At 39.9% G+C, this 115,343-nt stretch carries 97 protein-coding genes and 1 rRNA gene (1 of these 98 running past the window's edge); 71 read left to right on the top strand and 27 right to left on the bottom strand.

From position 1 onward, the window contains the following. The 3 genes in view from BMX21_RS11405 to BMX21_RS11395 are tightly spaced (each overlapping or abutting the next) and all read left to right on the top strand, a layout consistent with a single transcriptional unit that may run on beyond the window. Positions 1–946: the 3' portion of a histidine kinase gene (locus BMX21_RS11405; protein ID WP_092044415.1), read on the top strand. It extends 899 nt beyond the left edge of the window; only the last 946 of its 1,845 coding nucleotides appear in the window; the start codon falls outside the window, past its left edge; its stop codon occupies positions 944–946. Beyond that, positions 921–1,943, top strand: coding sequence for a substrate-binding domain-containing protein (locus tag BMX21_RS11400; RefSeq protein WP_022754773.1), 1,023 nt, complete (start codon positions 921–923; stop codon positions 1,941–1,943). The genes BMX21_RS11405 and BMX21_RS11400 overlap by 26 nt, the downstream gene beginning before the upstream one ends. Further along, a complete protein-coding gene (locus BMX21_RS11395; protein WP_242952910.1) occupies positions 1,900–2,994 on the top strand; it encodes a galactose ABC transporter substrate-binding protein in 1,095 nt (364 codons plus the stop codon). Before BMX21_RS11400 ends, BMX21_RS11395 begins: the two co-directional genes overlap by 44 nt. A gap of 457 nt (positions 2,995–3,451) precedes the next feature. Here BMX21_RS11395 and BMX21_RS11390 read toward each other — a convergent pair whose 3' ends face one another. From BMX21_RS11390 to BMX21_RS11380, 3 genes are all read right to left on the bottom strand, one after another. Continuing rightward, entirely contained in the window at positions 3,452–4,111 is a 660-nt protein-coding gene (locus tag BMX21_RS11390; RefSeq protein WP_092044412.1) for an MIP/aquaporin family protein, read from the bottom strand. 193 nt (positions 4,112–4,304) lie between these two features. After that, a complete protein-coding gene (locus tag BMX21_RS11385; RefSeq protein WP_177174017.1) occupies positions 4,305–4,931 on the bottom strand; it encodes a TetR/AcrR family transcriptional regulator in 627 nt (208 codons plus the stop codon). Between the two features lie 369 nt (positions 4,932–5,300). Then, positions 5,301–6,143 carry an alpha/beta hydrolase gene (locus BMX21_RS11380; protein WP_242952911.1) on the bottom strand — a complete coding sequence of 281 codons (843 nt, stop codon included), beginning with the start codon at positions 6,141–6,143 and terminating at the stop codon, positions 5,301–5,303. 845 nt (positions 6,144–6,988) lie between these two features. Between BMX21_RS11380 and BMX21_RS11375 the strand changes: the two genes are divergently transcribed. The 6 genes from BMX21_RS11375 (at position 6,989) to BMX21_RS11350 (ending at position 12,677) form a co-directional block, all read left to right on the top strand. Then, a complete protein-coding gene (locus BMX21_RS11375; protein WP_092044407.1) occupies positions 6,989–7,840 on the top strand; it encodes a Rossmann-like and DUF2520 domain-containing protein in 852 nt (283 codons plus the stop codon). A gap of 51 nt (positions 7,841–7,891) precedes the next feature. Then, positions 7,892–8,770: a 3-methyl-2-oxobutanoate hydroxymethyltransferase gene (gene panB, locus BMX21_RS11370; RefSeq protein ID WP_092044405.1), complete on the top strand. Its 879-nt coding sequence runs from the start codon at positions 7,892–7,894 to the stop codon at positions 8,768–8,770. A 43-nt stretch (positions 8,771–8,813) separates the two neighbouring features. Next, the gene (gene panC / locus BMX21_RS11365) at positions 8,814–9,656 is read left to right on the top strand and encodes a pantoate--beta-alanine ligase (RefSeq protein ID WP_092044402.1); all 843 of its coding nucleotides are present in this window, start codon (positions 8,814–8,816) and stop codon (positions 9,654–9,656) included. A 139-nt stretch (positions 9,657–9,795) separates the two neighbouring features. Beyond that, positions 9,796–10,185 carry an aspartate 1-decarboxylase gene (gene panD / locus BMX21_RS11360; protein ID WP_092044399.1) on the top strand — a complete coding sequence of 130 codons (390 nt, stop codon included), beginning with the start codon at positions 9,796–9,798 and terminating at the stop codon, positions 10,183–10,185. 396 nt (positions 10,186–10,581) lie between these two features. Continuing rightward, on the top strand, positions 10,582–11,253 hold the full coding sequence (locus BMX21_RS11355; protein ID WP_080655952.1) for a cell wall hydrolase: 672 nt from the start codon (positions 10,582–10,584) through the stop codon (positions 11,251–11,253). A gap of 539 nt (positions 11,254–11,792) precedes the next feature. Further along, positions 11,793–12,677, top strand: coding sequence for a 3'-5' exonuclease (locus BMX21_RS11350; RefSeq protein WP_092044397.1), 885 nt, complete (start codon positions 11,793–11,795; stop codon positions 12,675–12,677). 44 nt (positions 12,678–12,721) lie between these two features. Here the strand turns inward: BMX21_RS11350 and BMX21_RS11345 are convergent, their stop codons facing one another. The 4 genes from BMX21_RS11345 to BMX21_RS11330 all read right to left on the bottom strand — a co-directional run bounded on the left by BMX21_RS11345 (position 12,722) and on the right by BMX21_RS11330 (position 15,109). After that, positions 12,722–13,408, bottom strand: a complete 687-nt coding sequence (locus tag BMX21_RS11345; RefSeq protein WP_092044394.1) for a hypothetical protein — start codon at positions 13,406–13,408, stop codon at positions 12,722–12,724. Positions 13,409–13,553: 145 nt separating this feature from the next. Then, positions 13,554–14,351: a hypothetical protein gene (locus BMX21_RS11340; RefSeq protein WP_092044391.1), complete on the bottom strand. Its 798-nt coding sequence runs from the start codon at positions 14,349–14,351 to the stop codon at positions 13,554–13,556. A 249-nt stretch (positions 14,352–14,600) separates the two neighbouring features. After that, entirely contained in the window at positions 14,601–14,858 is a 258-nt protein-coding gene (locus BMX21_RS11335) for a Txe/YoeB family addiction module toxin (RefSeq protein ID WP_092044388.1), read from the bottom strand. Beyond that, positions 14,858–15,109, bottom strand: coding sequence for a type II toxin-antitoxin system Phd/YefM family antitoxin (locus BMX21_RS11330; protein ID WP_092044386.1), 252 nt, complete (start codon positions 15,107–15,109; stop codon positions 14,858–14,860). Before BMX21_RS11330 ends, BMX21_RS11335 begins: the two co-directional genes overlap by 1 nt. A 299-nt stretch (positions 15,110–15,408) precedes the next feature. Between BMX21_RS11330 and BMX21_RS11325 the strand changes: the two genes are divergently transcribed. Further along, a complete protein-coding gene (locus BMX21_RS11325; RefSeq protein ID WP_092044382.1) occupies positions 15,409–16,596 on the top strand; it encodes an ATP-binding protein in 1,188 nt (395 codons plus the stop codon). Positions 16,597–17,379: 783 nt separating this feature from the next. Here BMX21_RS11325 and trmL read toward each other — a convergent pair. Both trmL and BMX21_RS11310 read right to left on the bottom strand, forming a co-directional pair. Continuing rightward, positions 17,380–17,871, bottom strand: coding sequence for a tRNA (uridine(34)/cytosine(34)/5-carboxymethylaminomethyluridine(34)-2'-O)-methyltransferase TrmL (gene trmL / locus BMX21_RS11315; protein ID WP_092044377.1), 492 nt, complete (start codon positions 17,869–17,871; stop codon positions 17,380–17,382). A 190-nt stretch (positions 17,872–18,061) separates the two neighbouring features. Next, on the bottom strand, positions 18,062–19,411 hold the full coding sequence (locus BMX21_RS11310; RefSeq protein ID WP_092044374.1) for an MATE family efflux transporter: 1,350 nt from the start codon (positions 19,409–19,411) through the stop codon (positions 18,062–18,064). A 205-nt stretch (positions 19,412–19,616) separates the two neighbouring features. On the opposite strand from BMX21_RS11310, the gene BMX21_RS19385 reads away from it, so the two are divergent. From BMX21_RS19385 to nth, 8 genes are all read left to right on the top strand, one after another. Then, positions 19,617–19,814, top strand: a complete 198-nt coding sequence (locus BMX21_RS19385; RefSeq protein ID WP_022755775.1) for a hypothetical protein — start codon at positions 19,617–19,619, stop codon at positions 19,812–19,814. 109 nt (positions 19,815–19,923) lie between these two features. Continuing rightward, entirely contained in the window at positions 19,924–21,462 is a 1,539-nt protein-coding gene (locus BMX21_RS11305) for a serine hydrolase domain-containing protein (protein WP_177174016.1), read from the top strand. A 179-nt stretch (positions 21,463–21,641) separates the two neighbouring features. Next, complete coding sequence (locus BMX21_RS11300; protein ID WP_022755773.1) at positions 21,642–22,877, top strand: nucleoside hydrolase; 1,236 nt, start codon at positions 21,642–21,644, stop codon at positions 22,875–22,877. 201 nt (positions 22,878–23,078) lie between these two features. Next, positions 23,079–24,530 carry a hypothetical protein gene (locus tag BMX21_RS11295; RefSeq protein WP_092044368.1) on the top strand — a complete coding sequence of 484 codons (1,452 nt, stop codon included), beginning with the start codon at positions 23,079–23,081 and terminating at the stop codon, positions 24,528–24,530. Between the two features lie 112 nt (positions 24,531–24,642). Beyond that, entirely contained in the window at positions 24,643–25,512 is an 870-nt protein-coding gene (locus BMX21_RS11290; RefSeq protein WP_092044365.1) for an ROK family protein, read from the top strand. A 651-nt stretch (positions 25,513–26,163) separates the two neighbouring features. Continuing rightward, complete coding sequence (locus tag BMX21_RS11285) at positions 26,164–27,345, top strand: galactokinase (RefSeq protein WP_022755256.1); 1,182 nt, start codon at positions 26,164–26,166, stop codon at positions 27,343–27,345. A 104-nt stretch (positions 27,346–27,449) separates the two neighbouring features. Further along, positions 27,450–28,985: a UDP-glucose--hexose-1-phosphate uridylyltransferase gene (gene galT / locus BMX21_RS11280; protein WP_092044362.1), complete on the top strand. Its 1,536-nt coding sequence runs from the start codon at positions 27,450–27,452 to the stop codon at positions 28,983–28,985. A gap of 56 nt (positions 28,986–29,041) precedes the next feature. Beyond that, complete coding sequence (gene nth / locus BMX21_RS11275) at positions 29,042–29,686, top strand: endonuclease III (RefSeq protein ID WP_092044359.1); 645 nt, start codon at positions 29,042–29,044, stop codon at positions 29,684–29,686. 32 nt (positions 29,687–29,718) lie between these two features. Here nth and BMX21_RS11270 read toward each other — a convergent pair whose 3' ends face one another. After that, a complete protein-coding gene (locus BMX21_RS11270) occupies positions 29,719–30,363 on the bottom strand; it encodes a hypothetical protein (protein WP_092044356.1) in 645 nt (214 codons plus the stop codon). A 125-nt stretch (positions 30,364–30,488) separates the two neighbouring features. Between BMX21_RS11270 and BMX21_RS11265 the strand changes: the two genes are divergently transcribed. The 4 genes from BMX21_RS11265 to BMX21_RS11250 all read left to right on the top strand — a co-directional run bounded on the left by BMX21_RS11265 (position 30,489) and on the right by BMX21_RS11250 (position 35,155). Next, the gene (locus BMX21_RS11265; RefSeq protein ID WP_092044353.1) at positions 30,489–32,099 is read left to right on the top strand and encodes a VanW family protein; all 1,611 of its coding nucleotides are present in this window, start codon (positions 30,489–30,491) and stop codon (positions 32,097–32,099) included. After that, positions 32,099–33,211 carry an AIR synthase related protein gene (locus BMX21_RS11260; protein WP_092044350.1) on the top strand — a complete coding sequence of 371 codons (1,113 nt, stop codon included), beginning with the start codon at positions 32,099–32,101 and terminating at the stop codon, positions 33,209–33,211. The genes BMX21_RS11265 and BMX21_RS11260 overlap by 1 nt, the downstream gene beginning before the upstream one ends. Positions 33,212–33,411: 200 nt before the next feature. Next, the gene (locus BMX21_RS11255) at positions 33,412–33,900 is read left to right on the top strand and encodes an Lrp/AsnC family transcriptional regulator (RefSeq protein ID WP_022755249.1); all 489 of its coding nucleotides are present in this window, start codon (positions 33,412–33,414) and stop codon (positions 33,898–33,900) included. 91 nt (positions 33,901–33,991) lie between these two features. Beyond that, complete coding sequence (locus BMX21_RS11250; protein ID WP_092044348.1) at positions 33,992–35,155, top strand: pyridoxal phosphate-dependent aminotransferase; 1,164 nt, start codon at positions 33,992–33,994, stop codon at positions 35,153–35,155. Between the two features lie 86 nt (positions 35,156–35,241). Here BMX21_RS11250 and BMX21_RS11245 read toward each other — a convergent pair whose 3' ends face one another. Together BMX21_RS11245 and BMX21_RS11240 are read right to left on the bottom strand one after the other, a co-directional pair. Next, positions 35,242–36,189, bottom strand: coding sequence for a 3'-5' exoribonuclease YhaM family protein (locus BMX21_RS11245; RefSeq protein WP_092044345.1), 948 nt, complete (start codon positions 36,187–36,189; stop codon positions 35,242–35,244). A gap of 98 nt (positions 36,190–36,287) precedes the next feature. Next, positions 36,288–37,721, bottom strand: a complete 1,434-nt coding sequence (locus tag BMX21_RS11240; RefSeq protein WP_027215976.1) for a S1C family serine protease — start codon at positions 37,719–37,721, stop codon at positions 36,288–36,290. A 153-nt stretch (positions 37,722–37,874) separates the two neighbouring features. Between BMX21_RS11240 and BMX21_RS11235 the strand changes: the two genes are divergently transcribed. From BMX21_RS11235 to rlmD, 4 genes are all read left to right on the top strand, one after another. After that, positions 37,875–40,286 (top strand): endonuclease MutS2, encoded by a 2,412-nt coding sequence (locus BMX21_RS11235; protein ID WP_092044342.1) that lies wholly within the window; start codon positions 37,875–37,877, stop codon positions 40,284–40,286. A 30-nt stretch (positions 40,287–40,316) separates the two neighbouring features. Then, positions 40,317–41,015, top strand: coding sequence for a response regulator transcription factor (locus BMX21_RS11230; RefSeq protein ID WP_022755244.1), 699 nt, complete (start codon positions 40,317–40,319; stop codon positions 41,013–41,015). Positions 41,016–41,112: 97 nt separating this feature from the next. Continuing rightward, on the top strand, positions 41,113–42,540 hold the full coding sequence (locus tag BMX21_RS11225) for a HAMP domain-containing sensor histidine kinase (RefSeq protein ID WP_092044339.1): 1,428 nt from the start codon (positions 41,113–41,115) through the stop codon (positions 42,538–42,540). Positions 42,541–42,681: 141 nt separating this feature from the next. After that, a complete protein-coding gene (gene rlmD, locus BMX21_RS11220; RefSeq protein ID WP_092044336.1) occupies positions 42,682–44,127 on the top strand; it encodes a 23S rRNA (uracil(1939)-C(5))-methyltransferase RlmD in 1,446 nt (481 codons plus the stop codon). Positions 44,128–44,325: 198 nt separating this feature from the next. On the opposite strand, the gene BMX21_RS11215 is transcribed toward rlmD, so the two are convergent. From BMX21_RS11215 to BMX21_RS11205, 3 genes are all read right to left on the bottom strand, one after another. Beyond that, positions 44,326–45,471: an RNA-guided endonuclease TnpB family protein gene (locus BMX21_RS11215; protein ID WP_092044333.1), complete on the bottom strand. Its 1,146-nt coding sequence runs from the start codon at positions 45,469–45,471 to the stop codon at positions 44,326–44,328. Continuing rightward, entirely contained in the window at positions 45,452–45,868 is a 417-nt protein-coding gene (gene tnpA / locus BMX21_RS11210) for an IS200/IS605 family transposase (RefSeq protein ID WP_092044330.1), read from the bottom strand. Before tnpA ends, BMX21_RS11215 begins: the two co-directional genes overlap by 20 nt. A 181-nt stretch (positions 45,869–46,049) precedes the next feature. Next, on the bottom strand, positions 46,050–46,604 hold the full coding sequence (locus BMX21_RS11205; RefSeq protein ID WP_143057249.1) for a hypothetical protein: 555 nt from the start codon (positions 46,602–46,604) through the stop codon (positions 46,050–46,052). Positions 46,605–47,185: 581 nt separating this feature from the next. Between BMX21_RS11205 and BMX21_RS11195 the strand changes: the two genes are divergently transcribed. From BMX21_RS11195 to BMX21_RS11170, 6 genes are all read left to right on the top strand, one after another. Then, positions 47,186–48,502, top strand: coding sequence for a hypothetical protein (locus BMX21_RS11195; RefSeq protein ID WP_092044321.1), 1,317 nt, complete (start codon positions 47,186–47,188; stop codon positions 48,500–48,502). Between the two features lie 348 nt (positions 48,503–48,850). Then, positions 48,851–50,068 (top strand): ROK family transcriptional regulator, encoded by a 1,218-nt coding sequence (locus BMX21_RS11190; protein WP_092044318.1) that lies wholly within the window; start codon positions 48,851–48,853, stop codon positions 50,066–50,068. Between the two features lie 35 nt (positions 50,069–50,103). After that, complete coding sequence (mmsA, locus tag BMX21_RS11185; RefSeq protein ID WP_022755925.1) at positions 50,104–51,639, top strand: multiple monosaccharide ABC transporter ATP-binding protein; 1,536 nt, start codon at positions 50,104–50,106, stop codon at positions 51,637–51,639. 30 nt (positions 51,640–51,669) lie between these two features. Next, complete coding sequence (locus BMX21_RS11180; RefSeq protein WP_034464651.1) at positions 51,670–52,884, top strand: sugar ABC transporter permease; 1,215 nt, start codon at positions 51,670–51,672, stop codon at positions 52,882–52,884. Positions 52,885–52,958: 74 nt separating this feature from the next. Next, entirely contained in the window at positions 52,959–54,089 is a 1,131-nt protein-coding gene (locus BMX21_RS11175) for a substrate-binding domain-containing protein (RefSeq protein ID WP_022755926.1), read from the top strand. Between the two features lie 196 nt (positions 54,090–54,285). Next, on the top strand, positions 54,286–55,929 hold the full coding sequence (locus tag BMX21_RS11170) for a glycoside hydrolase family 9 protein (RefSeq protein ID WP_092044315.1): 1,644 nt from the start codon (positions 54,286–54,288) through the stop codon (positions 55,927–55,929). A 29-nt stretch (positions 55,930–55,958) separates the two neighbouring features. On the opposite strand, the gene BMX21_RS20200 is transcribed toward BMX21_RS11170, so the two are convergent. Genes BMX21_RS20200 through BMX21_RS19380 form a run of 3 tightly spaced genes read right to left on the bottom strand, consistent with a single transcriptional unit; the run spans position 55,959 to position 57,896 of the window. Beyond that, on the bottom strand, positions 55,959–56,531 hold the full coding sequence (locus BMX21_RS20200) for an accessory gene regulator B family protein (RefSeq protein WP_092044312.1): 573 nt from the start codon (positions 56,529–56,531) through the stop codon (positions 55,959–55,961). Continuing rightward, positions 56,531–57,256, bottom strand: a complete 726-nt coding sequence (locus tag BMX21_RS11160; RefSeq protein ID WP_092044309.1) for a LytR/AlgR family response regulator transcription factor — start codon at positions 57,254–57,256, stop codon at positions 56,531–56,533. Before BMX21_RS11160 ends, BMX21_RS20200 begins: the two co-directional genes overlap by 1 nt. Further along, positions 57,237–57,896, bottom strand: coding sequence for a sensor histidine kinase (locus BMX21_RS19380; RefSeq protein WP_177174015.1), 660 nt, complete (start codon positions 57,894–57,896; stop codon positions 57,237–57,239). Before BMX21_RS19380 ends, BMX21_RS11160 begins: the two co-directional genes overlap by 20 nt. 157 nt (positions 57,897–58,053) lie before the next feature. Here BMX21_RS19380 and BMX21_RS19375 point away from each other — a divergent pair, with 157 nt between their 5' ends. From BMX21_RS19375 to BMX21_RS11080, 17 genes are all read left to right on the top strand, one after another. Further along, the gene (locus tag BMX21_RS19375) at positions 58,054–58,260 is read left to right on the top strand and encodes a hypothetical protein (protein WP_177174014.1); all 207 of its coding nucleotides are present in this window, start codon (positions 58,054–58,056) and stop codon (positions 58,258–58,260) included. 530 nt (positions 58,261–58,790) lie between these two features. Further along, the gene (locus BMX21_RS19050; protein WP_143057248.1) at positions 58,791–58,943 is read left to right on the top strand and encodes an AgrD family cyclic lactone autoinducer peptide; all 153 of its coding nucleotides are present in this window, start codon (positions 58,791–58,793) and stop codon (positions 58,941–58,943) included. Next, positions 58,940–59,356, top strand: a complete 417-nt coding sequence (locus BMX21_RS11150; protein ID WP_092044304.1) for a hypothetical protein — start codon at positions 58,940–58,942, stop codon at positions 59,354–59,356. The genes BMX21_RS19050 and BMX21_RS11150 overlap by 4 nt, the downstream gene beginning before the upstream one ends. A 64-nt stretch (positions 59,357–59,420) precedes the next feature. Next, positions 59,421–60,581, top strand: coding sequence for a hypothetical protein (locus BMX21_RS11145; RefSeq protein WP_092044301.1), 1,161 nt, complete (start codon positions 59,421–59,423; stop codon positions 60,579–60,581). Between the two features lie 3 nt (positions 60,582–60,584). Further along, on the top strand, positions 60,585–61,355 hold the full coding sequence (locus BMX21_RS11140) for a hypothetical protein (RefSeq protein WP_092044298.1): 771 nt from the start codon (positions 60,585–60,587) through the stop codon (positions 61,353–61,355). A gap of 236 nt (positions 61,356–61,591) precedes the next feature. Then, on the top strand, positions 61,592–62,203 hold the full coding sequence (locus BMX21_RS11135; RefSeq protein ID WP_143057247.1) for a hypothetical protein: 612 nt from the start codon (positions 61,592–61,594) through the stop codon (positions 62,201–62,203). Between the two features lie 4 nt (positions 62,204–62,207). Beyond that, complete coding sequence (locus BMX21_RS11130) at positions 62,208–62,864, top strand: ABC transporter ATP-binding protein (protein ID WP_092044292.1); 657 nt, start codon at positions 62,208–62,210, stop codon at positions 62,862–62,864. A 161-nt stretch (positions 62,865–63,025) separates the two neighbouring features. Next, on the top strand, positions 63,026–63,802 hold the full coding sequence (locus BMX21_RS11125) for a tRNA threonylcarbamoyladenosine dehydratase (RefSeq protein ID WP_074757833.1): 777 nt from the start codon (positions 63,026–63,028) through the stop codon (positions 63,800–63,802). Between the two features lie 367 nt (positions 63,803–64,169). Continuing rightward, positions 64,170–65,762, top strand: coding sequence for a glycoside hydrolase family 43 protein (locus BMX21_RS11120; RefSeq protein ID WP_177174013.1), 1,593 nt, complete (start codon positions 64,170–64,172; stop codon positions 65,760–65,762). A gap of 432 nt (positions 65,763–66,194) precedes the next feature. Beyond that, complete coding sequence (locus tag BMX21_RS11115) at positions 66,195–67,517, top strand: O-acetylhomoserine aminocarboxypropyltransferase/cysteine synthase family protein (RefSeq protein ID WP_092044427.1); 1,323 nt, start codon at positions 66,195–66,197, stop codon at positions 67,515–67,517. Positions 67,518–67,608: 91 nt separating this feature from the next. After that, on the top strand, positions 67,609–68,700 hold the full coding sequence (locus tag BMX21_RS11110; RefSeq protein ID WP_027218426.1) for an ABC transporter substrate-binding protein: 1,092 nt from the start codon (positions 67,609–67,611) through the stop codon (positions 68,698–68,700). Positions 68,701–68,999: 299 nt separating this feature from the next. Beyond that, complete coding sequence (locus BMX21_RS11105) at positions 69,000–70,082, top strand: ABC transporter permease (protein WP_092044287.1); 1,083 nt, start codon at positions 69,000–69,002, stop codon at positions 70,080–70,082. A gap of 112 nt (positions 70,083–70,194) precedes the next feature. After that, the gene (locus BMX21_RS11100; protein ID WP_092044285.1) at positions 70,195–70,974 is read left to right on the top strand and encodes an ABC transporter ATP-binding protein; all 780 of its coding nucleotides are present in this window, start codon (positions 70,195–70,197) and stop codon (positions 70,972–70,974) included. 38 nt (positions 70,975–71,012) lie between these two features. Continuing rightward, positions 71,013–71,456: a DUF4418 family protein gene (locus tag BMX21_RS11095; protein ID WP_092044283.1), complete on the top strand. Its 444-nt coding sequence runs from the start codon at positions 71,013–71,015 to the stop codon at positions 71,454–71,456. After that, positions 71,431–72,627: an ABC transporter permease gene (locus BMX21_RS11090; RefSeq protein WP_177174012.1), complete on the top strand. Its 1,197-nt coding sequence runs from the start codon at positions 71,431–71,433 to the stop codon at positions 72,625–72,627. Before BMX21_RS11095 ends, BMX21_RS11090 begins: the two co-directional genes overlap by 26 nt. A gap of 101 nt (positions 72,628–72,728) precedes the next feature. Beyond that, on the top strand, positions 72,729–73,475 hold the full coding sequence (locus BMX21_RS11085; protein ID WP_092044279.1) for an ABC transporter ATP-binding protein: 747 nt from the start codon (positions 72,729–72,731) through the stop codon (positions 73,473–73,475). Between the two features lie 430 nt (positions 73,476–73,905). Continuing rightward, positions 73,906–74,823 carry a LysR family transcriptional regulator gene (locus BMX21_RS11080; RefSeq protein WP_092044278.1) on the top strand — a complete coding sequence of 306 codons (918 nt, stop codon included), beginning with the start codon at positions 73,906–73,908 and terminating at the stop codon, positions 74,821–74,823. Here the strand turns inward: BMX21_RS11080 and feoB are convergent. Next, entirely contained in the window at positions 74,812–77,115 is a 2,304-nt protein-coding gene (gene feoB / locus BMX21_RS11075; protein WP_092044277.1) for a ferrous iron transport protein B, read from the bottom strand. The genes BMX21_RS11080 and feoB overlap by 12 nt on opposite strands. Before the next feature lie 65 nt (positions 77,116–77,180). Then, complete coding sequence (locus BMX21_RS11070; RefSeq protein WP_092044276.1) at positions 77,181–77,963, bottom strand: alpha/beta hydrolase; 783 nt, start codon at positions 77,961–77,963, stop codon at positions 77,181–77,183. Between the two features lie 200 nt (positions 77,964–78,163). Here BMX21_RS11070 and BMX21_RS11065 point away from each other — a divergent pair, with 200 nt between their 5' ends. Further along, positions 78,164–78,853: a GNAT family N-acetyltransferase gene (locus BMX21_RS11065; RefSeq protein WP_330390205.1), complete on the top strand. Its 690-nt coding sequence runs from the start codon at positions 78,164–78,166 to the stop codon at positions 78,851–78,853. A 61-nt stretch (positions 78,854–78,914) separates the two neighbouring features. On the opposite strand, the gene BMX21_RS11060 is transcribed toward BMX21_RS11065, so the two are convergent. From BMX21_RS11060 to BMX21_RS11050, 3 genes are all read right to left on the bottom strand, one after another. Then, positions 78,915–80,174, bottom strand: a complete 1,260-nt coding sequence (locus BMX21_RS11060) for a saccharopine dehydrogenase family protein (protein WP_022759178.1) — start codon at positions 80,172–80,174, stop codon at positions 78,915–78,917. A gap of 108 nt (positions 80,175–80,282) precedes the next feature. Beyond that, entirely contained in the window at positions 80,283–81,149 is an 867-nt protein-coding gene (gene speE / locus BMX21_RS11055) for a polyamine aminopropyltransferase (RefSeq protein ID WP_022754745.1), read from the bottom strand. A gap of 110 nt (positions 81,150–81,259) precedes the next feature. Further along, a complete protein-coding gene (locus BMX21_RS11050; protein ID WP_092044275.1) occupies positions 81,260–82,723 on the bottom strand; it encodes an aminotransferase class I/II-fold pyridoxal phosphate-dependent enzyme in 1,464 nt (487 codons plus the stop codon). Between the two features lie 1,043 nt (positions 82,724–83,766). Here BMX21_RS11050 and BMX21_RS11045 point away from each other — a divergent pair. The 13 genes from BMX21_RS11045 (at position 83,767) to BMX21_RS10985 (ending at position 100,703) form a co-directional block, all read left to right on the top strand. Further along, on the top strand, positions 83,767–85,287 hold the full coding sequence (locus BMX21_RS11045; RefSeq protein WP_092044270.1) for a glycoside hydrolase family 43 protein: 1,521 nt from the start codon (positions 83,767–83,769) through the stop codon (positions 85,285–85,287). A 71-nt stretch (positions 85,288–85,358) separates the two neighbouring features. After that, positions 85,359–87,479, top strand: a complete 2,121-nt coding sequence (locus BMX21_RS11040; RefSeq protein ID WP_177174011.1) for a family 43 glycosylhydrolase — start codon at positions 85,359–85,361, stop codon at positions 87,477–87,479. Between the two features lie 478 nt (positions 87,480–87,957). Further along, entirely contained in the window at positions 87,958–89,607 is a 1,650-nt protein-coding gene (locus tag BMX21_RS11035) for a type 2 periplasmic-binding domain-containing protein (RefSeq protein WP_092044268.1), read from the top strand. A 139-nt stretch (positions 89,608–89,746) separates the two neighbouring features. Next, positions 89,747–90,703: an ABC transporter permease gene (locus BMX21_RS11030; protein WP_022754751.1), complete on the top strand. Its 957-nt coding sequence runs from the start codon at positions 89,747–89,749 to the stop codon at positions 90,701–90,703. 15 nt (positions 90,704–90,718) lie between these two features. Beyond that, positions 90,719–91,576: a carbohydrate ABC transporter permease gene (locus tag BMX21_RS11025; RefSeq protein WP_027204864.1), complete on the top strand. Its 858-nt coding sequence runs from the start codon at positions 90,719–90,721 to the stop codon at positions 91,574–91,576. 324 nt (positions 91,577–91,900) lie between these two features. Next, on the top strand, positions 91,901–92,815 hold the full coding sequence (locus BMX21_RS11020; RefSeq protein WP_092044266.1) for a hypothetical protein: 915 nt from the start codon (positions 91,901–91,903) through the stop codon (positions 92,813–92,815). A gap of 249 nt (positions 92,816–93,064) precedes the next feature. Beyond that, complete coding sequence (locus BMX21_RS11015) at positions 93,065–94,645, top strand: glycoside hydrolase family 28 protein (protein ID WP_092044264.1); 1,581 nt, start codon at positions 93,065–93,067, stop codon at positions 94,643–94,645. A 207-nt stretch (positions 94,646–94,852) separates the two neighbouring features. Beyond that, the gene (locus BMX21_RS11010) at positions 94,853–95,701 is read left to right on the top strand and encodes a sugar phosphate isomerase/epimerase family protein (RefSeq protein WP_092044262.1); all 849 of its coding nucleotides are present in this window, start codon (positions 94,853–94,855) and stop codon (positions 95,699–95,701) included. A 171-nt stretch (positions 95,702–95,872) separates the two neighbouring features. Next, a complete protein-coding gene (gene kduI, locus BMX21_RS11005) occupies positions 95,873–96,739 on the top strand; it encodes a 5-dehydro-4-deoxy-D-glucuronate isomerase (protein WP_022754756.1) in 867 nt (288 codons plus the stop codon). A 157-nt stretch (positions 96,740–96,896) separates the two neighbouring features. Continuing rightward, the gene (locus BMX21_RS11000) at positions 96,897–97,766 is read left to right on the top strand and encodes a gluconate 5-dehydrogenase (protein WP_092044260.1); all 870 of its coding nucleotides are present in this window, start codon (positions 96,897–96,899) and stop codon (positions 97,764–97,766) included. Positions 97,767–97,895: 129 nt separating this feature from the next. Further along, positions 97,896–98,537: an RpiB/LacA/LacB family sugar-phosphate isomerase gene (locus tag BMX21_RS10995; RefSeq protein WP_022754758.1), complete on the top strand. Its 642-nt coding sequence runs from the start codon at positions 97,896–97,898 to the stop codon at positions 98,535–98,537. Between the two features lie 41 nt (positions 98,538–98,578). Further along, the gene (locus tag BMX21_RS10990; RefSeq protein ID WP_177174010.1) at positions 98,579–100,102 is read left to right on the top strand and encodes an SGNH/GDSL hydrolase family protein; all 1,524 of its coding nucleotides are present in this window, start codon (positions 98,579–98,581) and stop codon (positions 100,100–100,102) included. Positions 100,103–100,271: 169 nt separating this feature from the next. Beyond that, positions 100,272–100,703: an HIT family protein gene (locus tag BMX21_RS10985; RefSeq protein WP_022759058.1), complete on the top strand. Its 432-nt coding sequence runs from the start codon at positions 100,272–100,274 to the stop codon at positions 100,701–100,703. A 96-nt stretch (positions 100,704–100,799) separates the two neighbouring features. Here BMX21_RS10985 and BMX21_RS10980 read toward each other — a convergent pair whose 3' ends face one another. From BMX21_RS10980 to BMX21_RS10970, 3 genes are all read right to left on the bottom strand, one after another. Further along, positions 100,800–101,885: a sugar kinase gene (locus BMX21_RS10980; RefSeq protein ID WP_092044249.1), complete on the bottom strand. Its 1,086-nt coding sequence runs from the start codon at positions 101,883–101,885 to the stop codon at positions 100,800–100,802. Positions 101,886–101,966: 81 nt separating this feature from the next. Continuing rightward, positions 101,967–103,496, bottom strand: coding sequence for a tagaturonate reductase (locus BMX21_RS10975; protein ID WP_092044245.1), 1,530 nt, complete (start codon positions 103,494–103,496; stop codon positions 101,967–101,969). A gap of 153 nt (positions 103,497–103,649) precedes the next feature. Continuing rightward, the gene (locus BMX21_RS10970; protein WP_027204870.1) at positions 103,650–105,131 is read right to left on the bottom strand and encodes a UxaA family hydrolase; all 1,482 of its coding nucleotides are present in this window, start codon (positions 105,129–105,131) and stop codon (positions 103,650–103,652) included. 435 nt (positions 105,132–105,566) lie between these two features. Between BMX21_RS10970 and deoD the strand changes: the two genes are divergently transcribed. The 4 genes from deoD (at position 105,567) to BMX21_RS10950 (ending at position 109,308) form a co-directional block, all read left to right on the top strand. Next, positions 105,567–106,289: a purine-nucleoside phosphorylase gene (deoD, locus tag BMX21_RS10965; RefSeq protein WP_092044242.1), complete on the top strand. Its 723-nt coding sequence runs from the start codon at positions 105,567–105,569 to the stop codon at positions 106,287–106,289. Positions 106,290–106,374: 85 nt separating this feature from the next. Then, positions 106,375–106,992: a heme ABC exporter ATP-binding protein CcmA gene (ccmA, locus tag BMX21_RS10960; protein WP_022754765.1), complete on the top strand. Its 618-nt coding sequence runs from the start codon at positions 106,375–106,377 to the stop codon at positions 106,990–106,992. A 13-nt stretch (positions 106,993–107,005) separates the two neighbouring features. After that, positions 107,006–108,235, top strand: coding sequence for an ABC transporter permease (locus tag BMX21_RS10955; protein WP_092044239.1), 1,230 nt, complete (start codon positions 107,006–107,008; stop codon positions 108,233–108,235). Further along, entirely contained in the window at positions 108,208–109,308 is a 1,101-nt protein-coding gene (locus tag BMX21_RS10950; protein WP_092044236.1) for a hypothetical protein, read from the top strand. The genes BMX21_RS10955 and BMX21_RS10950 overlap by 28 nt, the downstream gene beginning before the upstream one ends. A gap of 39 nt (positions 109,309–109,347) precedes the next feature. Here BMX21_RS10950 and BMX21_RS10945 read toward each other — a convergent pair whose 3' ends face one another. Next, on the bottom strand, positions 109,348–110,331 hold the full coding sequence (locus BMX21_RS10945; protein ID WP_092044233.1) for a biotin--[acetyl-CoA-carboxylase] ligase: 984 nt from the start codon (positions 110,329–110,331) through the stop codon (positions 109,348–109,350). A 448-nt stretch (positions 110,332–110,779) separates the two neighbouring features. Between BMX21_RS10945 and BMX21_RS10940 the strand changes: the two genes are divergently transcribed. From BMX21_RS10940 to BMX21_RS10925, 4 genes are all read left to right on the top strand, one after another. After that, on the top strand, positions 110,780–112,255 hold the full coding sequence (locus BMX21_RS10940; protein WP_092044229.1) for a DUF6583 family protein: 1,476 nt from the start codon (positions 110,780–110,782) through the stop codon (positions 112,253–112,255). A gap of 236 nt (positions 112,256–112,491) precedes the next feature. Next, positions 112,492–113,685 carry a pyridoxal phosphate-dependent aminotransferase gene (locus BMX21_RS10935; protein ID WP_022754770.1) on the top strand — a complete coding sequence of 398 codons (1,194 nt, stop codon included), beginning with the start codon at positions 112,492–112,494 and terminating at the stop codon, positions 113,683–113,685. 78 nt (positions 113,686–113,763) lie between these two features. Continuing rightward, on the top strand, positions 113,764–114,597 hold the full coding sequence (locus BMX21_RS10930) for an undecaprenyl-diphosphate phosphatase (RefSeq protein ID WP_092044226.1): 834 nt from the start codon (positions 113,764–113,766) through the stop codon (positions 114,595–114,597). Between the two features lie 660 nt (positions 114,598–115,257). Continuing rightward, positions 115,258–115,343 (top strand): 16S ribosomal RNA (locus BMX21_RS10925); the annotation flags it as partial.

The following is a 115,343-nucleotide window of genomic DNA, read 5'->3' as shown; positions in this document are numbered from 1 at the left end:
TTCGGTAGGACTTAGAAGTACCAGATCTTTTATGGTGCTGATAGTACTGCTGGTAATGCTGGCGGTACTACTTCTTAACAGGCTCATTTCTGCAAGGATTTCAAGTCCCATCAAGAAGCTTACGGCATCTATCCACAATATTGAAGTTACAGAAAGGAGTGTCCCTCTTGTATACATAGGTGGTTCCAATGAAGTCCGCTACCTTGGAACTACGCTTCAAAAGCTCCTTAACCAGATATCACTTCTTATGGCGGACATCATCAAGGAGCAGGAGGAAAAGAGAAAAAGCGAGCTGGATGCTCTTCAGTCTCAGGTCAATCCTCACTTTCTCTACAATACTTTGGATTCTATCGTATGGATGGTAGAAGACGGCAGGAACAAGGAAGCTGTTTATATGATAACCCAGCTGTCATCACTTTTCAGAATAAGTCTTTCAAACGGAAGGAATATCATAAGAGTAAGTGAAGAGATCAAGCATGCAGAGAACTATACCAATATTCAGAAGGTAAGATTCAAAGATTCTTTTTCTGTAAAATATGAAATTGATCAGGATATAATGAACTGCTGTATTGTTAAGCTTGTAGTGCAGCCTCTTTTGGAAAATGCTATCTATTACGGAGTTAAAGGGATGGAAGATCCCGGTAGTATCCGGGTTAGGGGATATAGGAAAGGTGACAATGTCTACATAGAAGTTGAAGACAACGGATATGGTATGAGTCCTGAACAGGCTAAGGGGCTTCTCACAGAAGAAGGAAGAACAAGGGCAAGAGGCTCGGGAGTTGGTCTTATCAATGTGCACAGAAGACTCCAGCTAAGGTTTGGCAGAGACTTCGGACTTATGATAGATACAGAAGCCGATGAGGGTACCAGGGTTACTATTCATATGCCATATATAGAATATTCGGAGGAAAACGCCAGAGATGTTGAATCCGCGGAATATATTTAATGAAAGCAAATGGCTCTTTGCTATCATAACAGTCATAGTCATAGGCATTGTGGTCTGTGCTGTAGATGTTATCAAAGTAGACGGGCCTTCTGAGAAGTATCAGATATCTGTAATAGTAGATGAAAGCAATAGCGCAAGATGGGACAGCTTTCAGACAGGACTAAGGCAGGCGGCAAGAGAAAATGGAATAAGGCTCAACTATGTTACCACTGACTTTGAAGGTAGCCCTGTAAAAGAGAAAAATCTTATAGATCAGGAGATAGAAAACGGAGCCGATGCAGTGATAGTGCAGCTGTGTTCGGGCAGCAGTGCATCAGACATACTTACGGATATACCTCAGAATGTTTACATAGAACTGATTGACAACAATGTAAACAAGGATGAGATTGCAAGCAGTAAGATGGGATATACCGGAGCTGACAGTGTAGAAGTTGGAACAGAACTTGCCACAAGGATCATAGAAGAGTACGGGGAGCTAAAAGGTGTCAGGATTGGTATACTTGCAGGTAATCTGAAACTTGTATCTGTACAGGAACGCGTGGACTCTTTTAAGGAAAAGGCTAATGAGGCTGGAGCACAGATAGTGTTCAGCGTGGAAGCAACGCAGATATCTGAAAGAGAGATTGGAGAGCTTGTAAAAAGTAACAAAGCTGATATCCTTGTGGCACTTGATAATGATGTCACAGAGACGGCAGCTGATTATGTCAAGATGGTAGATAATTATAATGCCTATCCTACCAATGAGCTGGGGAACCTTAAATTATACGGAGTAGGGTGCTCTCCCGATAACTTAAATGACCTTGATCAGGGAATTATAAAAGGGATGGTTGTCATCAATGAATATGAAATGGGATATATGGTGATAAGTAACCTTTCGGATGTCCTAAAAGATGAGCATCTTAGGGTTAGCGACTATACAGTAGGATATGCATATGTTACGGGGGAAACAATGTATGATGAAGGGAATCAGCAGATTCTTTTCCCAATCGGAGATTAGAATAGGAATCAGAAACAAAATAAAAAACGGAATTGGAACAAAGTTGTTATCTGTATATATGATACTTGCGCTTATGGAAGCAGCATTGTCAGGATGCGGCAATATCAAAAGTATTGATAATAAAACAATTCGTATAGGCGTGTCTGTTTATGATATTCATGATACGTTCATAACACAGCTTATGGATGAGTTCAACAGCTATGCAGATACTAATGTTACTATTGTGACTTATAATGCCGGTCAGAGTACGAAAGAGCAGAACAATCAGATGCAGGAGATGATAGATACAGGTTGTGATGTTATCTGTATCAATCTGGTAGACAGGACGGAACCTGAACATATCATAGATATGGCACTTAAGTACGATGTACCTGTTATATTCTTCAACAGGGAACTGACCAAAGAGGATCTTCAAAGGTCAGCTAAGTTCTACTATGTAGGATCTGATGCGGTAGAATCAGGGATCATGCAGGGAGAGCTTGCAGCGGATGAGATACTGGGACAGAGCTCTGCAATAGATACTAATAATGATGGAACTATACAATACGTAATGCTGCAGGGCGAAGCAGGGCATCAGGATGCGATAGTCAGAAGTGAATACTGCGTAGAGACTCTTATAAATAAGGGAGTGCAGCTTGACAGGCAGGGTCTTGCTATTGCCAATTTCAACAGGACGCAGGCTCAGAGCAAGATAGAGCAGTTAATATCGTCCAATATCGAGATAGAGCTGATCCTGGCCAATAACGATGATATGGCGCTTGGGGCTATAGATGCCTATCTTAATATGTATGGAGAGGATGCTAAGAGTAAGATTCCGGCTATATATGGTATAGATGGTACTATAGGCGGGCTTGAAGCTGTTAAGACTGGATATATGCATGGTACTGTTTACAATGACAAGGAAGGGCAGGCGCATGCGATGTATGATCTTGCTATGGCGCTTGCAACGGGTAGTAGTCTTGATGACCTTGGCATAGAAGATGGCCACTACATAAGGCTCCCCCACACCAAGATCACACTGGATAATGTGAATGATTTCCTGTATAGGTGAGTGGAGGAAACGTCCCACTCGGGAGGCGAAGTATCCGCTAAAGGCTATGCGAAGGTAAGTGGCCCTCGGACGGATAGTATATAAATAATTGGCGCGCTGTTAATTGTTTTACAATTCATGGCATGATATCTGGAAATTTTTATTCTGGGGTCCGAAACTCGCTGACGCTCAGACATGCGGACCCCATGCAGAATAAAAATCTCCATCTATCACGCTCATAAATTTTGTAAAACAATTAAAAGCGCGCCAATTATTTATATACTATCCGTCCGAGGGCCACTTACCTTCGCATAGCCTTTAGCGGATACTTCGCCTCCCAAGTGGGACGTTTGCCGATTAATAAAAAACACGCCATTTCTGCTTTGATAATCATTCAAGAGATGACAGGAAATTCCTTCTTGGATGATTGAACTGAGAGATGGCGTGTTTATTCTGTATAGTTAGAGTTTGATGGGGATTACTTGTCGGTGTCTAGGAATTTGTAGCAGAGGGCGGCGAGGGCGGCGCCGATGAGGGGAGCTATTATGAATACCCATACGGATGAGAGGGCATCACCGCCGGCAAAGATTGCTGGTCCAAGGCTTCTTGCGGGGTTAACGCTTGTGCCGGTGAAGTAGATGCCAAGGAGGTGTACCAGGGTTAGTGTAAGTCCTATTACAAGTCCTGCTACACTTGAAAATGCATCTCTTGATGTTACACCGAGGATTGCGAGTACGAATACGAATGTAAGGATGATCTCTATGAGGATGGATAATCCTACATTGCCGTTATAAAGGCCATTGGAGCCTAGTCCTGCATCGATTGCACCGGATGATGCAAATATCTTAAGGATAAGGGCACCGATAATACCACCTGCAAACTGGGATACGATGTAGTAGATAAAGTCTGATACGCTAAGCTTGCCTGATATAAGCATAGCAAGAGATACAGCGGGATTGATATGGCATCCTGATATGTTACCGATTGAATATGCCATAGCTACAATAACAAGACCAAAAGTAAGAGCGGTTGCAACATACCCTCCCGATACGTCGCATCCAATGGCGGCAGCAGTTCCGCATCCAAAGACAACAAGTACACAGGTTCCAAGACATTCGGCGATACACTTTTTAAGCATGGATTCTCCTCCTCTTGACGTAAGTTAGAAGTTTTGTTAGCTTTACTATAAAAACTATAGATACGATAATATTATAACATAATTGCGATAATAATTATTAGATTGTATCAGGAGGATTATTATTAATTCAAATTTGGGGCTTTGATTGTGCAAGACCCTGTCAGAAACTTGGAGGATATTTTCTCAGTTATAATTATCGATTCTTGATACTATTAAGATAGAGATTGGCCTGGTTGAGAACGAATTCTTCGCCGTATCCTTGCTCTTGAAGGTAGAATGGGACTCTTGGGATTACTCTTTCTGCTATTCCTAAAAGGCCGTTGGATATAGTCAGGACCTGAAGCTTAGGATCATCGAAATGTCTGATGCTTCCATCTTCCATTCCCTTTTTAAAAGCAATAAACCATGGATCAGATAGGTAATCGCCCTTGATGAAATTCTTGAACCCTTCTAAGTGACTGCTTTGAGGATAAGCATTGGTATATAGGCAGTCATAATCTCTTATGAAAGTTACAGAATCGACTTCTTTGATAAGGGCCTTGGCTCTTTCATTAACATACCATGAGAACTCTTCGAATCCGTTATCAAAATGTATATCTTTCGGAAGGTTTTGTGAAGAGTTGCTTATGATCTGAAGAGACTCTTCCACAAGCTTTATCATGATATCGCCCTTACTTGAGAAGTGCCTGTAAAGGGTACTTCTGCTGCAGCCTATTTTCTCTGCAAGGACTTTCATATCAAGGTTGGCAATGCCGTCCTTTATGATCATCTTCTTGGCAAGGTTTAAGATCTTCTCTTCAGTAGCGCTTCCGTCTCTCATAGTTAACCTCATACATTGAGTATATTTTAAATATTGTTTTAGTATTGGTAAAATTCAAAGCATCAATTCATTGTTTGAAAATGAATACATTTAAGCATTGGATTTGTGATGTTTTTGATTGCTATTACTAATGATTTTATCATAAATGTGGGTTCCATATCTTGTATACACAAAATACCAGGCGTTAGTTTTCTATTACCAAAACATAAAAGGCCTATAAAAAATACAATACAGGACTTTTATAGCACCAAAAACACACTATAAAAGTCCTGCAAGTAAAAGATTTACTAATATGAGAAAATGACAGATTATGACGGGAATGGGATTTCTTGTTTTGCTGCCTTTGCAAATACTGGAAGCAATAGGCTATTAAGCTGTTGCTGCAAGCTCAAGGCAGTTAACCCTATATAGGAAACCTTCTACGATTTCTTCATAACGTCTGGAATCTGCAAGTATATTTCTTGTATGGTCAGCTCCTTCAAAGATATGCATCTCTGTATAACCGTTAGTAGAACCTTCAAGCTCCATGGTATCTTCTACAGGAACTACACAGTCGCTGTCTCCCTGAATGAAACAGATCGGAACTGTATTGCCTTTAAGACTATCCTTAGTAAATATCTTCTTATAAGAATATCCAAACATAAGTCTGAAGAAGACTACAGCAGGATCGAAAAGCTTTGGTGATACATGAGCGATCTGCTGAGCAAGCTTACATAGAAGAGAATAAAGTGAATTGTAGCAGCTGTCAGCGATTACAAATGAAATGTTGGGATGATACTTAAGAGCAGTAAGCGCTGTAACACCGCCAAGACACTCTCCGTGAACACCTATTGTGATATCATCACCAAATCTTCTTACAGTATCATCGATAACACTAAGAAGGTCCTTACTTTCTTTTCTTCCCCAGGTAGAAGCAGACTTCTTATTATCTCCATGACCTCTAAGATCGAAGAGGATGCCGTTATATCCAAGCTTTCTGAAGATATTGAAGTACTTGATACCGCCTATTCTGCAATATGTTGATGAATGGATCAGTATCACAAACTTCTTGGAAGGAATAGCTGAAGGGATATATGTTGAATGAAGTTCATAACCGTCAAATGATCTTATAACATATTCTTCACAATCCCAGTTTTTATATCCATCAAGAAAGTGCCTGCGGTTCTCCTTCTCATAAGCCTTAGCAGGATCGATACACTTCACAATGCCCATAGACCTTGCAAATACAAAACAAAGAGAAAGATATAAAGTTAAAAGTACAATGAGATTTACTAATACTATTACCATTTTTCGTGTGATTACCTTTTAAAAATCAAACTTCTTAAAACGAAAGTGTTCTTTAATTCGTTTTTTTATTTACAACGAAAGCAATATTATCACGAATTCAAAAAGTACAAATCACACGAATAATCATATTATGGAATTCTTTTGTAAAAATCATTCCAAAATCTAATTTCTTTAACATTTTATGATTGTTTTTATGATTATTTGTCCTTTTTGCTTTTTAATAGTTCTAAAAAATGCACAGACTTTTTCATAGACAATCACACATAACAAATCAGATTATTATCAAAATAATAAAAATGCGCAGATAACAATCCTTATGCGTATTCCAGAATAAGGAATCTGCGAACAGCGAATATAATGAGCACTAGCAAAGCATAAGCGCGAAGCGAAATTGCGAGGCAGCACAGCGATGAGGGAATGCGGATGGTATTATCATAGGCCGATTTTGAAAATGTTCTTCGGTTTTCTTATGTCGTGCGAAGCTGCAGTATAGCATGTTCACGGAAGCGTAGCAGGACATTAGAAAACCGAAGGTTATTTTCACATGAGGCCTATGATAATACCATCCGCATTCCCGGCCTCCCGGCCCCCGCCCTCGGCCCACCACACTTCCTCCATCCCTATTTACTTTTGCAGGCTACAGTGTTACATTTCTATATGGTGCACACGCACCAGCGGATGGTATTCCACATTAGTGGGAACTGTACCGACAAGAGAATGAAAGTCCGGAATGAAGTCGCGTCCTCCGTTTTTAGATAAGGAGATATGCGATGAAGATTGGATTTATAGGAGCAGGTAAAGTTGGTTTTAATCTGGGAAAATACTTCTCAGAGCACGGCGTTCAGGTGACCGGCTATTATAGTAGGCATCAAGAATCAGCCATTGAAGCAGCAGAATTTACAAATACAAAATGTTACGACACTCAAGATGAGCTTATAGCAGAGAGTGACGCGATATTCTTAACTGTTCCGGACGGTGAGATTTCTTCTGTGTATGAAGAAATCAGTTCTTTTTCTATATCGGGTAAACAGATAATACATTGCAGCGGAGCCATGACTGTAGGGGAGGCGTTCCCCGGGATTAAGAGCCGCGGCGCAGCAGGATTTGCAATACATCCGTTATTTCCTTTTAGTAGCAAATACAGTGCTTATAAGGAACTTACGGGTGTATTTTTTTGTCTTGAGAAAAGAGAAGGTGTAGGCGAGTGGGTAGACTTTCTTGAGAACATCGGACTTAAGACAAAGCTTTTGGATGAAAGCATGAAGGCTGGCTATCATCTGGCATGCTCTATCGCTTCAAATCTTGTATGCGGACTTTATGAGATGTCCAAGAGACATCTGAACGAGGCCGGCTTTAGTGATGCAGAAGCTATGGCTGCAATAGGGCCACTTGCAAGAGCTAATCTTGAGAATATATTGCAAAAAGGCCCTGCAATTGCACTTTCAGGTCCTGTCGAGAGAGGTGACAGCAGCACTGTCAAAAAGCATTTGAGTCTTTTGACAGATCAGATCGAAAGAAATGTTTACACGAATCTATCTCTTGTTCTTACAGATCTTGCTAAAGAGAAACATCCCGAAAACCAATACACACATATATGTCAGCTGTTAGAGGATATGAAATGACAGAAGGTTTCATATTGTAATATCAATGGACTGACGAAAGGGGAAAAGGAAATGAAACAGACAGTAGCTACACTTCGTAAGATGAAGGAAGAAGGAAAGAAGATCGCACAGCTTACATGCTACGATTACACGACAGCAAGGCTTATGGACGAAGCAGGTATCGACATGATACTTGTTGGAGACAGCCTCGGTATGACAATGCAGGGATATAACGATACTCTCCCTGTAACACTTGATGAGATGATCGTGTATGGAAGAAGCGTTGCCAGAGCTTGTCAGAATACATTCGTAGTTATAGATATGCCATTTATGAGCTATCAGATATCTCCCGCACAGGCACTTGAGTCTGCAGGCAGGATCATGAAGGAAGCACCGGGCGCAGGTGCTGTTAAGCTTGAAGGCGGCGCTCTTATGGCTCCTCAGATCAAGGCTATAACAGATGCAGGTATCCCTGTTGTAGCTCATATAGGAATGACACCTCAGTCAGTTAATGCTTTTGGCGGATTCAAGGTTCAGGGCAAGGGCGAAGTTAATGCAGAGCGTGTACTTCAGGATGCTCTTGCAGTTCAGGAAGCAGGTGCTTTTGCAGTAACTCTTGAGTGTGTACCACCTAAGCTTGCAGCACTTATCAGCAAGAAGCTTGATATCATCACGATCGGCATCGGTGCAAGTAGCTGCTGTGATGCTCAGGTTCTTGTATATCAGGATATGCTGGGCATGTCAAGCGGAGTATCACCTAAGTTCGTGAAGCACTTTGCAGAGATCGGCCAGCAGATGAAGGAAGCCTTTGCTGACTACAAGGCAGCAGTTCAGGACGGCTCATTCCCTACTCCCGAGCAGACATATGCCAAGAGCGACTGCTCAGATGAGTTCTTGCAGAGCCTTGATGCCAAGTACAGTGAAGAAGGCTATATAAAGAGGATTTCATAATCTAATACTAAACTATGAGGATATACAGGTAATTGGAGGAAGTATGATCAAAGCAGAAACAATCAAAGAAGTAAGAGACCAGGTCAGAGCCTGGAGAAAAGAAGGTCTCACAATAGGACTTGTTCCTACAATGGGATATCTTCATGAAGGACATGCAAGCCTTGTAGATAAGGCAGTATCACAGTGCGACAGAGTCATCGTATCTGACTTTGTCAATCCTACACAGTTTGGCCCGACAGAAGATCTTTCTACATATCCAAGGGATTTTGAAAGAGACTGCAGGCTCCTTGAAGAGCACGGCGCAAGTCTTGTATTTCACCCTTCAGTAGAAGAGATGTATGGCGAGGATGCAGCTACTTATGTAGAGATACTCAATGATATGCCAAAGCGCCTGTGCGGTCAGACTCGTCCTATACACTTTAGAGGAGTATGTACAGTAGTATCCAAGCTTTTTAATATAGCAACTCCTGATAAGGCTTTCTTTGGAATGAAAGATGCACAGCAGCTGTCTATTATCAAAAAGATGGTAAGAGATATGTCTTATGGCATAGAGATCGTAGGATGTCCTATCATTCGTGAAGATGATGGTCTTGCCAAGTCATCACGTAATACATATTTAAGTGATGATGAAAGACAGGCAGCTCTTGTTCTTTCTAAGGCAGTCAATCTGGGAAAAGAGATGGCTGAAAATGGCGAAAAGGATGCTGCAAAGATCCTTGATGCTCAGAGAGCTCTTATAGAAAAAGAGCCTCTTGCCAAGATCGACTACGTATCAGCAGCTGATTTTGATACCCTTGAGCCTGCTACTGAAGTTAAAGAAGGAACACTTTTTGCAATGGCTGTATATATTGGCAAGACAAGGCTTATCGATAATTTTCTTTTTTGATAATGTAAAGTTTTAGATATCCGCAGATATAGATTATAGGTTATGAACTGATCCCTGTCTTTTCATTTACTTATGGTGACAAAGACAGGAGATCAGTTAATTCATTTCTCTATCATGATATTAGTTTTTGGAGGTTTTCATGTTACTTACAATGCTTAAAGGCAAGATCCACCGCGCAGTTGTAACTCAGGCAGCTCTTGATTATATAGGTTCTATCACCATAGATGAAGAGCTTATGGATAAGGCAGGAATCTGCGAGTATGAGCAGGTTCAGATCGTAGATGTAGATAATGGTCAGAGATTTATGACCTATGCCATCTGCGGAGAGCGAGGTTCAGGCGTTATATGTCTTAACGGCGCTGCAGCAAGATGTGTCAGCGTAGGTGATAAAGTCATAATAATGGCATATGCTCAGATGAGTCCTGAAGAGATGAAACAGCATCATCCTCAGGTAGTCTTCGTTGATGGAGATAATAAGGTAGTTCGCACAACTACATATGAAAAGCATGGCAGGCTGGAAGATATGTAATAAGGTGTCAAAAGTGTTTTTGACCCTTACATTTCGTAATAGCAGATTTGACAATTATATCGCTAAAAAACTTTATAAACTGCCTACAATGTGTAATTGCAAGGATTTTTTACAAAAATAAGTGCCAAAGTTTACATGCCTAAAAATTTTTTCCTTATAGATAATTCATAAAATCCTCTAAATGTGATTGATTTTGTGATAGGTTTTCTGTTATTATTACATTTGTTGTAATAAACGCAACAAAACTATAATTTTTATTTATAAGGAGAAGTTAGGCTGTTTTATTTTATAAGCATCAGGTCCGGGGAGGGACTGATGATTGTAAGACCGTGATTGGGACTTATACTGATCTTCAATTCTTGAAGATTATCTTATCTATTTGATCCAGCCGATATTATGAAGAATTTAAAAAGAGTATTGTTCATGGCGACTGCTATGGCATATGCCGCAGCGGTGCTTAGTTTTACTGAGCCTATTGTAGTTCATGCACAGGAAAACGAAACACAAGATGTGACGACTGACGTAACAGATGTAACAGAAAATACTTCAGAGAGTGATAATTCTCAGGCAGAAGCACAGGCCGGTGATGTATCCTCTCAGGATCAGGCTCCGGAAGATGCCGCTGCACAGCAGGCAGCGCAGGATCTTGCAGCAGCGCAGGCAGCGCTTGTAGCAGGAGACCCTATCGGATATGATTACGAATTCACAATGGAAGAGATAGTCCTTATGGCCAATGTTGTATACAGAGAGGCCAGAGGATCATTTAACGGACAGGTAGCAGTAGCAGAGGTTATTATGAACCGTGTTAAGTCTCCTGCATATCCTAATACTATCAAGGGCGTTCTGTCTCAGAAGAATCAGTTCTCAACCTATTCATGGGCAAGTAGTAGGACTGCTGAGGAGACAAGTACTGATATGATCAATCTCTGTCTTAAGGTTTTAAGCGGAGAGTACTCATATCTTAACAATGCCAATGTTCTTTCTTTTAAGAGGAATGATGGAAGCCAGACTTTCTATGGTAAGACTCTCTACACAGTAGTTGATAACCAGGCATTCTATTCAATTTAATATGGATTATCACCCCCGGCAGATCACAAGTTGACTTGCCGGGGTTTTTGATTGGGGGATGCGGTTATCGGCGTGGTATCCTCCGAAGGCTTTGCAGTAGTACTTGGGCCTCGGGCATACAGAATATAGATCATTGCCACGCTTTAACTGTTTTATAAATTCATGGCATGATATCTGGAGAGTTTTATTCTGGGGTCCGAAACTCGCTGACGCTCAGACATGCGGACCCCGGGCAGAATAAAACTCTCCATCTATCATGCTCATGAATTTTATAAAACAGTTAAAAAGCGTGGCAATGATCTATATTCTGTACGCCCGAGGCCCAAGTACCTTGCAAAGCCTTCGGAGGATACCACGCCTGTTGCGGGATATGGATGAGAATGTTTTATTTTTATACCAAATTGGCCGTTTGCTTTGCTTGTGGCAGGAGGTTAAGCTTGGAGCAAAAAGTATGGTACAATCATTTGGTGAGCTGATGGACTGATTATTGATAGGGTATTATTAAAGTAAAGATTTAGGAATTTAGTAGAGAGGCAGATATGGATGCACTTGAGATAATGTTTGGAAAAAGAAGTATCGCTGATAAGATTGCGGAAAGTAAAGAAGGATATAAAGAAATTACTGAAGGTGCTAGAGAAAAACATGTTGCGGACAGTTTGGTTAAAAGGTCAGATAAAAAGGTAATAGTTCCGGATAAAACTGGTATAGAAAAGACCCCTGTCAATAAGACAACAACTAATAAGACAGATAGAGAAAAGGCTATTGTAAAGAAGACAACTGTAAATAGGACAACTATAAATAGGACTGATAGAGATAATGATAAAGCAGATAAAGGAAAAGATGCGGTTATGGCAAGTGGTGTTAGTACGATGCAGATAAAGAGTGTTGAGAAGATCAAGGATAAGCTTTCTAAGCGCTATATAGCTTTTGATACTGAGACTACAGGTTTTTCTGCATATAATGACAGGATCATTGAGCTTGGAGCGGTTATTTTTGAAGATGGCAAGGCAGTTAAGAGTTTTGGGTCACTTGTTAATGTTGGTAAGAGGGTTCCGGCTAGTGCTACGAGAGTTAATAATATCACCAATGACATGCTGGCAGATTCACCTAAGGAAGATGTGGTATATCCTGAATTTGTAGAGTTTTTGGGTGATGCTATCACGGGCGATACTATTATATGTGCGCATAATGCAAGCTTTGATATGCGCTTTTTGTCTGCGACATTTGAAAGGCTTGGGATTGATGCCAATATCAAATTTGTTGATACTCTTGCACTTTGCAAGAAGTATGTAACAGGTACTTGTGATCACAAGCAGCCTACTATGGCTCAGCATTTTAATATAAGTCAGAAGGATGCTCATAGAGCTGAGTCTGATGCTCTTGTGTGCGGCGGGATCATGGCAGAGCTTTTGAAGCTTATGTGAATATCAGATATCGAGAAAAGTGTATTTATCTTTAAACAGTTCTTTTAGTACTTCGGGAGAGGTATTATTGGAGCTGTTTTTATCTTTTCTTTTTCCTTTTTTGCAAAACGGACAAGGACCTCAGCAATGCTGCAGCATCTGGTTATAGTGCTATCTCCTGCCATTGTAGCTGCATAGTGGGGAACACCGCTTGAGTCATAGTATACGATTGTTTCTACGTCATCTGTTTTAGTAAGGATAGTTCCTGCACGTATCCCTGCAATAGTTGCGTCACTAAGACCGGCAGCTTTAGCAGCTGCTGACCATACATCATAAGTAGTCGTACTTATGGACGCTACTCTCTTTTCTCCTGTATCAGAATCCGTATACTTATAGTTCTTGGTATCATATCCTACCGTGAACTGTCCCGCCACAGTGCCGTCATTGTTATATACCGTAACAGTTTCACCTATGGTCGTATAGGTTATATGGTCTTTATAGCTGCTTGACTGCTTGTTATCCTTACTGTTTACAAGCGTACCGTCAGATGCTATCGTCGTGGCATTATTGTGGGGATCTGTTATTCCTGCATAGGTATTATCCGATATGGCGCTTTGGGCATTTGTGTCCCAACCATCATCACCTACATCTGCATATGCTGTCATTGGTGATAAGACCTGTATCATCAATATCAGAACCGCAAACAGCGCAGGAATTCTTCTCTTTATGTTCTTAATTTCGATATTTATCATAAAAACTCCTATATAATACACTTTATATCGTACATGTAATTGTATACTATATATTTTTTAATATCAACATTTTTATGATAAAAAAAGAACAGCCATTTGGACTGTTCTTTCCGTATTTTATATGTCTATCAAGAAGATAAACTGATTACATCTCTCTGTTTCCGTTAAGACCATTCGTAGATTTGCTTCCATTGGCAACCCAATGAGCATATACTGCCCCTACCTCATAAGGCTTATATGCACGCTGAACGGCTGGACAATTCATATAATAGTCATAAAACATAAAGCACGGCAATGCTTGATTATAAGTAATATCATACCCATTTACGACAATGTATAAATTCTCTGAAATACCAAGATTCTGAGCATTTTTTAAAGCATATCCACTTTTTATATATGTCGAATTTGTATCATTTCTATTTCGGACTTCATTAGCATAAGTTGCAAGCATAGGATCATTCTCGATGGCTGTCATTGCAGCGATGTCAAAAACATAATCCGCAGAAGCCAGAGATCTTTTATTAGGATCTCCACCCTTCCAAATATATCTGATACCGTTTACATCTTTATAAGGATACTTAGGTGTTCCGAGTGCCACTGTTCCAGTTGAAGCTGTAGCTGAAGCAGAAGGTGTTGTTGTTGCAGATGTAGCAGGGTCCACACCCTTACGTCCTTCCGCCTTACCAACAGTTGTCCAGTGAACATACAGAAGATCTGCATTAGCTCCAAATGCTGCCTGAAGATCCGGGTATGTAATATAGTAGTAATATGCATTGAACTCAGCTGAGTTAACAGAAGCTGTCTTTAATGCCTCAACTTCCTGCGACGTACTTGTAACAGTTTCAGCTCTGGCGATCCTTGGAAGAGATATAGCTGCGCCTGCTCCTAAAACTACGATAAGCGCTGCTGCGGCAGCTTTAAAAATAAGTCCGTTTCTTTTCATTTGTAAATATTCCTCCTTGAAATATCATAAAAACATTTAGTTTTGTATTTGCTTCTGTTTACATTATGATTTTAACAAAAAATAAATATAAGTCAAATTATAAAGGGTCATAAAAATAATATTGTGATACTTTTACGTAAATGCAGGCGGGGAGCTGATTTGCTCCGATGAAAAAGAGACATCGCACATGCGATGTCTCTCGTTGTCGTTTCATCAGCTTGTTTGCATGGTTATTTGGTCTTTAATGCCTTAATCTTCGTAATGATCCTTGCATGAGATCAGAAAAAGTTGCCCGTCTTTTACGTCATATACCAAACGGTTCTTCTTATCTATCCGTCTGCTGTATCCATCTCTATATCTTAGTGGCTCGGGCTTTCCTATTCCTTCCATCGGGCCCTCTCTTTCGATTGATTTGATCAGGTCATTTATCTTCCCGAGTGTTTTCTTATCTTCCCTAAGCCAATACAGATACTCTTCCCACATAATGTCTGACCAGACTTTTTCCATCAGTCGTTCACCTCTATGAGTTCATGAGGAGTTCCCTTGCCTGCTTCAATCTGGGCAAATCCCTTTTCCAGCTTGGCAAGATACATAGCATTATGAAGATCCTTCTCAAGCTGATTAAGTCTGTCCAGGCTCATGATCACAATATTCTTTTCATCTTTTCTTGTAACAACAACAACTTCATCATTGTCGGTTGCCCTGTCACAAAATTCTTTTAGATTGTTTCTTACTGTTGTATAATTCGCAGCGACCATACAATCACTCCTTCCTTGTGTTTTCATTGTACAGTTTTCTGTACATTTTGTCAATTAGATCGGGAACGGCTGCTATATATTAAGCAAGGGATAAGATCACTACCTTGTTTTGCTGTAATTCCCTTATATTCATAGCTCTCGCCAGATCCGTTAAAGACATTGGCTTTTGTTTTCTGGCAAGTATAGCTACTTATTATATTGAGAAATTTTCCTCGTTCGGGTAATTATCTAAATGTCATTGAGAATTTTTCCGTTTTGTGGTAAAATTCTCAGTGTAAATCAGAGTTAAGGAGTGCGCCATGATTAAACGTGAAAAATATATCGCCCCAATCAGAAGCTTCTATGATAGCGATCTTATTAAAATAATTACCGGTGTCAGGAGATGCGGTAAATCTGAAATACTGAAACAGATTAAATCTGAGATCGCAGATAAATCCGATAACGTTATCTTTCTGAATTTTGAAGACCGCATCGTTACAGAGCAGATTCAGGAATGGAAAGATATTGTTGCATATGTTGAGAATAATAGAAAAAATGGCTTCTGCTACGTATTTCTTGATGAAGTGCAGGAAATAGACGACTGGCAAAATGCCTGCAAAACGTTAAGGCTTCGCGATTGCTCTGTATTTATTACTGGGTCAAATTCAAAACTTCTTTCTAAAGAATTTACAAATGAGCTATCTGGAAGATATGTTTCATTTAGAATACGCCCATTCATTTATAAAGAAATTCTTGAATATGCAAAAGAACTAGGAAGGGAAATTCCCATATCAGACTATCTTATATGGGGCGGCTTTCCAAAAAGACTTGAATTTCAAGGAGAAGAGGAACTTAGGATATACTTAAGCGACCTTGATAGAACTATCGTTGAAAATGACATCATAAACAGATATAACATTCAAAAATCAGGCGAATTCCGCAAGGTAGCCAGTTTTGTTTTAATATCAAATTCAAGGATATACTCCGCTAAAGCCATAGCCGACTATATGAAGGGTAATAACAATAAGTGTAGCAGCAATACAGTTCAGAAATGGATATATTACCTTAGTGAAGCATATATAATTGATCAGGCTGACCGGTATTCAAAAAAGGCAAAGAAGGTTTTAGAAAACAGTCACAAACTGTATAACTGCGACGTGGCTCTTAATTCAATAAGATGTGTTAATAACAGATACGACCTAACACATAACCTTGAAAATATCGTATATAACGAACTTATATATATGGGATATAAGGTAAGTGCCTATGACAATAACGGCAAGGAGATTGATTTTCTTGCTGAAAACGGAAACTACAGATACTTTATTCAGGTAGCATACAGTGTTGCCGAAGATAAGGCATATCAGCGTGAAATGTCTCCTTTTAACGGTCTTAATCAGGTAGATACTAAAATATTGATCACTAATGATGATATTGACTACTCTACCAGTAACGTAAAACATATAAAATTAAAAGATTTCCTCCTAATGGAAAACCTTGAAAAGTAGGCAATCAGGAATTGCACAATTGCCTGACTTACGGCATAGAAAAGGACAGGAGCGGCAACTCCTGTCCTTTTCGCTGTTTTGATCCTTATATGTTTTTGACATCATTCAAATAAATCGTCCAGTGTTATGACATTTGTGAAAATATTGCTGTACCCGTTTCTGGTCAACCCATATGTCGTTATCAAGGTATTTCGCACCACTTTTTTCCTTGATACCCGTTCTGATATCAGTCTGTTCCTTGTTCGCATTTTTTCTTCATACTTTGCATCAACCAAAAACTCTCCACTGTAAAATTTGAGTTCACAGAGATTTAGAACATTGTCCGCACGGCTGATTATAAGATCTATCTGCGCTCCTTCAGAGTTATCGTCTTTTTCCCTGACCAAAAGGAATATATTTAATAACAAAATCACTTTCTTCTAGCGCGAGCAGAATCTTGGTTAAGTCCGTTCCTGAAATATCCTTGAATTTTTCACTAATTTCGCGTCTTGTGTAACCATAATTTCTTGAAAATTTAATTATATTATAGAAGTCTTATTTGTCGATTTTTTTTGCTTATAGGACTTTTATAACATGTTTTTTGCGTTATAGAAGTCCTGTATTGCATTTTTTCTTCTTTATAGGACTTTTATGTTTCTCTGCGGAGATCTTATATTTTTGGGTATGTGTTGATTTAATAAAAAGAACAGGAGTCGAGCTCCTGTTCTTTTCGCTGTTTTGAATCTTATAAATCCATGCAAATTCGAATAAGAAAAAATCCCACGGCATACCCGTGGGAGCATATTATTTCCAATGAAGGTTGTGTAGTTCTCCTGCAAGGGATAGTCCTTCGAAATTGTTCTGTCTTAATGCTTCATATAATACGATGGCGACACTGTTGCATAGATTGATGGATCTTGTATCTTCAAACATGGGGATACGGACACATTCATCTTCATGATCGACAAGGATTTCTTCCGGGATGCCTCTGCTTTCAGGTCCGAACATTATATAGTCATCGTTTTTATAAGATACGTCAGTGTAGACCTTATGAGCCTTGGTTGTGGCCATCCATACTTTTGGATTATTATTTCTTTTCATAAAGTCTTCGAAGTTTTCATATACTTCGTAGTCAAGTTTTGGCCAGTAATCAAGGCCGGCACGCTTTATCTCTTTTTGGTCAAGGCTAAAGCCAAGAGGCTTTATAAGATGGAGTTTAGTGTTGGTTGCAACGCAGGTTCTTCCTATGTTGCCTGTGTTATAGGGGATTTCCGGTTCGTATAATACTATATTCATTTCAATTTCCTTTTGATTATTGTAGTGAACAACTTTGGAAAATGCCTTATGCCGGCATATAGGTCATTTGATGGCTGGCAAAGTGCATTTTCTTAAGACGCTTACTATACTATTCGCTATCTATTATAACTGATTACGGTTATTGCAAGTTAATTGTTTTTATACAAAAAAGCTCTTGCCATCAAGGATGTCAGATGGTGTGAATCTTCTTTTCCCAATGACTGAGTCTGAAATATATCATCATAAGGATACTGCACATCATCCATCCTACAGGGAACGAGAGGCTTACAGGATATATGGATGGTGTAATCCTGGTGATCACAAAAAGGTATATCTGTCTGAATACTACAAAGCTGAATATCATGATGAACATGGGAGCTGTAGCATCTCCGATACCTCTTAGGACTCCTGCATGGATCTGATTGAAGCAGCAGAAGAAATCGAACATGCAGTTACATCTTATAAAGATGATGCCGTATTTCATAACAGCTTCATCCTTGGTAAAAAATCTAATGATATACGGAGCTCCTGCGTATTCTGCGGCGCAGATGACTATTGTCACGATTATTGCAAGAAGGAGTGATACTCTTATGCCCTGTTTGATGCGATCAGGGTTTTTAGCGCCTGCATTCTGTCCGGTAAATGTTGTATTGGCAAGGGCTATACTCTGAAGAGGGAGCATTACGAAAGCATCTATCCTTCCATAACTTCCCCAGCCTGCTGTTGATGCGGCTCCGAAGCTGTTGATATAGCTCTGGACGAAGATATTGGAGAAACTGATTATAGCCATCTGTAGTCCTGCGGGAAGACCTACTGCAAATATCCTCTTAAGTATAGAAGTATCTATATGCATCTCTTTAAGGGATACACTGTAGCTTTCTTTGGACCTTATCAGTACGAACATACCCATGAATGCAGATACAAACTGTGCGATGATAGTGGCATAGGCAACTCCTGCAACTCCCATTTCAAAATTGATTACAAATACAAGGTCCAGAATTATATTAAGGATACTTGTAAGTATCAGGAACATGAGCGGTCTTACAGAATCTCCGATAGCACGAAGTATAGCTGAAGTCATGTTGTAGAACATAAGTCCAAGGATACCCAAAAAGTAAATCCTAAGGTAGGTTGTAGCTGGTTCTATAACCGTCACGTCGGTCTTCATGAGAACGATAAGGGGCGGTGTTATAAAATATCCCAGGATCATAAAGATGATACTCATGATGAATGTTGCAGATAGCGCAGTATGAATAGACTTTCTGAGCATATCACCTTTCTGGGCTCCGAAGAACTGGGATATTATTACTGAAGATCCTGTAGAAAAGCCTACAAAAAGACCTACAAGTGTATTGATGATAACAGCGGTACTGGTAACTGCTGCAAGTGATTCGGGACCTACAAACTGTCCGACTATAACACTGTCAACTGTGTTATAAAGCTGCTGAAAAGCATTGCCAAGTAGTAGCGGCAAAGCAAAAAGGACCAGTTCCTTAAGGATCGGTCCCTTGGTCATATCGATATTTTTAGATCTAGCCATGATAATCCTCCTAAAACAAGTATAGCACAATTACATTGTGGGATATAGAATGCGTCAAACTTACCACTTGGTGAGATTTCCACTGACATGGCACTGATCAAGTGGTAAGTTTGCTAAAATGCATAAAAAGCAAGTGCAATTGAGTGTTTGAGGTGGTATAGTTATAAAAAACTCCAAATAAACAGCATAAAAAGGGGATGGGGAAATGTATTACATAGAAGTTATTGTTCTTTTGATCATCGGTATGTACGGCCTTGCGCAGGCTTTTGTAAGAAACAGCGTTGCAAAAGATTCTAAGGGCAATGCTAAGAGCACAAAGCCTATTAAAGTATCCGGTGCACTTCTTGCACTTGTGTCATGGCTTTTGGCCGGATATATCATCTATCATTATCTGGGAGTGTAAAAAGTTTGAAAGTGTTCTACTTTCAAACCCAAATTGGTGTCGCGAGCGCCACCAATTTGAAGCATTAGTCACTTTCTTTTCTCGCGACATGAGGTTAAAACATGGCATTATGAATGAATTTAACGCTTTAGAATGCATTAATAAGATCTGGGACAGATTACAAAAGGCAGGGCTATTAAATGGCGGAAGCGGGAGTATTCACAGTCTTTTGGCAGATCAGGGAGGATGCAGGATATTTGAAGAATATGTTTATCCATATAGCGCTTCAAGGATGCATAGGATGTTCTCGGTCACTAAGTCTTTTGTATCTCTTGCTATAGGCTTTCTTATAGAAGAGGGGAAGTTATCTTTAGAAGATAAGATCGTGACTTTTTTTCCGGAATATGAGCCTAAAGGGGGATTCCATCCATATCTTTCTGATATGACGATCAGGGATATGCTTCGTATGGAGACCTGTCATACGTCTACGACCTACAAGTTCCATGTAAATACTAACTGGGTCGAGAGTTTTTTTGTCACACAGCCTTCTCATAGAAGCGGCAAGGTGTTCAATTATGATACGTCATCGTCACATACTCTTGCGGCTCTTGTTAAGAAGTTATCCGGTATGGGAGTGCTTGATTATCTTAGGACTAAGATTCCTTCGGAATATATTTTTTCCAAAGATGCATATATTATCACTGACCCTTTCGGAGACGAGATAGGCGGAGCAGGGCTTATGTGCTATCCTGAGGATCTTCTTAAAGCTGGAAGATTCGTAATGGATGAGCTTTTGAAAGGTGATAAGCTGTGTGATAGTCAAAACGGGGAGAGCCTGTCAGAGGGCGCTTTCTTGGCATTTTGTAAAGGTGATCATTGCACAGAGGTAACAAGCTTTGGAGATTATATTAAAGAAGCTGTGAGCTTTAAAGTCCCTAATATCCAGACCGGCCAGGTGACTGAGGAGCGGCAGGGATATGGATATCAGTTCTGGCGGATCAGGGGCGGCTTTTGTATGTACGGAATGGGTGGTCAGTATGTCCTGTTCTATCCCCAGTATGATCTTGTGATCGTGACAACTGCTGATCTTCAGAATATTAAGGGCGGCACCCAGCCTCTACTTGATATCATTCACGATAGCCTTTTGGAATATGCTCCTTCTTTTTCCAAGTATGAAAAAGATATAGAGGAGTGCACTTTATTAAAGAATTATAGCCCATGTTTTGACTATACTTATAGAATACTTAATGAGCCACTGACTAATGGTTCTAAAGAATCAGGTGATAAGGCAAGGTTTGAGTCTTTTCATATAAGTTATGGTGATAGTGGCTGCCTGTCCATAAAGCAAAGATCGGGTAGCGGCGTCATAGATTACATTATTCCTTTTAATCTGACTAAAGAATGCGAAGGAAGTCTTCCTCTTGTGGATCCTGCCACAGGGCAGCCTCTAAGCGCCACCAGCAGGGAAGTTCCTTTTATATCCAAATCCAGATGGACGGCAAGTGATACTTTATATATAGAACTGAGCCTTATAGGAGAAGATGTTGGATCTATCCATATCAACATGAATATTTCTGCTGATAATCTCACAGTTCAGATGAGGAAGATAGTAGAAGCAAGGTTTGAAGACTTTACGGGATTTATCGAAGGTGTGGCAGATAGTATTTAGAATATTAGCGTAGCTAAAACATTTGTAATTTATTATTTCTCGCGATGTTATTGTAAATATGTCATAATAGATATGAACGGTATAACGCACATATCTGTTATGACTTTTTTATTTGCAAATTTACTATCATGCGGGGGACATAGATATCAATAGGCAGTAAATGGGAGAGGTTTTGCCTCATGAAAAAGTCTTCTCTTGCTGTTCTGTGTACATGCATCTTAATAGTTAATTCTATAGCGCTTCCTGTACTTGCGGCAAGGCAGCCCTCTGATACCTTGACTGATTACAGGGATATATTTATTGATGCCTTAAATGAAGCAAGACAGGAAGTTGGTCCTGAAGAAGATTACAGCGGCATGACAGATGAACAGAAGCAGGAAGCTATAGAGAAGGCCAAGGAGGAAGATGACAAGGCAAGGGATGAGGCTAAAGAAAGCGTAGAGAATATTCAGGATGATCTTAAGGATCAGCAGCAGGCATCCGGCCCTGTAGGTATAATCATTGATGCTGATATGTCCACAGACGTAGATGATGTCACAGCAGTTCGCATAGCACAGGAACTTGAGTATCAGGGACTGTGCGATATCCTGGGCTTTGCATACTGCTCCAGGAATCCTTCAGGCAATAATATCAAGGCAGCAGAAGGCCTTTTTGACTATGCAGGACTTACAGACGTACCTATAGCCAAGGCGTCTGTAAGCTATGAATACGGTGGAAACGGAGATTACTGGGGAGTTTTGTGGCAGTACAAGACTACAAGTCATCCCGTATACGACAATGCCGTAACTATGTACAAAGAAGTCCTATCCGCCCATGACGGTAAGATAAGGATAGTGACTACCGGATTTCTAACTAATATACGTGAGCTTCTCAAAGATCCCCAAGGCTATGAACTTGTCAAAGACAAGGTTGATGCTATCTATATAACAGGAGGAGAGTATCAGGGACTTTGTTATAACCTCTCCTATGATGAGACCAGGGTTGGAGCCACTGATTATGTTGTTAAGAATAGCCCTGTACCATTGTATTTCACAATGGATGTCCTTGGTGCTATAAGATGCGGAGGTCATCTTACTAAGATGGATACAGCCAACAGTGATATCTTGTCCAAGGCATATGCACAGTTCGGTCTTGAAGATGGCCAGAACTACGGCAACTGCGATGGAACAGCGGTATACTGTGCGGTGACGCAGGATACAGGTTATGGAGGATACTTCGAAGCTATCCCTTGCGATTTTAAGATCAATCTAAGTAACGGAGGTGTCATCACTCAGACCAGGAGTGATACAGTTACCGGAGTATATATGCTGGAAGCTACCTATACAAAAGATAAATATGTACTGTACGGATCAGCGACTTATACTAATCTTTTTGATTCATTTATTGAAGCGGATTATCTTAGAAGGCATCAATAAAACGTTGCGAACGTTTCAAGTACATCACTGTACTTGAAATATGTTTGGCATTCGTAGTATGAGGTTTAGTGTGAAAAATTGTATCGATATAACAATTTTTCACACGGCTATTTGATACGAGCCCAAATAGCCATTATGGCAAATCCAAATCTGATATTCATATTGCCAGACTCGCACAAGTGCTCGTCATGAAGGAATAATATGAACAACTTTCATTCTAAGTATAACTTTATAGTGGCAGTCCTGGTAGCCTCTATGGTTTTGGGACTAATGTCTTGCAAAGCATTTAGAAACTCATCTATAGAGGTTATATTTGCTGACAATATTATTCAAATAGACTGCGGTGACAACTATACTATAAAAAGTGAACCGGATGATAATGGCATATATACTATAAAGCATAAAGAAGATGGAAAAAATATATTGTTATCTTTCTATACAGATGCAGATTTTAGCGCTCTTGAAGCTGATATGATGACCTGGACCAGAAAGGGTTATGTGACCGGAGTTTCTTTTTTATTTGATGCATCAGGAAATGGAAAGCTTGATTATAGCGGGTTTGATGGTACGACTTCATACTATAGGCAGGTTAGATACCTGGCAGGTACAGACATCTATGCCATATTAGATGCTGCGTCAACAGTAGACATGACAGAATTTGACCAGATAAGCATTGTGGTCAAGGAGATCTCAGCGCCTTTTGACCACTCCAAGAGAATCAATGAACTTGCCAATTATATGCAGAACTATGCAGGAACCAAAGCCAATATTGAAGAAGGTCAGAAAGCTTATGATGGAAGCTCTGCTGCAAGTGGTGATGGGGTATTAACAGATGCATCCGGCATTGGAACATCCCCTTTAGATAATGCCAACATAGATGAAAGTCTCTTGACATTGGACGGCGTTACAAGTGTGCTGGAAGAGTTTGGATATACTAGTACATCTAAAGAAGAGACTGATGATTATAAGACAATCCTATATACCAAGGCAGGAAGTGCAACTCAGATAAGTCTTACGATCATGTATGATCTTTCGCAAACAGATGATCGTTACAGGGATGAGCTTTCATCAACAGGATATGACAAGGTTCCAAATCCGGTAGTAATGCGCGTTCCAAATGATGAAGGATATGCAAGGTACTATGCAGCAATGCATGATGATGACGCAATACTTATAATATATACAGATGATGCAGATGAGTGCAGCAGGATCTGTGCAAGGTTTGGACTTGTATATCAGGCAGATTCTGATGCTTATGATGAGATAACCTATGGAGAAGAACCGGCAGTCCCTGCAGAAGGCGTGGTAGATCTGTCCCTTGAAAAATACAGAGCAGTAGCATCCTATTTTGGAATAATCGATGATATCTCCGAAACTCTTGATGATGGCAATATAGTGGGTGGAGATTTCATGGACGGGACGACTATGAGCCATGCATATGTGGATTCCAGATATGTTCAGGCGACATTTGAAGAGATGCTTAAAGCTTATGGAATACAAGGCCCTAACCCATGCGTATTCAAGATGAATTCAAGATTTATAGTGATAGCATATGATACAGGTGGTAATATAATCATGGTGTCCAGTACGTCAGGAACAAGGCTTGCCAGGATATGCGGATATTTCGGACTTGATGTTACCAAGGATGACTAATGATGAGAATCATAAATAAAAAAGATGACTTGCCAAAAAGTTGCTTGGTATAATAATTGACAGGATCAGTTTTGGGTCTGATCCTGAAAAAACTATATAGGAGAAGAGAAGTATGATTTATGGTGGTATTGAAGCGGGCGGAACTAAGATGATATGCGTTATAGGCGATGAGAACGGCAGGATACTTGACAGGATGCAGATTCCTACCAAGACTCCCGAAGAGACTATGCCTATAATGATCGATTATTTTAAAGGCAAGGATATCAAAGCTCTCGGAATAGCATGCTTTGGGCCTATTGATCTTAACAGGGATTCTAAGACCTATGGTTATATAACATCTACGCCCAAGCTTGCCTGGAAGAACTATGACATAGTCGGCGCTTTCAAAAAAGAGCTGGGTGTACCGATAGGTTTTGATACAGATGTTAACGGATCACTCCTTGGAGAGATAACCTGGGGATGTGCCAAAGGCCTTACAGATGCTCTGTATCTTACTATAGGAACAGGTGTCGGTGGCGGAGTTATGGCAGGTGGCAAGCTCCTGCACGGCATGCTCCATCCTGAACTAGGACATATCAAAATGGCAGTAGCAGATGGAGATACATATAAAGGCAAGTGCCCATACCACGGAACCTGTTTTGAAGGAATGGCAGCAGGTCCTGCTATTGAAGACAGATGGGGCAAAAAAGCTGTAGAACTTGCAGATGATGATAAAGTCTGGGACCTTGAAAGTACATATATAGCTCAGGCTCTGTGCACATATATCCTGACACTTAGCCCTCAGATCATCATCCTTGGCGGAGGAGTAATGCATCAGGAGCAGCTCTTTCCACTTATAAGAAAAAAGGTCCTGGAGCAGCTAAACGGATATATTGTAACCAAAGAACTTAAAGACATAGATAACTATATAGTTCCTGCCAGCCTAAACGATGACCAGGGAATAATGGGATCCATAAAGCTTGCAATGAACGCAGATATCTAATTTATTGAAACTTCGCACTTGCCAAACATACGCCACCCTTTGAGGCAGCGCCGATGCGGATAGTTTATAATGCATTTTCATATCTTGAAGGTGTTATAATTCAGGGCATGATATCTGGATTTTTATATTCTAGGGTCTGAAACTCGCTTCGCTCAGACATGCAGACCCTAAGAAGAATATAAAAATCCATCTCTCATGCTCCTGAATTTTATAACATCTTCAAAAGATATGAAAATGCATTATAAACTATCCGCATCGGCGCTGCCTCAAAGGGTGGCGTATGTTTGGCAAGTGCGAAGTTTGAGAAAATTAATCGATTAAAATTAAAAAAGCTTATATCTATCAGATTCGGCATGATAATAATGCTTAATAAGATGGATATAAGCTTTTTAACATTTTGACAGTTTTCAAAAACAATAGATGCTAACACAAGCGAAGATTATATTATAATATAATCATAGAAAATAAAAGGGAAGCAGCGCATAGAATCGTTCCTTGGAATCGGTAACTTGAAATTTGGGACTATAACAAATGAAATCAAAAGCTGATTTTATTTGTTATAGTCCTGAAGGCAAAGCCCCTACTTATCGTAAAGCCATGCGCAGCCATACTGTTAATAACAATTATTAAGCAAAAAGACGAGGTATTTTTATGATCGATCAGGAAATGAAACAGGCCGTTCTTGACGGCTTTGCAAAAGAATTTGGCGATAACGAAGGCGTTAAGTGCTACTTTGCACCGGGCCGTGTAAACCTTATAGGAGAGCACACAGATTATAACGGCGGTCACGTATTCCCATGTGCACTCACAATCGGAACGTACGCCGCTGCCAGAAAGAGAGATGACCGCGTAATGCGCTTCGTATCTCTTAACTTTGACGGTTCAAGACGCGAGACATCCCTTGATGACCTTGTTCCAAACGATCCCAAGGCTGGCTGGACCAATTATCCCAAGGGCGTTGTATGGGCTTTTGAAAAAAGAGGAATGAAGCTTGAAACAGGCTTTGATATGGTTATCATCGGTAACATTCCTAACGGATCAGGCCTTTCTTCATCGGCTTCACTTGAAGTTCTGACAGGATTTGCTCTTCGTGATATGTACGGGTTTGATGTGCCTAATCAGGAACTTGCTCTTATCGGCCAGGATGCAGAGAACAATTTCAATGGTTGCAACTGCGGAATCATGGATCAGTTTGCATCTGCCATGGGCAAAAAAGATAATGCTATTTTCCTTGATACGGCAGATCTTTCATTTGAATATGCTCCGATCCATCTTGATGGAATGAAGATCGTAGTAACTAACACTAACAAAAAGCATAAACTCACAGATTCTCAGTACAATGCAAGAAGAAGTGCATGTGAACATGCTCTGTCTCAGATGCAGACAGTTTGTGATATCAAGGGACTTGGAGATCTGTCTATTGAAGAGTTCGAAGCTCACAAGGATGTTATCACAGATGATGACGAAAGAGTAAAGGCAAGGCATGCAGTATATGAGAATCAGCGCACACTTGATGCTGTAGCAGCTCTTAAAGCAGGTGACCTTGAGAAGTTTGGTAAGCTTATGAACGCTTCTCACGTATCCCTTCGCGATGATTATGATGTAACAGGTATAGAGCTTGATACTCTTGCAGAAACAGCTTGGAAGGTAGACGGCGTTATCGGTTCACGTATGACAGGCGGCGGATTTGGCGGCTGCACTGTTTCTATTGTCAAGGATGATGCAATAGAAAGTTTCAAAGAGCAGGTTGGCAAGGCTTATAAGGATAAGATCGGCTATGACTGCACTTTCTATATCGTATCAATCGGTGACGGACCGAGAGTTATTGAGTGATATTCATCAGACTTAGCTACAACATAAAACATTCTTGAAGATCATTTCAAGGATGTTTTATTTTCAAAAAAATCTTACAGTTTTATCATGAGGTGACAAATAAAATGATAGATAAAAATATTATAGACCTGGTTGCTTATGCATATCGTACAGGCCTTATAGAAAAAGAAGATATAGTTTACTCTCTCAATACAATACTTATGCAGTTTTCTCTTACAGAACTTGAGGGAACAGAAGATGATGTTATTAAAGAAGCAGAAAGCATTGATCAAAAGAAGATTGATGACGGAACATATCTTGAAGATACAATGAAAGTTCTGTGTCAATATGCAGCAGATAATAAGATCATAGAAGGAACAACACCTGCCTATACAGACCTTTTCGATACAAAACTCATGGGTATACTTACACCAAGACCAAGCGATGTTATAGGCAAGTTCAAGGATCTTTATAAAGAGGATCCTATTAAGGCTACAGACTGGTACTATTCTTTTTCCAGAAATACTGATTATATAAGAAAATATAGAATCGCTAAAGATGTGAAATGGGTAACACCTACAGATTATGGCAACCTTGATATCACTATCAATCTATCAAAGCCTGAGAAAGATCCCAAGGCTATCGCAGCTGCAAGAAATGCTAAGCAGTCAGGATATCCCAAGTGCCAGCTTTGCAGAGAAAATGAAGGATATTCAGGAAGACTTGACCACCCGGCAAGAGAAAACCACAGGATCATACCGGTCACTATCAATAACAGTAACTGGTTCTTCCAGTATTCACCTTATGTATATTACAATGAGCACTGCATAGTTTTTAACTCACAGCATGTACCTATGAAGATAGAGCATGCAACATTCTGTAAGCTATTTGATTTTGTTAAGCAGTTCCCTCATTATTTTGTTGGCTCCAATGCTGATCTTCCTATAGTAGGAGGATCTATCCTTTCACATGATCATTTCCAGGGCGGACATTATGACTTTGCAATGGCCAAGGCACCTGTGGAGAGGACATTTACGGTTAAGGGATTTGAAGACGTAGACAGCGGAATAGTTAAGTGGCCGATGTCTGTAATTCGTCTGTCAGGAGATGATACAGACAGGATCATCGCTCTTGCTGACAAGATCCTTGAAGCATGGCGCGGATATAGTGATGAGGAGGCATTCATCTTCGCAGAAACTGATGGTACACCTCATAATACCATCACACCGATAGCCAGAATGCGTAATGGCAGATATGAACTTGATCTTGTCCTTCGTAATAATATAACAACAGATGAGCATCCTCTTGGGGTATTCCATCCGCATGCACAGCTTCATCATATCAAGAAGGAGAACATCGGACTTATTGAAGTTATGGGACTTGCAGTTCTTCCTGCACGTCTTAAGGATGAGATGAAGAGCCTTAAGGATGCTATACTTAATGGGCGTGATCTTAGAAGCGATGAAGTCCTTGAAAAGCATGCAGACTGGGTAGATGAGTTTTCTAAAAACTACGACAAGATTGATGCTACCAATATCGATACTGTAATTCAGGATGAGATCGGTAAAGTGTTTATGCATGTCCTTGAAGATGCCGGAGTATATAAACGGACACCTGAAGGACAGAAAGCTTTCGACCGTTTTGTAACATCATTGAATTAATAGAATAATGAGCCACGGGGTGATATGAATCCCTGTGGCTCATTGTAGGAGCGATTATGGTTAGAAAAACTAAAGCGGTAATGGATAGAGTTAACGTCGTATGTGAGCGTCTTGATAACGAGTATGGCACAGATACGCGTACATATCTTGATCATAGGGATGCATTTGAACTTCTGATAGCAACTATACTTTCAGCTCAGTGCACTGACAAAAGGGTCAATATGGTAACTCCATCTCTTTTTGCCAAATATCCTACAGTACATGATTTTGCAACTGCCGATGTTAAGGAGCTTGAAGAAGCGATACATTCTATAGGCTTCTATCATGCCAAGGCAAGGAATATAATAGGCTGCGCCAGGAAGCTTGAAAGTGATTTTGAAGGAGAAGTTCCCAGAACTATAGAAGAGCTTACATCGCTTCCGGGAGTTGGTCGTAAGACTGCCAATGTCATAAGAGGCAATATCTTTGAAGATCCCAGTATCGTTGTAGATACGCATGTTAAGAGAATTTCAAAAAGACTTGGGTTTACAGATTCTGATGATCCTGTAGTTGTAGAACAGGACCTTATGAAGATACTACCAAGGCAGAACTGGATCAGGTACAACATACAGATAATCTATCTGGGACGTACTATCTGTAAGGCACCAACGCCAAGGTGCAGTGAATGCTTCTTGAAAGATATATGTCCTAGTTATAAATAACTGCACTGTCCAAATGGGATGTTTGCCAATAATCACCCGGCTTCTTTAACAAGATATTCTTCGATAGAATCTTTGTTCATGGATTTGAGCTCTGCGGCATAAGGCTGCAGGGCTTTTATTTTGCTGATCGCTTCAGCCTTGGTCAGTCCCAGATGATTTTTGTAGATATCACATAACATATGATAGGTTTCTGATATGTCGCACTTAGTAGATACTGAGAATTCAAGAAGTGATACGACGTCGCTGTACAGACCTTCTGCGTACAGAACGTCAGCCCATTCCTGCAAAGTCTTGATCAAAGTTATATAACTTGCATCATATTCCATAAGCTTAACTATATTGGCGGCGCCGTACATAAGCTTTAGGTCAGTATTGGTTATACCGGTAAGGTTCACGATCTTTCTGGTATCCTTGGCAAGGTTTCTGATAGTATATTCCATATGGTCTATCTCTTTGTGGCCTGTAAGGGCGCCAAAAGGGAGCGTTTCCAGAGGGATGGAGATATAATCAAGGTCTTTAAGACTCTTAGCTGGCGCAAGATCAGCTTCCTTCTCCCTTGCAAGGAAACTCTGCTGACCGGTCATTTTCTTGGAATCCTTGTGCATCTCATATCTAAGCCACGCACAGAAGATGATGAAGAGAAATAAAAAAGTTGGAAAGCCAATATTATTAAACAAGTTTCCGTTCCCCCAAAAAGTGGTATAATGACGTGAGGATTATTAAGTTACATTCTATATATAATATAACACAAGGGTTAAGGGAGTTGACAGCAAATAGATTACTCCCTATAAAGAGGACTATTATGAAGAAAATTGTGATTGGTTTAGCCTTTATGGCTGTGCTTATCTTGGCTCCATCAATGATAGCGCAGGCTAAGACACAGGCTAAAATCCCGAACGGAGTTACTATTGGAAGTGTAGATGTTTCAGGTATGACACATGATGAAGCCTATGCAGCAGTTTCGTCATACATGGATACATTATCTAGTGCAAATATCACCTTAAAAGGTGCAAGAGATGAAGATGTAGTTACAGTAACAGCAGCAGATCTTGGTCTTACCTGGACCAATACTGATGTAGTGGAGAGTGCCCTTAATATAGGAAAAGAAGGTAACGTAGTTCAGCGTTACAAGCAGCTCAAAGATGTTGCCAATGGCGGCGTAGCACTGGATCTTGAATACGCTTTTGATGACACCATGATAATGGATGTATTTGCAGGAAAGTGCGATACATTTAACGTAGCTGAAGTTGACTACGGTCTTACAAGAGAGAATGGAACTTTCAGCGTTGTAGATGGTAATACAGGATATGAACTCAATCAGACAGCTTCTATAGAACTTCTTCAGAACTATATAACAGATGGCTGGGACGGATCAGACTTTGATATCGCTCTTTCTGTAGATGTTACAGAGCCTAAAGGAAGCGCAGAGGAACTTGCCAAAGTTGGAGACGTTCTTGGAACATACTCAACCAGCTATAAAACTTCCGGAGCAGCCAGAAGCGGCAATATTTCAAATGGATGTAAACTTGCAAGTGGCATAACTCTATATCCCGGTGATGAGTTTTCTATGCTTGAGAATATCACACCGTTTACAGAGGCTAATGGATATTTTCTTGCAGGATCATATCTTCAAGGACAGGTAGTAGAGAGCTTTGGCGGCGGAATCTGTCAGGTTTCTACTACATTGTACAATGCAGTACTTAGAGCAGAGCTTGAAGTTACCGAGAGATATAACCACTCCATGATAGTCAATTATGTTGATCCTTCTGAAGATGCTGCTATAGCAGAAAATGGCGGCAAGAACTTCAAATTCAAAAATAATACCGACTATCCTATCTATATAGACGGATATACTACTTCTAGTAAAACTATTACATTTACTATATATGGCGTTGAGACAAGACAGGCTGGAAGAGTTGTAAGTTATGAAAGCGAAGTTCTCGAAACAACCGTTCCTACCACAGATACATTTGTACTTGATTCATCTCAGCCTGTAGGTTATGTCAAGGTTACACAGTCAGCCCATAACGGTATCAAGGCGCAGCTTTGGAAGATAGTCACAGTTGATGGCAAAGAAGAAAGCCGTGAAGTTGTCAATTCCAGTACCTATACAATGGTTCCAAGGATCGTTGCAGTAGGAACAGCAGGCGCTGATGAGAATGTCCTTGCACAGATCAATGCAGCTATAGCAACAGGTTCATATGATCAGGTAGTAGCTACAAGTAATTCGATGGCAGCTGTCATAGCAGCTCAGAGTCAGCAGATAGATCCTGCTACGGGGCTTCCGATAGATCCTGCAACAGGCCTTCCTGCTACTACAGATCCAAGTGTGGCAACACCTGATGCAGCGGCTTCCCAGCAGACAGATACTACAGGAAGTGAAGCGCAGAGCGCAGATGGGACAACAGGCTGATGAGAATTGGTAAGATCACAGAGAATGTCTTAAAAAGATCTGTATGGAAGCAGATCCATAATGGCAGATATAAAAATGGCGCAGCAGGATATACCGACTGCGCCTGTTTTGGAACTAATGAGATAGACACAGATGCACGCAGAAACAATAATAAGGAAAATCCATCTGTAAATCGTAACGACTTCAAAGGCAATGAAATATTGTCATCAGTTCATACAGTGACTGCTGATGTAAAGCACTGCGGCAAATATGCTGTTGCCTGCGCCTGCAACAATATCTTTGCAGGAGGTGGGCAGCCAAAGCAGGTCTTATTATCCATAACACTTCCCAAGGACTGCGAAGAACAGGTACTAAGGCAGATCATGAAGGATGCCGAGGCTGCTGCTATATATAATGGAGCTGAGATCGCAGGAGGACATACAGAAGTATCAGAAGCTGTTAATCACCCCCTTGTAACTGCTACTGCAGTAGGATATAAAGATGTGATTTCAGATAATAAGTCAATCTCCGTATCAGATGAAAGCAAGGGACAAGTGGCAGATACGATAATAAAGCCTGATATGAGGTTAAAGAATGCAGCAGACTGCGATATAGTCGTTACCAAATGGATCGCTCTGTCTGGATGCGCTATGCTTTCTGAAGATAGGAAAGACAAGATCATAGAAAGGTATCCATCTTTTATCATAGATGCAGGAACATCTTTTGGCGGTATGGACTATCTCAGCATTAAAGATGATGCTCGTATTGCCAGGGAAAACAAAGCTGTATGTATTCACGACGTATCAAGCGGCGGAATATTCGCAGCCTTGTGGGAACTTGGACAGATGACAGGATGCGGTATGGAAGTGAATCTTAAGGCTATACCCATAAGGCAGGAGAGCGTTGAGATCACGGATGTATTTGATGTTAATCCATACCTTCTTGCATCAGCAGGGGCGCTTCTTATAGCGACTAGAGATGGTTTTCTAATGGTAGATGCTTTAGAAAAAGAAGGAATACCATCAGCTATCATAGGTAAGCTCACCAGTGGCAATGATCGTATCATTATAAATGAAGATGAGACAAGGTTTCTGGATCTGCCTCAAAGTGATGAGATTCATAAGATATTTTAATGATCTGCAGTAATTTTGCTATATAGTCATAGACTTTTTGACATTAATTTCACTGCGTAATCATAGGCATTTTTTGCATATGCAAAAGCATGGAATAATTATACATTTTCTGTTAATATACTAAAAAATAATGAATAAAACATAATAAGTAAAAGCATAACAAACTTGTTATGGCCGCTGCTGCGGCAGAAAGGATAGACATGGCCCTTAGAGAAGAGATTTTATCAGTCATTGAAAAAAACAGCCGAATCGGCATAGACGAGCTTTCAGCCGCGATCGGCGCTGCGGAGATAGATGTCGCCAATGAAGTCAAAGCTATGGAAGATGAAGGAGTCATCTGCGCTTATCATACTATGATAGACTGGTCCAAAACCTCTATAGAGAAGGTCATGGCCCTTATTGAAGTTAAGGTTACACCTACAAGAGGTATGGGATTTGATTCTATATCAGAGCGTATCTATAAGTTCCCTCAGGTTTCAAGTCTGTATCTTATGAGCGGATCTTTTGACCTTATGGTCATCGTTGAAGGCAAGAGCCTTTTGGAAGTTGCCAATTTCGTTAATACCAAGCTTGCAGTACTTGATACCGTTCAGAGCACAGCCACACACTTCATCCTTAAGAAGTACAAGGATCATGGAACGATACTTACTGCCAAGTACGAAGATACAAGAGAGAAAGTCTCTCCGTGAGGTATTTACGCATATGTAGTATCTGTATGCCTATAGCAGGCATATAAGGTGCTTCATATTACATACAATGAAGGGATGGATATAGACCATAATGAGAAATCCGTTATCAGATAAAGTTATAGATATTAAGCCATCAGGCATCAGAAAATTTTTTGACATAGTTCAGGATATGGACGATGTAATATCACTTGGTGTAGGCGAACCAGATTTTGATACGCCCTGGCACATCCGTGATGAGGGTATATACTCACTTGAAAAGGGTAGAACCTTCTATACATCTAATTCAGGCCTTAAAGATCTCAAACAGGAAGTCAGCAATTATGTAAAAAGGTCTCAAGGTATAACCTATGATCAGGCAAGCCAGGTATTCATAACAGTCGGAGGTTCTGAAGCCATAGACCTTGCAATGAGAGCTATGGTCAATCCGGGAGATGAAGTCCTGATCCCGCAGCCATCATATGTATCTTACGAGCCCTGTGCTATCCTTGCAGATGCAGTGCCTGTTATCATCAATCTTAAAGAAGAGAATGAATTCAGACTCACAGCAAAGGAACTTGAGGATAGTATCACAGACAAGACCAAGATCCTGGTGCTTCCTTTTCCTAACAATCCTACAGGAGCTATCATGGAGAAAAGCGACCTTGAAGCTATAGCCAAGGTTATATTAGAGCATGACCTGTACGTGATATCAGATGAGATCTATTCTGAACTTACCTATAAAGAGAAGCACGTATCTATCATCTCCATTCCTGGCATGGCAGAGAGAACCATCTATATCAATGGTTTCTCCAAAGCCTATGCAATGACAGGATGGAGACTTGGATATGCCTGCGGACCTACTAATATCATACGTCAGATGATCAAGATCCACCAGTTTGCAATAATGTGCGCACCTACTACGAGCCAGTATGCAGGTGTAGAAGCTCTTAGAAACGGCGACGAAGATGTAGCTGTTATGAGAAAAGAGTACGATAGAAGGCGTAAATACCTTCTTCATGAATTTGATAAAATAGGTATAGATTGCTTTGAACCATACGGAGCATTCTATGTATTTCCTAACATCAAGAAGTTCGGTCTGTCTTCGGATGATTTTGCAATGCAGCTTTTGGAAAAAGAAAGACTTGCGGTAGTCCCTGGAACGGCTTTTGGCGACTGCGGTGAGGGATTTATAAGAATATCTTATGCGTACTCACTTGAAGATCTTAAGAAAGCTCTTGAGAGGCTTAAGCACTTTATCGACGGACTTGAAAGATAATATAGTAATTCTTATCATCCATTGTTATCAGCAAAAAAAGCGGAACCTTATTTAAACAATAAGGCGCCGCTTTTTTTTTATAAATTTTAGTATTCAACTCTTGTATCAAAGAGATTGGACTCAAACAGTCTGTTGAAACCAAGCCATCCGGGCTCGGTTGCATTCTCTCGTATCTCTTTAAAGGTTTCCATCTTGGCATCTGTATCATCTGCCATGTTAAGAGCTACAGCTTCCATAAGGACAGGCTTCTTGGGTGATCCGTATTCAAGCTGACCATGGTGAGCGAGGATGCAGTGCTCAAGCTCCTGATCCAGAAGAGTTGGGAAACCATCGATCTGTCTTACAAGATCATGTATCATCTGAGCACCCATTACTATATGGCCCATGAAGTTACCGCAGTCTGTATAGTCATTTTCAGGGAATGCAGACAGCTCCTTGGTCTTGCCTATATCGTGGCAGATAGCTGCTGTTATGAGAAGGTCCCTGTTAAGTGATGCATATGATGTGCAGTAATAATCACACAGCTTTGCAACGCTAAGAGTATGCTCTAAAAGTCCGCCGATGAATCCGTGGTGTACGGACTTGGCAGCAGATGACTTACGAAATGCTGCTATGAATTCCTTATCTTCTACAAAGAGCATATCTAAGATCCTGTGAAGATACTGGTTCTTGACACTGGCGATCAGACCAAGGAGTTCTTTGAACATCTCATCATTATCTTTAGAAGAAACAGGCATATAAAGAGCTTGATCATATTCACCTTCACGGCAGATGCGGGCTCTCTTGATATTAATCTGAAGCATTCCGTTGAAGCTTGTTGCTTCGCCGCATACTTCGATGAAGTCTTTGGAATCAAAATCGTCAATTCCTGCACTGTTAGGATCCCAGATCTTGGCGTCTACACATCCAGTCTTATCCTGGAGGATGACATTGTCATAAGGTTTGCCGTTTTTGGTGGTAGCAGGAGTCTTGCTTTTACAAAAATAGATATCCTGTATTCTGTCACCTGGTTTCATGTCTTTTATAAATTTCATATCTGTAATACCTTTCCAAAGGCCGGACTATGCCAAAGCCCTAAGTAATAATAATATTCCGATAATAGCAAGTCAATTGTAAGAAATGCCGATTCTCTTTATTTGGTAGGAGCATCCTCGAGAGTAGCTGACAAGGTAAGCTCTGTATAATCATCAGGTGTTTGCCTCATTACGGTTATTGATACGCTGTCTCCTGACGACCTTGCATATAGAAGGCCGAGAAACTGGCTGTAAGATGTAACTTTTTCGCCGTCAATCTTGGTGATGATGTCTCCGCTTTGAAGACCGCAGTCCATTGCAGGAGACCCGGTTTCTATCTTGCTGACATATACGCCGCTTGGAAGAGTTCCGTCTTCTGTAAGATAAGACGGAATATCGCCTGCGTGTATTCCAAGATATGGAGGAACTATTCCGTTAGACAGGTTCTGGATCAGGTTTTTGACATCAGATATACCGATAGCGGATATAAGATTTTCAAGCCCTGTGTCGTTATAGGACATATCTATGACACCAATAACGCTTCCTTCAAGATTTATTATGAACCCGCTGGCAAGAGGACTGGCATATATATCTGTAGTCATAAGTGTGTACCTGCTGTCAGTAAGATCCAGAACTCTTCCGGTAGAAGTGATCATGCCATAGCAAAAAGACTGTGGAGTTCCGGTAGGTGATCCTATAGCGATAACAGGTGTGCCCTGAAGTCCGGCTGTAAGAGACGTACCAAGAGTAGCAGCAGCGATATTGTCCTTGGTATCTTCAGGAATATCGGTATTGGATACACTTATGATACATAGACCTGTAATATGATCGGTTGATTTGATAACCGCACTTACTGCATTGTCATCATAGAATGATACCATGATGGTCTCAGCGCCGCTTAGATTACTGCTGTCTGCAAGTATTAGAGTCTCAGAATCTGTTATAGCGACTATAAGTCCTGAGGTTGAGGCCTCTCTGACAAAAGAATCATTGATAAAATCAGTATCGGAAGTTGCGGCAGTTACAGTTACGATAGAAATCTCTGCGGATGTAGCGACTTCTTTTAATGAATTATAGATTGATGCATAGTCAGAAGATGACAGGCTAAGGGAACTAAGGGCAGCAGCAACTTCTTTTTCTGCAGCTTCTGTAACACTTTCATTGACGGAAGCCTGAGCACTTGCGGCATCGGCAGCAGCCTTCTCTTCTTCACTTGCGATAAGGTCTTCGCGCTGTATCTCATCACTTACAGTTTCTTTGGGAAAAGAAACTTCAGTTTGTGACTTGTTGGATGATCCTATCTGATTGCTAAGTAGTGGCTGTAACAAAAGGAAAGTGCAGCAGGCAACAATTCCGAATATGATAGCCATTACTATGGTTGTAATAGTACGTCTTAAAAGCTTCTTGGAATTAATAGGACGGGATTTGATCTTCTCCCTCATAAAATCGGTATTAGCAAGTGGCTGACCTTCATCGTCAGTTGCTTCGATATTATCTAAATCCTCTAAATCCTGGCTTTTAGTATCCGTTTTTTTGGAATCTTTATTTGGCATAATGCGGCCTCCTAAGCAGTAATATAGAAACATTTTATCACATTTGGAAGGTGTTGATTATTAAGGTTAAAAACTTGCCGATAGAACTGTGTTAGGCTATTATAGAATATGTTAGATAATTGGGGAATTGTGCATTTATAGGCGGTTTATGTAATGAATGAGAAAGTTTTAAAAGTACTTGAATACGACAAAATAATTGAAATGCTTGTAGCGCAGGCAGGTTCTGATCCGGGAAGAAAGTTATGCAGAGAGCTTCTTCCTATGACGGATATAGATGAGATAGGTAAGGCACAGATCAATACAGCTGATGCAATTGCCAGGATATTTCAGAAGGGCTCGACTTCTTTTGGCTCCAATACTGATGTATCAGGATATGTCAGAGCTCTTAAGATAGGCGCATCACTTGATGCTGCGGCTCTTCTAAAGATAGCTTCTATGCTTGAAAATGTTGCAAGAATCAAAAGCTACGGAAGACGTGATAAGGAGGAGACTCCTTCTGATTCACTCACAGATATGTTTGAGGGGCTTGAGCCTCTTACACCTATATCAAGGGAGATCAGAAGGTGCATTATATCAGAAGATGAGATTGCTTCTGATGCAAGTCCTGCGCTTGCTCATATAAGGCGTAGTATTGCTCTTACAGGTGACAGGATTCATGATAAGCTTAATTCCATGGTCAACGGATCCATGCACAGCTATCTACAGGACAATGTTATAACCATGCGCGATGACAGATACTGTCTGCCTGTTCGTGCTGAGTTCAAGTCTCAGGTATCAGGTATAGTGCATGATCAGTCATCATCAGGATCAACTCTTTTTATAGAGCCTCAGGCAATAGTAGAGCTCAACAACAAGCTTCGTGAGTTCATGCTCGAAGAGCATAAGGAGATTGAGAAGATCCTTGCAGAGCTCTCTGCTCAGACAGGTGATTATGTACAGGCACTTATAGACAATGCAAAGCTTATGACAGAGCTTGATTTTATTTTTGCAAAGGCATCTCTTGCCCTTTCCATGAATGCTACAACTCCTGTCATGAAGAAAGATCACAGCTTCAATATAAGAAAAGGTCGCCATCCGCTCATTGATAAGAACAAGGTAGTTCCTATCGATGTGTACTGCGGCGGTGATTTTAATATGCTGATAATTACAGGTCCTAACACTGGTGGTAAGACTGTAACTTTAAAGACAGTAGGTCTTCTGACACTTATGGGACAGTCGGGACTTGCTATACCTGCAGGTGACAGGTCAGAGCTTTCAGTATTTGATGAAGTGTATGCGGATATAGGTGATGAGCAGTCTATAGAGCAGTCTCTATCTACATTCTCATCGCATATGACCAATGAAGTTAAGATACTAAATGAAGCCAATGAAAATTCACTGTGTCTGTTCGATGAGCTTGGTGCAGGAACAGATCCTACTGAGGGCGCAGCTCTGGCTATATCTATCCTTAATGACCTTCATAAGCGCGGCATCACTATCATGGCTACAACTCACTATGCTGAGCTCAAGGTATATGCCCTGTCTACAGAGGGAGTTAAGAATGCAAGCTGCGAATTCGACGTTTCAACGCTCAGACCTACTTACAAGCTCCTTATAGGTGTTCCGGGTAAGTCCAACGCTTTTGCGATATCTTCTAAACTTGGTCTTCCGGACAGGATCATAGAAGCTGCCAAAGAGCAGATCGGAAGCGATGATAAGAGATTTGAAGATCTTCTTGCAGATCTTGAGAAGAACCGTGTACTTGCAGAAAAAGAGCGTACTCTTGCAGAAAGATACAGACTTGAGCTTTCAGAGCTTAAGAAATCTTATGAGAAAAAAGCTGACAAGCTCGATACTACACGCGAAGAGATCTTGAGGCGAGCTAACGAAGAAGCAAGGGATATCCTTGCTGATGCCAAGAAAGTTGCGGATGATACTATAAAGAGCTTCCGTAAAGCAGGTAAAGATGCAGGAATTCAGGAACTTGACAGAGAAAGATCCAAGCTCAACAAACATATCTCTGATAAGAATCAGAAGCTCTCTGTAGCTGCAAGTGATAAGGATAAAGGTCACAAGATCCTTAAGGAGAGCCAGATAAGGCTTGGTGACAGCGTCAAGATCGTATCCATGGGACTTAAGGGAACTGTATCAACAATGCCTGATAAGTCCGGCAATATGTTTGTTCAGTGCGGTATCATACGCACCAGAACCAATATCAAAGATATAGTTCTTGTAGCTGACGAAGAAGAAAAGAAGATCACTAAGAAGTTCAAGATGGATGCGTCCACTTTTGAAAATAACAGATCAAAGGGCAGAAAACTTGATCTGTCCAAGGGACGTGATATACATCATGAAGTCAACCTGATCGGAATGAATTCTGATGATGCGGTTCATGAGATGGAGCAGTATCTGGATCAGGCATATATGTCACACCTTCCAAGTGTACGAGTAGTGCATGGTAAGGGATCCGGAATATTAAGACAGGCTGTTCAGCAAAGGCTCCGTTCGATTCCGTATGTTAAGAGCTTTAAACTCGGCGAATACGGCGAAGGTGATTCCGGTGTTACTATAGTGACTTTTAAGTAAATTACAGACAGACAAAAAAGGGAGAATGAAATGGTTAATAAGCAGAAAATATTGATCGTAGATGATGACAGCAATATCGCTGAGCTCATCTCTCTTTATCTGGTAAAAGAGTGTTATGACACTCAGATAGCTGGTGATGGAGAGAGCGCTCTTGAAATGTTCAAAAGTTTTCAGCCGGATCTGATACTCCTTGATCTGATGCTTCCCGGCATAGACGGATATGCAGTATGCAGAGAGATAAGAGCAAAGTCTCAGGTTCCTATCATAATGCTGTCAGCCAAGGGAGAGGTCTTCGATAAGGTACTGGGCCTTGAAATGGGCGCAGACGATTATATGGAGAAGCCCTTTGATTCAAAGGAACTTGTAGCAAGAGTCAAGGCTGTCCTTAGAAGGACCAGAATGGCTCCTGCCCAGAAGGAAGAAACTGATGATAAGGTTGTAAGCTATCCTGACCTTGAGATCAATATGACCAACTATTCCGTGACTTATAAAGGACAGAGAGTTGAGATGCCGCCCAAGGAACTGGAGCTTCTGTACTTCCTTGCAGCATCACCTAATCATGTATTCACACGTGAACAGCTTCTGGATCAGATCTGGGGATATGAGTACATCGGTGATACACGTACCGTAGATGTGCATATAAAGAGACTTCGTGAGAAAATCAAGGATCATGAAAAGTGGAAGATAGCTACAATCTGGGGCATTGGCTACAAGTTCGAGAGTGTTTAAAAACACTCTCGAACCCCACATCTAAAGATGTGGTACATGAGCCACATCCTGCGGATGAGGCATTAGTACAAATTCGAAAGTGTATAAGAATAGATAGATGAAGCGTACAATATATCTTAAATTCTTAATTGCATATGTGTTGTTTGCTGTATTTGGGTTCATAGCTGTGGGTACTGTTATATCCAACATGACCATGGAGCACTGCAGGAGGGCAAGGGCTGAGAGTCTTTATTCAGAGGCTACTCAGATTGCCAATACCTATGCTACTGACCTTTATAACAGTGACACTACTATCTCCAGAGTTCAGACTCAGCTTATAGATCTGTCAAGATATATGCAGGCAACGATCTGGATCATCAACCCTTCAGGACGGCTTGTTATAGACTCCAGCAGGGTTCTTGATGAGAATACGGAAGTTGTTGTAGATGGTTTTGATCCGACAGTTACTGGTGGGACATACTATACAGTCGGAGACTTCTTTGGAACTTTTCCGGAAGAGGAACTGTCTGTATTTGCACCTATTACTGCCAATTACAAGGTAAGAGCATATGTTGTCATACATACTCCTATGAGTGCTATTAAGACAGAAGCCAATGAGCTTTTGAATATCTCATATCTTCTTCTTATAATCCTGTTCCTTCTGTCTGCTATCATTCTTATATTTTTTACAGAATTGGTATACATACCTCTTAGGAAGGTTACGACAGCTACGGAGCAGTATGCTGCCGGCAATATGGATTATAAGTTCACCCTGGAATCTGATGATGAGATAGGATATCTGGGCGCTGCCGTATCCTACATGGCAGGAGAGATCGCAAGATCAGAAGAGGATCAGCGCAAATTCATCGCCAACGTATCCCATGACTTCAGGTCTCCACTTACGTCTATAAGAGGATACCTTCAGGCTATGATAGACGGAACCATACCACCTGATAAGCATGAACACTATCTTCAGGTTGTACTTAATGAGACAGACAGACTTACCAAGCTTACCAACGGACTTCTGACCCTTAACAATATCGGAAGCGGCATGATGCTTGAAAAGGCTGAGTTTGATATTAATAAAGTCATAAGAGATACTGCAGCTACTTTTGAAGGAACCTGCAGATCCAAGATGATAGCTATAGAACTTGTCCTTACAGATGAGCAGATGATAGTACTTGCAGACATGGGCAAGATCCAGCAGGTCCTTTATAATCTTATGGACAATGCCATCAAGTTCAGCCATAACGATTCTGTTATCAAGATAGAAACCACTGAGAAGAAGAACAAGATCTTCGTATCAGTCAAGGACTCAGGAATAGGAATTCCCAAAGAGGATCAGAAGATGGTCTTCGAGAGATTCTATAAATCCGACCTTTCAAGAGGCAAGGACAAAAAAGGCACAGGACTTGGCCTGTCTATTGTAAAAGAGATCATCAAGGCACACGGTGAGAATATCAATGTGATCAGTACAGTTGGTGTCGGAACCGAATTTGTTTTTTCCCTGCCCAAGGCCAAGGTCATGGATGAAGATATTGTGTGAGGCAGTGCGATTGGTAGCCGAGGAATATGATAATCTTTTTGCTACCTATCACTTCGCCTGAATTGCGCGGAAGGATTATTATATTCCTTGAGCACCAATAACATTGGTGGTATAGGCGTGATTAGTGAAAGGATTTTATTTATGAACAAAAACGAAAAAGCCAGATTGTACAAGAAGGACGATCTGCTTACAGTTGAAATTACAGATATAGGAAATGACGGAGAGGGCATAGGCAAGATAGACGGCTATACCCTCTTTATTAAAGATGCGGTAATTGGCGACAAAGTAAAAGCCAAGATCATGAAGGCTAAGAAAAATTATGCCTATGCACATCTTGAAGAAGTCATAACGCCTTCCAAAGACAGGGTAAAACCAAGATGCCCCATCGCAAGGCAATGCGGCGGATGCCAGATCCAGAACATGTCTTATGAAAGCCAGTTGAAATTCAAACAAAGCAAAGTCAGAAATAATATAGTAAGACTTGGCGGCTTTGATGAGAAGGAAATAGACTCTATCATGGAGCCTATCATAGGTATGGACGATCCCTTCAAATACAGAAACAAAGCCCAGTTCCCCGTTGGAAAGGATAAAAACGGCAAGATAGTAACAGGCTTTTATGCAGGACATTCTCACAACATAATCCCTAATACGGATTGCATCATTGGCGTACCTGATAATAAGGAAATCCTCGAGATCATAATAGCTCATATGGAAAAGAACCATATAGAGCCATATGATGAAGTAACAGGTAAGGGCCTTGTAAGACATATCCTTATAAGAAAAGGCTTTGTAAGCGGCCAGCTCATGGTATGCCTCGTTATTAACTATAAGAATAAAAATAATACTGAGAGTATATACATCAAAAATCAGGATGAGCTTATATCAAAGCTTTCATCTATTGATGGAATGACCAGTATATCCGTAAGCATCAATATAGAAAAAACAAATGTAATAATGGGAACTGAGATTCACACTATCTGGGGACAGGATACCATCAAAGATACCTTATGCGGTCTTGAGTTTAATATATCACCCCTGTCTTTCTATCAGGTTAATCCCGTGCAGACAGAAAAACTCTACGGCCAGGCAATTGAATACGCTGGCCTTACAGGTAACGAAACAGTGTGGGATCTTTACTGCGGAATAGGAACCATCACTCTGTCTATGTCCAAAAAGGCTAAACAGGTATATGGCGTAGAGATAATCCCTCAGGCAATCGATGATGCTAATGACAATGCAGCAAGAAATAATATTTCTAATGCGAAGTTTTATGTAGGAAAAGCTGAGGAAGTACTCCCTGATTTTTATGAAAAGGAATCTGAGAAAGATAGCTCTTCAAACGCACTTCATCCCGATGTTATCGTTGTTGATCCTCCAAGAAAAGGATGCGATCAGATGTGCCTTGATACCATGCTCAAGATGGCTCCAAATAGGATCGTCTACGTCAGCTGTGATAGTGCAACACTTGCTAGAGACTTAAGAATACTTTGCGACGGAGGCTATAAGCTTGAGCATGTACGCCCTTGCGATATGTTCCCGATGAGTGTTCATGTAGAGACCGTATGCCTCTTGAGTAAAAAAATGTGAAGATTTGATAATGTATGTATATTGCAAGAAGATACAGATGATAGTGAACTACTCCGACTTAATGCTACGCATTTGAAGTCGGAGCTTCCTGCTTCAACCACTACTGCATTGGCTACGATGATACGCAACTCAATGTCTTACACAATGTCCACAGGCGTATAAGTTAGGGCTATTCCATCCCTACTGTATATTTAATTTTTAAGCTACCGCAAAAGATTCGTTTAGTATACGTAATCCCTCACGTAAGATATTAATAGCAGCGTTCTGGTCACGGCTTATTGTAAGACCGCAATCACATTTCATTGTGCGAATTGTGAGATTTTTCATCTCAGGATGTATCTTTCCACAACAATGGCATATTTGTGATGATGGAAACCACTTATCTACTTTTACAAGATATTTGTTTCTTTCTGATAACTTATATTCAAGCATTGACAGAAACATACCGTATCCATTATCAAGAGTAGCTTTGCCATTACCAAAACCTTTATTTGACATAGATTTCATGTTCAGAGATTCTACGCATACAACATCGTACTGATTGGCTATCTCAGTAGATATTTTATGCAGATTATCTAATCTCTGATTAGCGATATGTCTATGTATTTTGTTTTCTTTACGGAGTTGCTTTAGGTAATTATTGGATTTAATTTCATGCTTTTTAGAGCCTTGCATACGTGACAGCCTACGTTGTGATTTAGCAAGCTTATCATGGCTTTCACGATAGTATTTATGATTTGTACCAACGTTACCATTATTATCTACATACAAACCGTCAGAAGCATAATCTAGACCAATACAGTTATTCGTGTCTGCTACATAGGTATTTATACTATCTGCAATCTCAAACAATACGGAAATATAGAACTTTCCATCAGATTCCTGTGATACAGTAGCTGATTTGACTATCCAGCTATCATTAGGCTTACGATGGATAACTGTCTTCACATGACCGATTTTAGGGAGTCTAATGCTGTTATCAGTAATGGCAACAGTACCATGCTGATTGTTTGTAGTATATGACTTACGGCTGCGTTTTGCAGATTTGAATTTAGGAAATCCGTTGTTTTTCTTACGGGATTTGCTAAAGCGGTTCTTGAAAGCGCTTTGTAAGTTTAGTTGTACATTCGCTAAAGCAAGACTGTCTACTTCCTTGAGATATAGATAATCCTTTTTGTATTTGGCAGGTGTTACAGTAACAAACTTACCTGTAGACTTATAGCTCTCAATTTTATCGGAAAGCATGAGATTATAGACCTTGCGGCAACAGCCGAAGGTCTTGGCAAACATAACACTTTGTTCAGTTGTAGGATATGCTCTATACTTAATGGCTCTGTTTGTCATCTTTCTTACCTTGGGATTGTATATATTGCTTGATAATATCTATGGTAGCACCGCCTGTGGTCAGCAGACAAAAACTCTGTGACCAGAACATCTCTTTCCAAAGAGATTTACGTATCTGAGGAAACTCTTTCTTGATAAGTCTGCTGCTTGCAGATTTATACGCATTAATAAATTTACTTATCTCTGTGTTAGGGTGTCCTCGGAATAGGATATGTACATGGTCAATATCATGATTCCATTCCTCTAACGTAATGTTATACGTAGGGGCAATCTTCTCAAATATTTCTTTGAGACGGATTGAGATTTTGTCATCTATCACCTTATTGCGGTACTTTACGCACATGATAAGGTGATAATGCAACATGAACACTGAATGATTATTATTATCTAATTTCATAATATTTATAACCTTTATTATACATACGACTGATTTACAATTAGATTATAATATCATCAGATACAAAAGTCAAGAAACGCCGTGTTTATCGCAATTCATCCCACCACCTATAGAGGTGGGGGATTTCTTGCTCACGGCGTGTTAAAAAGATACCCAATAAAAAACTGAGTGCTTATCACACTCAGTTTTTTATTCTTTCTACGATATCTTCGATAGTAAAGGTTTTCATCTCATCATAAGCATAGAAATGGCCATCTTCTCTATCAAAACTGTAACCATAACTATACAATAGGCAGTCACTTCCTACAAAAAAGAGGTTTTTGTATTCATAGAAATCTACTTCTGTATCCCAAAATGCGAAACGATGATATCCAACAATTTTATATCCATTATATTCTATAACATCTTCTTTGCTTGGTAATACACCAAGCTCTCCCGCGAATTCGGCAGCGTATAATAACCCCAGTGGAACCTCTATCATAGGCATTGGGAAGAATGTAAAAATTAGGGCTATAGCGATTAGAATTGAAAGAATTCCTTTTGCTATTTTGTTTTGCGATCTATTATAAAAATCAAAAATTCCCCATATAAATATCAAAAAACTACTTCCAAGCCAAATGCAATTGATCCAGGCTCTGAACATTAATCCGAACAGTATTAAAATGATTCTGGTTACAAAAAATAATACAAATAATGATATGCCGATAAAAAGTTTGTTTTTAAATAATTTCTTCATAGTCGGAAGTATATCATATAGTATGGTTAGAGGGAAGAATTTTATTGGTATATTTAGCATTCGAAAAATTTGATGATGATTTTATGTTTGAACTTTCGGATGAAGAAGTGGAATATTTGCGGTGAAATTTTTGTACCGCAAATGTAGATAGCATATAATTGATGCAGCTAAAGGTTGGTATCGCTTTGAATCAAGATTTGCATTGCCTGTATATGGAGATAATGGTGAAGTTGAAAGATTCAATGTTTATCATATCTATCTGATTGTGAGACATGATCAAAATGGTAAGAAGTATCTTTATGACCTAATAAACATAAAAAAAGAAACGAACAACCCGCTTGGCTGTCATTAATGACACGTACGGTAAAAAACCCATTTCTTATTTTTTATATTAAAGAGATTTACTTTGGTTGTCAACAAAAAATTGCTATTGGTCAGCTAGAAATATATTTATGTTTGTGCGCTTTATCGCTTACAATTGACATTGTATCAGATAAAGACAAATCCAAATTAAAAGATGCTATACTGATATGGCTTACGAAGGCCAAACTGTTAATAAATAAAGCACAGGGAGATACACAATGAAAAAGAAGATAATTAAAACCATATCAGGGGCTATGGCTGCAGCCATTATTTTATCAGGTTGTAATAGCCCACAGCTTAAAATTGATTCAGAAGATGAAGAAGCAGTAGAAGATTCTGGTGAAGCTGATTCCGAAAATGAAAGCGATGAGGAATCTACTAACGAGAGTGAAGAAGCTTCAACTAAAGAAACTGAAGATGAAGAAACGGAAGCTAAAGAATCCGATGCCGATTCATCTGCTGATGCATCTGATGCAGATGAAGAAAGCGATTCAGCAAAGAAAGACAACGATAACGATTCTAAAAAGAAAACCGATGAAAGTGAATTTGAAGATATCACTGACTACGACTCTACTGTAATGCTGGACGGAGAAGAGCTTACAGAAGATGAACTTTCAGATATTCAGGATTTTCTGAATCAACAAGAGAATAACGGATTTGTAGCTACATCATACAGGACTCCGGACAAGGCGAACTGGAACGAGGTATTCTATGGCGGAGCTGGTATTGAAAACTGTGATTATCCTGACGAAGCGCTAGATGCATATCTTGATGCCATAGGCGAAGATTTTGTTGAGTATGACTTGATAGCTCTTTCAGGAGATGATGTCAGATCATATGTAGAAAGCAAAACAGGCATAACTGATTTTGATATTTCGTTATTAGGCGGCTTCACTTATATAGAAGAATACGACATTTTGTTTGATCAGGTCAGTGATACTAATTATGTGAATGTTGTATGCGAAGAAGGTATTAGAAGAGATGACCTGATACAGGTTCTTGTATATGGTGAAATGCAAATGGTTGGCGAGCTGGGCACTTACAGACGTATTTCATTAATAGAAACCGGCGATTCCGATAATCCATATATGTTCTATTCAAACAGGGAACTATGGGAAGACTATGCAGATTCTGTTATTGAAGCAAGTGTTTACGGAACAGATGAAACAATTACCTGCGCTATTTCAGGTACTGCATATGGTCCTGATATTGCCATAATAGAAGATAATGCAGTTGAAGATATTATATATCCAAGGCTTAGCGATATAGATCTGTCAGACTTTAATGATGTTAAAGAAATTGCATTCTGCGATGTAAATGATGATGACCTTACAGACATGGTACTTATCTTATCAGATGGAGATGATACAGTTGCTGTAGTATGTGATGCACATGAATACTATGAGGGATATATAGAATATTCTCAGGGAAGCAGCGCGGTAACAATCTGGCTAAGTGATAATGTCAAAAAACTTACAGCAGACAATGTTATCGAATATATTCTGAATCATCAGGATGAATATAACGAATTATAATAGTTATAAAATATAGATGGCAGAGTAGACTTATCTGTCTATGGTATATCTTTGTGATAGATTGTATGATTTTAGTTTTCTAATTACATATATACTATTTGAATATTTAATTATCGATTATAAAAAGAACTATGCGCGCTAAAATGCATAGTTCTTTTTTGTTGCTTTTGGGCAATGTGCCGAAACTGATCAAAATTTTTAATGAAAATAATAAGCGTTACTTGGGCATAACTAACAAAAATATATTAATTAAATCAAAATATATTGACCAATATGATGAAAAGATTTAATGTGTTAACAGTGTTAAGTGATTAACACTTGAAAGTAATTGTGAGGGTTGATTTGACTATGAAAAGGATTGAAGAAGTTGCCGGTAACAATACAAGCGATCTTACAGAAATGAACAGATCTGCTATAGTTCGAATCTTACAGCAAAAGGAAGTATGTACAAGAGCAGAGATTGCCAAGCTCATGGGACTTACACAGGCATCTATCACCAAGCTTGTCGGATACTTGATAGAAATGGGGGTCGTATCCGAAGTTGGAATAGTTAAGGGCAATGGAAACAGGAGATCTATCGGTCTTAGATTAAACGCTGAGAAGAATCTTGTGATCGGAGTCAAGTTCTCACGTCATGTATTTGCAATTGGGGTATTTGATATATCAGGTAAGCTTTATACACAGAAAGAGACAGAGTTTGGTCTTGATGAGAATACCGGTATAGTACTTGCACAGATGAAGAAGCAGATAAGAGACCTTCTTGATGAGTACAAGAATATAGTTGCTATAGGCCTTGCACTACCCGGCCCATATCTTAGAAAAGAAGGCCGGATAGCTATGGTAACGAGAATGCCAAGCTGGCACAATATCAATTTCATTGAAGAATTTGAAAATGAATTTGATAAGCCTGTGTTTATAGAACAGGATGCTAATGCAGGAGCCCTGGCAGAGTGGTGGTTTGGAGACCATGGAAGGCCTCTTAGCTCACTGACATATTTTCTGGTAGGAGAAGGTGTTGGATCAGGAGTGGTTGACAATGACAGGTTGCTTCTTGGTTATCAGGGGATAGCAAGTGAAGTCGGTCATATAAGCATCGATTATAACGGACCTGTCTGTGAATGCGGAAACAGAGGATGTCTGGAACTTTACAGTTCAACAACAGCTTTTTTGAAAGAAGCCAAGTTAAAGCTTCCGGAGCTTTTTAGAGATAAATGTGAGAATAGAACAATGGCTTGTGAGAGAGTATTTGATGCAGCTCGAAGCGGCAATACTAAAGCCAAAGCTCTTGTGGAAAAGATAGCAGAATATATCGGATATGGGTGCGTGACACTGATAAATGCGTATGATCCGGAGATAATCGTGATAGGTGACAGTATATCAAAAGCAGATGAACTTATCCTTCCGACTATCAAAAGAATAGTAGAAGAAAGAACTATTCCGGAAGTAAGCAGCAGGGTGAGGATCAAAATATCTAAACTCAGCATAGATCCCACACTGTATGGGGCAGCAGCAATTGCTACAGACAGAGTTTTAAGGAAGCCAAGTGAGTATCTTTTTACTAATTAGAACTCTGGTTATATATAAGGGAGGGGCAATATAAAATGGAGAATAATTCTTTTATCCTTCAAATGCAGGGGATAACAAAAGAATTTCCGGGTGTTAAAGCTCTTGATGATGTAAACCTCTCGGTGAGAAAAGGCACGATCCATGCTATATGCGGGGAGAATGGTGCCGGCAAATCTACGCTGATGAAGGTATTGTCAGGTGTTTATCCTTATGGCACATATGATGGCAAGATCATCTATATGGGACAGGAGATGAAATTCAGGAATATCAAAGAATCTGAAGCAGCCGGAATAGCGATCATTCATCAGGAACTTACGATGATACCTGAGTTGTCCATAACAGAGAATATCTTTATGGGCAATGAGATCGTCAGAAGAGGCCTGATAGATTGGAATGAGGAGAAGAAAAGAACCTATGAGATTCTAAAGAAGGTTGGACTTTCGATAAATCCCGACATTCTTATAAAGCACTTGGGGGTAGGTCAACAGCAACTTGTAGAAATTGCAAAGGCGCTTTCTAAAAACGTCAAGCTTCTGATTCTGGACGAGCCGACGTCAGCACTTAATGAAGCGGATTCTGAAAATCTTCTCAATCTTATGACAGAGCTTAAGAATAAAGGGATTACATGTATCATGATCTCTCATAAGCTCAACGAAATTGCTGCTGTATCTGATGCGGTTACCGTTATAAGAGACGGACACACTGTTGAAAGCTACGACGTTGAAGCCGGCAAAGTTGATGAAGATAAGATCATCAAAGCTATGGTAGGACGTGCTATAGAGAACAGATATCCGGAACATAAACCCAAGATAGGGCAGGTCATATTTGAAGTATCTGACTGGTGCGTAGAAGATCCTGATGTGGAAGGAAGGATGGTCTGTAAGAATGCAAGTTTTAATGTAAGAGCAGGTGAGATCGTGGGATTTGCAGGTCTCATGGGAGCTGGTCGTACAGAGCTTATGCGTTCTATTTTTGGCAAGAATTATGGAATCTACAGAGGCGGTAAGATCAAGATCAAAGGACATGAAGTCAAGATCAATTCGGTTGAGTCAGCTATAAAGCATGGTCTTGCATACGTGCCGGAAGACCGCAAGGTTCTGGGACTTAATCTTCTGGATTCCATAAGAAAAACAGTTGTAGCTGCAAATCTTGATAAGATCAAAAAGAAGGGGCTTCTTGATCTAAATTTAGAGAAAAAGGCAGCAGAAGAATACCGCAAGTCATTAAAGATCAAAACATCTAATGTTGAAGCAGGTGTAACTACTCTTTCAGGTGGCAACCAGCAGAAAGTAGTTCTGTCTAAGTGGATGTTCACTGAGCCGGATATATTAATTCTTGATGAGCCGACGCGAGGTATCGATGTGGGTGCTAAATATGAGATCTACAAGCTGATACATCAACTGGCTGATGAGGGGAAAGCTGTCATCCTGGTATCATCTGAACTGCCTGAACTTCTGGGTATGGCAGACAGAATCTACACTATCTTCGAAGGAACCATTACAGGTGAACTTCTAAGTAGTGAAGCTGATCAGGAAGGATTGATGAAGAAGATGACGATTACATCAAACTAATATATGGGATAGGAAAGGGTGGATACAATAATGAAATACATCAAACAGATATTGGGTGGGGAACTTCGCCAATATACGATGGTTCTTGCTTTGGGACTTCTTGTTATCATATTCGATATCATCTCAGGAGGAAGGATGCTGACTTCTTCCAACGTTCAGAATCTTATATCAGGTAATGCTTACGTACTTGTACTGGCTCTGGGTATGCTGATGGTTATCGTTATAGGTCAGATCGACCTGTCGGTTGGCTCTGTTGCAGGTTTTGCCGGAATGGTCATGGCGCTTGTTGCACGAGACTACAATATTCCATGGTGGTGTGCAGTTCTTGTTGCTATTGCGATTGGTATACTTGCAGGTGCATGGCATGGATTCTTTTTATCACAGCTGGGTATTCCGGGATTTATCACAACACTTGGCGGAATGATGATATTCAGAGGAGGGGTTATCTGGATCTCACATTCTATCTCAGTACCTGCACCCGAGGAACTTAAGTGGTTTGGAGCAGGTTATCTTCCCGAATGGGGACCGGCATTCACAGGAATGAACAATTCTACACTTCTTCTTGGAATCATCGGAATAGTATGCTACATGATCGCTCAGATAAGAAAGTACAAACATTCAGGTGACGGAACAGGTGAGAAGGATGCGTTATGGGCAGTAGTTATAAGAATAATCCTTATGTCAGTTCTCATAGGTTATTTTACCTGGTTGTTTGGATCAGGTCGTGTGGGAACATCTTTCCCGGTACCGGGACTTATCCTTCTGCTTCTTACAATTATCTATCACATTATCACTCAGCGTACTGAGTATGGCCGTCATGTATATGCGGTAGGTGGTAATAAGTCTGCAGCAGCTCTTTCTGGTGTTAATGTAAAGAAGACCTATTTCCTTACAATGGTCAATATGTCATTTCTTGCAGCAGTTGCAGGTATCCTGTTCGTAGGACGTTCTACAGCAGCAGGACCGGCAGATGGTACATCCTGGGAGATGGATGCGATTGCATCAGTATTCATCGGCGGCGCAGCTGTATCAGGTGGTGTTGGTACTATCCTTGCAACAATCGTCGGTGGTCTTGTAATGGCTGTTCTTAACAACGGACTGATGCTTATGGGAGTTGGCGCAGACAAGACACAGGTTATCAAGGGATTTGTACTTCTTGCAGCAGTTGCTTTTGATGTATACAACAAAAAGAGCGGCAAGGCTTCTATAATCGGAAGATTGTTCCCAAGTAAAGAGTCAAAGTGATGTCTGGAAGGCAAGCCTGCTATATTATGCCGGGCCTTAAATAAATAGCGAAAAACAATTTAGGAGGGTGAAAAATGAGAAAAAGAGCATTTATGTCAATGGTTATGGTTGCCAGTCTGATGATAGCATCATTAACCGGATGTGGCGGAAGCAGAGGGGGAGATGTTGAAACGCCGGCGTCTGGCGGAGCTTCAGATAATAGCGCAGTTACGTCAGGTGAAATGCCAGGATTTGAAGAGGGCGCAACAATCGGTGTATCTCTTCCATGGCTTGGAACTCAGAACTGGAAAGAAGCTGAGGAAATGTTCACACAGCAGCTTACAGATGCAGGATATAATCCAATCGTACAGGCAGCGGATCAGAAAGTAACACAGCAGCAACAGCAGATCGAGTCTATGATAGAGAACGGCGCTAAGGTCATAGTAGTAGGACCTGTAGACGGATCACAGCTTGGATCAGTTCTGGAACAGGCCAAGGAAGCAGGAGTATATGTAATAGGTTATGACAGACTTCTTGAGAACACATCAGGCGTTGACGGAGTAGTTCAGTTCGGTTCTGTCAAGACAGGTGAACTTCAGGCACAGGCACTTCTTGATGGCCTTGCAAAAGAAAAAGGTGAGGGACCTTATAACATCGAGCTCTTTGGCGGCGGACCTGCTGACCCTAATGCTCCTAACTTCTTCACAGGTGCAATGTCAGTTCTTCAGCCCAAGATCGATGACGGAACACTCGTAGTTGTATCCGGCCAGACAGACTTCACACAGTGTGCAACAGTTGACTGGGATAATGCAAAGGCTCAGTCAAGAATGGATTCACTTCTTTCAGGCTTCTATTCTGACAAGAACATAGACGGTGTTCTGTGCCCTAACGATGGTATAGCAAGAGCATGTATCACAGCTTGTGAGAACGCTGGTCAGGACATTCCTGTTGTATCAGGCCTTGATGCAGAGAACGAGTCAGTTGAATGGGTATGGCAGGGACGTCAGTACTCAACAGTAGCTAAGCCAACTGAGGATCTTGTTGCCAAGACAATCGAGATCATCGATTCACTTCAGGCAGGTAAGGGAATGCCATCTACAGATGTTAAGGTAGATAATGGTGTCATCGAAGTTCCGATCTATGAGCTTCCTCCTGTAGTAGTTACTAAGGACAATGCAAAAGAAGTATTTGCAAACGATCCTTCAAGACTTGAACTGTTAAAATAACATAAAAGTGAATTTGGATCAGATAGGGCGGTGAGATAATTCACCGCTCTGTTTTTTATGAGGGTAAAAGAAAATGTTCCTAATAATATCTACCTATTTAAAAAGTATTGCCTGTGATATGATTAAACTTGAGGTCACAATACTGATATCATCTATATGATGCTATTAGTAATAAAAAACAAAGAGGGGAATTATTATGGGACGTATTTTTATGAATCAGGTGGGCTTTACACCTGATAGCAGCAAGAAGGCGGTACTTGACTTTGGGGGATCTGAATTCAATATCAAAGACTTAAATGATAAGACCGTCTACGAAGGCAAGTTGAGTCATTTCGGAACAGATGAGATCTCCGGAGAAGATGTAAGCGTAGCAGATTTTAGTGATTTTAAGGACAAAGGAAAATACTATGTCACGTCCGGTGACGTCCGCTCTACATCTTTTGAAATAGGAGAAGATGTGTATGATGGTCTTATGAAGGATATCTGTAAGTGTTTCTACTTCCTTAGATGCGGAGATGCTCTTTCTAAGGAGTATGCAGGGCAGTATTACCACGAGCCTTGCCATATGAGTAAGGCAACAGTCTACGGAGAAGACACAGAACCTGTGGATGTGACTGGTGGCTGGCATGATGCAGGTGACTATGGCAGGTATTCTACAGCTGGCGCTGTAGCAGTCGCACATATTCTGTATGGTGTAAGATTTTTTGAAGATATATTAAAAGTAGAATTTAATATTCCAAAAGTAAAATGCGATAAAGGTAATCTTCCGGATATCCTTGCAGAAGTAAAGGTGGAGCTAGATTTTCTTAAGAAAATGCAAAGAGAAAACGGCTCTGTATGGCATAAAGTAACTACATTTTGCCACGCTCCTTTTGTTATGCCAGAAGAAGACAAGGAAGAGCTCTTACTTTTCCCTGTATCATCACTTGCTACAGCAGACATAGCAGCTGTATTTGCTCTTGCATACAGCATCTATAAGGATTATGACAAGGCTTATGCTGACAGTCTCTTAGAAGTTTCAAAGAAAGCATACAAGTGGCTTAAGGAAAATCCTGACGAGCTCCTGTTCTTTAATGCAGAAGGATCAAACACAGGTCAGTATGATGAAGCTGAAGATATCTCAAATAGATTCTGGGCAGCAGCTTCTCTTTATGAAGTTACAGGTGATAAAGAATACTATGAAGATATAAAATATCAAAAAGATAGATTATTATCTTTTGATAAGAATGCTACTAAAAAAGGCTATCAGGGCAATGTACTTACATGCCTTGGATGGGCAGAAGTAGCAGGTCTTGGATCAATGTCAATCCTTCTTAAGAATGACGGCGATGACCTTAATAAAGAGATAAAGAAGGCTTTCACAGGTGAAGCAGACAGGCTTTTTTCAAATGCAAAGAAAAACGGATTTGGTCTTTGCATAGAAGCCAAAGACTTCATCTGGGGCAGTAACATGGAGCTTTTAAAATACCTTATGATCCTTACTGTTACAGATAAGAAGATAGAAGGAAAGCCTGAATATAAAGATGCGATCACATCAGGACTTGATTACCTCCTTGGTTGCAACAGCATGGACGTAAGCTACGTAACAGGTAATGGCGAAAAGGCATTCAAGAATCCGCACCTTCGTCCTACAGCAGTAGATGATATAGAAGAACCATGGCCGGGTCTTGTATCAGGCGGTCCAAATGTCGGCCTTCAGGATGAGAGAGCCAAAGAAGTACCGGCAGGATCAGCACCCATGAAGTGTTACCTTGACCACATCGATTGCTACTCACTTAATGAGATCACTATTTATTGGAATTCACCTCTGGTATTTGTAATGGCAGGAATGCTGAGCTGATTATTATTTTATTTTATGGAAATAGGGTATCAGTAATTTGATACCCTATTTTTATCTTTGAAAGTAGCTATGACTATAAGAATGTTAGCGATAAATAGACTATAACTAATAGAGATACTTATAGAATTGCTGACGAAATGTGATGCAATAATAGAAAGTGAAATTATTGCGGCTGAAATTATTTTCTCTCGCTTTCTTTCTAATGGAGAAAGATACTTTTTTGATTGTATCGGTGCAAACAAAATACATATAATAAGAGATATTATGTATATTGGCATAATTAGCGGAATAATATAGTCAGCGAATCTGAGAATAGCATAATTAGATATTCCCAAAAGTGAACTAAGTATAATACATCTGATACTGGTACTTGCATGAGCACCTCCAGCATGATGTCTATAAATGCAAAAGGTTATAAGCCAGCAAATTGTTTCCAAAAGACTATGTGTGATTAGTCCCCAGAATAGAAGAATCAAATCTGTAGTGATGGAATTGAGAAAACACTGAAAACCATAATCATAGATTTCGATATCCTCGTTAGAGTATTCTTTATTTGTCCAGGAAATAAAAAGATATGTTAGCTTTGTTGCTAATGCTTCCATTATTGGAATTCCTCATTTCTGTTAAAACGTGTAGTATATTGTAAGTATTGTGTTTTGAAGTTTTTAAGATAGGTTCTTCCTACTTCAACAGTACTCCCGTTTGATAAGTGTATTTTATTCTGGCTAAACTTAAATACGTGAGATAGATTTATTATATATGAGCGATGCACTTGAACGAATTGTCGCGGTAAAGAATTAATAATTGTATTTAGGTTATTGTATTGCGCGTACACAGTTTTTGTGGTTGTTATATCAACATAATGTCTGTTAACTGAAAATGATATTATTTCATGATAAGGAATAGATACTGTGATTTGCTGCTTGTTACGGTAGATATAACAATTGGAATGACGCTTCTTTTCAATCTCTGATAAACATCTAAAAAAGATATCATTATTTAATGGCTTTAAGAGGTAATTAAATGCATGGACATTATACCCTTCAAAGACAAAATCCTTGAAAGCTGTGAGAAAAATAATATCTCCCTTATAATCTAGAAGCCTAAGTCTTTTGGCGGCTTCTATTCCATTCATATTTCCCATTTCTATATCAAGTAAAAACAGGTCTATATTTGGACTGTAGTTTTGGGGGTCGTTAAAAAAAGATTCGGCGTTTTCAAAGTGCAATAACGAAAGCTCTATATCATAATTTTCGACCCAATCTTCAAGAGATTGTTTTATTCTTTCATATTCGATTCTATTATCTTCAAGGATTACTATTTTCATTTGTTGTTTTTTCCTTTAATGGGAACATAATATGTACACAGAAACGATTGTCATGTTCAGTTATTTCAATTATTCCATCGTTTTGATCTACAATTTCATTTATACGCTTAAGCCCGGTTCCATTTAGTTTTCCAGTTTTTGTCGAAAGAAAATTGCCAGCAGAATCCTTTTTACAAATACCATCGTAAGTGTTTTCTATACTAATTAAAAGCATGTTTTCAATTGGTTTTATATAAAAATCAATCGATGGAATGATTGAACTATCAGTTCTTATGAGATTCTCACAAGCGGTGAGTGCATTAGTCCATAGGTTTCCTAATAAGGATGACGTTAGAATCGGATTAAGAGAAAAAGTATCTGGAACAGTTAATACATAGGATACTTTTATACCTTTCTGTTCAGCTTTAGGAATACATGTGGATAATATGCAGTCAATTGCAGAATTTCCGGTAGATATGAATTTATTCATTTCATCAAAAGAACCTACATAGTTCTCAATATATTCATTAAGCTCGTCGTAGCTTTTATTGTTTGCTAAAAATTGAATGGCAGATAGGTGATGCTGCATATCGTGTTTAAGTTTTCGTAAAGATTCTGTTGTTTCAATGAGATTTTTATAATCAGCTTCTTCAAGCAGCAATTGCTGCTTTTCCGCTAATAGGTTCCTATTTTGTTCTTTTGTGTAGTTCAGTATATAAATGTATGTTAGTAAGAGTAAAAAAAGAAAGCAATATAGCGAAGATACAATTGCGAGTTCATTACTAAAACTCATGTTTTTGAATAAGGTGAAAGATTTTATGGTTTCTGCAACAATATATTGTCCGAAGAAGAATCCGATTAGACATAAGACGCTATATGATATTGTTTCGAGTGGAGATAATGATATATACTTCCATTTAATAAAATGTGATAAAAAAACAAAAACAGCTATACATGATATATATATCAACGTTGCAGGAGCTCTTAAATATCCCCCTGCAAGAATTGTTTTGGGTTCTACGTGAAAGACACATTGAAAAAGGGTTGGGACTATAATGTCTGATGCGAATAAGATTGCAAGATATGCACCTGAAAATAACAGCTTTAAGGATAGCTTCTGATTATAAAAAATAAGTGAAAATATCAAGAAGAAAAAAAATCCACAAATATAGCTAATACCAGAATCAATTCGATAATAGTTTAAAAGACTTGTTTCAGATGAGTTTAATAAAATATATATAATCATATATATGATAGATGTTATTTTAGTGAAGCGATGAGTTTTTTTCATTTTATCTTCCATAAAAACAAGAAATAAAAAGCTTTCTAGATTATTGATAAGTATTTCCCACACGTATTCCCAAGTATGCATTGTATTTGTTAACTCCCATTAGTTATTCTTCAATAGTGTAACACTAAAAAAGTTTTGAAAAAACATGAAAGTGTTGTTGGGGACGGAAAAAGTGTTGTTGGGGACGGCGGTTCAAAAAAAGAACAAATAGTATGTTATGCTATGTCTATCGTTATAACGAGTACTAAAAGGGAGATGTACATCATGAAAAAAGAAACAGTAAGGGAATATGTGGGCAAATGTATATTATCTATTGCAGAGAAGTATGCTGTTGAGAAGGCAGATTCTCTATGCATGGGTAGAATGTATGAGCCAATTGTTCCTGAAAAATTAAAAAAGAGAAGGGGGTTATCATGAGAAAAACAAGTAGGATTATCATTATTGCAATGTTGATGCTGACATTCTTTGCAATTCCAGTTAGAGCTGCTACAACGAGTTTTACTTTGACAGTAACAAAAGACGGACAGAATCAGGACCCCAAATCAAAGCGTACTGAAAAGGCAGGTGGTGCAAATTGGGAGAATAAATTCTATGTTACAAACGATACGTTTACAGGAATTGGAACGATGATAGTTACATCAATTAATCTTAAAGATAGCAGGATTGCTTCGAATTCAAAGGTACTTAATCTGTCAACAAAAGGTGTACGAGATAGCAAGGGAACAGAATATAAAACTACAGCGCCTTCTAATCAGTATTATTATCTGAAGGCTGTATATGGTTCCGGCCTTAGTAAGAGCTTAAACGCAACAGGAAGATATACTCCATAACTAATCATTATACGGGGAAATGTAGTTTGACTGCATTTCCCTATTTACTAATAGGAGAGCTGCTATGAAGAATAAGATAGTAATAATGCTTTTATTGTGTTCAATGACTTTAATCGGATGTGCAAACAATAAATCTAAAAACAATAATTCTGAATCAAATATAGATAACAGTCAAAATACCATTCAATCATCTGATAATATGGCTAGTACAGCGAGTGTCCCGACTGAGTATAAGAATATAGACGGAAAAGTAACATTCGATGGAGAGATATCCTATGGTTCATTGGATAATCTTTGTAGTTACAGTGCTTCATTACAAAAAATAGATACTTCTAAAGTAGAAGGTGATCTATTGCAGGAAGCTAAAGACTACGATAGCTATTCAAATACATCGGAGGATGAATGCGGAAATAAGAAAGACTATACTTCATACATAAATGTGTATAATGGTTTTTATTTAGCATCAGGACCAAATAGTAGTAATTTTTCTTATTTACGTGGTAACTGTAATTTCAGTAATTATGCAGCTGCATTTAGGATAGAAAAGAAATTTGACGATTATAATGCAGATAAATTTTCGACGCAGGAGGATCTCCCATTTGAATCTCGTCAGGAAGCGTATTCACAGATAGGAGATTTCCTAAAAGCACTTGGGTTTGACTCTGATTTTGAGTATGTTAGCTATTCTCTTGATCATAGCACTCTTCAAAACGAAGAAGTTCATTATGATATGAACGGTAATATAGATCCAAGTGAAAATAAAGATCAATGGACTCAGGAAGATGACTGTTATTATGTTGCTCTAAGACAGATTTTTAATGGAGTTCCGATTTATTATCCTTACGTTAGTACATTCGTTAATGAAGATGTTGAGAACTATCCAATAAATGCAATGGTAAATGAAAATGGTATTTTTAGTCTGAATATAGATCAGGTGTTTGAATTTGCCGATGAAGAAAAGATAGATTCTGTCGTAGAATTTGATACTGTGTTTGACGCGGTTTCAGATAAATTCAATGACATCCTGGGCGACAGTACATATGTATTTGATTGTGCAGAATTGGTTTACTACGTTGATCTATCCAGTGATGACGGCACTTATGAAGCGTATCCTATATGGATAATAAAAGGAAAAGAAATATCAGGTGATAATGAATCAGAAATACAGGTGTTTATTGATGCTCAGACAGGTGACGAAATAATCCCATGGACTCAGGAGTTGTAACAGATGGTCAGGATGCTTAAATCAGACATACTAAGGATAATATTATCGTACAGACTGCCTATTGGAATAATAGCGACAAGTTTCATATTGATATTGTCATTATTAGAAGAAAGGAATATTAATATCGATGTTTTATATGCTTTTGAGATAATAATGTATGGAATACCTGCAATGCTGATTCTGATAGCAGGAGCATATGGGTATGCAGATTCGATTTATCTGGATATAAAGAACAATTATTATAGAAGCCAGTTGATGCATGTTGGTTTGCACAGGTATATTTTTTCAAAAGTTATTTCTGTTTTTGTTTCAAGTACGATGATTATAACCCTTGGAATAACCTTGTTTGCGGTGATCATGCATTTATTTGTTCCATGGTGCGATGATGAAAGCATGACATATTACGTTGCTTCTAATTATTCATGTTTTAAATTCTTTTTAAATAATCACCACTATATATTGTTCTTTCTTCTATCTGGTTTTAGATACGGATTGTTATCAGGAATACTATCTGTATTATCGGCATACGTGTCGCTGTTTGCAAAGAATAGAATGATAGTATTTGCATTTCCATTTATTGGAAGATATTTATGTGATCTTATCACCATGTTTCTGACATCTAAATATACTCTGTATGATATATTCTGGGAACAGCATGTAGGCTGGAAGTCTCCGGCTTTCACGATCTTTATTTTGATTGGGTTAGCTGTTTCAATAGTATTTTTGATTGGAGGTCTCATGATGAGAAAAATAGAAAGGGATTATATTGGATGACTAGATTTTCTCATTTTATATCTGAAGTAAATAGATTCTTCTTTTGTCCAAAAGTATACATTGCACTTTTGTTTCAATTTGCTCTGATGCATTTTTTTACATCAGGAATAAGGGCTTTATCAATAGAATCCGGCTGTAAGAGCAGTATCTGGCTTTTCCCATTTCTGTTTGGCTATGTATATTCGCAGCTTACGCATGGATTGATAACGACATACATTTTTTCTTCAGTACCATTTATGGAGAGAAAAGAGATTTATACGATCATAAGAAAAGGAAGAAAAAGATGGCTTGCAGATGCATATGCGAAAATCGTAGGAGTAAGTATTTTAATTGCTGTTGCCAATGAACTCATGAGCATATTGGTGATGCTACCGTATATATCATTAGAAAGCGGCTGGGGGAAGATATACAAAACAATTGCGCTCACTGATGCTGCTACTGTTTTTGATATTCAGATTTCTGTTCCATATTTACTGATAAATCAGTTCTCCCCATTTGAAGCTACATTAAATGTGATGCTTCGAATGATCATATTGTCGATAATACTAGGAATTATCATGTTTACAGTTGGACTGATGAGTTCAGGACTAGTAGCTGTAATTACGGGTACGTGTTTTTCCGGTCTGGTGATAATCAAAGAGAATCTGGCGTATTGTTTCCCATGGATCAGATATATATCACCGTTTTCATGGATGAATTTAGTTGATAATAACTCTAATCATATAGATAGCTTTGATAGGTGGAATATGTATTTGCTAATTCTATCGTGTGTTGTGATCATATGTGTAGCGATAGATGTGCATCTGATAAGAAGAATCGACTTTAATTTTATAGACGAGGAAGAGTGAATCTATGGAGATAGATCTTATAAACATTGAAAAAGCATATGGAAAGCACAAGGTTCTTAAAAGTGTTAGTCTAAAATGCTGCCCGGGCACTATCACAGGAATCGTAGGTCGAAATGGAGCCGGGAAGACCGTTCTTTTTAAAGCAATCTGCGGCTTGGTTTCTATCGATAGTGGAGAGATCAAAATAGATGGACAGCTTAGGAAAACTGACAGCATTTTAAAGCAAACGGGTGTAATAATCGAAGGTCCGGCATTTCTTTCAAATGCTTCAGGTATTAAAAACTTAATTTACTTATATACTATAAATAATAAGCTTAATAAAAAATATCTTGAAGATGTTATGAGGAAAGTAGGCCTTGATCCCAAAGAAAAGAAATCTGTATCCAAGTATTCTATGGGAATGAAGCAACGACTTGCCATAGCTCAGGCTATAATGGAAGATCCGGAGTGTCTTATTTTGGATGAACCCTTCAACGGCCTTGATAATAAGGGAGTGGATGAAATAAGATCACTACTTCTTGATCTTAAGAAGTCAGGAAAAACAATACTTGTAGCAAGTCATAATCCGGAAGATATAAGGATACTGTGTGATGAAGTGTACGAAATGGATGATGGTATTATGACAAAGAGAAGTTTGAAAGTGTCCCACTTTCAAACCTAAATTGATGTCGCTAGCTCCATCAATTTGAACCATTAGCCGCTCGCTTTGCTCGCGACATTAGATTAAAAATGGCATCGTAAAAGCTACATGATGTTGACATTATATGCGACTTATTTTAGTATAATTCCTAGCAATGTGGTAGGGAATGGAAAGGTTATATAATGTTAAACGAATTTTCAAGAACTCAGTTATTATACGGCAAGGATGCCATGGACAAGTTATCAAGGTGCAAAGTTGCAGTTTTTGGGATAGGCGGAGTAGGTGGATACACAGTCGAAGCCCTTGCAAGATCCGGAATAGGTGCACTTGATCTTATAGATGATGACAAGGTATGCCTTACTAATATCAACAGACAGATACTTGCTACAAGGAAGACAGTAGGCAAGTACAAAGTAGACGTTGCCAAGGACAGAATAGAAGAAATATCTCCCAACTGCAAAGTCAGAACTTTTAAGACTTTCTATCTGCCGGAGACTGCTGATCAGTTTGACTTCACCGAGTATGACTATGTAGTAGATGCAATAGATACAGTAACCGGTAAACTTACGATAATCGAAAATGCCAAGAAGCTGAAAGTGCCAGTGATATCATCAATGGGAGCAGGCAATAAAGTTAATCCATCAGGTTTTGAAGTTGCAGATATCTATGATACCTCCATCTGCCCTCTTGCCAAGGTCATGAGAAGAGAGTGCAGGAAAAGAGGAATTGATTCTCTTAAAGTAGTATATTCCAAAGAAAAGCCGGTGAGGCCTCTTGAAGATATGTCAATAAGCTGCAGGCAGCACTGCATCTGCCCTCCGGGAACTGTAAGAAAATGTACCCAAAGGCGTGATATTCCAGGATCAACAGCTTTTGTACCATCAGTTGTAGGGCTTATCATAGCAGGCGAGATCATTAATGATCTTACGGCAAGTAGGAAAAAGATAGTAAATAGTTAATAATAATAATTAAAATCCCGATAATATTATAAGCAGATAGTGTAAATATATTGCGTTCTATCACCTTTTATTTGTATAGCTACTTATTATACGATGTAAGAGTCAAAAGGAACTTTTGCCAACTACTTTATTACATTTAAGCTAAGGATGCTACAGGTATTTTTGTAAAAATGTAAAACAGTGCCTTTTATGACATTAAAACGGCAAGGAATGAGAAGATTCATTCCTTGCTTTTTTTTATCATGAATTAGTAGTAAAAAGATCTTCTTAAGCCTTTTACTATGATGATGTCCTTAGGTGATCACAATATAGGCAATAATCATACGGCATAAGATTAGATATCTAAATGAGGGGAGCTTATAGGGGAATGAAAAAATTATATAAGGTGTTGGCAGTACTACTATCATGTCTGCTATGTGCATGTGCTTCAAATAAGGCGGGAGCTGATATAAATAAGGTAGCCGGTGATAATAGCAGTAGTCAAGCTTCTGATGGAGATAGCACAGAAGTAAGTGCACAAGCCGAAAGCCTTGAAAACACATATGAAGAGGATGAAAACAATATGACAGTAACAGACGTATCAAAAGCAGAAGAATTATTTGAAAACCTTGAACTCACAAAAGGATACAAGGATATAACAGATCACAATCCTTGTATGACTCAGCGCTTTAGTGCAGATCCCGGAGTTATGGTATACAATGACAGAGTCTATGTATATGCTACCAATGATGGTATGGCTATGGATAATAAGCCTTCCAAGAATGAATATGGCAATATCAGAACCATTAATATGATGTCATCAAAAGACCTTGTAAACTGGGAAGATCATGGTGCTATCATGGTCGCAGGCGGCAGCGGCGTAGCATCATGGGCGGGGAACTCATGGGCACCTTGTGCTTGTCATAAAGTGATCGATGGTAAGGAGAAATTCTTCCTTTATTTTGCTAATAGTGGTAATGGAATAGGTGTTCTTACAGCAGATTCACCCACAGGTCCTTGGGAAGATCCGCTTGGACAGGCTCTTGTACCACGCGATACTCCTGGTATTGAAGGAGTTATATGGCTTTTCGACCCTGCTGTACTTGTAGATGATGATGGAACAGGTTATCTTTACTTTGGAGGAGGAGTTCCTGAAGGCAAGGCAGAAGCTCCTGAGAGCTTTAGAGCAGTAAAACTTGCAGATGACATGATCCACCTGGACGGAGAGGTTGTTAAGATCGATGTTCCGTGGGGATTTGAAGATTCAGGCATCAATAAAATAGGTGATACATATTACTATTCATATTGTACTAACTGGTCAGGCGGCCCTTATGGTAATGCAAGGATAGGATATATGACTTCTAAATCGCCTCTTGGACCATTCACCTATCAGGGAACATGTTTTAATAATCCCGGAGATTTCTTCGGAACAACAGGCAATAACCATCATACTATCATCACTTTCAATGATCAGCAGTATATCTTCTATCACGCAGAATATCTTAACAAGAAGATGTACGGCGAGATGCTGGGTTACAGAACCACACATGTAGACAAGCTCCCTATGGAGGATGGCCTCTTTGGTGATGCCAAGGGTACACTTGAAGGTGTTGAGCAGCTTTGCAGCGTAGATGCCTATAGCATAAGTCGTGCAAGCGCGTTAGCATGGCAGGGCGGAGCTTCATTTGAAGGAAGCGGTGATACTCTTCTTAAGTTATCAAAAGGCGACTGGGCGGGAGTATCAGGCGTAGACTTTGGATCAGGAGCTGCTACTATAAAGCTTACGGTTAAGGCCCCTGAAGATACATGGATCCGTGTAACAACTGAGTCTGCAGATGGAGAAGCAGTTGCATATGTATTTGTACCTTCTTCTAGTGATCTTATTGAAGTAACAGCAGAAGCCTCAGGTCTTGAAGGTGTTCAAAATCTCTTCTTTACAGCTGCAGGAGATGTAAGCATAGATTCATGGGTATGTGAATAAATAATATGACGTAAGGGTCACAAGTCATAATATAAAAGTTAATATCTCTAAAATGTTAATACAAAATCCCTCGGCTTATAACAAAGCCGAGGGATTTTTGGCTTATTTATAAACTAAAACCTCCCATTTGTACTATATGTCTTTGTAAATTCCTTGATGATACTGAGACGTCTAAGTAGTAGGTTTGAGTTTATAACCGCTCAAAATTACGCCTATACCACTTAAATATATTTATAGCAACTATCAGCAATCGGTTATGGACGCATATTCATTACGATGGCAATATAAGTTCTAACAATTAACAAATCACCCAAACAACTAACGAACCACCCAGGCAACTAAGTACATACAAATGCGGCAAGACATTAAAGTTTAGCTTGCAGATGTATTAGTAGTAACAAGCACACAAGAGTTAGAAAGGAAGTAATGATTATGGCAGACAGAGAATACGGTTTTGATACTTTGAAGATTTTGGCAGGTTATGATTCAGCAGATAACAAGTATTCAGTTTCACCTCCGATCTATCACACAGCAGCGTTTGACTTTAGAGACACAGAGCATGCTGAGAATCTTTTTACTTATAAAGAAGCAGGATATCTTTATACAAGAGTTGGAAATCCTACTGTAACTTATTTTTCTGAAAGAGTTAAGGCGCTTGAAGGAGCTAAGAACGCTGTAGCTGTTGGATCAGGAATGGCTGCTATCACATTCACACTTCTAAATCTTGCAGCTAAGGGCGGAACAATCCTTGCTTCACCTTATCTGTATGGAGGAACAATAGACAGTTTCGACAGACTCTTCCCTGAAGTTGGAGTGAAGATAAAGCTTACAAGAAATGTCCTTGATCCTGTGGCACTTGATAAGGAGTTATCTGAAGGAGATGACATAAAGGGAATATTCCTTGAGTCAATATCCAATCCCAATGCATATCTTCCTGATATAGATGCTATATCCAAGGTAGCTCATAAGTACGGCGTACCTGTTGTTGTTGATAATACAGTAGCAACTCCTTACATATACAGACCACTTGAACACGGAGCTGACATCGTAGTATATTCTGCAACCAAGGGTCTTACAGGACACGGCAATATCATTGCAGGTCTCATCCTTGATAATGATAAGCTCGACTACTATACAGAAGATAAATATCCTCAGTTCTACGAACCTATCGTAATGCTTAAGGGCAAGAGTCCTAAGGATGTGTTCCCGGATAACTTCTTCATATTCCGTGCAACACTTGTATACCTTAACCTTCTTGGAGCAGCGCTTTCACCCAATGATGCATATCTTGGAATCCTTGGTCTTGAGACCCTTTCAGAAAGAGTAGCTAAGCAGAGTTCAAACGCTCTTAAGATCGCTGAGTATCTTGAAAGTTCACCTGCAGTTGAGTGGGTTCGCTATCCTAAGCTCAGCTCATATAAGTATAAAGAAGTTGCGGACAAGCATCTTACAAGAGGCGGCGGAGGACTTCTTTCTTTCGGGATAAAGGGAAGTAAGGAACAGGAAGCTCTTTTCCTTAATAATCTTAAGCTCTTCCATTATCTTGTAAATCTTGGAGATGTGCGTTCACTTATAGTAAACTCACCGGATACTACTCACAGTGAACTTACAGATGAGGAAAAAGAACTTGCAGATATCCCTGCAAATCTTATCAGGATCTCAGTAGGTCTTGAGGATGTTAACGATCTTATTAAAGATCTGGATCAGGCCTTTAAGGCGGCAGGGCTTTTAGATGCAGACAGCTCTGCAGCATAAGGCTTTATGGGAGCTTGATTATTGGGATCGTCAGGCGCTTATATAAATGCATAGAAGCGCTCTGACAAGTTTATTTCAAAAGAGGATGAATATGAAAAGTATAAATTTGTTTAAAAAGGTAGTCTGTGTCGGACTATCACTTTCACTTCTGACAGCCTGCTCAGTGACTTCTAATGAAAGCGTTATAGAAGATGAAAAGGTAGCTACAGCTGATTCTAATACTGCAGGATCTGCAGATGCTGTATCTGATGGAGACTACAAGTATGGCAAGATCGATATCCCGGGCAAGGACGGAGCCCTTTGCGGAGCGCCTATTTATATTGCCTATGAAAATGGATATTTTGCCGAAGAGGGATTCGACGTAACACTGATATCAGCAGACTTTGAGACCAGGAAGATCGGGCTTAACAACGGCAGTATACCGATTGTAAACGGGGATTTCCAGTTCTTCCCATCTATCGAGAATGGAATAGATGTTAAGGTCGTAGACGGACTTCATGAGGGATGCATCAAGTTCGCAGTAAAGCCTGATTCTGATATAGAGACCGTGGAGGATTTGAAGGGCAAGAAGATTGGTGTGGATGAGATAGGCGGAACACCTCACCAGGTTGCAAGCTTATGGCTTGAAAATGCAGGTATATCTGCAGATCCTGCTAATGGTGAGGTGACATTCCTTCCGTATTCTGACGGTAACCTTGAGTTTGAGGCACTTTCAAGCGGAGAGATAGACGTTGCAGCTCTTTGGGATCCACTTGGATCAATCCATGAGAAGGCAGGAGATGTGAAGATCATCTTCGACCTTGGAACGGATGAATATTTTAAGGACAGATTCTGCTGCTTCCTATATGCCTCTACCAAGGTGCTTGAAGAAAATCCCGAAGAAGTTGCGGCACTCCTTCGAGCTTATAGGAAAGCTCAGGAATGGATATATGAGAATCCCGAAGAAGCAGTCAATATCATCGTAGAGAAGAACTATGCTGCTATTGAAGATAAGGACCTTGCAGTAGAGCTTATAAAGAGCTACGGCTATCCGTCAGCAACGCAGCATGCAGATAACTGGGATGAGACTGTAGAAGATAATGTGAGATATTTTGCAGGTGGCCTGTATGACATCGGCTATCTAAAAACGGATCCCGAAGAGTTTACTGATACCGTATATCAGAAAGTTGATGTGGGTAACTGATTGAAATAAAAAATATTAATATGACGTAAGGGTCAAAAGTCATTTCGATTCGAGCTTGCTCGAAATCGAATATGAATTTATGACCCGCCAAACATGAGCAAAGTAGCACGTAGTGCGGATTTGCGAATGTTTGAGGATTGTGAGAGTTTCGAAGAAACGGAACAATCCGGTAGTCATATGGTGTCAAAAGGAACTTTTGACACCTACCTCTTAATATGCAAATGAAGTAGTTGTTGTGTTCTCACGGACTATCATTATAAAGATTGTCTGTGAGAACAAATCTTTATCAGAGGATTGATATGGACGTAGAAGTTGCGATCAAAACAGCCAGGCAAAAGCGTAGTGATATAAAAAACATTGATAACAGTATTTATAATTATAAGAATACGAAATATATGCTTCTAAAGATTTTATTTACAATATCAGGATTTGTAGCAGCTATCCTGGTCAATATCCTATTCCCTCAAAAGGCTGATGTAGAGTTTAAGACATATACGCTAAATCTTTTGAATCTGAAGATTGGTTTCAATATGAACAGTGCTTATATAGTAGTACTTATAGCACTTATTCTCATATATGGAATATCAGGAATCATATCACTTTTTCAAAAAGATAGAAGAAAGCTATATGCCAAGAATGCCGCATTCAGGTTCTTTCTGGGAATAGCTCTTGCTATATGGGATATAGGAGGGACTAAGATACAGATCTTTGCACAGCCTTTTTTCCCGGGACCGGCCCAGATCATAGAAGCCTATATCGCTGATGGAAGCTACATAGTCCAGAATACGCTGTATTCGATAAGACTTTATGCTGCAGGTTTTAGCTGCGGCGTACTTCTGGGAGTCGGAACCGGTATACTGATCGGATGGTTTCCGAAGGTATATTACTGGGTATTCCCTGTTCTTAAGATAACAGGAGTAGTACCTGCGGTTGCCTGGATGCCTTTTGCTCTTACACTTCTACCTACTTCTTTTAGCGCAGCTGTATTTCTGATCGTAATATGCGCATGGTTTCAGATTGCATTCCTTACAGCTCAGGGTATACAAAGTACTCCAAAGCAAAGCTATGAAGCTGCAAGAGTTCTCGGCGGAGGTCAGATCAATCAGATACTTCATGTTGCTATACCTCATGCAATGCCTGATATCTTCACCGGCATAGGTTCTGCCAATGCTATGGCGTTTACAACCCTTGTAATGAGCGAGATGCTGGGTCAGCCAGGCGGTCTTGGCTATTATATTAACCAGTCCAAGGTATGGAGTGCATATTATAAGGTTCTTGCTGCGATTGTTATCATGGCTGTTCTTTTTTCTTTTATCAATTTCTTAATAGGTCTTATAAGGAAAAGAGTTCTTAGATGGCAGCAGGGAGTTGTTAAGGTGTAAAAGTTTGAAAGTGTCCCACTTTCAAACCCAAATTGATGTCGCTAGCTCCATCAATTTGAACCATTAGTCACTCGCTTTGCTCGCGACATGAGGTTAAAGAATGAGGTTATTTATGAAAAGTTCTATCAACATAAGGAATGTTAATCGTATATACAAAGATTCTGATGGAAACAAGGTTGAAGCTCTAAAGGATGTAAATCTGGAGATAAAGCCAGGTGAGTTTATATCTATAATAGGCCCTTCCGGATGCGGCAAGACGACACTTCTTCGTCTTATAGCAGGACTTGATAAGCCTCAAAACGGAGAGCTGTTTATAGACGGCGTACCGATCACAGGCGCAGATCCGTCAAGAGGATATGTGTTCCAGCAAGGGAGCCTTTTTCCATGGCTTAGTGTCAGGAACAATATAGCCTACGGATTAAGGGCCAGAAAGGTCTATAGGAAGAAAAAGGATACTATCGCAAACTATATAGATCTTGTAGGCCTTAAGGGCTTTGAAAAGTCCTATCCTCACCAGATATCAGGTGGTATGGCGCAGAGAGTGGCTATAGCAAGAGCGCTTATCAATGAACCTAAAGCGCTTCTTCTGGATGAGCCTATGGGAGCTCTTGACTCTTTTACTAGAGCTGATCTTCAGGACAAACTACTGGAGCTGTGGAAGAGGGATGGGACTACCATGATACTGGTAACTCATGATATTGATGAGGCTATATATCTAAGCGACAGGATAGTTATCATGACTCCAAGACCCGGTAAGATCAGTAAGATAATAGATGTTGATCTGTCAAGGCCAAGGCAGAGAGGAAGCGCATCATTCCTTGAGATGAGACGACAGATCCTCGAATTCTTCGAACTGGCTCAGGCAAGTCCCCAGCCGGAATACAATATTTAAAGAATGAAATAAAATGATGGAAAAGGAAGATTATAAACATGGATTATATTAAAAAGAATTATATAAAGCTAATTGAACTTGTTCTTGCTCTTGTAATTGCAATCGGGTCATTTACTGCATTTGCAGCATGCCCCGTGTCAGAAGAGCATGTGATGGCCTGCCATTATGCCCAGCTTGCCGTAACACTTTTTGGAACAGTTCTTAGTATACAGGCACTTGCGTCTCTTATCATAAGGAATGATAAAGTAAGGCTTGGTATAACCATCTCACAGATACCGCTCGTAATAGGCTTATTCTTCGTTCCCGGAACAGTTTTTTCACTTTGCATGATGAGCAGTATGAGATGTATCAGTATCTTTAAGCCTGCAGTAAGAGTTTTTAGCGGACTTACATTTATCGTATCAGTGGCAGATGTTGTCATTAGTATTATCAAGAAAGAAAACGGGGAGCTTCAAAGTGAACATAAGGAAACTGCCGCTTAAAAACATAATAATGCATAAAAAAAGAACTGCGGGACTTCTTATAATACTCGTGGTTTTGACAATAGCATTGTTTGGAGGGAGTCTTTTTATAAAGAGTCTAAATAACGGACTTGATAGCCTTAACGAAAGACTGGGATCAGATATTATCGTACTTCCCAAGGATGCAGAATCTGAAGTTGACCTTAAAAACCTCCTTCTTCAGGGGACACCAGGATACTTCTATATGGACAAGAGTATACTAAGTGAACTTGAAAATATAGAAGGAGTAGACAAGATATCAGCGCAGTACTTTCTTGTTTCTGCCAATGCAGACTGCTGCAGTGTCAAGGTTCAGATAATAGGATTTGATGAAAAGACGGATTTTACTATTAAGCCATGGCTTCATGAAAGTTACAAGGGAGTACTTAAAGACAATGAGATAATAGTTGGATCCATGCTCTCTACAAGAGTAGGACATACGCTAAAACTATATGGCAAGGAGTTTCTTGTAGTTGGCAAGCTTGAAAAGACCGGAACAGGACTTGATACGGCAGTATATACAACAGGTGATACGGTTAAGACTTTGATAGGTGCAGCACAGGATAAGGGGATAAGCATATTATCAAAGCAAAGCCCGGATGATGTTATATCTTCTGTATATATTGATATCAAAGACGGATATGACATTGATTCTATAGTATCTGATATTAATCTTGGCCATAACGAAGTCAAAGCGGTCAGATCCAAGACCATGATGACTTCTACCTCGGACAGGCTGGGAATAATATCTGCCGCGATCTCGTTGTTGATCAAAACAATATGGGTATTTGCGGCAGTAATACTTATAGCAGCTTTCTATATCATAACAGGTGAGAGGAAGAGAGAATTTGCAGCTCTTAGAGTTATAGGAGTATCTAGAAAAAGGCTTGGAATCCTTGTTATGTCAGAAGCTCTTATACTTGGTGTGATTGGAAGTCTTATAGGCATTATAATGACAGGAGCTGTCATGTATTCATTTAGTGTACTTATAGGTACAAAACTTGACCTTCCGTATCTGTTGCCCGGCGCTTTCACCGCAGCATACTATATCTTAATAACCTTTGCCGGCGTTGTCTTTATAGGAGCAGTATCAGGGCTTATATCAGCATACAAGGCTGTATCTGTAGATACTGCAAAGATACTAAGAGAATAAAGGGGGGCAAACTTCCCACTTGGACGGTGTAGCAACACCAAAGGCCTTGCAGAAATGGACAGTATATATATCATTCATGACCAAAGGGGATGATCTTTATTATGATAATAAAAGCACAAGATATATCGGTATCATATACTCAGAATGCCAAAAAAGGCAGAAAAGATAATGTTATAAATATCATAGATCCAGTAGATATAACTATAGTTCCAGGCAAGGTAACAGTTATCTTTGGTAGATCCGGAAGCGGGAAGACTACACTTTTAAGCGTGCTTGCAGGACTGTTGAAGCCGTCAGAGGGAACTGTTTTGTACGATGATATTGATATTTATAAGCAAAAGGATGATATTTTTTCAGAATTTAGAAATCAAAATATCGGATTCATCCCCCAAGGACAGAGCCTTATAAGCGGCCTTACAGTAAGAGAGAATATACTTCTTCCTGCAAGAGAGAGTAAGCGAAGTGCAAATACCAGTGGTGTTAAAGCGGTGAATGCGAATGCTACATCAAATGAGAATAATGCAGGAAGTTGTACCAAAAGAGCAGACGATCTTATCAGTACTTTAGGTCTTCTTGACCGCGCGGATTATCTTCCTAGTCAGTTATCAGGCGGAGAGATCAGAAGATGTGCAATTGCAAGAGCTCTTATCAATGATCCTTCTGTAATATTTGCAGATGAACCAACAGGAGATCTTGATGACCATAATACCAAAATCGTCTTTGAACTTCTAAGACAAAAGGCCAGAGACGACGCAGCAGTTGTAATCGTAACTCATGAAGAAACGGCATATAATTACGCAGATATAGTATATAGGATGGATGCGGGAGCACTGGCGCTATCTGCCTGATGTAAGGCTGGGATTACAGCTTATAGCCCTAGTCTATTACCGGATATATCTTTTTGGACTAAGACAATTTTATTTATAGATGTTAGCATATTATCCAAAATAAAAGTTATCAACTTAAACTTCTCACTTAGACAGACCAGCATTCCCAAAACCTTTACAGTGGGAGGCAGTATATAAATCATTGTCACACTTTTTAATCATTTTATAGAATTCATGAGCGTGATAGATGGAGATTTTTATTCTGCCCGGGGTCCACATGTCTGAGCGCAGCGAGTTTGGACCCCAGAATAAAAATTTGCAGATATCATGCCATGAATTCATAAAATGATTAACAGTGTGACAATGATTTATATACTGCCTCCCACTGTAAAGGCTTTGGGAATGCTGGTCCACTCAAAGCGGGAACTTTGAGTTATTAAGGGGATTTTGGATGACACTACAGCAGCTACGATATGCAATGGTTGTGGCACAGACAGGCTCTATGAACAAGGCAGCAGAGAGCCTTTTTATATCACAGCCCACACTTACCAATACTATAAGAGGACTTGAAGAAGAGTCAGGGATCACTATCTTTAACAGAACCAATAAGGGCGTTAACCTTACAGGTGAAGGCTCCGACTTTCTTTTTTATGCCAAAAAAGTCTGTGATCAGTATGATCAGCTCATATGGCGATATGATGGCAAAGGTAATACCAAAAAGATATTCAGCGTCTCAACACAGCACTATTCATTTGTATGCGAAGCATTTTCAGATACAGTCAAAAACTATGATGCTTCAACATATCATTTTTCAATTCTTGAAACTACAACTTCCAAGATAATAGAAGATGTAAGCTCATCAGTAAGCGAGATAGGAGTTTTGTTCCTTAGTGATTTTAACAAAGAAGCTTTAAAGAAGCTTTTTGTAGACAATACCCTGACCTATAAGAAGATCGTAAGCTGCAGATTCTATGTATATCTTGGCAAAAATCATCCACTTGCAGACAGGGACATAATAGACTATGAAAATATAACCAAATATCCTCTTCTGACCTATGAACAGGGCAAGGACAGTCCTTTATATATGGCTGAAGAGATATTTGGTGAGCAGGATTATCCGTATACTATCAAGGTTTCTGACAGGGCATCCATGCTTCAGATAATGAACAAACTAGATGGATTTACTTTCTGCTCAGGCGCTGTCAGAGGAGCTGTAGGATGGAGCGATTACAAGGTTATACCTCTTAGAGAAAGCGCTCACCTTCCATACAGCTCTATGGAGATAGGCTATATCCATAAAGACGGCCTTAGCGAGATAGGCAAAAGATTCGTTGAGGAGCTCTATAAAGCTGCTCCATCAGAAGAATAATCCGATAACGAGTTTAAATATAAATGCGACTATCCATGCAACTGTGCACTGCCAGATTATAACGGCGCCTGCCCATTTGACGCCCAGTTCTCTTTTGATAGAAGCAACTGCAGCAACGCAGGGTGTGTACAAAAGGCTGAATATAAGGAGTGCACCTGCACTGATAGGTGTAAGTACAGCTGATACACCGCCCTGAGAGCCAAAGAGTATCTCCATAACAGATACTACGCTTTCCTTGGCCATAAATCCGCTGATAAGAGCAGTTACTATCCTCCAGTCGCCAAGCCCAAGGGGACGCAGTACAGGAGCGATAATACCTGCAATAAAGGCAATGATACTATCGGCAGAATCTTCTACCAGGTCAAAGTAGAAATTAAAACTCTGCAGGAACCACACTATGATCGTTGCAAAGAAGATGACAGTGAAAGCTCTCTGGAGGAAGTCTTTGGCCTTCTCCCACATAAGCTGGAAGGTACTCTGAAGTCCCGGAAGTCTGTAATTTGGAAGCTCCATAACAAAAGGAACAGCTTCACCCTTGAAGATGAAGGTCCTGTATATGAGAGCCATAAGGATTCCGACTGCTATGCCAAGAACGTACAGACCTGTCATTATAAATCCGCCTCTGCCCGGGAAGAATGCATTTACAAAAAAGGCATAGATCGGAAGCTTAGCTGTACAGCTCATAAAAGGAGTGAGGATTATAGTCATCTTGCGGTCTCGTTCACTTGGAAGAGTACGCGTGGACATGACAGCCGGAACTGTACAACCAAAACCTATAAGGAGCGGAACAATACTTCTTCCTGAAAGACCTATTTTTCTAAGGAGTTTGTCCATAAAAAAGGCAACTCTCGCGATATAGCCGCTGTCTTCAAGTAGTGATAGAAAGAAGAACATGACGACGACTATAGGAAGGAAGCTGAGTACGCTTCCTACTCCCGCGAATATACCATCAATAACAAGGCTTTGTATTACCTTGTTGACATGAAGGGATATAAGGAGCTTTTCGGTAACTTGTGATAAGGAATCAATGCCAAGTTCAAGCCATTCCTGAAGGATTGCTCCTATAACATTAAAGGTAAGATAGAAGACAAGACCCATTATCAGTATGAAAACAGGGATTGCGGTATATTTGCCGGTCAGGATTTTATCTATTTTCTCACTACGGATTCTTTCTTTACTCTCATGAGGTTTCTTGACGCATTCCTTACTGACTCTTCCTATGTATGCAAAGCGCATATCAGCAATAGCAGCGCTCCTGTCAAGGTTGCGCTCTTTTTCCATCTGGATAGTTATATGCTCAAGGGTTTCAAGCTCGTTCTGGTCAAGGCCCAGCTGTCGTATTATCTGTTTGTCACCTTCGATTATCTTGCTGGCTACAAATCTAACAGGAAGATCTCTGCTTGTAGCATGGTCTTCTATGAAGTGGGCTACGCCGTGAAGGCATCTGTGAACTGCGCCTCCATTCTCATCTTCAAGGCAGAAGTCCTGCTTTGCGGGAAGCGTTTTGTTCTTGGCAACAGTCAGAGCCTGATGTATCAGTTCATCAACACCCGAATTCTTGGCAGCAGATATAGGCACAACAGGGACTCCCAGCATCTGTGTCATCTTCTTGATGTTGATGGAACCTCCATTGCCGGTGAGTTCGTCCATCATATTAAGGGCTACTACCATAGGACGATCCATCTCCAGAAGCTGCATTGTCAGATACAGATTCCTTTCAATATTGGTAGCATCGACTATGTTGATGATCGCATCAGGCTTATCAAGAAGTACGAAATTCCTGGATACAAGCTCTTCGCTTGAATATGGAGACATGGAATATATTCCGGGAAGATCAGTGATGACAGTGTTGGGATAGCCTATGATAGAACCGTCTTTTCTGTCTACAGTTACACCCGGGAAGTTACCTACATGCTGATTGGATCCTGTAAGTCTGTTAAAAAGGGTAGTCTTACCACAATTCTGATTACCTACAAGAGCGAATTTGAGAATTCTGTCTTTAGGAAGGACTATTTTATCTTCCTTTGGAGCTTTTGCCTTTTGACCAGAGCCTTCTTCCTCTATAGTATCAACTTTGGTTATTTCAATCTGCTTTGCATCATCAAGACGCAGAGTAAGTTCATAGCCGTGGATTCTGATCTCTACAGGATCTCCCATAGGTGCATATTTTACTATTTCAAGCTTAGCACCCGGGATTACGCCCATATCGAGGAAATGCTGCCTTGTGGCACCCCTGCCTCCTACTACATCTATTCTGGCTTTCTCGCCAATCTTTAACTCGTTAAGTCTCATAATAACCTACCATAAAAAGTCTGTATTTTTATATGCCATTATAAAATACTAATGCCCTGAGCTTTTTATTCTGACATAGTGACCCATTCTTCAATAATATCGGCTGTTTGATCGATCTGCTCAATATTGGTGATAGAAGGTTCACCATCCCCTGCCTGGATACCATAGCATCCAAAATACGAATGTATACCGCCGTCAATCACATATTCAGCAGCATCTGACGGCCAGTTGGATTTACCATTTTCATAGTTTTCCATTTTAATAACGCTATCATTGGAACCATAGATTGACAATAATCTTAGATCAGTTTCAGATAGGTCCTTGGTAATATATGAAGCAAGAAGGATTATGCCATCATAGGGCATATCATTGCCACTTTGAACCTGCTCGCTTATATATATGCCGGCTGCAACGCCGCCTAGAGAGTGGCCTGCCATATACCATGTGGAAACCTCTGATATCACATCCCCATAGCCGGAGGCTGCTCCGATATCAAGAAATGCCAGATTTTCAGGCATCCTGGTAAGAATGCATACAAATCCTCTTCCTGCAAGTTCGTACATAAGCCCTGAGTAGGCGGTATATTCAACCTTACCTCCAGGATAAAAAACAATTCCGGCCTTCACTAAGTCTTTGTCTTGTGGGATGAACAAAAGAGTGTCATCATCATAGTCTAAAACAGCGGCTTTTCCTTGTGCTTCTATCTCAGAAATAGTGGTAGTATCAGCCTTGTAATAGTTTAGAGAATATATCTTAAATGCTATTGCTGATCCTATTATTATCAGTAATAGCGCAAGTGAGATGTATTTTATTATTTTTGTTTTAGATACTTTATTGGATGTTTTCATAGCTTATACTTGTTGGCTTTTGACCATGCTTTCTTACTAGAATAGAAACCCTTGAAAATCAAGAAAGTTTCCGATTGTTAGTATAACACAAATTGTGCTCATTGACAGTTGCTATATGTGCTATAATGGCGCATTATAGCACATATATAGATATATATAGATATATATAGGCGGTAAGGCCCTTACTTGGAGGTGGCAGGATGACCAAAGACAATAAGGCACAGATCAATATGTATAATAGGGAAGCTGATAGAGATTATTATATGGATAAAGATATGAATAAAGAAAAAAAATTATATGATAAGAAAAAGATAATATATAAAGATAAAGACATCGTCATAAGAGAAGTAAGCCTTATGGATGCACCTGAACTTGTAGAAGTCTACAGACCTTATGTTGAAAAGACGGCGATAACATTCGAGTACGAGGTCCCTTCTGTAGAGGAATTTACAGACAGAATCAAAAATATCAGTGCCAAATATCCATATCTTGTTGTAGAGCAGGATGGCCGTATCATAGGCTATGCATATACAAGTGCCTTCCATGTAAGGAAAGCCTACGAGTGGTCAGCTGAGATGTCCATATATCTTTCTGATAGATGCAAAGGACTTGGCCTTGGAAGAAAACTCTATGAGATACTTGAAGATATATCTTATAAGCAGGGTATCACCAACCTATATGCCTGCATAGGAGCTCCTGAAAAAGAAGACGAATACCTGACCAATAACAGCATTAATTTCCATGACCACATGGGTTACAAACTCATAGGCCGATTTACCAGATGCGGTTACAAATTCTCCCGCTGGTATGACATGGTCTGGATGGAGAAAATAATAGCTCAGCACCAGACAGATGCAAAGGACATCATCCCATACCCAATGCTGAATTAATGAAAAAGTACGCCACCTATTTCAGTGATGGGTGGCGTACTTTTTAAGTACAAGTTTGTTTTTAATCAACAAGTACAGGGTTTTCTTCAACTACCCATGGAAGGCCCCACTTGTTCAGTGCTTCCATGTATGGATCGGGATCGAATTGGTCAGTTGTGAATACACCCGGCTTATTCCAAAGGCCTGATACGACCATCATAGAACCGATCATTGCAGGAACACCTGTTGTATAGCTGATTGCCTGTGAACCAACTTCCTTATAGCATTCTTCATGGTCACATACGTTATAGATGTAGATCTTTTTCTCTTTACCATCTTTTTTACCTGTGAAGATACAACCTATATTGGTCTTGCCCTTAGTTCTTGGTCCGAGAGTAGCAGGATCAGGAAGAAGAGCTTTGAGGAACTGGATCGGAACGATCTCCTGTCCCTGGAACTTGATAGGAGTTGTTGAGAGCATTCCTACGTCTTCTAGACATCTCATGTGATCGAGGTAGCTCTGTCCGAATGTCATAAAGAAGCGGATACGCTTAACTTCAGGCATATTCTTGGCAAGTGCTTCGATCTCTTCGTGATGGAGCAGGTACATATCCTTCATACCAACCTGATCGAAGTTATATTCTCTCTTTATGCTCATGGCAGGGATCTCTACCCAGTGACCATCTTCCCAGTAGGATCCTGGAGCTGATACTTCACGAAGATTGATCTCAGGATTGAAGTTAGTTGCAAATGCATATCCATGATCACCGCCGTTGCAATCGAGGATATCGATTGTATCAATTGTATCGAAATAGTGTTTCTTGGCATATGCAGCAAATACAGATGTTACACCTGGGTCGAATCCTGTTCCGAGAAGTGCTGTAAGTCCTGCGTTCTTGAACTTATCTTCATAAGCCCACTGCCAGCTGTAATCAAAATAAGCAGAGAAGCCGGCTTCCTTGCATCTTGCTTCGTAGATCTTCCTCCACGCTGGATCATCTGTATCTTCAGGCTCGTAGTTAGCTGTATCTATATAGTGAACGCCGGCTTCAAGGCAGGCATCCATGATAGTAAGATCCTGATAAGGAAGAGCCACATTAAGGACTGCATCAGGTTTATATTCCTTGATAAGAGCTGTAAGAGCAGGTACGTCTTCAGCGTCAATCTGTGCTGTGGTTATTTTTGTTTTGGTAGTATCTTTGAGCTTTGCTGCAACATCGTCGCACTTGGACTTGGTTCTTGAAGCGATGCATATCTCTGTAAATACATCACTGTTCTGACAACATTTTGCAATTGCTACCTGTGCGACACCGCCGCATCCGATTATAAGTAATCTGGACATAGTAGTTCCTTTCTGCCATCAAAGGCATAGATATAATTTGATCTAAACTTATAAATGGATAATTGGATCGATGATCCAATATTTCGTGCTTATAAATATATATTAAAATCAGTGTTCCTCTTCATGCAGTATATCAACTACATATCGTGGGAGCATGAATGCTGCTCTGTGAAGAGAGGTCGTATAATACTCAGTTTTGATATTTCTCTCATTCCATCTTTGTTCGTCAAAATCTGTAATGGGATGATATTTCTTACTTGCAAAACCGAAGGTCCAGTAACCTGATGAACAGGTGGGTACGTGGGCCTGATATACCCTGCTTATGGGGAAAGTCTTAAACACTTTCCTGTGCATTGAGCGAAATACGGATTCCTCTTCGTCAAAGAATGGACTTCCGTGCTGATATACCATTATGCCGTCGCTTTTAAGTGCTCTAAAACAGCTTCCATAGAACTCTTTGGTGAAGAGACCTTCTGAATGGCCGAATGGATCTGTTGCATCATTGATGATGATATCGTATTCATTTTCCCTGCCTCTTACAAAGCGAAGCCCGTCCTGATAGGAGATCTGCACGCGTTCATCATCAAATCCCCTTGTACTCTCAGGGAAAAACTCTCTGCAGACTTCTACCATCTGTTCGTCAGGCTCTACGACATCGATCTGTTCGATCTCCGGATAAGCTGTAAACTCTGTAGCAACACCTCCGTCGCCTCCACCTATTATAAGAACTTTCTTGACATGTGGATGAACTGCCATAGGTACATGAGCTACCATTTCATTATAAATGAATTCATCAGATTCAGAAAAAAGGACTTCGCCGTCAAGAACCAGAAACTTACCAAATGATTCTGACTGGAAGACGTCTATCTCCTGAAATTCACTGATACCATGATATAACTGGTTGGTTACTCTTATATTAAGAGATACACTGTCTGTCTGCTGGTCTGAAAACCAGATCTCAGAATTGTTTTTCATAACAGCCTCCTTTTGAAACGCATTTTTATCGAATTTATGCGCCCTCGAAATGCCCTGGCATTTTTATCGAATTTATGCGCCCTCGAAATGCCTTGGCATTTTTGGCGCATTTATGCGCCCTTTACCCCCTCCAGTACCTGAAGGTTATCTGCGGAAGGGTCAGCCATTCCTTGCAAAGAACATCCCTTGTCTCTTGCATACAGGATCATACCGATAAGATCTTCGGTTATAAGTTCGCCTGGCGATAATATCGGGATTCCCGGCGGATAGCACATAACTGATTCGCCGCATACTCGCCCGGCTGTTTCATGTATCGGAAGAGATACCTTCTTTGCATAGAAGGATTCCTGAGGTGAACATACAACCTTAGGAGTTACAGCATCAACATATGCCAGATCTTCTTTGTCTTTTTTGTAAAGACGCCTTATATCAGACAGGGCGCTTGCAAGTCTCTCAATATCCTGCATACGATCTCCTATTGAGATGTATGCCATGATGGTTCCCAGATCACCAAATTCCATCTGTATATCGTACTCATCTCTGAGAAGATCATATACTTCTATGCCGGTAAGACCGATGGGCTTGGTGAATACGCATAGCTTGGTAACGTCGAAGTCATATATACTGGAGCCGTCGATGAGCTCTTTGCCGTAGGCGTAGTAGTCACCTATTGCATTGATCTCATTTCTTGCATATTCACTCATCTCTTTGACTTTGGCAAAAGATTCTCTGCCCCTAAGTGCAAGATTGCGTCTACTGATATCGAGACTTGATAAGAGCAGGTAACTTGCTGAGGTTGTCTGTGTTAGATTTATGATCTGACGAACGTGGGCTCTGTCCATATTTTCACCAAGTAAAAGGACAGAACTCTGGGTAAGCGATCCGCCTGACTTGTGCATGGATATTGCAGCCATATCAGCGCCGGCCTTCATTCCTGCTATAGGAAGGTCGTCTGCAAAGTACAGTTGTGTTCCGTGAGCTTCATCGCACAGAACCTTAAGACCATGCTCATGTGCGATCTTGGTAAGACCTACGAGATCAGAACATATGCCATAATAAGTTGGATTATTTATAAGTACAGCCTTGGCATCGGGATTTGCATTGATGGCTTCAAGAAGGGATTCCTTCTCCATACCAAGAGCAACTCCAATGACAGGATGAATCTTCGGTTTTACATATACCGGAATAGCTCCGCACAGAATGAGTGCGTTGATAACGCTTTTATGAACATTTCGGGGGAGTATGATCTTGTCACCTTTGGCACACACAGATAAGACCATTGCCTGAACAGCACTGGTCGTACCTCCTACCATGAGAAAAGCATAAGCTGCACCAAAAGCATCAGCCATGAGTTCCTCTGCTTCTGCAATAACAGAAACCGGATTGCACAGATTATCAAGTGGTTTCATACTGTTGACGTCAATGCCTACGCACTGCTGTCCTAAAAGCTTTGTAAGCTCCGGATTGCCACGTCCTCTCTTGTGGCCCGGAACATCGAAAGGAACCACCCTTTTTTTACGGAATTTCTCAAGCGCATCGCAGATAGGTGCGCGTTGTTGTCTGCTTAAATCCATACCCCTGCAACTCCCTATAAAAATATTTTAATAATGAAGCCCCAAAAAAGGTGTCACTTGCGATAACTTATCATAGCAAAAGCCCTATGTCAAGCGGAGTTTGCAGGCTTTTTCACCTCAAAATCTTTGCCAAAAAATCTGGCAAAATTTTGGTTAAAAATATAGATGATTTTGTTGCTCGTAATCACTTGGTCATGGCAGTATCCGACCAGGTATTACCGCGGCGGGCAGTATATAAATCTATTCCGCACTATATCGCGGGTTATGAATTCTGGGCTTTGTATCTGAACCTTTATATTCTGGGGGACGAAACTCGCTTCGCTCAGACAGTCGTCCCCCAAGAAGAATATAAAGATTCATCTACAAAGCTCCAGAATTCTATAACCCGGGATAAAGCGCGAAATAGATTTATATACTGCCCGCCGCGGTAATACCTGGCCGGATACTGCCATGACCAAGTGAAAAGCCGGAAGTAAAGCTTGAAAATGTTCCATATTAAAATCAAATTGATGTCGCGAGTTCCATTAATTTGAACCATTTGTCACTCGCTTTGCTCACGACATGAGGTAAAAAAATAGATGATTTTGATAAAAATATGTAGTATTTTGATATTATATTAAAATACTATAGTGTTATCTAAAAATGTAAGCGTGGTTAACTATAAAAACGAAATAAATGGGCTAAGGCCATTTCTAACTAAAACTTATCTTTTAGGCAGTCAGGTATACTCAAAGGCTTTGCAGAGAGACGAAGATCTCGGGCGGACGGAATACGGATCATTTACACGCTTTTAATTGTTTTATAAAATTCATGAGCGTGATAGATGGAGATTTTCATTCTGCCTGGGGTCCACCTGTCTGAGCGAAGCGAGTTTGGACCCCGGAATGAAAAGCGCCAGATATCATGCCATGAATTTATAAAACAATTATAGCGTGTAAATGATCCATATTCCGTCCGCCCGAGATCTTCGTCTCTCTGCAAAGTCTTTGAGTATACCAATCACCCAAGTAGCAAGTTTTGGCTTGACCCGGAAAAGAGGCTAGATGTATCAAAATCCGATTTTATATGCTGATTATTCAGATCCTGATGTTATACGTGTAGGCCAGGATTTTTATATGGTGGCATCATCTTTTACATATCTGCCCGGAGTTCCACTTCTTCATTCTAAAGATCTGGTTCACTGGGAGATAATCAATTACTGCGTTTCAAAACTTCCTTTTGACAAGTACAACAGACCTTCTCACGGCTCCGGAACCTGGGCTCCGTCTATTAGATATCATGATGACACATTTATTGTGTTTATCCCTCTTCCGGATGAGGGCATCATGGTAGCCAGAAGTAAAGATCCATACGGCCAGTTCCAGCTTAACATGCTATGTACATCCAAAGGCTGGATAGATCCGTGCCCTATCTGGGATGATGATGGAAGAGCATATATGGTATATGCACTTGCAAGGAGTAGATGTGGTATCAAGCACAGGCTCATGCTAGTGGAGATTGATCCTGAGTGTACAAGGCTTATTGGTGAGCCTATGCTTATCTTTGATGGAGAGCAGGTGGCGCCTACAACAGAAGGCCCCAAGATTTATAAGAAGGATGACTATTACTATATTCTTATGCCATCCGGAGGCGTTGCGACAGGTTGGCAGTCATGCCTTAGATCCAGGGATATACATGGACCTTATGAGTACAAGGTTGTAATGCATCAGGGCTGTACGGATATCAATGGCCCTCACCAGGGAGGCTGGGTTGATACACCGGATGGTCGTAACTGGTTCGTTCATTTTCAGGATGTTCATGAACTTGGAAGGATCACACATCTTCAGCCTATGTGTTTTATTAACGGATGGCCCTTTATAGGAAGTGATCTTGACGGTGACGGGATAGGAGAGCCTGTCAAGGAATGGTCTGATCCTGTTGAAGGTGCTCCTGAATATAAGATAAGTACATCTGATGACTTTAGATCTGATAAGCTTGGGCTTCAGTGGCAGTGGCAGGCCAATCCCAACGAAGACTGGTATCAGCTTGATGATGGGCATCTTATTCTTTACTGTATGGCTCCTGGAGGAAGAGAGAATCTTTTGTGGTATGCGGGCAATGTCCTGACTCAGATACCTCAGAGTAAAGCTTTTACTGTGACTACATCGATCCATCTGTATCCCGGAGAAGATGGGGATATAGCTGCTTGCGGTATTGTGGGGCAGAAGTATTCCTATGCCGGGATCAAGCGTATGCAGGGCAAGAACTTCGTTGTTATGTTCAAAGGAGATGTTACTAACAAGGAATTTGAAGGAGAAGCTACCGAGACTTCATGCGATGCACAGTTAATAGATTCGGGCCATATATTTATGAAGATAGTGGTTCGTGAAGATAAATCTTATAACTATTACTATTCGCTTGACGGAGTGTCTTATAAAGAGCTTGGCAAAACACAGATGCTGGAAAGAGCAACATGGACAGGCGCCAAGATATGCCTTTGGTCAGCCAATATGAATAATAAAGGAAGTGGCAATGGCTATGGTAGATATGACTGGGTATATATCACAGATGATATGGCGAAATAGCAATAAGATCACAGCTTAAAGTGGTTAACTCAAACTACTACTGTTTATTTTAGGTGCGATACGAGGTGGTTATGAATATTTATTCTTCGAAATCAGAAAAAGGCTTTAAAGAAGGAATTGAGGCAGCTCTTAGCGGTGATCTTGAACTTGTAAAACAAAAGACACGTCATGGTTTGAATCTTGAAGATACTGATGAGCATGGAAGGAGCGTGCTTCACTATGCGGTTCTTGGAGGCAATCTTGAAATAGTAAGATATCTGGTGCTTAGCTGCCAGATGGATCCTACCTATGCAGATGAATGGCTTATAACTCCATATGATCTCGCAGGAGAAGAACTGTATCTTGAAGCGTTAGGTATGCTGCCATCCGGTGGGAAAGCAGTATATGGCGGACTATCTGTCAAAGCCTCACAGGATTATATCTATCAAAAATATTATTTTAAATCAAAAGATAATAATAAAAATAGTAATTCGGATAGTAATGAAGACAATAATGAAGATGGTAATAATGATAACAGAAAAGATATATATACTTTTTTGAAAAAACATCTGGGTTATGATCTGAGTGATACCTACAGGAATCCGGTCATGAGATCATTTCATGCAGATCCTTCCATAGTAAGGGTTGGAGATGACTATTATATGGTCAACTCCAGCTTTATCTATTTTCCCGGAATACCGATTTCTCATTCCAAAGATCTTGTCAACTGGCAGCTCATTGGATATGCAGTTACAGATCCTGACTGGGCATCGGAGCATCTTGGCAGGCTTGAAGGTGGCAGGGGATTCTGGGCGCCGGATATAAGTTATCATGATGGTAGATTCTATATCTGCGCAACCCTTCGTAACAACGATGATATGGAATATCCGCAGACTCAGATTGTCACAAGCTCGGATAGACCGGAAGGTCCTTATGATACTCCTGTGATCCATAATATTAGTGGAATAGATCCGTCTCTTTTTACAGATGATGATGGAAGAAGATATATGCTTCTTAATAGAGGGGCATGTCTTATGGAAGTGTCATCTGATGGAAAGCGGATACTATCTGATCCTGAAATGATAGCTTACGGCTGGTCAGGCCATGCTCCGGAGGGACCGCATCTTATTAAAAAGGACGGTTATTATTACTGTTTCCTTGCTGAGGGTGGTACCGGCAGAGGGCACATGATCACTGTCCTTAGATCTAGGAATCTCAAAGGTCCTTATGAGAACTGCCCTTACAATCCTATCATGACGCAAAAAGATCCTATTGCTCCTATCCAGTGCTGTGGTCATGGCAAGCCTGTTATGACGCAGGATGGCAGCTGGTACATGGTATATCTGTGTGAGAGGATGATAGATGGCAAATGGGGGATGCTTGGAAGAGAGACTGCTCTTGATAAGATCACATGGACAGCGGACGGCTGGCCTATTGTAAATATGCGCAAGGGCCCTTCTTATATAGCCAAGCTCCCATATGATCGCAAGGATTCTACCTATGTTGCCAACGACTCCAAAATTCCGAATGACGGAAAACATAATATGACTATTCCCGCCGTTACAGGACGTAAAAGGGAATGTCCAGAAGTACATGGATGTACTTCTATTCCCGTCATTACAGGACGTAAGAGGGAATGTCCAGAAGTACACGGATGTACTTCTATTCCCGGCTTTGTATGGCTCTTTGCAAGAACTGCGGATAAAAAGTTTGTAGATGTTAGGCAGGACAGTTCTGTCATGATCAAAGGAGATGGGAGAGATCTGTGTGACATTGGTTGCAGGAGTTTTGCTGTATATAATCAAAAAGACCTTGTCTGCAGGGATGAGATACAGATGATAAGTCCAAATGGCCTTTTGGATCATGAAGAAGCCGGGATGACTTTATATTATGATGAGAATTCCTATATCAAATTTGGACTTAGAAAGCAAGATGGATGTACCAAAGCTGTGATCACAGAGTATAGAGATGACAGGTATATTTATGAGCATATATTTAATATAGAAGATATATCAGAAAATACGTTCACGCTTATAACAGATTATACCCAAAGGACGTTCCTTCTTAATGGAAGATGTCTGTATACTGCCAAAGATGTGACTGGCATATGCTCCGAAGGGTTGTCCAAGGGCAAGAGATTTACATCTGCTATGATCGGTGCCTATGTATTTGGCAATAATACACATATATTTATAAGAAGAAGTGAAGAATAAAAAATAAGCATTGCGATTGTAAGATACTATTTATTTAAGGTAATAAATACAGTAATGAACAGGCTTTTAAATTTTTTTGAAAATCTGTGAAAGAGATTACAAAAATTACTGATCAAAACGAGCTGATTTTGGGGTAAACGTAACTGCTTACAATCATCTTTTTTACGATTTTTTATTGTTAAAATTGACGAATAAAATATGTGAAAGTGCATAATTAATAGGGGCTGTTTTTCGCAATAATTGATAAAAAACACAAAAATTTTCGCGGTTGTTTCGGCTTTTAAAGAGTGATAAAAGGTGGTTTAGGATGTGATTAGGGCCGCAAACGCTGAAAATACGGGATTTTTTGAACTACTTTGCATTTTTGGCAATTATTTATGAAAATATAGCTTGAAATACTATTTTCTACATGCTAAATTAAACACATAAGGTATTGAAAACGCTTACATTTTTATACATTATTAAGGAGGGTAATTTTATGAAAAAGAAAGCGATATCATTGCTCCTATCCGCAGCAATGGTAGGAGTGCTTGCAGGATGTGCAGGTACAGGAACAGAAACAGGAACAGGAACAGAGTCTGCCAATGGGGGTAGCTCACAGGCTGAACAGACAGAAGGTGGTAGCGACTATCAGCTTACACAGATCAATCTGGTATTCGACGGAACTCTTACAGCTACAGTCGATGCAGGACAGGCTGAGTTCGTAGATCAGTGGGAGAAGGCAATCGAAGAGAAGTTCGGCTATCATGTAGATCTTAATATCACACAGCTTGATCACTCTGATTATTCAGGAACAGTTTCACGTCTTCTTACAACAGGAGAAGCAGGCGACGGAGAATATCCTGATGCTCTTATCATGAGCGCTACGATGCTCAGACAGTATCAAACAACAGGTCTTCTTTGGGATATGGCCAATGCTTATGACAATGCCGAGTTCCAGTCACGTCTGACACTTGATAAGATCAATGAGAATCTTAAGACTTCATCAGGAGCTCTTTACGGATTCGCTCCTACATATGGTAACGGATGTGTTACTTATGTTAAGAAAGCATGGCTTGATGCTGTAGGAATTGATGCAGCTTCTGTTACAGATTTCGATTCATATTACAACATGCTTCAGGCTTTCACTAATGATGATCCTGATGGTAACGGATCTGCAGGAACATACGGTGTAATCGCAGCAGGCTACGGTAAGCTTGATGAGGCTCCATACATCAACTACATGCCTGAGTTCTGGCAGGATGCATATCCTTCATTCTATCAGAACAGCGAAGGCGTTTGGGTAGACGGTTTCACAGAGCAGGCTACAATCGATGCTCTTGCAAGACTTAACAAGGGTTATACAGACGGCGTTATCGATCCTGATACAGAGGAAGCTGGTACTAAGCAGGCTCGTGAGAAGTGGTTCTCCAATGATCAGTCAACATCTTCAGGTGTATTCACATACTGGGCTGGTACATGGTATCAGACACTTACAGATAAGCTCATTGGTAATGAAGTTGATTCTGAACTTGTAGAGCTTGCTCCTATCAAGGAGATCAAGGACAGCTGGGGCGGATACCTTAACAGAGAAGCTCCTGTTCTTACAATCACAGATGATGGTGACGGAGACAGCGCTCGTGAGCAGGCTATCTTCGATGTCCTCTTCGACACAATGCTTGATGGTGACAAGGTACAGACTCTCTGGACATACGGCGCAGAAGGTGTTCACTGGTCAACAGAAGCAGAAACATTCACAACAAATGCCGGAACAGATGATGCTAAGGAATACAGCTATGAAGCTGGTCAGTTCCACCTTAAGCAGTCACCTAACGACGAGAACACAGTTTGGAAGAAGAACTTCCTTGATGCTAATCTCGTAATCGCTCCTCTTACAAACGGCTATGCAGATAATACAGATCTTGTTGTAGAAGGTAACCAGTTCTTCACAGAGAACTGCGTAGATGCTCCTGCAGCAGCTTCAAGTGAGACACTTACAAACTATGAAGCAGACATGGTTACAGATAAGACAACTTGGATGAATCAGGCAGTAGTAGGTGATATCACACCTGAGCAGGCTGTACAGAACTACATTGACAAGTACGGCGATGCATCTGCAGCTATTCTTGAAGAACTTAACGCTCAGTAATAGCATACGACCCGGTTTGAGGTAAAAAGGCTGTAAGATTCAGAATTTCTGATCCTGCCTCTGCGTATTAACGGAGGCAGGATTTTTGCTGAGGATATTACAGTGGGATTTACGGTACTATGAAAGGAAACACAAAACTATGAGTAAAAAGTATAAGCAGGCTGATCTTGCTCTTGGTGCAGTTAGAAACAAGAAGCCTCTGGGGCAGCGAATATGGAATTCAAGAGGTTATTACCTCATGTTCCTTCCGGTATTCATTTTCGTTATCATCATGTATTACTGGCCAATGCTTGGAGTAAGATATTCTTTCTACAGCTACAAGCTCAAGAATATCCATTGGGTTGGTCTTGAAAACTTCCAGATAATGTTTGCAAAAGCAGAGTTCTGGGCAGCACTTAAAAACACACTTATTATTTCTATAGCTAAGCTACTTATTAACACATTCGCAGCTGTTATCATTTCTGTTTTCCTTAATGAAATGGGTAATATAATTGCCAAGAAAGCATTCCAGACAGTTATTTACCTTCCGCACTTTATGTCATATGCGGTTGTAGCAGCTATCTTCACTCTTTTCTTATCCAATTCATCAACAGGTTTCATCAATGAGACTTTAAAAGAATGGGGAGTTATCTCAACTAGCATTGACTTCCTCCATTCAACTAAGATGTGGAGACCTATTTTCTATTTGATCAATATGTGGAAAGAAACAGGTTGGGGAACAGTTATCTTCCTTGCAACTCTTGCAGGTATCAATCCTGAGATCTACGAGGCAGCAGATATTGACGGTGCCACAAGACTTCAGAAGATCTGGTATGTAACAGTTCCTGAACTTGCTAATACTATTATCATCGTACTCATCCTGAACATAGCTAAGGTTCTTAATATCTTCGAGCCTGTATTCGTTCTCTATAACTCACGAGTATACGATGTAGCAGATGTTATCTCCACTTATATATATCGTCAGACATTCCTGCAGTTCATTCCTGATTATGGTTATACTACTGCTGTTGGTCTATTCAAATCAGTTGTTGGTGGTATTCTCATGCTGCTTAGTAACTTTGCAAGTAAAAAAGTCCGCGGACGCGGTATTATTTAAGGAGGTCGCGGAATTATGGCAAAAGCACAATTACGAAAGAAGTCGGGCATACATGCATTTGATGTTGTCAACTATCTTGTATTTATAATCATTTCACTTATTATTATCATTCCGCTTTGGAAGGTTGTAGTAGATTCCTTCAATGCTGTCGGAATCTACCAGTTCAAGCTCTGGCCTACACAGCCTACAATCCTTGGATATAAGACTATATTCGAAACATCCAAGCTTTATCTTCCATTCTGGAACTCAGTATGGACAACAATAGTAGGAACACTTGTAGGTCTTATAATGTCAACACTTGGTGGTTATGTACTTAACCAGTATGACATGCCCGGAAGAACATTTTTCTCATATTTCCTTCTTGTGACAATGATCTTCTCCGGTGGTATGATCCCTGAATACCTTGTCATGAAGCAGCTTGGTCTTGTTGATAACACATGGATCCTTGTTTTCAAGCATGGTATGAATGTATATAACCTTGTACTTATGAAGAACTTCTTCGAAGGAATCCCAGGATCACTTTATGAAGCTGCCAAGATTGACGGCTGCAGCCCTATGGGAATCTTCTTCAAGATAGTACTTCCTCTTTCCAAGGCAGCACTTGCATCAATCGGTCTTATGTTTGCAGTTACTGTATGGAATGACTACAGCACAGTTCAGATTTATATTACTAATACTAAACTCGTTAACTTCCAGTATCAGCTTCGTGTCATGATCATGGATGGTGATACACCGACAACACAGTACAATGTAGCCCAGGAGACACTTTACTATGCAGCTATCGTGTGCGCTATTCTTCCTTTCATGGCAGCATATCCATTCCTTCAGAAATACTTTGTTAAGGGCGTAAATGTCGGTGCTGTAAAAGAATGATACAGGTTCTGACTCATAAGTTAATAGTCATATATGTTTGCAAACAGAGCATTTTCAAACAGTACAATCATATAGCCAGGCAGTATCAGTCTTAAAACTGTTACTCATAGTCGGAAAGGTGGAAGAGCAGTTTTTGCTTTTTCACCTTTTTGAATTTGTGTTAAGCTCGCGCTATTGTTCATAAAATATATCAATAGTAAAATTTTGTGATTTTGCTCAAAAATAAGTTTATATTTTTGTATCGTCAAACATGATAAAAACGTGTATAATGCTATATATGTAAGAGCTTACATTATTGATTTTTCAGTAGTGGGAGATTATTTGATGAAAAATGGTGAAACTGTGGAAAATCTTCTTTTTTTGACAGAAAAACTAAAAAAAGATCTTGAATCCGGCGCTAAGATTCCTGTATCTGATTATAGTATAGGCCAGGCATGCATATATCTATATGATGAGACGGGCAATGATGATTATAGAAAACTTGCAGATAGTCTGCATGAAAGGCTTATAGGATTTTTGGGTACAGACGAAAGCAGTATCAGCTTATCAGGAATTAAAGATATGTGCTTTTATATGCCTTTTTATACTGATTATGAGACAAGATGGAACAAGAAGAACGGATACAATGATATCTGTGATAGGTTTAGATCTGCATTTGAGCTTATAAGAGATGATGACTTAAATGGTGCTTATTGTAGCGAGATTATTACTAATAAGATTTTTTTCCTAAAAACAGTAGTGGAGTCTCTTTGCTATATGAGTATCCAGATATACGAAGATTATAGGCTTTTAGAGGATATATTAAGACAGGGTATAAGAGAGCTCTTCTTTGATTTGAGGAGCATTGATAAGATCTGCGGCCTTGAAGATGATGTGAAGATGTGTGCCTGTTATGTACTTCTTATGGGAATAAAAGAAGGACATATCGATGCTGAGAAGTATGAAGGTCTTGCAAAAAGACTTCTTAACATAGATGCAGATGAAGACTTGGATACAACTTTCCAGGATCACATGGATAAAGATTTAAAAACAAATATAGAAACAAATATAGAAACGGATGCAGATTTAAAAGAAGATATTGATTCTGATTCTGAACTTAAAAAAATCAGTTTAATGAAGATGAGATCATTTCTGATCAAAGAATTTATAAATGATGATTCTATTGGTATCAAGCCTTCGGAGTCACCATGTAGTCCCAATGTCAGAAAACTTATGATTGATGCATATATTATGATGTAGCAAGCTTCACTAATTTGAACCATTAGTCACTCGCTTTGCTCGTGACATGAGGTCAAGTTTGAAAGTGTTCCACTTTCAAACCCAAATTAGTGTCGCAAGCTCCACTAATTTGAACCATTAGTCACTCGTTTCACTCGCGACATGAGGTCAAGCTTGAAAGTGTTCCACTTTCAAACCCAAATTAGTGTCGCAAGCTCCACCAATTTGAACCATTAGTCACTCGTTTCACTCGCGACATGAGGTTAAAAAATGGCATTTGAAATACTAAAAACAGGAGCCCGTTTTATCATTCTTAAGATAAACGATGGCGGTAAATATAATACAACCTATAAATATGAATATGAGATCATACCAAAAGAAAGTATGATCGTTCCTGATCCAAAGCCTGTACGTGGGGTGACAGATCGTTGCATAAATCTTATAACAGGTCTTCTTCCTGATATGGATTATGAGATCAGGATCACTAACACATGCGGCGATGAAGATGGCGTATCTGAGCTTTCAATACATACTTTACATGAAACAGTTACTCTTAATGCTTTAGAGTTTGGAGCTATCTGTGATGGAGAGCATGACGATACTATGGCTATTCAGACAGCTATAAATGTCTGCCCTGAAAGCGGAAGAGTCCTTATTCCTTCTGGAAGATATGCTGTTACAGCTCTTTTTCTTAAGTCTCATATTAGTATTGAGATTGAAGATGGGGCAGTTCTTATAGGAACCAAAGATAAGTCAAAGCTTCCTATCCTCCCGGGGATTGTCAGAAGCTATGATGAGGATTCTGAATACAACTTTGCAAGCTGGGAAGGCAATCCTTTAAGACAGTATGCGTCTATGATCACAGGATTTGACGTAGAGGACTGCACCATATACGGACATGGAACTTTGGATGGTAATGCAGGCTTTGATGACTGGTGGAAGATTGACAAGGAGCATTTTACTGTCGCAAGGCCCAATATGTTCTTTGTTAATAATTGTAGTGATATCATGCTGGCAGGTCTTCTTATAAGACAGTCACCCTGCTGGACGCTTCATCCATATTTTTCAAAGAATATCGATGTAATAGATGTGAAGATTGAAAATCCCTGGAATTCTCCAAATACTGACGGATTCGATCCTGAGTCCTGTAGCGGTATGAGGGTTCTTGGCGTTCATTTTAGTCTTGGAGATGACTGTATAGCAATTAAGTCCGGCAAGATATACATGGGAAGGAAACATAAGCGTCCCTCATGCGATATGCTTGTGGCACACTGCCTCATGGAATCCGGACACGGTGCTGTTACAGTTGGGTCTGAGATTGCCGGCGGTGTTAATAATGTCAAGGTTACAGACTGCCTGTTCCATGATACAGACAGAGGACTTAGGATCAAGACAAGGCGAGGAAGAGGCAAGGATTCTGTTCTTGACAATATAATATTTGAAAATATTGAGATGGATCATGTGCTTACGCCTTTTGTAGTCAACAGTTTCTATTTCTGTGATCCTGACGGTAAGACGGATTATGTACAGTCAAGAGAAAGCTTTCCTGTAGATGACAGAACTCCCTCTATAGGCCGTCTTGTATTTAGAAATATAAGTGCACAAGATACAGAATATGCTGCCGCATATTATCTTGGACTTCCTGAATCTCCTATCGAAGAGATCCTTATGGAGAATGTCACAGTAAGATACAAGGATGATGCGAAGGCCGGACAGCCTGCCATGTCAAACGGAGTTCCTGATACCAGTAAGATGGGTATATATGCTGAAAATGTAAAAAATCTTATTTTAAGTAATGTTGATATACAGGGCCAGGATGGTGAAGTTGTGATAAGGAAAGGAATATCATAATAGTAAGATTTAATGACATAAAGCTTTATTATCACGACTATGAATAATGCCGGATTATGATGGTTGTTTTTGCATTGTATTTGTTTCATAAAGCGAAACGAAGTTTCATGATATATGCTAAAGTGATAGTGGGGGTTTATTTACATCCTTTAAAATGGACATATTTTTTGACATCTTGTAAAGGATATAAATCGAAAGGAGAAGGTTATGATCAGTCTTGGACTACGCTTCCATGATTCTATGGAAGTACCCTTTGAAGAACGACTCAAAAATATTCGTGGGCAGGGTTTTACCTGTGTTCATATTGCACTTTCTAAAGTAAAAGATATCCCATCATCTGTAGAAGCACTTACTCCGGGCTATGCTATGTGGCTTAAAAGGGAGTTTCAAAAAGCAGATCTTGATGTTGCGGTAATAGGCTGTTACAAGAATCTTGCCAATCCTTCAAAGGACAAATTAAAGCAGATTCAGGAAGAATATATGGTCAACCTTCGCTTTGCATCAATACTTGGAGCAGGTGTAGTTGGAACAGAAACAGGTATGCCCAATGAAGATTATCATTATGAGCCTGAGGCAGCCAAATCTGATGAAGCATTGAAGATATTCATAGACGGACTAAGGCCTGTAGTCAGATATGCAGAAAGCGTTGGACAGATAATAGCAATAGAACCTGTGTGGAGACATATTGTATCTACTCCCGAAAGAGCAAGGATCGTTCTGGATCAGATCGAATCACCCAATCTTCAGATTATCTTTGATCCGGTTAATCTCATATCTCCTTATGAATATGAGAAGAGAGATGAGACTATTGCAAGAACTATTGATATCCTTGGTAAGGATATTGCTATGATACATCTTAAAGACTGCAGACTTGATGCCAATGAAGTAAAGTCCATGGGATGCGGCCTTGGAGATATGGACTATACACAGATAGTAAAATTTGCTCTGGAGAGAAAAGATCACATCCATGCAACTTTGGAGGATACAAAGCCTGACAGTGCAGAAGTATCCAGAAGATGTATTGAAGGATATGAGAACAAGATCCTGGGAAAATGATAAATACAGATTCGGATTATTAAACATTTTTTCATAGGATTATAAAGCAGATTATAAAAAACTAAACATTTTTTCCATAGGATAAAAGCAATTAAATCACTATAAGATATAGAGTTTTTGAATTAAAACAATATATATAGTAAAGTACCATCGTTTAAGGAGGTTTAGTAAATGGAACTTAGAACAGCGGCATCTCCCAAGGATGTCAGATATTATGACACAAAAAGACTCAGAGAAGAATTCCTTGTTGAGAAGGTTTTCTTTGAAGATGATATAAAGCTTGTATACAGCCATATCGATCGTATTATATTTGGCGGCGCTATGCCTGTTAATAAAGAGCTTAAGCTTGAAGCAGGAGATGAACTTCGTGCTCAGTACTTCCTTGAAAGAAGAGAGCTTGGAATCATCAATATCGGCGGTGATGGAACAGTTACAGCTGATGGAGAGGTTTATGAGATTGCAGCACGTGACGGAATGTATATAGGTAAAGGAACAAAGGATATCGTATTTGCATCCAAAGATCCAAAGAATCCTGCAAAGTTCTACATGTGCTCAGGCCCTGCTCACATGACATATCCAACCAAGAGAATCCTTAAAGATAGTAAGGCTACAAAGGAATATGACGTAGAGATCAAGCCTGAGAACAAAAAAGAGCTTGGTTCTATGGAAGATGCAAATCACCGTACTATTAATAAATACATCCTTCCAGGTCAGGTAGAATCCTGTCAGCTTGAGATGGGAATGACTCATCTTGAACCGGGAAGTGTTTGGAATACAATGCCATGTCATACACATGATCGTCGTATGGAAGTATATCTTTACTTCGATATGCCGGAGGATGCATTTGTAACTCATTATATGGGCGAGCCTCAGGAGACAAGACATATCATTATGAGAAATGAGCAGGCTGTAATATCTCCAAGCTGGTCTATCCACGCAGGTTCAGGCTCTAGGAACTATACTTTCATCTGGGGTATGGTCGGAGAGAATCAGGACTTTGATGATATGGACGAAGTAAGGATGCAGGATCTTCTGTAATAATTGATGATCATATGAGGAAGCAGTGCAGATATAGAGTCATATCAATTCTTTGTGCACTGACAAGCTCAACTTCTTATGAACAAAATAATAAATAGGTATTAAACCTATTGAAATATAACAATACAAATAGTACATATAAACGGAGGAAAAAATTATGGGTAACATTCTCGACAAGTTCTCTCTTAAGGGAAAGGTTGCATGGATCACAGGCGCATCATATGGTCTTGGTCTTGCTTATGCTAAAGCGTATGCAGAAGCCGGAGCTAAGATCGTATTCAATGATATCAAGCAGGAGCTTGTAGACAGAGGATATGAAGAGTACAAGAAGCTTGGAATTGATGTATACGGCGCTGTATGTGACGTTACTAACGAGGAACAGGTTCAGAAGTTCGTAGCTGATGTAAAAGAAAAGATTGGTACTATCGATATCCTTGTTAACAACGCAGGTATCATTAAGAGAATCCCTATGCATGAGATGAGCGTTGGCGAGTGGAATGCAGTTATCAATGTAGACCTTACAGGTCCTTTCATCTGCTCTAAGGCTGTTCTTCCGGATATGATAGAGAAGAAGTCCGGTAAGATCATCAATGCTTGTTCCATGATGTCAGAATTTGGTCGTGAGACAGTTTCAGCCTATGCTGCAGCTAAGGGCGGACTTAAGATGCTCACCAGAAATATCTGTTCTGAGTATGGTCAGTACAATATCCAGTGCAATGCTATTGGACCTGGCTATATCGCAACTCCTCAGACAGCACCTCTTCGTGAGAAGCAGCCTGATGGATCAATGGCTCCATTTGATCGTTTCATCCGTAGTAAGACACCTGCACAGAGATGGGGACACACAGAAGATCTTATGGGCCTTGCAGTATTCCTTGCTTCTCCAGCTTCTGACTTTATCAACGGTCAGGTTGTATATATTGATGGCGGTATCTCAGCATACATCGGACAGGATCCTGCAAATCTTGACGAATCCAAGTTCGCTGATGAAATTGAAGAGCAGCCTGATGTAAAGGTTAATGACTGATAAATAATATTGTTGCAGGCGAGCCCCATTAAGGTTCGCCTGTTGTTGTAAGGAAATATAAAAATATCGAAATATAAAATAACGAAAGGAAGTATCCGGTAAGTTATCTATTATCGGATCAAAAATAGTATGAAGATAGCACTCATTAATGAAAACTCACAGGCAGCTAAAAATGCCGTTATCTATAATGCACTTAAGAAAGTTGCTGATACCAAGGGATTTGAAGTAGTTAACTACGGTATGTACTCATCTGATGATAAGGCTCAGCTTACATATGTTCAGAACGGCATCCTTGCAGCAACACTTCTAAACAGCGGCGCAGCAGATTTTGTAGTAACAGGATGCGGAACAGGTGAAGGCGCTATGCTTGCGCTTAACTCATTTCCCGGCGTTATCTGCGGACATGTAGAGACTCCTCTTGATGCATACACATTTGCCCAGATCAATGATGGCAATGCTATATCACTTCCATTTGCTCTCGGATTTGGATGGGGCGGAGACCTTAATCTTGAATATATCTTTGAAAAGCTCTGGTCTGAGCCATTTGGCGGCGGATATCCTAAGGAAAGAGTTGTGCCTGAGCAGAGGAATAAGAAGATCCTTGATGAAGTTAAGAAGGTAACTTACGTTCAGGATATGTCAGTTATCCTTAAGGGCCTTGACAAGGAGCTTGTAAAGGGCGCATTTGCCGGTGAACATTTTGCAGAGAACTTCTTCAAGGACTGCAAGGATGAGAAGATCGCAGCTACTGTAAAAGAGATCATCGGATAATTATCTGACTTGCTGAATGTATGTTTATAAAGGAGCGGATTTTGGATCAGAATTACAGATCAACCTTGTGGGTAGTTGGAGATAGTACTGTATCAGGTTTTAACGACAAATATTATATGCCAAGGGTAGGATGGGGTGAAGGCCTGAAGCTGTTTTTTAAAGACGATCTTCGCATCATTAATCTTGCCATTTCAGGTACAAGTTCCAAGAGTTTTAGAAAGACTGATAACTACAGGTCTTTTCTTGAAGGAATAGCTGAGGACGATTTTCTTATCATTGGCTTTGGACATAATGATGAGAAAAGAGGCGATTCCACCTTCACATCAGCTATTGGAGATAAAGATAGCGAAGGATCTTTTGCACATAGTCTATACAGATACTATATAAAACCTGCAAATGATAAAGGTGCTTCCTGCATCCTTGTAACACCGATAGCAAGAAGAGATAAAGATCTTATATATAAAAATGACTTCGTTCATATAACACCTGATGGAGATTATCCCAGGGCTATAAGGCAGCTTGGCCAGGAATTGTCTATACCTGTTTGCGATCTTACGAAGCAGACTGTAGATATTGCATTTAAAGTTGACACAGGTGATGATCCTGATAATAACACGCTTATGATGCATGCAAGGACAGGATCAAGACCGATATGCGTTGATGATACTCATACAAGTATGTTTGGGGCTGCAGTCAATGCTTATCTTATTGCGCAGGATATAAGAAAGTCAGCTCCTTCTTTGGCTCTATATCTAAAGGATGAGTATGATGATCCTTTGGAACAAGCAAGCTACTGGGTCAGCAAGTCTATAAATAAAGACTACAAAGATCCTGTTTATATAAGGCCTGATAAAGGAAGCGATTATTGGAATGCAGCATTTGATGAAAATAAAAATGTATGGTACCCGACAGTTTTTGGTGATATAAGCGGACATGGCCCAAGGAGTGACGACTTTTCTTTTGACCAAAAGGATGGATCGCTTTATATATCTGCCGGCAATCATGGCAATAACGGCAAGATTGCAAGTAAGTCAGATGGCATAGCTATGTATTATATCCGTATACCTGTATCAAAGAGCTTTAAATTAAGTGCAGATATTATGATCGAAAGCTTTAACGAATCAGGCGGCCCCAGCGACTTTGCAGCATACGGACTTATGGTAAGAGATGATATCTATGTTGACAGTGCTATAGGTGAGCTTCTGGGAGACTATGTCTGCGCTGGTGTTATGTTTAATCCTTCTTATCCTAAGGGAACTAACACCTTTGCAAGAAAGAGCGGTGAACTTGACTTTGAAGGCGGAGAACTCATAGCAGAACCCAAGCTTCATGACGTAAGGCATATGACAATAGAGTCTACAAGAGATGGATATAAAGCAAGTATAGAAGGCTACGATGCAGTATCTGCAGGTTATGATTATACGCTCACAGCAGTTGATCCTGAATATGTCTACGTTGGTATATTTGCATCAAGAGCAGTAGCTATAAGCGCAGGCAATATAAGCCTTGAGATTGACGGGCAGATAAGCAGTAGTTATGATTGTTATGAATCATCAGTAAGATAGGCAGCGTATATGATTGCTATGAATCAATTGGAAGATAGGCAACGTATATGATCGTTATGAATTTCTTAGAAGATTGGTAGCTTATATGATTGTTATAAATCTCTCCAAAGACAAATTATTGCTGGTTGGATTTATATCATATAGATAAAAATGTAAAAGAGGTAGTAAAATGTCAGAAATTAAAAAAGACGCAAATTGTGGTTATTGTATGAGAGATGAGCATCTTGATGCTTTCGGAATCTATATATGTGATCTGTCAGTAAGTTCACTCATCCTTTTCAAGGAGCAGAGCCACCCGGGCCGCTGCATCGTAGCATACAAGGATCATGTAAGTGAGATAGTTGATATATCAGATGAAGACAGAGATGCATTCTTTGCAGATGTAAACAGAGCATCCAAAGCTATTCATAAAGCTTTTAATCCTGATAAGGTCAACTACGGAGCATATGCAGATTCAGGATGTCACCTTCATATGCACCTTGTTCCTAAGTACAAGGATGAGTTTGAATGGAATACAACTTTTGAGATGAATCCTCAGAAGAAATTCCTTACAGATGATGAGTACAAAGAGATGATCGAGAAGATCAAAGCAGCTCTGTGATATATATTTGCATATTTCCCACTTGGACGGACCAGCACCCCTATAAAGTCTTTGCGGATGCTGGTCTGTTCAAGTGGGAATAATGATTACATCTCTCTATCTTTTTATATCATAGTTCATATTCATCAGATTCCTGATGGTTTCGGCATTGTCTGTTATATTGGCATCGCCTCTTATAGTATGCTTGATTACTGATGATGCTACAGCGAAATTGATCATCTCATCTGCATCGTATCCGTTCATCATTGCATAGATAAGACCGCTTGCAAAGGCATCTCCTCCGCCAACCCTGTCCAGTATATTAAAAGTAAACAGCTTTGATTCTGTAGTTTCGCCCTGGTACCACATGAAGGCTTTTAAGCTGTTCTCGGAACCGGAATGGGCATAGCGTACATGTCTTGCTATACATTTGATATTAGGATATCTGGATACGAAATGTCTGAATATCTGATCCTGCTGCTTGAAGGAAGGCTGGAATGGAACACCGTCCTTTACATCTCCTTTTTCATGGTCATTATCATCTTTATATAAGTGATAAGGCTCAATTCCGAAGAGTACATCAACATATGGAAGGCACAATGTGCAGAAATCCCTGGCTTCTTCCCAGGTCCAGAGAGTAGATCTAAAGTTCCCGTCAAAGCTTACGGTGATATTTTTGTCTTTGGCTACTTCAAGGCAATTTAGTATAAAATCTGCGCAGCTTTTAGAAAGAGCAGGAGTGATACCTGACAGATGAAGCCAGTCATAATCACATAGAAGCGCATCTATATCGACTTTACTAAAATCATACTCGCTAAAAGCTGAGTGTTTACGATCATATATTACCTGGCTGGGTCTTATACCGTAGCCGGTCTCAAGATAATAGGTTCCAAGCCTGTGGGTAGGAGTTTCATCAGGTGTTGTCAGGATTATGGGAGTGCAGTGTACATCATTACTTCGAAGCATCCTTACAGCGGATTTTCCAAGACTGTTATCAGGTACTACGGTAAAAAAAGTTGAGTCTATCCCAAGGTTTGCAAGAGCAAGAGCTATATTGGCTTCACTTCCGCCATAGCTTGCATCAAAGCTTGTTGCAACCCTTATCTTGTCATAATTAGGAGGGGTTAGGCGAAGCATGACTTCGCCTATTGTAATGAATTTTGGAGAATTATTATTTCTTAAAAGCGGATTACTGTGTTCCATGATTGGCCTCATTATTTTTAGTAAAAAAGTTTGAAAACTCATCATTTTCAAACTTTTTACTATTAGATTCTATATTTATTTTTAGTTAAGGCAGGATTTCATTACTTCATAAGCGCCTTTTTCTTCTATCATCTTAGCATAACCTGTAACAGCTTCTTCGAATCCTTCAATCTTGGTAAGGTCTTCGCCCCAGAAATCTGTATTTGAAAGAACTGCATGAGTAAGAGCAGAAACGTCGTCATCCTTGTGAGCATAGTAGAACTCAAGGATAGGCCTGTCATCGCTTATTACATATTCGGATGGTCCTGAAACTACAGGGGTAACAGCGGCGCTAGGACGAACAGCTTCAAGTCCCTTATCTGTAAGCTCTTTGCCCTGATGATAGAACATCTCATAGAAAGCAAAAGATGCAGTGATACATACAGGAAGCTTTCCGTATTTCTCTACATAACCCTTGAAGGAAGGCATAACTCTTGCTTTCCACTTGGAAGTAGAGTTAAGAGAGATGGACAGGAGCTGGTGGTCTACATAAGGGTTAGCAAAACGATCTGTTACATCGCTTGCAAACTGTTTGCAGTCGTCAGGATCAAGTGTAAGTGTAGGAATTACCTCTTCATAGAGGAGCTTGTCCATAAATCCGTGGATAGTCTCATCATGCATACAGTCACGTACGATATTCTCACCTGCAAGGTAAGCGCCAAGTACAAAGGAAGTATGTGCTCCGTTAAGGATACGAACCTTTCTCTGTTTGTAAGGCTTGTGGTCATCACAGATGAGGATTGGAAGGTCAGCCTCTTTACAAGGGAACTCTTTCTTTATGGACTGAGGTCCTTCTATAACCCAGAAACCGAATACTTCACCCACATCTACAAGATCATCATGATATCCGTTTTCTTCTTCGATCTTTTTAACTTCCTCAGCATCTCTGATACGACCTGGAACGATACGGTCTACAAGTGTAGAACAGATGATGTTCTCTTCATCGATCCACTTCTTGAAGTCATCTCCAAGATTCCACAGGTCAGCATACTGAAGGAGACATTTTTTGAGCTCCTTACCATTGTTGTCGATAAGCTCACATGAGAGGATGATGAAACCCTTGCCCTTCTGATCGCCAAATTTCTGGAAACGTCTGTACATGAACTGGCAGAGTTTACCTGGATATGAAGCAGCTGGCTTATCTTCAAACTTGCAGTTTGGATCATAAGCGATTCCTGCTTCTGTTGTATTACATGTAATGAATCTAAGATCCGGGTTATCTGCGCAGGCCATAAGAGCATCGAACTCGGCATATGGATCTATGCAGCGTGATACGCAGGAGATGACTCTTTTCTTGTTGACTGCCTGACCATTCTCCTGTCCGCGAAGATAGAGAGTATAAAGGCCGTCCTGATTATTGATCATGTCATGGATCATTGGAGCTGCAATAGGCTGTACCAGTACAACCTTAGAATTAAATCCAGCCTTCTCATTCATAAGATCAATGAAATAGTCTACAAATGCGCGAAGGAAATTGCCTTCACCAAACTGAAGTACTCTTTCGGGAGCATCCTTTAACAGGTATCCGTCGTATCCGTTTTCCTCAAGTGTTTTGTAACTTAAAGTTTTCATTTTTAACCCTCTCTTTATTAAATATATGAATTATTTTCTATAAATAAACATTATTAAATCCATTTGTAAGATCGTTGAATTGAAATGTTAGTATTTGGATCTTGGTTTATACACAATATTTAAAGCGTAAAAAGAAGTAACAATTAGTCTTGATCAAAGTGTTACACCCTGTTTGAATATTGCAAGGTCATGATATCCTGCATCTTCAGACTTTACAGTTTTGCCGGAAGCAACTTCGAGAACGTACTCGAATAGTTTTTCTGACAGACCGCTTACAGTATCTGTCTCTACGATAGTGCCGCAGTTAAAGTCGATCCAGTTCTTTTTCTTGTTATAAAGAGCATTGTTGGTAGAAATCTTAACTGTAGGTACAGGGCTGGCAAAAGGCGTTCCTCTTCCTGTTGTAAAGAGGATGATCTGTGCTCCGGAAGCGGCAAGCGCCGTTGATGCAACAAGATCATTGCCTGGGGCAGAGAGAAGATTAAGACCCTTTTCATGTACAGGTTCTGCATACTTAAGTACGCCTTTGACAGGAGCACTTCCTGACTTCTGAGTACATCCGTTGGACTTATCTTCGAGAGTTGAGATGCCTCCTGCTTTGTTGCCCGGTGATGGGTTCTCATATATTGTCTGGTTGTGAGCTTTGAAGTAGTTCTTAAAATCATTGATAAGGCAGACTGTCTTATCAAAGAGCTCTTCGTTTTCACATCTGTTCATGAGCTGCTGCTCTGCGCCGAACATCTCAGGTACTTCAGTAAGGATTGTCGTACCTCCTTTGCTTATGAGAATATCCGAAAAGCCTCCTACAGTTGGATTGGCAGTGATTCCGGAAAGTCCGTCGGAACCTCCGCATTTCATGCCGATTATAAGTTCTGACGCACTGCATTTTTCTCTTTTGAAAGTCTTAACATATTCTGCAAGATCGGTAAGGATGGCAAGTGCATCTTCAACTTCATCTTCAGAATTCTGACCTACAAGGAATTTGATCCTCTTGTCATCATAGTCGCCAAGGTACGGCTTTAAAACATCGATATTGGAATTCTCGCAGCCAAGGCCAAGAACCAAAACGCCGCCTGCATTTGGATGTCTTATAAGATCAGCAAGAATCTCTCTTGTATTCTCCTGATCATCGCCCATCTGAGAGCAACCATAAGGATGATTGAATGCAAAGATGGATTCAAGGGATCCGCCTACAAGATGCTGAGCGCTACGCTCTATCTCTTTGGCAACTGAGTTCATGCATCCGACAGTAGGAACGATCCATATTTCATTACGAACGCCGACTTTGCCGTCAGATCTTCTGAATCCGTCAAAAAATCTTTCTTCTGAGCCGGTGATGCTTGCATGCACGGGATTATAGTTATATTCAAGAAGTTCACCAAGAGCGGTTCCTATATTGTGTGTGTGAACCCAACTTCCCATAGGAATGTCTTCTTTGGCGATCCCGATCTGATTGCCGTATTTGATTACCGCATCGCCTGATTTTATTTTGGCAAGCGCAAACTTGTGTCCCTGGGGTATATCCTGAAGCAAAGTGACTTTGATGTCACCAAGATCGATAGTCTTATCTTTTGAAAGAGGCATCAGAGCAACTGCAACGTTGTCTGAGTCATTGATTCTAATAAATTCTTTCATAAAGCTCCTTATGTGTATATTTTGAAAAAAGATTTTATGTAATTACGTTCCAAAATTATTCAAAACAAAGACTAAAAAGTCGCATTAATATAGTTTTTTTATAAAAAATGTAAGTGCTTACATAAAATATAAGACCCTTGCCTTAAAATGTCAAGAAGATTATCAGATTGCTTGCTGTGGAAGAAAGTGAAAGGAGCTTTTAAATGATAGGCTTTTTAAGATGATTTCATCTTCTTTTGTAAGAGTTTACAAAAATGGACTTCAAAAACTGTGCAGTTTTGAAGTATAATATATGTGGTATGGCTTTTGAACCTTTTTCAGATTTAAAAACAGTCCTAATGCCATGCAACTTATTTTGTTGTTGTAAAAACGAGATATTGCATTAGCACATGCTATGCAATAAGATTTATGACAAATCATGTTAGGAGGATTATTATGAGTACACCACACAATCGCGCGGAGAAAGGTGATTTTGCAAAGACAGTTCTGATGCCGGGAGATCCCCTCAGAGCCAAATATATCGCAGAGACATTCCTTGAAAATCCCAAGCTTGTGAACGATGTTAGAAATATGTTTGGATATACTGGCACATATAAGGGAGTTCCTGTTTCTGTCATGGCATCAGGTATGGGTATGCCAAGTATTGGTATCTATTCTTATGAGCTTTACAAATTCTACGATGTAGAGAACATCATAAGGGTTGGATCTGCAGGAAGTTACAGAGCAGATGTAGATCTTCTTAATGTTGTACTTGCAAGCAAGGCTTACAGTAAGTCAAGTTATGCTATGGTACAAGGCGGCGGTCAGGGAGAGTTCATGTACCCTGATGATAAGCTCAATGAAGTTATAAAAGGCTGTGCTGATGAATCCGGAATCAAGGTTCTTGAAGCACCTATCCATTCAGGAGATGTGTTCTATTACCAGGATGGTTTCAACAAGTTCAAAGAGCTTAGTGAGCAGCAGGGCTGCGTATGCGTAGAGATGGAGAGTTTTGCTCTTTTCCATAATGCTAATGTCCTTAATAAGCATGCTGCATGCCTTCTTACTATCTCAGACAGCCTTGTAACAAGCAAGGAGACAACTGCCAAGGAACGTGAGACAAGCTTTAACGATATGATCAAAGTAGCTCTTGAAGCTGCAGCAAAGCTTGATGCATAAATAATAGTAGCGCATGAAGTGCCGCGTTGTGTATATCATACAGCGCGGCTATTTTTGTAATAACATTAAGGAGCTGGAGCATTACATGCTTGAAGTAAGAGATATTCAAAGATCATATGGCAAGAATAAGGTTTTGAAAGGGATATCGTTTGACGCTCGTCCCGGTGATCAGATCGCAATAATAGGAAGAAACGGAAGCGGCAAATCAACCTTCCTTCGTATACTTGCAGGAATAGATAAGCCTGCGTCCGGTACGATTTCTTTCTGGGGGAGCAGGGCAGATAAACATAAGTCTGTTTTCAGGCAGTTTACAGGATACCTTCCTCAGGACAACCCTCTTTTGGATGAGCTGAGCGTTCAGGACAATATAAGCCTTTGGAGCGGAAGAGGAGGGAGACCTTCTCAGGAGCTTATAACAGAGTTTAGCCTTGATGATATTCTGAAGATGAAGGTATCACAGCTCTCTGGCGGTATGAAAAGACGTGTTGCAATAGCCTGCGCCTGCGTTAGTAATCCGCCTGTGCTTATTATGGATGAGCCTACGGCGTCTCTTGATATTTATTTCAAAAAGGAGATAAGGACCTGGATGAAAACATTCAGACAGGGCAACGGTATCATCATTGTTGCAACTCATGATGAACTTGAGATGAATGACAGCACCAAAGTTTATAGCATGGAAAATGGTGTGCTTAGGCATACATAAATATAATAGATAAATGAAAAAAAATTACCTTTTACAATATATACGAATTGAATACAAAAGAATGCTTGCAAGCTTTGCACATATGCTTTTATCTATCATGATCATGGCTATTATAATAGGAATAGGCATGACTGGAGCTTTCTACGTGATGTCGCATCTTACTGATTATGAGAAAGTAACTGTCGCCATGGTACTGCCAAGCAGCGAAGAAGCCGGCACACTCAAGGCTCTTTCGTCACTTATCCAGATGCAGGAGAGCGTAAGTGATATAGCTGATTTTACTTACCTTTCTATGGATGAAGCAAGTAAAGGCATAAGAGATGGTTCTGTGCAGGCTGCGATCATTCTTGGAGATACATTTATAAATGATATCATGACGGGTATCAATACCCCTGCAATCGTCCTTCTTCCTGAAGATACCAAGCTTAATACCCAGGTTTTTCATGAAGAGGTAAGGGATGGAATATCTCTTATAAGAACAGGTGAATCAGGAATTTATGCAGTTACTGATGCCTGGATACATGGGTATTCTATGGTTATTTCAAGAAGCGACATGGAGAATCTTCTTACAGATCTTTTTACAAGGAATGCTCTTGATAGAAACAGTGTTATAGCAGATACCAGTGTATCAGCTTTTGGAGAAGATACTATAATGCAGTATTACATAGCGTCAGGCTTTGCTGTGATACTTCTTTTTGCAGGTCTTTTATTTGGAAATCTGTACTCAGGTAATGACCTTGTTGTAAGAAAAAAAATCCGTGTCAACGGTATAGGTGTTGTGTTATCAGGATTAGTAAGAATTCTTGTTATGGCGACATTTTTGCTCTTTATATCAATTATTATGATATGTATGATAATGATATATTCAGGTGTTACAGGAGCGGTTACGGATTTTTATTTTGAGATAGCACTGATTCCGGGACTTTTAATTTTATCTTTTTCCCTTGCAGGATTCTTTCATTTTATATATTCGCTGTCTGATATAGAAGCACAGAATGCAATGATACTGATATTAATGGCGATATTTATGGCTTTTTCGTCAGGCTGCATTTTTCCAATGGCTTTTTTGCCTGATGTATTTCAGAAAATCGGTGGGATCATGCCCATGAGATTGTGGAGAACAGGGGTTTCTTTGATCCTTTTTTCATATCCTGATATAAAAGTTATCTTGTCGCTTCTTGGCACGGGATTACTGTTTGCTGCAGGAGGAGTAGTATGTCAGAACAGAAAAATGCACAGCTGAGAAGAGGAAGCAGATGGTTTGTGCTTCTTTTAAAACGTCAGCTCAAAAGACCTTTTCTTTGGGTGATCGCTCTTTTTATGGTCATATCCGTATTGGCTATATTCTATGTAACAGCGCCTGATGTTAATAACAAAAGGATTCTTTTGTATAGTGCAGATGAGAACGCTCTTGAAGATAGCTATAGTCAAAAGCTGATAGATAATCTTTTAACTGCCTCTCAAAAAAATGATACGATCTTTGAATTTGAACGTATAGAAACCTATGACGCGCTTATAGACGAAGTTACGAGAGGAAGTGCAGAATGCGGATTTGTATTATCAGAGGATTTTGATGAAAGGATAGCTTTGTGTGATACAAGTGATCTTATAGAATATGTCTCATCCAATTATACGACCAAAGGAGAAGTTGCCAGGGAGACAGTATTTGCAGAATTCTTTGAAATATATGGTAAGATCCTCATAGACAGTGAAAGCTATGAGATATTTGGACGAGATGACTTTGAAATAACTGCCTGGCTTACAGATGAATATGACAGACTCTTATCAGGAGATGATGTCTTTAACGCAGATTATCAGACTGTAGAAGGAATAAAGGCATCAGAAAGCGATAAGAAGATGCAGCCTGTAAGAGGACTTGTAATGATCCTTATTACGATGGCTCTTTTGCTAAATGGAAGTGAGAAGTTCTACGGAAGCGCAAGCTGTGTTTCTAAAGCGCTTCCTTTTGGAGAAAAGACACGTTTTGAGATCCTTTTGTATATTACAGGTATTATTGTTCCCGGTATCACAGGCTTTGTGCTTATAAGGATACTTGATCCTTCTGTGGATGTTTTTTTAGATATCCTTTTGTATATCATCTTTGTGATGGCAGCAGTTATATGGACTTTTCTTCTTAGTAAGCTTTTAAACAATGCAGTAAGTTATATGGCCTGGATCATGACTTTTCTTATAGCGCAGGTTATCATATGCCCTGTGTGGCAGGATGTATCGGAATATGTGCCATCATTAAAGCCGGTGTCATATCTTTTTCCTGCAGGCGCATACTTAAGGATCATAGAGTATCTTACTCACTGATTTTATAATTTTTAAAGTATACATTTTTGAATCTTAGATTCAAAAATGTATGGATACTTTGCCGGGCTCTAGTAAGTACGGTCTTTCGCCGCTTTCTTGTATTACAAGTCGGCACAGATCATCAATTGCTATTACCTTGCCGGTGTGCTCTTCTTTATCTATATCAAATTTGACATTTTTGCCGATGATAAGTGAATGTTGTCTGTAATCATTAAGGAAGCCTTCGTGGTTTCCTTTTTTGAAATCTTCATAGTATCCGAAGAAATAATTCAGAAATCCCGCAGTTATCCTGCTTCCGCCATCATCTACATTATCTTCGAACAAGGATCCTGCAATATCAGATAATTCCGGAGGAAATCCGCCTTTAGGAGGATATAGATTGACACCGCATCCTGTAATACTAAAGCCAAGAAGTCCGCTTTCAAGATCCAGAGCTCCTTCTGTCAAGATGCCGCATACTTTTCGGCCATCTAAAAATAAGTCGTTGACCCATTTGATCCTTACATCCTTGCCGGATACATCTCTTAAGGCTCTGCACATGGCAGATGCTCCCATGCAGGTTATAAGACCTGTTCTAGAGCTTGAGAGATTGGAGGGTCTTAGAAGGATACTTAGATATATTCCGGAACCTGCCGGTGAATAGAATGTATGCCCTTTGTGTCCGCGACCAAGACTCTGCTGTCTAGAAAGAACCACAAGACCTTCAGGTTCTCCGGATAGAGCCATCTGATAAGCAACCGAGTTAGTGGACTGGGTTTCTTTTAAGATCTTGAAATTGACAATATTCTGTGGTATGTCAAGATGCTTTCTGATGCTTTTTTCATCAAAAACATCACTACTTGGCTTTAGCATGTAGCCTTTATTGGTTACTGCATCTATAAGATGACCTTCATTTTGAAGTTTTTTGATGTTTTTCCATATTCCGGCACGGGATATCCCTATGGTTGATGCCAGCTCCTCGCCGGATATATATGAACCTTTATTTTCGATTAAAAGATCAAGGATCTTCTCTTTGGCGGACATTAGTGGTATTCCTTCTTTCTGGCTTGTTTGTAAATTGCTGCGGCGTATTTTCGTGACGTTAGCCTTTGATGCGCCGTTCAACGAGTATGTTTTCTTGAACGTAAATATGATTCAATGAATCTGTTGGCAATAGAGCCTTCACCGAAGGTGAACTCAACCTGCTCTATTGCTGCATTTTTGAATCTTTGATTCAAAAATGTATACTTACCCTTACGTCATGATAACAGACACTGAGCCAAAAAGCCATTTTTACCTTATTTCCAAAAACATGTCGTTCGTCGCATCAAAATTACGTTTGGTCTATAATGTTTGCATACTTTCTTAAAGTAGTATAGAATGAGCCATGTGATGTTTCGTGTGAACGAAGAAACAATAATAAAATGTTTTTTCTTCAAAAATTAAAAATTTTGATGGATTAATTATCAAAGAATATGGAGGGATGGATAATATGAAATTTGATCCAATGACAGGGCAGCCAATTCCTGAAGAAAATGCTCAGCCCAAATTTGATCCGGCTACAGGGCAGCCGATTCAGCAGCAAAATGGACCGGCATTTGATCCAATGACAGGTCAGCCAATTAACCAGACACCTTATCAGGGACAGAATTTTGGTAGCACTCCTGATCAGCCAAAGAAGAAAACTGGCTTGTATTTAGGAGTTGGAGCAGCTGTACTTATAGTTGCAGCTCTTATCTTCCTTGTTGTTAAGGTTGCGGGAATGTTCGGTTCACCGGCAACTAAGATTGAGAAAGCGCTTGTTAATACATTTAGTCAGGCTCAGATGTTTGATACTTCTGTACTTCAGGATTCTGCTGATGACCTTCAGGTAGAGATGGAACTCAGCGGTAAGGTTGAAGGTACGAAGGTTGATGCTAATGTAAGCTATGCCAAGAAGGGCAAAGAGATGTCTGTTACTGGTGATGCTGGTGCAAGCATCGTTTCTTTAAATTTTAGTTTTTATATGAATCAGTCAAAGGTATGCTTTGACATGAAAGGACTTGACAGTCCTGTATTCTATGATTACACAGCTAAGAAGGATGGAGATCTTGAAGATCTTCTTGGCGGAGAAGTAACATTTGATCAGATCGATACAATCCTTAAGACTATCTCTGATTCCGACAGCCTTGTAAAGGATCTTGCAAATGCAAATTCAAAGGCTCTTGCAACTCTTGAATTTGAAAAAGCTGATGCAGAAAAGTTTGAAGTTAACGGCAAAGATGTAAAGTGTTCAGGATATACAACAGTACTTGATAAGGATTCTCTTGAGGGAGTACTTAATGAGTATAAGGCTGCATTAGAGAACCACGAAGAACTGCTTGATCTTATTGAAGAGCTTACAGATCAGGATCTCGAAGATATGTATGATTCACTTCTCGATGAGATTGATGGAAGCGATGAGGCAGAGATCACATTCTATCTTTACAAGAATCAGGTTGCAGCTATCATTATTGATGCCGAAGGTGAAGACAAGGTTGAGGTTCTCTTCGAAGGTGGAAGCTACCCTACTCAGAACATAAAAGTTAAGTCCGGCAAAGAGACTATCTACGAGGTTAAGGGTGAAGAAGAAGACGGTGTTATAACTCAGGAAGTTTATAGCAATGGTGTTAAGACCAGCAAGATGGAATATGATAAGGAATCCGGAGAGATCAAGATGACATATACTGATGAATATTCAGGATCTGAATTCACTCTCAAGGGTACTTATGAAAAGGTAAAGGGCGGATTTAAGCTTGAGTTTGATGATATAGAATATGATTCATACTATTCAGCATCAATCGAAGATTTCAATCTGTCAATCACAGCTACTAAAGGTGCTAAGGTTGAGAAGATCGATACTAAAGACGCTGTAGATCTTGGTAATGCTGATGAAGATGAGCTTGAAGATCTTGCAGAAGAATTTGCTGGACTCTTTGGTGGATTCTGATCTGCGTGATATGTTAAAATAAATCAACCAATCCCTTTCTGGTAGGTTACGGATTTATCCTAAATCTATCAGGGAGGGATTTTCTTTTGCAAATATGTTAATATAAGTCTGTTGTGTATAGGGCAAAGTCAGATGGCTTTTATATACAGATGAAATGATTCATCCAATCCTTTGGGTTAGAGATGAAAAGTAAGCACATATAAGATTTATGTAACAGTGTAAGGGAGGAGTTTGTAATGATCAATCAAGATTATAAAGCGATGCTTGGGGCCAAAAATATAATTCGAAATCTTTCGGAATATGCAACTGCAAGAGGCAAGGAAATTGGATATGAGAACGTATTTGATTTTTCTCTTGGAAATCCATCAGTTCCTGCTCCTGAAATATTTACTGATACGATGATCAAGATGCTTAGGGATGAGAACCCGATGAAGCTTCATGGATATAGTCCTACACTTGGCGATCCTTCATACAAAGAAGCTATTGCTGCTTCTCTTAATAGAAGATTTGGCATGGACTATACTGCTGAACATATTTTCCCTACAACCGGTGCAGCGGGAGCTATCTCACATGCTGTCAGAGCAGTGACAAAGCCCGGCGACACAGTGCTTACAATCGCACCTTTTTTCCCTGAATATAAGCCTTATGTTGAAGGCGCAGGATGCAAACTCAAAATTGTTCCTGCCAATACTGATACATTCCAGATCAATACAGAAGAATTTGAAAGAATGCTTACGCAGGATGTTATGGCAGTTCTTATCAATACTCCAAACAATCCTTCGGGTATAGCATATTCTACAAGTACGCTCAGATATCTTGCTGATACTATGACAAGGAAGGCAGAAGAGTTCGGACATCCGATTTATCTGATATCTGATGAGCCCTACAGGGAGATTGTATTTAAGGATGCAGATGCTCCATATGTATCTGCTTTTTATAAGAATACTCTTTCATGCTATTCTTTTTCCAAAGCGCTGTCGCTTCCGGGAGAGAGGATCGGTTATGTGGCTGTTAATCCAAAGGCTGATGATGCTGAGTTTATAGTTCCTATGTGTGGTCAGATATCAAGAGGCACAGGTCATAACTGCCCTCCGTCTATAATACAGCAGGCAGTTGGTAAAGTATGCGACATTACATCAGATCTGTCTGTATATGAGACCAATATGAATATAATATATGACACACTCGTAGATATAGGATTTAGCGTTGTTAAGCCGGGAGGAACTTTCTATATCCTGCCAAAAGCTCTTGAAGAAGACTCAGTTGCCTTCTGTAACAAGGCTAAAGAATATGACCTTATACTGGTGCCGGCAGATAATTTCGGAGCTCCGGGATTTTTTAGAATGGCATACTGTATTGACACTGAGAAGGTAGAACGCGCAATGCCAAGACTAAGACAGTTTGCAAAAGAGGTATATGGTCTTGGATGATCAAATACAGAATATGATTTATAACATCTGTATTAAAATATAGCTATTGAATGATAGTTAAATAGTGAGAGGTTTGAGATGCTTGATATTATTAAAGCTTTTTTGTACGGCATAGTAGAAGGAATCACAGAATGGCTTCCTGTTAGTTCGACAGGTCATATGATCCTATTGGAAGAGTTTGTCAAAATGGATGTCTCCCAGGATTTCTGGAATATGTTTTTAGTTGTAATACAGCTTGGTGCAATACTTGCAGTTGTACTCTTGTACTGGAACCAGATATTCCCTTGGGATTTTAGTAAAAAAGCAAGACAAGAGAAAAGAGTTAATAAAAAAGACGTATGGATGCTTTGGGCCAAGATACTTGTAGCCTGTATACCGGCAGCCATAGTCGGCGTTCTCTTTGACGACTGGCTTGATGAGCACCTGTATAATGGATACGTAGTAGCTACAATGCTAATCATCTTCGGTATCCTCTTTATAATTATAGAGAATAAGAATAAAGGAAAAGAAGTTGTGATAAAGACTATAGAAGAGATAGACTTTAAAACAGCGCTTATAATAGGTGTATTCCAGCTTATAGCAGCTATATTCCCTGGGACTTCCAGAAGTGGAGCTACTATAGTGGGATCACTTATGATAGGAGTATCCAGAACGGCAGCAGCCAATTTTACTTTCCTTTTGGCTATACCTGTAATGTTTGGAGCGAGCCTTTTGAAGCTGGTAAAGTTCGGACTTGCATTCAGTGGATCTGAAGTGGCCATACTTGCAACAGGAATGATAGTTGCTTTTGTTATATCTGTTATTGTGATCAAGTTCTTGATGAGTTATATCAGGAAACATGACTTTAAAGTGTTTGGCTGGTATAGGATAATACTTGGAGTAGTAGTACTTGCATATTTTTTCTTAAAATAAATGTTTGAAAAGTGCGAAGTTTAAGTAAATGAACCATGTTGCCTACCGCCGTAAAGGCGATGGGGATGCTGGTTCGTTCAGGCAGGAAGTTAAAATGATTAAGATCCGGTGATCCGCGATGCGGGGCACCGGATCTTTTAATATCGATGAATGATGATCTTTTAATGTTGTTGAATCATGATCTTGATATGGAAGATGGTCATCGTTAAAGGCGATTTCAAGGCAAGCATAAGGTGGAAAATAAAAATTTGAAAATTTTTCAAAAAAGTTATTGCAATCATGTGGGGTGGATGATATACTAAAAAACGCCCGCTTGAGAGAAGCTTTGTTCTTCCAAGAAGCGAGAAAATAAATTAAAAAAAGTTCTTGACAAAGCCAAGACAACGAGTTAAGATATAACACGTTGCGGCGGACAAGCCAAGACATGAGAGCTTCAAAAGCAATGATGAAGCGATCAAAAGCACTTTGACAACTTAACAGTAATGCAACCCTGAAAATTCCAGTTCTTCTTTTTAAAGAAGGACAGAATGTTCAGAAGAACAAAAACCAAAAGTAAATTTTTGATGGTTTAGCCACCATCAAGCTGTTATGAAAATAACAGTGGAGCAGAATTATTCTGATTAAGTCAGCATAAGTCTGAACCGGAAAGAACAATTATTTTAAAGTGAGAGTTCGATCCTGGCTCAGGATGAACGCTGGCGGCGTGCCTAACACATGCAAGTCGAACGGAGTTTAACGCTGATGAA

Source organism: Butyrivibrio sp. TB (assembly GCF_900110805.1).
Taxonomy (GTDB): domain Bacteria; phylum Bacillota; class Clostridia; order Lachnospirales; family Lachnospiraceae; genus Butyrivibrio; species Butyrivibrio fibrisolvens_C.
The sequence above is the reverse complement of the archived record's forward strand: the minus strand, read 5'-3'. Positions and strand labels throughout refer to the sequence as shown.

Coding starts and splice junctions, on each gene's coding strand:
- BMX21_RS10980 (WP_092044249.1), bottom strand. CDS start 101,885: ATGGAACACAGTAATCCGCTTTTAAGAAATAATAATTCTCCAAAATTC.
- BMX21_RS11225 (WP_092044339.1), top strand. CDS start 41,113: ATGAAGCGTACAATATATCTTAAATTCTTAATTGCATATGTGTTGTTT.
- BMX21_RS11240 (WP_027215976.1), bottom strand. CDS start 37,721: ATGCCAAATAAAGATTCCAAAAAAACGGATACTAAAAGCCAGGATTTA.
- BMX21_RS11130 (WP_092044292.1), top strand. CDS start 62,208: ATGGAGATAGATCTTATAAACATTGAAAAAGCATATGGAAAGCACAAG.
- BMX21_RS20200 (WP_092044312.1), bottom strand. CDS start 56,531: ATGGAAGCATTAGCAACAAAGCTAACATATCTTTTTATTTCCTGGACA.
- BMX21_RS11230 (WP_022755244.1), top strand. CDS start 40,317: ATGGTTAATAAGCAGAAAATATTGATCGTAGATGATGACAGCAATATC.
- BMX21_RS11390 (WP_092044412.1), bottom strand. CDS start 4,111: ATGCTTAAAAAGTGTATCGCCGAATGTCTTGGAACCTGTGTACTTGTT.
- tnpA (WP_092044330.1), bottom strand. CDS start 45,868: ATGAAATTAGATAATAATAATCATTCAGTGTTCATGTTGCATTATCAC.
- panC (WP_092044402.1), top strand. CDS start 8,814: ATGATCAAAGCAGAAACAATCAAAGAAGTAAGAGACCAGGTCAGAGCC.
- BMX21_RS11340 (WP_092044391.1), bottom strand. CDS start 14,351: ATGAAAAGAAACGGACTTATTTTTAAAGCTGCCGCAGCAGCGCTTATC.
- BMX21_RS10975 (WP_092044245.1), bottom strand. CDS start 103,496: ATGAAAACTTTAAGTTACAAAACACTTGAGGAAAACGGATACGACGGA.
- BMX21_RS11290 (WP_092044365.1), top strand. CDS start 24,643: ATGATTTATGGTGGTATTGAAGCGGGCGGAACTAAGATGATATGCGTT.
- BMX21_RS11015 (WP_092044264.1), top strand. CDS start 93,065: ATGGCATTTGAAATACTAAAAACAGGAGCCCGTTTTATCATTCTTAAG.
- BMX21_RS11350 (WP_092044397.1), top strand. CDS start 11,793: ATGGATGCACTTGAGATAATGTTTGGAAAAAGAAGTATCGCTGATAAG.
- BMX21_RS11195 (WP_092044321.1), top strand. CDS start 47,186: ATGAAAAAGAAGATAATTAAAACCATATCAGGGGCTATGGCTGCAGCC.
- BMX21_RS11140 (WP_092044298.1), top strand. CDS start 60,585: ATGGTCAGGATGCTTAAATCAGACATACTAAGGATAATATTATCGTAC.
- kduI (WP_022754756.1), top strand. CDS start 95,873: ATGGAACTTAGAACAGCGGCATCTCCCAAGGATGTCAGATATTATGAC.
- BMX21_RS11020 (WP_092044266.1), top strand. CDS start 91,901: ATGAAAAATGGTGAAACTGTGGAAAATCTTCTTTTTTTGACAGAAAAA.
- galT (WP_092044362.1), top strand. CDS start 27,450: ATGATAGATAAAAATATTATAGACCTGGTTGCTTATGCATATCGTACA.
- feoB (WP_092044277.1), bottom strand. CDS start 77,115: ATGAGACTTAACGAGTTAAAGATTGGCGAGAAAGCCAGAATAGATGTA.
- BMX21_RS11330 (WP_092044386.1), bottom strand. CDS start 15,109: ATGGTCGCTGCGAATTATACAACAGTAAGAAACAATCTAAAAGAATTT.
- BMX21_RS10995 (WP_022754758.1), top strand. CDS start 97,896: ATGAAGATAGCACTCATTAATGAAAACTCACAGGCAGCTAAAAATGCC.
- BMX21_RS11265 (WP_092044353.1), top strand. CDS start 30,489: ATGAAGAAAATTGTGATTGGTTTAGCCTTTATGGCTGTGCTTATCTTG.
- BMX21_RS11150 (WP_092044304.1), top strand. CDS start 58,940: ATGAGAAAAACAAGTAGGATTATCATTATTGCAATGTTGATGCTGACA.
- BMX21_RS19385 (WP_022755775.1), top strand. CDS start 19,617: ATGTATTACATAGAAGTTATTGTTCTTTTGATCATCGGTATGTACGGC.
- BMX21_RS10950 (WP_092044236.1), top strand. CDS start 108,208: ATGTCAGAACAGAAAAATGCACAGCTGAGAAGAGGAAGCAGATGGTTT.
- BMX21_RS10970 (WP_027204870.1), bottom strand. CDS start 105,131: ATGAAAGAATTTATTAGAATCAATGACTCAGACAACGTTGCAGTTGCT.
- BMX21_RS11040 (WP_177174011.1), top strand. CDS start 85,359: ATGAATATTTATTCTTCGAAATCAGAAAAAGGCTTTAAAGAAGGAATT.
- rlmD (WP_092044336.1), top strand. CDS start 42,682: ATGAACAAAAACGAAAAAGCCAGATTGTACAAGAAGGACGATCTGCTT.
- BMX21_RS11260 (WP_092044350.1), top strand. CDS start 32,099: ATGAGAATTGGTAAGATCACAGAGAATGTCTTAAAAAGATCTGTATGG.
- BMX21_RS11115 (WP_092044427.1), top strand. CDS start 66,195: ATGGCAGACAGAGAATACGGTTTTGATACTTTGAAGATTTTGGCAGGT.
- BMX21_RS11355 (WP_080655952.1), top strand. CDS start 10,582: ATGAAGAATTTAAAAAGAGTATTGTTCATGGCGACTGCTATGGCATAT.
- BMX21_RS11065 (WP_330390205.1), top strand. CDS start 78,164: ATGACCAAAGACAATAAGGCACAGATCAATATGTATAATAGGGAAGCT.
- BMX21_RS11060 (WP_022759178.1), bottom strand. CDS start 80,174: ATGTCCAGATTACTTATAATCGGATGCGGCGGTGTCGCACAGGTAGCA.
- BMX21_RS11235 (WP_092044342.1), top strand. CDS start 37,875: ATGAATGAGAAAGTTTTAAAAGTACTTGAATACGACAAAATAATTGAA.
- BMX21_RS11190 (WP_092044318.1), top strand. CDS start 48,851: ATGAAAAGGATTGAAGAAGTTGCCGGTAACAATACAAGCGATCTTACA.
- BMX21_RS11205 (WP_143057249.1), bottom strand. CDS start 46,604: ATGAAGAAATTATTTAAAAACAAACTTTTTATCGGCATATCATTATTT.
- BMX21_RS11145 (WP_092044301.1), top strand. CDS start 59,421: ATGAAGAATAAGATAGTAATAATGCTTTTATTGTGTTCAATGACTTTA.
- panD (WP_092044399.1), top strand. CDS start 9,796: ATGTTACTTACAATGCTTAAAGGCAAGATCCACCGCGCAGTTGTAACT.
- BMX21_RS10945 (WP_092044233.1), bottom strand. CDS start 110,331: ATGTCCGCCAAAGAGAAGATCCTTGATCTTTTAATCGAAAATAAAGGT.
- BMX21_RS10930 (WP_092044226.1), top strand. CDS start 113,764: ATGCTTGATATTATTAAAGCTTTTTTGTACGGCATAGTAGAAGGAATC.
- BMX21_RS11030 (WP_022754751.1), top strand. CDS start 89,747: ATGAGTAAAAAGTATAAGCAGGCTGATCTTGCTCTTGGTGCAGTTAGA.
- BMX21_RS11170 (WP_092044315.1), top strand. CDS start 54,286: ATGGGACGTATTTTTATGAATCAGGTGGGCTTTACACCTGATAGCAGC.
- speE (WP_022754745.1), bottom strand. CDS start 81,149: ATGAAAAACAATTCTGAGATCTGGTTTTCAGACCAGCAGACAGACAGT.
- BMX21_RS11035 (WP_092044268.1), top strand. CDS start 87,958: ATGAAAAAGAAAGCGATATCATTGCTCCTATCCGCAGCAATGGTAGGA.
- panB (WP_092044405.1), top strand. CDS start 7,892: ATGAAACAGACAGTAGCTACACTTCGTAAGATGAAGGAAGAAGGAAAG.
- BMX21_RS10940 (WP_092044229.1), top strand. CDS start 110,780: ATGAAATTTGATCCAATGACAGGGCAGCCAATTCCTGAAGAAAATGCT.
- mmsA (WP_022755925.1), top strand. CDS start 50,104: ATGGAGAATAATTCTTTTATCCTTCAAATGCAGGGGATAACAAAAGAA.
- BMX21_RS11250 (WP_092044348.1), top strand. CDS start 33,992: ATGAGAAATCCGTTATCAGATAAAGTTATAGATATTAAGCCATCAGGC.
- BMX21_RS11180 (WP_034464651.1), top strand. CDS start 51,670: ATGAAATACATCAAACAGATATTGGGTGGGGAACTTCGCCAATATACG.
- BMX21_RS11345 (WP_092044394.1), bottom strand. CDS start 13,408: ATGATAAATATCGAAATTAAGAACATAAAGAGAAGAATTCCTGCGCTG.
- BMX21_RS11335 (WP_092044388.1), bottom strand. CDS start 14,858: ATGGAAAAAGTCTGGTCAGACATTATGTGGGAAGAGTATCTGTATTGG.
- ccmA (WP_022754765.1), top strand. CDS start 106,375: ATGCTTGAAGTAAGAGATATTCAAAGATCATATGGCAAGAATAAGGTT.
- BMX21_RS11400 (WP_022754773.1), top strand. CDS start 921: ATGTTGAATCCGCGGAATATATTTAATGAAAGCAAATGGCTCTTTGCT.
- BMX21_RS11050 (WP_092044275.1), bottom strand. CDS start 82,723: ATGGATTTAAGCAGACAACAACGCGCACCTATCTGCGATGCGCTTGAG.
- BMX21_RS11110 (WP_027218426.1), top strand. CDS start 67,609: ATGAAAAGTATAAATTTGTTTAAAAAGGTAGTCTGTGTCGGACTATCA.
- BMX21_RS10935 (WP_022754770.1), top strand. CDS start 112,492: ATGATCAATCAAGATTATAAAGCGATGCTTGGGGCCAAAAATATAATT.
- BMX21_RS11100 (WP_092044285.1), top strand. CDS start 70,195: ATGAAAAGTTCTATCAACATAAGGAATGTTAATCGTATATACAAAGAT.
- BMX21_RS11010 (WP_092044262.1), top strand. CDS start 94,853: ATGATCAGTCTTGGACTACGCTTCCATGATTCTATGGAAGTACCCTTT.
- BMX21_RS19375 (WP_177174014.1), top strand. CDS start 58,054: ATGGTTTCTGCAACAATATATTGTCCGAAGAAGAATCCGATTAGACAT.
- BMX21_RS11175 (WP_022755926.1), top strand. CDS start 52,959: ATGAGAAAAAGAGCATTTATGTCAATGGTTATGGTTGCCAGTCTGATG.
- BMX21_RS11245 (WP_092044345.1), bottom strand. CDS start 36,189: ATGAAATTTATAAAAGACATGAAACCAGGTGACAGAATACAGGATATC.
- deoD (WP_092044242.1), top strand. CDS start 105,567: ATGAGTACACCACACAATCGCGCGGAGAAAGGTGATTTTGCAAAGACA.
- BMX21_RS11080 (WP_092044278.1), top strand. CDS start 73,906: ATGACACTACAGCAGCTACGATATGCAATGGTTGTGGCACAGACAGGC.
- BMX21_RS10985 (WP_022759058.1), top strand. CDS start 100,272: ATGTCAGAAATTAAAAAAGACGCAAATTGTGGTTATTGTATGAGAGAT.
- BMX21_RS11070 (WP_092044276.1), bottom strand. CDS start 77,963: ATGAAAACATCCAATAAAGTATCTAAAACAAAAATAATAAAATACATC.
- BMX21_RS11395 (WP_242952910.1), top strand. CDS start 1,900: ATGATGAAGGGAATCAGCAGATTCTTTTCCCAATCGGAGATTAGAATA.
- BMX21_RS11380 (WP_242952911.1), bottom strand. CDS start 6,143: ATGGGCATTGTGAAGTGTATCGATCCTGCTAAGGCTTATGAGAAGGAG.
- BMX21_RS11305 (WP_177174016.1), top strand. CDS start 19,924: ATGAATGAATTTAACGCTTTAGAATGCATTAATAAGATCTGGGACAGA.
- BMX21_RS11385 (WP_177174017.1), bottom strand. CDS start 4,931: ATGAGAGACGGAAGCGCTACTGAAGAGAAGATCTTAAACCTTGCCAAG.
- BMX21_RS11045 (WP_092044270.1), top strand. CDS start 83,767: ATGTATCAAAATCCGATTTTATATGCTGATTATTCAGATCCTGATGTT.
- nth (WP_092044359.1), top strand. CDS start 29,042: ATGGTTAGAAAAACTAAAGCGGTAATGGATAGAGTTAACGTCGTATGT.
- BMX21_RS11325 (WP_092044382.1), top strand. CDS start 15,409: ATGATTAAACGTGAAAAATATATCGCCCCAATCAGAAGCTTCTATGAT.
- BMX21_RS11135 (WP_143057247.1), top strand. CDS start 61,592: ATGGAGAGAAAAGAGATTTATACGATCATAAGAAAAGGAAGAAAAAGA.
- trmL (WP_092044377.1), bottom strand. CDS start 17,871: ATGAATATAGTATTATACGAACCGGAAATCCCCTATAACACAGGCAAC.
- BMX21_RS11300 (WP_022755773.1), top strand. CDS start 21,642: ATGAAAAAGTCTTCTCTTGCTGTTCTGTGTACATGCATCTTAATAGTT.
- BMX21_RS11095 (WP_092044283.1), top strand. CDS start 71,013: ATGGATTATATTAAAAAGAATTATATAAAGCTAATTGAACTTGTTCTT.
- BMX21_RS11120 (WP_177174013.1), top strand. CDS start 64,170: ATGAAAAAATTATATAAGGTGTTGGCAGTACTACTATCATGTCTGCTA.
- BMX21_RS19050 (WP_143057248.1), top strand. CDS start 58,791: ATGAAAAAAGAAACAGTAAGGGAATATGTGGGCAAATGTATATTATCT.
- BMX21_RS11310 (WP_092044374.1), bottom strand. CDS start 19,411: ATGGCTAGATCTAAAAATATCGATATGACCAAGGGACCGATCCTTAAG.
- BMX21_RS11295 (WP_092044368.1), top strand. CDS start 23,079: ATGAACAACTTTCATTCTAAGTATAACTTTATAGTGGCAGTCCTGGTA.
- BMX21_RS11125 (WP_074757833.1), top strand. CDS start 63,026: ATGTTAAACGAATTTTCAAGAACTCAGTTATTATACGGCAAGGATGCC.
- BMX21_RS11375 (WP_092044407.1), top strand. CDS start 6,989: ATGAAGATTGGATTTATAGGAGCAGGTAAAGTTGGTTTTAATCTGGGA.
- BMX21_RS11105 (WP_092044287.1), top strand. CDS start 69,000: ATGGACGTAGAAGTTGCGATCAAAACAGCCAGGCAAAAGCGTAGTGAT.
- BMX21_RS11000 (WP_092044260.1), top strand. CDS start 96,897: ATGGGTAACATTCTCGACAAGTTCTCTCTTAAGGGAAAGGTTGCATGG.
- BMX21_RS11255 (WP_022755249.1), top strand. CDS start 33,412: ATGGCCCTTAGAGAAGAGATTTTATCAGTCATTGAAAAAAACAGCCGA.
- BMX21_RS11085 (WP_092044279.1), top strand. CDS start 72,729: ATGATAATAAAAGCACAAGATATATCGGTATCATATACTCAGAATGCC.
- BMX21_RS10955 (WP_092044239.1), top strand. CDS start 107,006: ATGAAAAAAAATTACCTTTTACAATATATACGAATTGAATACAAAAGA.
- BMX21_RS11285 (WP_022755256.1), top strand. CDS start 26,164: ATGATCGATCAGGAAATGAAACAGGCCGTTCTTGACGGCTTTGCAAAA.
- BMX21_RS11215 (WP_092044333.1), bottom strand. CDS start 45,471: ATGACAAACAGAGCCATTAAGTATAGAGCATATCCTACAACTGAACAA.
- BMX21_RS11025 (WP_027204864.1), top strand. CDS start 90,719: ATGGCAAAAGCACAATTACGAAAGAAGTCGGGCATACATGCATTTGAT.
- BMX21_RS11160 (WP_092044309.1), bottom strand. CDS start 57,256: ATGAAAATAGTAATCCTTGAAGATAATAGAATCGAATATGAAAGAATA.